This window comes from Akkermansia sp. NBRC 115031, from assembly GCF_030268505.1.
GTDB classification, from domain to species: Bacteria; Verrucomicrobiota; Verrucomicrobiia; order Verrucomicrobiales; family Akkermansiaceae; genus Akkermansia; species Akkermansia massiliensis.
Genome location: NZ_BSQU01000007.1, coordinates 57,672 through 173,014, shown reverse-complemented (window position 1 = coordinate 173,014; position 115,343 = coordinate 57,672). Strand labels below are relative to the sequence as shown.

Genomic DNA, 115,343 nt, shown 5'->3' with positions numbered 1-115,343 from the left:
GGAACCCGCACCGGCGCCATCCCGTCCTGCCCCGGTCAAGAAAGAAGCTCTCGACTTGCTTTCCGGCCCCAAGAAAAAAGCGTCCGTCTCCGCTCCCTCCGAGCCGGCTACCGCCCCTGCCCAGGCCGCACCCGCCGCAGAATCTGCCGCGCCTGCCCCCCAGGAAACGGACTCCGCAGACGATAAAATCATCAACCTCAAGCCGCCCGTCTCCGTCTCCGAGCTGGCAGGCATGCTGCAAGCCAAGCCCTTCCAGATCATCAAGGACCTGATGGGCATGGGCATCTTCGCCAACCCGAATACGCCGCTGGACGCGGACGCCGTCAGCGCCATCTGTGACCTGCACGGCTACACCTTCGCCCGTGAAAAACGGGAAAAGGGCGGCGGCGTCAAGGCCCAGCAGGAACCGGTCAAGGAACCGGAACCCGTGCCGGTGGTGGAAGAACCCAAGGCCACCCTCATCCTGCGCACGCCCATCATCACCGTCATGGGCCATGTGGACCACGGCAAAACCTCCCTGCTGGACTACATCCGCAAGGCGCGCGTAGCCAAGGGGGAAGCCGGGGGCATCACCCAGCACATCGGCGCCTATACGGTGGAATACAACGGCAGCACCCTCACCTTCCTGGATACCCCGGGACACGCCATCTTCACGGAAATGCGCGCCCGCGGCGCGGACGTGACGGACATCGTGGTACTGGTAGTGGCCGCCAATGACGGCATCATGCCCCAGACGAGGGAAGCCATCGCCCACTCCAAGGCGGCCGGTAAAACCATCATCGTGGCCATCAACAAATGCGACCTTCCGGCCGCAGACCCCGTCAAGACCAAGAGCGGCCTGATGGAGGAAGGGCTGGTTCCCACGGACTTCGGCGGCAACGTGGAATGCGTGGAAGTTTCCGCCCTGACCGGCGACGGCATCGACGACCTTCTCGGCCTTCTCGTCCTTCAGTCGGAAGTGCTCGAACTCCAGGCCAATCCCAAGGCCAACTGCCGCGCCTCCATCATTGAGGCCCGCGTGGAACCCGGCACGGGCAGCTCCGCCACGGCCATCGTGGAAAGCGGCACCATCCGCGTAGGCATGCCCTTCATCTGCGGCCCGTACGCCGGCAAGGTGCGCGCCCTGGTCAACGACCACGGCGAACGCGTCAAAAAGGTGGGGCCCGGCATGCCCGTGGAAATTACCGGCTTTTCCGAAACCCCGAACGTGGGCGACGAACTGGTGGAAATGGAAAACGAACGCGCCGCCAAGAAGCTGGGCGAAGAACGCCAGGAGGAACTGCGCAAGCAGCGCCTGGCCCAGCCCCGCAAGGCCCGCATGGAAGAACTGCTCGCCATGATGGGCGACGGCACCCAGAAAGCCCAGCTCAAGATCCTTCTCAAGGGGGACGTGCAGGGCTCCGTGGAAGCCATCAAGAAGGCCATTATGGACATCCAGTCGGACAAGGTGGAATGCGTCTTCCTGAACGCCTCCGCCGGCCCCATCTCGGAATCGGACGTGCTGCTGGCCTCCTCCTCGGACGCCGTCATCCTGGGCTTCAACGTCAAGGTGGAAGCCAACGCCGTGAAACTGCTCAAGCGGGAAGGCGTGCAGGTGAAGCTTTACTCCATCGTTTACGAACTCATCGACCAGGTGAGGGATGCCATGCTGGGTCTTCTGGAACCGGAAACGCGTGAAACCATCATCGGCCACGCCAAAGTGCTCCAGGTCTTCAAACTCAACAAGGGCCGCGCGGCGGGCTGCATGGTGGAGGACGGAAAAATCCTCCGCAGCTGTGAAGCGCGCGTCATCCGCGACAAGACTCCCGTCTTTGACGGTAAAATGTCCACCCTGCGCCGCTTCCAGGATGAAGTGGAAGAAGTCAAGGCCGGCCTGGAATGCGGCATCCGTCTGGGCGACTTCAACGAATACGAGGCAGGCGACATCATCGAATGCTACACGCTGGAAAAAATCCAGCAAACGCTGTAACCCCAAGCAGGAATCATATAACAGGGATGGACGCCCCTTTCACGCCCCTCCGGGCGTTCAAAGAAGCTCCATCCCTGTCCTTTCTCCCCCATTCTTCCTTCTCCGATTGAACCAATCGGTCCATCCATCACTCTATCCCTTCATATGAGCAGACGCACTGACAAGGTAAATGAACTCCTCCGCCGTGAAATAGGCACCACCATCCAGCGGGACTTTGAATTCCCCGGAACGATTGTCACCGTTATTGAAGTGGAAGTGACGGACGACTTGAAAGAAGGAAAAGTATGGGTAGGCGTCGTAGGAAAAATGTCCCCCGCCCAGGTGCTGGAAAAACTGAACTCCAGGCATGGCCTCATCCAGTCCGCCGTAGCCAAGCGCGTGGTGCTGCGCAACACGCCGCGCCTGTCGTTCCGGCTGGACGACTCCGCCCAGCGCGGCGTTGACCTGGTCAACCTCCTGGAAGACATTGATAAAAACCTTCCCAAAGCCCCTCCGGCCGATCCGGAAAACGGCGAGGAATAAAACCCTGCTGAACAGTAAAAAATCCTCCTTGTCTTTTTGCAAGACAAGGATTTCTTTTTCCAGCCAAAAGCACGGAGGCAATCGCCGTGCCGTGTTTACGGACCGGCAAAACGGCGAAGTGGAATTGGCAGGATGATTTCTTCAGGAGAAATTCTGTAACAGATACAAGGGCCGGGAGGCCCTTGTTCCCAGAGGAACCGTTACCGGGAAACGGGGTGGAATTTATTTCTTCCTTACCTCGTCACCTTCAACCTCAGAAACCGGCGTGCCGGGGCGCTTTCTTCCAGAGCCGCCGTATCACGGAATTCCCCGCGGACACCGGCCGGAGTGACGATTCCTTCATCGGCCCATTCCTTCAAGTCGGACGAGCTTTCCACACTGAACGCCACATCCGCCGCTTCCGGATTTACCGGCCAGGAAAGCACGAGGTATTTTTTGCCCCCTTCCTCCCGGATCGCCAGCCCCGTCACGCTTCCGCACGGTTTGTTGGGGTCCAGGCCCGTTGCATACTTCATCAGGTTGGTGACTCCGTCTCCGGCGGGACAGGCATCCGGAGCCATCTGGTCCTCCGGCGTTCCGTCCCCGAAGTTGTCTTTTTTCCACTTATCGTACCCTGCCGGGGCCGGAGCCGCGGACTGGGTCAGCGTGAACGTTCTTTCCTCGCCGCCGCACTGGACGGTGACCACGGCCACCCGTTCCGTTTGCTGGGCGTTGGCTTCCATTTGAATGTCCAGCGTGGCAGTTCCGGAGCCTGAAGCCGGCCGGACCGTGACGCAGGCCTGGTCACAGGAGGCCGTCCATGGAAGCTGCGTCTGCACGGTCAGCGTGGTGGAGGCAGCGGCAAACCCTACGGTTTCCTCCGTTTTGTCGATATTGACGGGGTTTACGTATTCATAGCTGAAGGCGCTGGCGGGAATCTCCTGCTTGCTTATTCCCGGCCCCTCCCATTGCATGGTGAGGGCAGAGCCGGAGGCGTGGCCCACATAACCGATGCGGATGGGATGCACCCCCGCCGCAAGCCGGACGGCCTGTACCGCATTGGGCGTGACTTCCGAACCCTGCCGGGCATTGGAGTTGGCTTCCGTGCCCGGCGTATAGGCGTAGTCCGCATCAATGAGCTGCATGCCGTGCAGGTGTACGAAGGCTTTGGATCCCGCGTTGGAATCCGTCTGAAGGTAGAATTTGTACTCCCCTGTAACGGGAACGGTAAGGTAGCCCGTGAGTTCCACCCCCTTTTGAGCGGCGGAACCGGCATTCACGCTGAGAGAAGACACAGCGCCTGTGACAGAGGGCGCCTCTTCCATCTGGCGGAAGTCGGGCACCCAGTCAAAACCACGGTTCCAGCAGCGCATTTTCAGACCTTGCCGGAGATTGGCCGGAGCCGTCGCAGCGGGCACGTCACCGGCATTCAGAGTTCCATTCGTGGAAGGCAGGGAGCGCCGCACAGACAAGGCCCGGGCCTTCATCTTCGCCTGCAAGTCCGGACGGGAGGAGGCGAGATTGGAAGCTTCCTGCGGGTCTTTTTCAGTATCATAAATCTGGAAGTCCTGATCCGTCCCGGAAATGTTGAAACGCACGCCTTTAAGGCCATCCACAAACACGACCTGCTGCAAACCGCGGGGAGAGCTTTTGTGGTGCGACAGGAAGTCCTGATAGGAGGCGCCATTGCCGCCATAGTTATATTCGGAATAAATCAGGCTCTCCTTCTGGCGTTCCGGCACGCCGGCCAGCGTCGGCAGCAGGGAAACGCCGTCGCAGCGCGCAGGAACCGCCACGCCCGCCGCATCCGCAAAGGTAGCCATCCAGTCATGGAACTGGCAGGCATTCAAGCTGATGCCATTGGCAGGAATCACGCCGGGCCAGCGCACCAGGGTGGGCACGCGCATGCCGCCCTCCCAGCAGTCGCGCTTGATGCCGTCCATCATGCCGTAGCTTTGGAAGAAGGCGGGATTCTGCGCGCCCCGCTGGTGCTGCCCGTCCGAACCGCTTTCATTATGGGGTCCGTTGTCGGAGGTAAAGACGATCATCGTGTTGTCATCAATTCCCAAATCCTTGAGCGTTTGAATCAAATCCCCCATCACATCATCCACGCGCCTGATCATGGTGGCGTGGCGTTTCTCCGTCTGGTTGGGGGAGGCGTCATTGATTCCCTCATTATCCGGATGGATGTAGGTATCCTTGGAGAAGGTTCCTTCCACCCCGGCCGCTGCCGCCCGCTGCGCCGTAGCCGTGTTGGAGGCTTCATACCCGTCCTCATTCCCGGCCACCCACTGCAAGCCTCCCTTGAGGCCCGGTTTGGGGGGATAGGCGCACGCGGGCACCGCCAGGGAACCGTGCGGAGCGGGGAAGGCCAGGTACAGGAAGAAGGGCTGGGTGGCCGATTTGGCATGGTGGTCCACGATCCACTGCTTGGCGCGCGCGCCGAACAGGTCCGTGTCATAGGCCGTATCCGGAACCTTGTTCGTCACATTGGCGAAGGCGGGGGAAGAGGCGCCGTCATTGTATTCGTAAATGTTCTTGGATTCCGTGATGTAGTGGTAGTGCCCCGTCAGGTGCTCCATAATCCCGTAAAAGTAGTCGAATCCGCGTTCGTTGGGGCGGGCATACAAGCCGGACGGCCCCTGCCCGTAGCCGCCGATGCCCCATTTGCCGACAGCCGCCGTATGGTACCCGGCGCCTTTCAGCACCGTGGCCAGCGTGTGGGAGTTTTCTATGGGATAATCAAAGCTGTTGTTGCGGATAACGCGGGAATGGCCCTGGTGCACCCCCAGCAGCAGGGAAGCGCGGGCCGGGGCGCAAACGGGCGCCGCGCTGTAATGGCGCCGCAATTGCATCCCTTCCGTCGCCATGGAATTCAGCTGCGGCGTCTTGAAGCTGTTGCGCCTCGTTACCGTTCTTCCGTTCTTGTCCTGATGGTTCCAGTTTTCTTCCAGGTCGCCCCAGCCCATGTCATCCACCAGCACGAAGATGATATTGGGCCTGGCCCCGGAAACATGCCCCGGCATGGCCGGCTTTTCCGCCACATCCGTCTGAAGCGTCAGCAATTTGGCCGCCTCATCATAATTCCATGAAACCGCCCCTTTCGGCAGTTCCTTCACAGTGATGGAGGCGGTCGTTTCCGGCTTGAACTGCACGCCCAGCGTATGCCTGCCCGGCCACGCGGCAATGAGATCTTCAAAAGAGGAATCAAACAGGACAACGTATTCCCGCGCCTGCAGGGAGGGGCTCTCCGGCTGTACGGCTGACTTTTGCGGCACGCCGTCCAGCACGGATACATGGACGCGCCCCAGCGTCAGGGAAGAGCTGGGCAGGGAAATGTCCCCCTCCACGGAAAGAGCGCCTCCGGGCGCATAAGTGATCGTCCCCGGAAACGTACCGCTGCCGCCCAGCGTGCAGCTCCCCTGCACCACCAGGTCCACCGCCGGAATCTCCCCGTCAAAATGGATGGAGGAGTTGTTCAGCGTAATCGTTACATTCCTGCCCACGTTCCGGATTTCCCCCGCCTTGACGTGCCGGTCCGTATAAGTCACCCGGGCGTCATCCAGAATCGTCTGTTTCAGCGTCCCCTTGTCACCGGTAATGCCGGATGAGCCGGAAAGCGTCACATTCCCGTCCACTCCAGTTTCCGCCAGGTCCAGCGTGGAATTTTCCAGCGCAAATTCCGTGTTCGCGCCGATGTTCCATTGACCGGACGCCTTGGCAGAGGTTCCGGAAAAAGTCACGGAGGCCTTCTCCTGCGTCACCAGGGAGCCCTGGTACAGGGACATGCCCTCCAGCCGCCCGGCGTCTTCCACCGTAATCGTATTGCTCATGCCCCGGTCCGCCAGGTCCAGCGTGGGCATTCCCTTCCCGGCACTCATTACAAAGCCGATGAGGCCGGAAATATTATTCAGCAGCATTCCTTCTCCAATGCGCACGGCTCCCCCTCCCGTCACCGTCACGCGCCGCGGAGCATCGTTTTCAGAAGTCAGGGAATACAATCCTCCGGAGGGAGCTCCATCGTCCTGCCCCACATAAAAACAGCGGCCTTCCGCCACATTCCACTCCTGGTCGGCGGCTACGCGCAGCTGTGCAATCCCGAAATCCGCATTATAACCGCCCGCGGTTGCGTTTTCCACGGTAATGCCGCCCGTCTCCACGCGCAGATATACGCCGGAAGAAGTATTCAACACGAAGAGCTGGACCTTTCCTCCCGGCTGATTGTTAACTCCCGCCACCCGGATTCCTTTCAAATACCGTCCTCCGGACCCCAACCCGCCTATATTGGTCATGCCAGCCGAATCCGTCCCGTTCGTGACCATCCAATGCGTGTAGGCGGAGGCCGGCGCGCCGGGAGCAGCCGACGGCGTTCCTCCGTTCACGCTCCAGTTGGATACGTTCGACCATGGAGACGAGGAACCCTTCCAGGTATAGTCCGCCTCCGCGGATTTTACCGGAGCCAAAAACACCAGGGACGGAACCAGAACGGAGAGCAGGCGTAGCAGTGACATAATAATGATAGTTGAAAGTGATTCAGTTCAAGAGTGCCCCGATGAAAAATCCAGAGACGCATTCCTTCTATTTATAAGGAGAAAAAAGGATATTTTGGAATAAAAGAAAACCGCCCTTTGGGCTGAATCCACAGGGCGGCTTGGTATTGGACAAGAGAGGAAGCATGGAGAATCAAGCTCTGCGGCGGTACATCATCAAGGCAGCCAGCCCCAGCAGTCCCAGAGAAGCCGTGGCCGGTTCAGGCACCAGCAGCTCCCCCTGGAACTCCATGGATTTAATGCCGAAGAAAGAGCCATCCGTCTGGTTCGTCTTACTGGCAAGAACGGAAAAATCCAGGGACTGTCCGGCTTTCAGCTCAATCGGGGTGTCAAAAGTCAGCGTAGCCGCCGTGCCGTTCTTGCCGCTATCGGCCGCAAGGGTGACAGTGGCCGTCACTTCCTGGCCGTTGATCGTGACCGTCAGAGAAAACGATCTTTGGTTAGACTGTGCAGCCCCTGTGGAATTGAAGGAAACCACAGTCATCTTAACGGCGCTGATGGAACATCCCTGGTCGCTGCCATTGGTAAAGGTCATCCCTGCCGTCCACGATCCGCTTGATTGCACATTGACGCCGGGAGTAAACAAGGAGGCATCGGAACATACTCCGCCGCCTGTCATCAGCGTCAGGTCTTCCGTCTGCCCGTTGCTGTAGGTCGTCTTTTGCAGGGAATGGACATTCCCCGTGATACCGCCCATTTCCCCTCCGGAATTGGTAAGGGTTACCTTGGTAGGATCCGACTGGGCCGCATTCCCGAAGGTGGTCGTCCACAAGGTAGCCGCCTGTGCGGAAAAAGCGCCCAACGACAGGGAGGCAAGAATATAAAAGGCCGTTTTCATCTTCAAAGTAGGTTATTCGTTCGTTTTCAAATAGATGCTGTGAAAACTCCCCTTCGGGAGACAGTCTTTTATGAGTAGCGAATTAGAAATCCGGAGAAACCGTTTCTTAAGTTATGAATAAATAAATTATGTTTATAATTAAAGAATTGCGTCAATTTCAACAGAAATGGTCAGCCTGATTGGAATTTCTTCCGGCCATGGGCGTATGCTTCCAAAATTCCTGATCTTCAACTTTTTTCATTGACTCCGGATTTCTAATTCGCCTTTTCTCTGGGCTGACCATTTTTTGATTTGAAAATCAAAAGATTGCGTTCTTTCCTCCGCAACCGTTTTCCATCAATAAGTCTTCAAGCTCTGCGGCGGCGCATCATCAGGACGGCCAGCCCCAGAAGGCCCAGGGAGGCCGTGGCAGGTTCGGGAACCACCAAATCACCGTTAATCTGAATTCCCGAAAGCCCGGCAAAGCAGCCCTTGTTATAAGCGCTGTTATTGGAAGCCGTGATGGTGATGGTCAGGGATTCCCCGGCTTTCAGCAGAAAATCATCGTACGTGTGGCTTCCCGTATGAATGCCGGTCCATGCGCCGGTGGTACCATTGGCGGCGGTGGAACCGTTGTAGGTCAGCGTCTGGTCCGGCTGCCCGTCAATGGAGAGAGTCATATCGACAGGCTTGTTGAAATTGCCTTCATATCCGCCCACATAACCATTATTGGCTATACCGCCACCGCCATTCTGGGCGGCCCCCGCACCCGTGAACCCGACCATGGACAGGTCAATGGAAGAAATCAGCATGTCGTGGGAACCGGTATTGGTGAATGTGAAGGAAACGCTCCATGTATTGTTTCCGGCGCCTCCCACATTGGCATTGGGGGAAAACACGGAGGCCGGAATGGAACCTGAGGCCAGGAGGTCATTGCCCGAGGTGCTCTTGCTGAAATCTTCGGAACCGATGGAGGTGGAGGAAGTAAGTCCCACATCGGATGTCGTGTTCACCGTAACGGTATCCAGGGAAGTGCCGGTCCGGTTAAAAGTAGTGGAACACAACACCGCAGCCTGGGAAACTGCTGTTCCAAAAGTCAGGGAGGCAATGAGTATCAATGATTTCTTCATAACTAGGAGAGGTTGGATGAAAACAACCTTTATCCCTTAGCGGATTGCCAATCCGAAGTCAACAATAAATGATAAAAACAAGATGTTTAGGAAGATAAACGCCCAGGGGCGTTTTCTGATGAGAGTTTCTTTTTTGGGAATTTTAAATCGTTGTAAAATTCCTAATGCCAGATTTTTATGCATAAAAATGGTACATCGGATTTCTTTTTCGGATTGGCAATCCGTTCCGTATTTTTTTCTCTTTCACTAACGGCTTGCCAGAAGAGAGGAGAACAGTTAAGTTCCCCGAACGGACAGCCTGTCCATGAGATGGCTGGACCTTTTTCCAACATGAACGGTTACTGCTACTTCATTCTGGGGATATTGATCCTGGCGGCCGGTTATTTCACCTACGGGCGGGTGCTGGAAAAGATTTTCCGGCCGGACGCCTCCCGGCAGACTCCCGCCGTGGCCTGCACGGACGGCGTGGATTACGTGGTGATGCCGCGCTGGCGCGTGTTCCTGATTCAGTTGCTGAACATTGCGGGGCTGGGCCCTATCTTCGGCGCCGTCATGGGCGTGCTGTACGGGCCGGCCGCGCTCCTGTGGATCGTCATCGGCTGCATCTTTGGCGGAATGGTGCACGATTACTTTTCCGGCATGATTTCCCTGCGCCACAAGGGGGAAAACCTGCCGGAAATCCTGGGCCGCTACCTGGGCAGCCAGGCCCAGTGGATCAGCCGCGCCGTCTGCATCGTGTTCAGCGTGCTGGTGGGCGTCGTCTTCGCCGTGGGCCCCGCCGCCATCCTGGCCCCCATGACGGGCTGGAGCGTTTCTGCATGGGTGTGGATCATCTTCGGCTACTACTTTCTGGCGACCATCCTTCCCATCCAGGCCATCATGGGAAAGGTGTATCCCCTTTTTTCCGTCGCCCTGATCATCATGGTGGTGGGCATTCTGGGCGTGATGCTCCTGGCTCCCTTTGCGGAATTCATGCCGTACTGGATGCACATTCCTTCTATGGAAGTGCTCCCGGACCTGGACTTCTTCCATAACCGCCACCCGGCGGATTTCCCGCTCTTCCCCGTGATGTTCATCACCATCGCCTGCGGAGCGGTGAGCGGCTTCCACGCCACGCAGTCCCCGCTGATGGCGCGCTGCCTGAAAACGGAGCAGGAAGGACTGCCCGTCTTCGGCGGAGCCATGATTACGGAAGGAATCATCGCCTTCATATGGGCGGCCGCCGCGCTGACCTTCTACGGCACCCCGGAAGCCCTGGGAGCGGCTACCGCCAACGGAAAGGCCCCGGCGCTGGCCATCCAGATGATTTCCGAATCCTGGATGGGCCACGTCGGCTCCATCCTGGTCATGGTCGGCGTGGTCATCCTCCCCATCAGCACGGGGGACGGCGCCCTGCGGGTCACGCGCCTGATGATTGCGGATTGCTTCAAGCTGAACCAGGAGCAACTGAGCCGCCGCCTGATGATCGCCATCCCCCTCTTTGCCGCAGCCATTGCCGTAAGCAGCATGGACTACGCCATCATCTGGCAGTACTTCGGCTGGGCCAACCAGCTCCTGGCCGCCGCCACCCTCTGGGCCGTCTCCATTTACCTGCGCAGCAAAAACCGCTGCTGCTGGACGGCCGCCGTTCCCGCCGCCTTCCTGAGCCTGGTGGTGCTCCAGTACCTGTTCTCCAGCCCGGAAATGTGCGGTTTCAGTTATGAAGCTTCCCTGGTCTGCAGCGTCCTGCTCGTGGCCGTCATCGGCGTGCTGTGCCTGTTCCGCGGCTCCGGACTGGAAAAAGCGGAGGAGCCCAACCTGTAATTTCATGAACTCCAGCCCCCATACGCCCGGACACGCCCGCAAGGTTCCATGGGGAGCCTTCTGGAGGCTCGTGCTGATCCAGGCGCAGAATTCCTTTAATGAAAAGGGGGCGCAATTCCTGCTCATTCCCCTGGGCGTCTGGCTGTACGGCACGCAGGGAGACCTGGAATACCCGCTTGGGGCCATCATCGTGCTGCCCTTCATCCTGTTTTCCCCGTTCGTCGGCTGGCTCTCGGACCGTTTCTGCAAGGCGCGCATCATCCAGTCCATGGCGCTGCTCCAGATCTGCGTGCTGGCGGGCATGTACTGGAGCCTGCGTACCCATAACCTGGACGGGGCCATCCTGTGGTTCTGCGTCTTTGCCGTGCAGGCCACTATCTTCAGCCCGTCCAAGAAGGGCATCGTCAAGGACATCGTGGGCACCTCCCGCATGGGGTTCGCCAGCGGCATTGTGGAAATGGCTTCCATCCTCAGCCTGCTCATCGGCCAGATCGGCGTTTTCGTCTGGTTCCGCTACCTGCTGGAGCCTTCCACGGATACCGTCTGGCACCACTGGCTGGGGGAAGGCTTCTTCCAGTGGTTTGACGCCTGGCTGAAACCCTCCGGCCTCAACGACGGCTGGTATGCCGCCTCCTTCCCCTGCCTGGTGTTCCTGCTGATGGCCGTTCCCGTGGCGATTTCCAGCTTCTACCTGCCCCGGTACGCTCCGGAGGGTTTCCGGCCCTTCTCCTGGTCCCTGTTTTACGAACACTTCCACCAACTGGGCAAGCTGTGGAAAAACCGCAACCTGCGCGTCAGCGAGATGGGCATCGGTTACTTCTGGTTCTTCGGCGGCACGATCATGCTGATGACTATCCAGATGGCCAAGGAAATCTCCGGCGGCAGCGACGATTTCAGCTCCGTGGGAGCCGTGCTGATGGCCTGGATGAGCGGAGGAACCGTGCTGGGGGGCATCCTGGCCTCCCTGATCTGCCGCCGCCACATCCGGATGAACGTCTCCGTGGCGGGAGGCGCGCTGATGGCGCTGAGCTGCGTGGCCCTCTCTACGGTCTCCATGACTTCCACGGTCTTTTATGCCCTGCTGATGGCGGCGGGCATCTCCGCCGCACTGTTCCTGGTGCCGCTGAACGCCTTCTTCCAGGACCGGGCGGACAACGACAAGCGCGGGGACATGATTGCCGCCGGCAACCTGGTGGACTGCGTGCTGGGACTGATGGCCGTCGGATTCCAATACGCCATGATGCTGGTGATTCCCCCCTCCTGGCAATTCGTCGTCATGGGAATCCTGAGCCTCGGCATGGCGTGGGTGATCTTCCGTTTTTCCCGCGTGGCTCCGGGCGCAAGATAAAATGTACTGGCAATCAGGCAGTAATCTTTAAAAATCCTCCTTTTAAAGAAAAACCTTTCCCTCCTTCCGCGCACCCTGCGCCATTCTCCCGTCAGGGCGCGCGATTTACTTGCAAACCCGCTTTTATTCGGGCAACATAGGGGGGAAAACAAGAAGCCATGAAAAAGTATCTTACCCTTCTGTTGTGCTCCCTGTGCGCCCTGGCGGGCTTCACCGCCTCTGCGGCATCCACCGCCAGCCTCAAGGACGTCAATATCGTCATCTCCACCACCAAGGGGGACATTGAACTGGCCCTTTACCCCTCCAAGGCGCCCGTCACCGTAGCCAATTTCCTGAACCTCATCAACAGGGGCTACTACAAGGGAATCTCCTTCCACCGCGTGATTCCGGACTTCATGATTCAGGGCGGCGACCCCACCGGCACGGGCATGGGAGGCCCCGGCTACAGCTTTGAAGACGAGTTTTCCCCGGACCTCAAGCATGACGGCCCCGGCGTGCTTTCCATGGCGAACGCGGGCCCCGGCACCAACGGCTCCCAATTCTTCATCACCCACGTTGCCACGCCTCATCTGGACGGCCGCCATACGGTCTTCGGGAAGGTGCTGAAAGGCCAGGCCATCGTCAACTCCATCGTCCGGGGAGACAAGATCAAGGACATCCGCATTCTGGACAAGAACGCCGCGGCCGCCGTGCTGAAGGCGGAAGCCGCCCGCGTGGCCCAGTGGAACAAGGCGCTGGACGCCGCCAAATAAACCGGGAGCAATCAACGGCATGAATATTCTCAGGCGGTTCATCAACCAGGTCTTCACTCCGCAGGAAGTGGAGGCCACGCCGGAGAACGTCGCCAAATGGGAAAAAAGAGCGCCCGGATGGACCATCCGCTGCAACCGCTGCGGCCTGGAGGAACCCTTCGGGAAATACGGCATCCTTTACAAATCGGCAGGCAGGAAAAGGAACTTTGGCCGCTGTCCCCGCTGCCGCAAATGGTCGTGGCTCGTCATTTCCGGAAAAACGGCGTGAAACAACCCCGTATTCATCATCAAGCGACTCTAAAAATCCATCCACCAACCATTCATTTTTATGAAAACACTCATTAAAAACGCACGCATCATCTCCCCCGGCATTGACCTGCCCGGGGCTGCCGTGGAAATCGAAGGCAAGACCATCACCGCCGTCTATCCCGCCGGGAGCGAACTCCCCGCCGCAGACAAGGTGGTGGATGCGGAAGGCCGCATGCTCCTTCCCGGTTTCATTGACATCCACAGCCACGGCGCCGGCGGCTGCGACACCTGCGACGCCAAGCTGGAAAGCCTCCGCACCATTGCGGAATGCAAGATGAAGGAAGGCGTCACCTCCTGGCTGCCGACCACCCTCACCTTGTCTCCCAAGGTGCTGGAAGACGTGTGCGCCTCCGTGGCGGAATACATGAAGAACCAGGAATTCGCCAAGACGCCCGGCATCCATCTGGAAGGGCCGTTCATCAATCCCAAGTGCTGCGGCGCGCAGAACCCCGCCTTTGTCCGCCAGCCGGACTATGATGAAGTAGCCAACCTGAACTCCATCGCCAAGGTTCTGCTGGTCTCCCTGGCGCCGGAAATGCCCGGAGCCGTGGAATTCATTGAAAAAGCCACGGCCAGCGGCATCCGTTGCTCCGCCGGGCACAGCGCGGCCACCCATGCGGACTTCAACAAGGCGAAATCCGCGGGCCTGGTGCACCTGACCCACTACTGCAACCAGATGTCCCCCCTGCACCACCGTGAAATCGGCCTGGTGGGCTCCGGCCTGCTGGACAGGGAAATCAAGATTGAAATCATCTGCGACACCATCCACCTCTGCGCGGACATGCTCAAGACCGTGTTCAAGAACAAGGAAACGGACCAGATGATGATGATTACGGATTCCCTGGCCTGCTCCTGGATGCCGGACGGCCCCGGAGACCTGGGCGGCCTGCCCATCATCGTGAAGGACGGCGTGGCGCGCCTGCAGGAATCCGGCGCGCTGGCCGGCAGCACCCTCAAATACGCCCACGGCCTGAAAAACGTGCACCGCCTGACCGGCAAGCCCCTCAGCGACCTGGTGAAGGCCACCTCCTGGAACCAGGCGCAGTCCCTGGGCCTGGAAGACCTGGGCAAAATCGCCCCCGGCTTCACGGCGGACATGGTTCTGCTGGACGATGACTTCAACACCTGCAAGGTGTTCATCGACGGCGTGGAAAAATACAGCGCGTAACCGCGCGCCCGCGCGCCGGACGGGACGGAAACCCTTCCGGCGCGCCATCCCCCTCTTACCGTATTCCAACGTTCAACATTCACCTCCATGGCTATTACCATTGAAATGCCCCGCCTGTCCGACTCCATGCACGAAGGAATCGTCCTGAGATGGGTCAAAAAGATAGGAGACTTCGTAGAAGTCGGCGACCATCTGGCCGACATCGAGACGGACAAGGCCCACGTGGAACTCCAGGCATGCGAGGACGGAACCCTGATGGAAATCCTGGTGCCGGAAGGCGGTTCCGCCGCGGTGGGCGCTCCCATTGCGCTGCTTCAGTCGGAATTCGGCGCCGCCTCCTGTGACTGCCCTCCTTGCCCGCCCGTCAAATGCAGCCCGCTGGCCGCCAGGCTGGCCGCGGAAGCCGGGCTGAACGCCGGAACCCTGCGCGGCACCGGACCACGCGGCAAGATCATGGCCGCGGACGTGCGCGCCTCCATACGCCCCGCAGACGGCCCCGCCCGCCGGGTGCAGACCCCGCTGGCGCCCCGGGACACGCGCCACGCCACGCGCGTGGATAATTTCTACCTGTACTCCCTGGAGGCGAACATGGCCTACCTGGCCGCCATCAGCACGCCCATCGCCGTCCAGTGCGAAAAACTCATCGGCGGCCGCTACAGCCTCTTTGACTACGTGGTGCGCGCCGCGGTGAAAGCGTGCATCAGCGAGCCGGAATGGCTGGCGGGAGACTCCGCCGCAGAACTGCTCATGGTGCTGGACAAGGGGGAAAAATACGTCTTTATTGAAAACGCCTCCGGCAAGACGATTTACAACATCGCCATGGAACGGCTAGCCGCCCCCGCGGCAGGGCCGCCCCCCGCGGGCAGCATCACGCCCAACATCCTGCTCTGCGACAGCGGCGTGAACGTGGAAGCCCAGCGCACCGTGCTCCCGGAAATGCCCCACAGCATCATCAGCATCGGCGGCACCACGCCGAAAACGGGCATAGAAGCGGGACGCCCCGTGTCCAAGCTCATCCTGCCCGTCACCCTGTACGTGAACGCCAACATCCTGCCGGAATGCAAGGCGTCCAGAATTGCCGCCGAATTCAAGACGCTGCTGGAAAATCCGGTCCTGCTTCTCCTGTAGGGCTGCCGGCATCCTGCCCCCTTTTCCTTGAACGTTCCATTCCCTCCCCTTGTCTCATTAACCATGAAAAAAGTCGCCATTCTTGCCGCCCCCGGATTTGAAGAAATAGAACTCATGGCCCCGCTGGACATCCTGCGCCGCCTGAACTTTGACGTGCAGCTGGCCGGCGTGCAGTCTGACAAGGTGGTCAGCACCCATGACGTGACCGTCACCACGGACACCATGCTGGACAAGCTCCATGCGGACAAGCTGGACGCCCTGATCCTGCCCGGCGGCGCAGGCGCCTGGGTGCTCCGTGATACGCCGGAAGTCATCCACCTGGTCAAGAAGATGCATGCCGCGGGCAAGCTGGTAGCCGCCATCTGCGCCGCCCCCATCGTCCTGGCGAAAGCCGGCCTGGTCAAGGACAAGAATGTCACGGCCTACCCGGCCCAGGACGTCTACCGGGAACTCAACGAAGCCGGAGCCCACATCGTCAAGGATGAAAACGTGGTTCTGGACGGCAACATGCTCACCGCCAACGGCCCCGGAGCCGCCATGCTCTTCGGCTACTGCATCGGGGAATACCTGGGAGAAGACCTCCAGGTGGCCCAGCTCAAGGAGCAGATGTGCTACACGGGCCTGTAGGATTCCGGAAAGCATTCCGGCTCCTTCACGGTCTCATACCATACCAAAAAACCGAGGGAAGAAGGGTTTTCCATCTCACCTCGCCAGGTGCCTTTTCAGGGTATAATAAGCCCCCCGGCGTCCTTTGCGGGATGACATCAGGCGGGCACGCAGGGAAGAAAAGAAATTGCCCTGGAGGGGGTAGTCCAGCAGAAGGCGGCAGAACGCCTGGTCCCACCGGTCCAGCCGGGAGAGGGCTTTCTCCGCGCCCACCAGTTCCAGCCATTTTTTCCACCCGGACAGGAGGGTTTCTCGGTCTTCCGGCGACGCCTTGAAGAAGGCCCCTTCTTTCATGATGAAGTGCCTGCGGATGAATTCCATGTAGTAGTCCACCAGCCCGAAGACGGCGGGGGAATCCAGCAGGCCGTGCCGCTGCCAGAAACGGGCCACCCGGTCCATGCCCAGCAGGTCCATGCGGAAGTCGCCCAGCAGCAAGTCCCGTCCATACGTGGCGGAGCCGGGACGTTCCCTGCGGTAATGGTAAAAACGGTCCGACAGGGTCCGGAGCCGGGGTGCGAAGGGCAGCAGCATCAGCAGGAAGGCCAGATCCTCCCCTTCCTTCAAGCCCACCACAAAACGGAGGGAATGTTCTTCCACCAGGCTTCTGCGGACCAGTTTGTTGTACACGGGACCCACGCACCGGCACCAGGCGGAACCGCGGCGGAATTGCTCCACCCGTTCCTCCGGATAAAATTCATCATCCGGGGACCAGCCGCCCTCATGGACGGCCACACCGTCTTTTTCCACGAATTCCCGGCAACCGCACACCACGACGTCCGCATCATTCTTTTCAGCGGCGCCAAGCAGGCGCGAGAACATCCTCCGGTCCACCCGGTCATCCGGGTCCACAAAGCCCACGTATTTTCCCTCCGCGGCATCCAGCCCGGCATTCCTGGCCGCGGACACTCCGGCGTTGGACTGGCTGATAACCCGGAGGCGATTGTCTTTTTCCCGCCACCTGTACAGAAGCTCCAGCGTCCCGTCCGTGGAGCCGTCATCCACGCAGATGATTTCCATGGGACCCAGCGTCTGCTCCGCCAGGCCGGACATGCATTCGTCCACGTAGGGCGCTACGTTGTAACAGGGGACAATGACGGAAACGGCGGTTTTCATGATAATCCGGATAACAGGAGCTTAAGACGGTGGTACCGCCCTTTTCTTCCGCTGCATGCCGACATCAGGGTACTGTGAAGACGCGCGCCGGGACCGAGCTTTACCGGTTCCGCACCCAGCAGGCGGCAGAACGCGCGGTCCCACTTGTTCAGGCCTGCAAAGCCGGGCCCGATTTCCACGCCTTTCAACCATTTGCGGTAACGCGCCGCCAGTCCCCTGCGTTCCTCTTCATCCAGCCGCCGGAAGATTTCCTCTGCGGAGGTGACGTGAGCCAGCAGATAACGCTTCATGATATGGGCCAGCCAGCCCTTCCTGACGGCAGATTCCAGCCAGCCGATTTTTTCCCAGTAGGCAGTCACATATTCCAGACGGTCCATGTTCATGGAGTAAAACCATCCGTCCCGGTCCCAAACATCGGAAAGGGAACCGGCTCTTTTCCTGCGGTAAAAGTACAGTTGATCCGGAATGACCGCGAGCCGTGACGCGTGGGGAAGCGCCGTCAGCCAGAAAATGTCATCTTCCCCGCCGCGGAACCCCGGTTTCATGCGCAGGCCGTTTTCTTCAAAAAAGGAACGCCTGTACACCTTGTTCCATACCACCACGTCCATCCGGAGCCACACGGACTCACCGCTGAAACAGGATTTTTTGGCATCAGGTTCAAATCCGGGTTCCGGCGCGTGCCCGGCGTCTTCCATCACCGTGCCGTCTTCTTCGGAAAAGGAGGTATATCCGCAAGCCGCCACCTCCGCACCATGCCGCTGCGCGGTTTCCACCAGCCGGGCATACATGGAGGTATCCACGTAATCATCCGGATCCACAAAGCCGATGTATTCACCCGCCGCCGCATCCAGCCCCGCATTGCGCGCGGAAAAGGCGCCCCCGTTTTCCTGGTGAATCACCCGGATGCGGGCGTCCTTTTCAGCCCATCCGCGCAGCACGTCCGGCGTATCGTCCGTGGAGCCGTCGTTGACGCAGATGATTTCCAAGTCTTCCCAGGTCTGCCGGACCAGGCTTTCCAGGCATTCATCCAGATAAGGAGCAACGTTGTAGCAGGGCAAAATAATGGAAACAGTACCATCCATAGAGAAATCGGGAGTATCATTCAGTTTTTCATGGGAAAAACCAGCGGAAACCATGATTCATGATGCCCGCGCCTTTTCCCGCAACGGCTACCTTACTTCAACACGGGCGTTCCCGCAAGCCCCAACGATGCGCAGAATGTTAAGAACCAGTCCGCCGGGAAGCTATTTCCCACCGCCGCAAGAGGAAAGCTTCCCTTTAAGCCTGTAGTAACGTCCCCGCCGTCCGCGGCAGCGGGAGAGAAGCTTCCACCACGCACGGGACAGGAAGCCGGGATGTTCCGGCGGAGAAGCCAGCATCCGGCACAGCGCAAAGTCCCATTTGCCGAGAGTCCGGAACGCCTCCGCTTCCCCCGCCAGGGCAAACCATTCCCGGCATTTGCCGCGCAGGCGCCTCCATTCCTCTTCACTCAACTGCGGCAGGGGCTGCCCCGGATTCAGCAGCCGGACCAGAAGATAATGCCTCAGAGCCCGGAGTACCCAGCCGCGCTCCAGGCCGGATTCCAGCCAGCCGCATTTTTTCCAATACTCCGTAGCATGCAGCAGCCGTTCCGCCACCAGCAGGAGGGGACGTTCCTGCGCTTCCAGCATCTGGGAGACGGAACCGCGCCTCCGGCGGCGGTACCAGTACAGACGGTCCGGAATGACGGCCAGGCAGGAGGCATGAGCCAGCGCCATCAGCCATAACACGTCGTCCTCCATGGACCGGAACGAGGTTTCAAAACGCAGGCCGTGCCGGTTCAGAAAATCCCTCCGGTACAGTTTGTTGCACGTCACCACGTCCATCCGCTCCCAAACGGAACCCGCGCGGGCCATACTTGACTGCACTTCCTTTTCCACGCCCGCAGCGGGGGACCAGCTCAATTCCTCCAGCACGGAACCGTCACCGTCGGAAAAACTGGTGTAACCGCAAGCCGTGACGTCCGCGCCATGCCTGCGGGATTCCTCCACCAGACGGGCAAACATGGCATGCTCCACATAGTCGTCCGGGTCCACAAAGCCCACATATTCACCCGCAGCCGTATCCATCCCGACGTTGCGCGCGGAGGCCTGCCCTCCATTTTCACGGTGAATGACGCGGATGCGGCCATCCCTCCGCGCCCACGCATCCAGAAGCGCCGGGGTAGCGTCCGTGGAACCGTCGTTCACACAGATGATTTCAAGGTCCTGCAAGCTCTGGTTCACCAGGCTTTCCAGGCACTCCTCCACATACGGAGCTACGTTATAACAGGGAACGACGATGGAAACGGACATGGGGCGTCAGGAATGGTTTTTTTCTCCGGCGGAAGCCAGGAGCAAGCGAAGAGCGGAATAGCGCCCTCGGCGCCCCCTGCGGAGGGAAAGACGCTTCCACCAGCGGCGGCGCAGCCAGCCGGGACGTTCCGCAGGCTGTTCCAGCAGGCGGCAGAAGGACTTTTCCCATTTGTCCAGGCCCCGCAACCGGTCCGCCCCTCCCACCAGGGAGAACCATTCCCGGAATTTTCCGTGCAGCCGGGCCCATTCCTCCGCATTCAGGCGCGGAAGCGGCTTGTGCGCCGGCACCAGATGCACCAGCAGGTAGTACCACAGGGCGTGCAGAACCCAGCCGCGTTCCAGGCCGGATTCCAGCCAGCCGCATTTTTTCCAGTACGCCGTGGCATATAGAAGGCGGTCCGCCACAAGAGGCAGCGGACAACCTTCTTCCTCCCATGGCAGGGAAATAGCCCCTTCTCTCTGGCGGCGGTACCAATAGAGCCGGTCCGGAATGACCGCCAGACGGGAGGCGTGGGCCAGCACCATCAGCCAGAAGGCATCGTCCTCTCCCTGCCTGAAGCGGGGCTCAAAGCGGAGGCCGTTCCTTTCCAGGAATTCCCTCTTGAAAAGCTTGTTCCATGCCACGGCGGCCATCCTTCTCCATACGGCATTTTCCTGAAAAACGCATGCCTGTACATTCTCTTCCACTCCTTCTTCCGGTGACAGGCTCCATTTTTCCAGTATGGAACCGTCACGGTCGGAAAAACCGGTATAGCCGCAGGCCGTCACATCCGCATCACTCCTGCGGGCTTTTTCCAGCAGGCGGCCATACATGGAGTGTTCCACGTAATCATCCGGGTCCACAAAGCCGATATATTCCCCGCCAGCCAGGGCCATGCCGGTATTGCGCGCCGCAGAAAGGCCGCCGTTTTCCCGGTCCACCACCCGGATGCGGCCATCCCTTTCAGCCCATGCGCGCAGGATGGCTGGGGTATCGTCCCCGGAACCGTCATTCACGCAAATGATCTCAAGGTCCCCCAGCGTCTGGAGAGTTAGGCTTTCCATGCATTTATCCAGATAAGGAGCTACATTATAACAGGGGACGATGATGGAAACAGCCGCGCTCATACCAAGAAAACCCTATGTAAACGGATTTCAAATCCGGGGTCAAGGGCCGATTTTCATACCAAGGAGCTTACGTTGCATGGTCCTTCCTCGATGGGAAACCGTTTTCCCCCGGAAAAAGCCTTTCGGAATTACGCAACGGAAACCTGGATCGCGGCAAGCCTCTCAGCCGTTGAAATGCATGCATTCCGTCAGGACGCACTGGCTTTCAGGAAAGAGAGTTCGCTGCCTCCCGGTTTGGCTTCCGGAAGCCGCAAGCGTTTACGGCACTCCAAACGGTACGGAAATCATTCCATATTAATCCATGACGGATTTGAAATTCGTATGATGCCCAAACAAAATATGAGCGTTTTCACCGCCGGGAATGTCCCATGCAGAGAATAACGGAACGCCGGAACAGGGATGCCCGTTTCCCCTGTTTCAACAGCTCTTCCGGAATTCATCTCCGCCATGAAAAACAAGACCTTTCTCCCAACTATCTTTATACCGGAATTCCCGGCAGGCACCGGAAACGCTTTCAGCTTTTCCCATTCTTCTTCATGACCTGTTGAATTCCTTTTATGCCGACTATCTCTCCCTTATCCGGCATGGCGGAACCTCCCGTTTCCGTCATGTTCGCCGTCACTTCCTCCTGGCTCATCCCGCTGGCCGTGGCGATACGCTCCCTTTGCGTGCATTCCGATCCGCGGCGGAATTATGAACTCCATATCGTTCATCATGGATTGGAGGAAGAGCAGATGAAGGAACTGGGAAAAGCCGTTTCCGGCTGTCCCCGCGTCTCGCTGGGGTTTTGCAGGCTTCCGGAGAGGCTGCTTCGCATTCTGCAGCACAGGGATTGCGGACGGTTCTCCCCTCTCACGTATGGACGCCTGCTGGCCGCCGCCCTGTTCCCCCGGCACGACAGGGTGGTTTACCTGGACGTGGACGTGCTGCTGAATGGAGACGTGGCCGAACTTTACGATGCGGACCTGCACGGCGCGCCGATAGGCGCCGTCCGGGACTGCGCCGTCCTGCAAAGCATCAGTACGGGCCGCCTTCCCGACCATCTGGAATACATCAGCGGCATGGGGGTAACGAATCCGCGCCTGTACTGCAATACCGGGGTCATGGTCATGGACCTGGTCCAGATGAGGGAGCAGGAAACGGAAGACAGGCTGCTGAGGCTGCTTGAGGCCCATCCGGATTCCTTTCCGTACGTGGACCAGGACATTATCAACATTGTCTTTCACGGCCGCATTGCTCCGCTGCCCCTCCGCTGGAATTACCACTTCCAGTTTGAGCTGCACCATGCGGGAATGGCGGACCTCATCTCCGGCACCGAGTTTGAAGAAGCCCCGGCCCTGTTTGAAAGCCGTTCCTGGAAGCTTTTCCACCTGGTGGGTGATTACAAGCCGTGGCTGCCGCCGGATATGGAAAAAATCTACCACCGCCTGTATCTCGCCCTCTGGTGGCCCCTTGCCCGGCAAACTCCGGCTTTCCGCAGGGAGCTGCGCGCCCTGTACCGGCAATTCACGCGCGCCTTCCGTTCCCGGCTGCGCCACCACCAATGGAGCCTCCCCGTCTCTCCGGGCCGGAATTTCCGGAAACGCCGGGAGAAAATCAAAACCCTTCAACGCCAACTGGCCGTGTTTGACGGCTCATGGCCCTGATTCCATCCCATCCTTTAACATCATGCCCTCCTCCCTTTCCACCGCACCGCCCGCAGCCTTCCATGCTGCCGCTGCGCCTCCTGCCATAGACGTCATGTTTGCCGTCACCTCCGCCTGGACCGTGTGCCTGGCCGTCACCCTGCATTCCCTGGCACGCCATTCCAACCCGGAACGGAACTACAGGCTGTGGGTGGTCCATGACGGGCTGGAAGAAGAAAACATGCAGGAACTGGACAAGGCCGTTTCCGGTTATCCGAACGCAACCCTTCAGTTCATGACCATTCCCGGCAAGCTGGAACAGATGCTGCGCCGGAGGGACGTGAAACGCTTTTCCGCCCTGGCCTACGCGCGCCTGCTGGCACCCAGCCTGTTCCCCCGGCATTCCCGGATTGTCTATCTAGATGCGGATACGGTCCTGTATGCGGACGTAGCGGAGCTTTACGATACGGACCTCTGCGGGGCGGCCGTGGGCGCCGTACGGGATACGGCGGTGCTGAGCAGCCTGGTAGCGGGGTATCCGCGGCGCCAGCTCCGGAAACTTCAACCTTTGGGCCTGCACGATCCCTTCCACTATTTCAACTCCGGCGTGCTGGTCCTGGACCTGGACCGAATGAGGGAGGAGGATGCGGAAGTCCGCCTGCTCCACGTCATTGAAGAACACAATGAGCTCCTGGAACATCCGGACCAGGACGCGCTGAATATCGTCTTCCACCGGCAGATTTTTCCGCTGCCTGTTGAATGGAACTACCATTTCCAATTTGAACTGGGGAAAAACGGACTGGAAGAGGCCTGCGCAGGCACGGAATTCGCCGGGGTTTCCAACATCCACGCCACCTGCTCCTGGAAGCTTTTCCACATGATCGGCTCCAAAAAGCCCTGGCTGTTCCCGGAAAAATCAGAGGAATACATCGTGTCTGCGTCCGTCTGGTGGAAGCCGGCCATGGAAACGGCCTCCCTTCGGCCCCATCTGTCCCAATTGCTGGAGGAATTCACGCAATGGACGCGACGGCAATTGCGCCACAATCAATGGCACCTGCCGTTCTCCTTCGGGAACGGCTTCCGGAAACGCAAGACCAGAATCAACCTGCTGAAACGCCTGCTGCGCGTCTTTGAAGGCGTATAGCCCCGCCGGCGGCAACAGGCGTTCGAGAAGAGCCGCAGTCTCCAATCACTCCGGCAGTATGATGATTTCCCCCGTTTTAGGTTCCCGGTCTTTCAGAGCCGGATTCAGGCGGATAATTTCCCCGGCGCGCTTTCCGTCCTTCAACCGGCTTTCAGCGATGGACGCCCGGGTTTCCCCGGCCTTCACCTGGTAATCCCGAGCTCCTTCTGCCGGGCACGCCTGTACGTACGCCATTTTCCCCACATTCACCACCTGGTCCCGGCCATTCAGGCGGAATACCAGCGTTTTCCGCTTTTCCTGCGGACGGCCGTAATCCGTGTACACTTCCGCGTACAGGGTAACGGGAGCCAGCATTTTCTGCGACCGGGTGCCGTAATAATGCGTCTGGACCAGATAGGGACCGGGAAGAGCCTTGCGCACCAGGTATTCTTCCGGCCCGTAGCCCTGCGTCACGTCACGGGACAAATGGCCGCCATGAGTGGTCAGCCGATGGGAGTAATAGCATTTTTCTCCGGTGATGTCCGTGACCCAAAGGTCCATGTCAGACGCATCCGTGTCCCAGTTGATGACCACGCGCAAATCAGCCTCCACCGGCTGGAGAAAGGCAGGGTCCAGCCCCCCGGTATCCAGCTTCATTCCCACCGCCCTGCTCCGGGAAACAAGCCGGTTCAGTTCCACCAGCACAATCTGCTCCACGCCGGTGAAGCGGCGCGGCATCGGGCGTTCCAGCACCTCCCGGTACATGTCGAACGCCTTTTGGGCTTCCCCCAGTTCATCCAGCACCAGCGCCAGATCCCGGTAGGACTGGGGTTCTTCCGGAAACAGCGTTTTTACGGTTTCAAAAATGAACCTGGCTTGCCGGAGTTCTCCCATGTAACGCAGCTTGTAGCCCAGCATGCGCAGCAGGGAACGGTTTTCCAGTTCCAGCTCCGCCAGGTTGGACAGAATCTGGACAGCCAGCGCCTTGTCCCCCTTCCCGGCAAACCAGTCAGAGCAGTCCATGTAAAAACCGGGGCTGTCCCCATACTTTTCCTTGAGTTTCATATAGACCGCAAAAGGCCGGTCAGCCGCATCCAGAGCCGCCAGATACGGAGCCTTGGAGTCCCACGCCTTCACGTTTATGACGGGGGAAGAACCGGCATCCTGTTCCCGCGCCTTTAGTCCATTTAATGTTTCTCCCCCTCCCAGGAACAGGGACCCTACCACCTTTTGATTTTCCGGAGCGGAATTCTCGTTCCCCAGCAGATCCGGGGAGGCGGAGTCCGGAGAACTCCCGGCTTCTGCATTAAAACTTCCGGACGCCCTGATGACAGCACCGGAATCTCCGGATATATTGTTACCTTGAACTATAACAGGCGCCGGAGCGGATTCCCCCGAATTTTCTTCCTCCGGAGAGGATCCGGCCGGACGCTCCCAGAGAGAATCCACTTCCGCCAGCATGGCGCTTCTTCTTTCATCATAAGCGGCGGAGTAATAGGCAGTTTTTCTGCGGGCCACAGTCTCCGCACCCCTTCTTGCCGAAACATTTTCCGGAGCCTTTTCCAATATCCTGTTAAACAGGGAAAGGGCCTTATCGTAATCCCCAAGGTCATAAAAGCCGTAGGCCAGGCGGAGGCTTCCCGCTATGTCCGCAGGCTCCCTGTCCAGTTCCCTGTTCAAGTTTGCTCTTGCCTCAGCCAGCTCCCTGTCACGGGCAGCGTTTTCCCCAGAGGTTTTTTCAGCCTGTGCTTCTTTTTCCCGGAGGCGCCTTTCCATGACCGTGACGCCCTTCAAGGCCGTCCGGTTATTACGCTCATCCTTCAATACTTTCCGGTAGATTTCCAGCGCCTCCCGGTCATTGCCCCGGCACGTATGAATCAAGGCCTGTTTCAACCGGTCATCTTTCAAGACACTTTCCATCTCTTCCGGATTGAAAAATTCCTTTGCGTACCATTTCTGCATTTCTTTCCAGGAAGCAAGGCACGCTTTCAAGCGGTTTAATCTTGCGGTCTCTTCAGCCATGTCCTCCTTCCGTTCGCGTTTCAGCATCCTCTTGTCATATTCCGCCCGCAATTCTGAAGCGGAAGCGGGAGGACGCACACCATATTTCAGGTATTGCTCCAGGGAGTCCAGCACCAGCAGAGAGGTACCGAGCGTCACGATTCCATATTCCATTCCCAGGTTCCCCACAGCTTCATCCCTAACGGCAGAGGGTGGACGGCAGAGAAGTTCCTGGAGCCTTGCCTGGGCATACAAGGCCCTCAGCATGGTTCCGGGCGTCCCCCCGGAGGCATCCGCCGCCACGGGAATTTCCACTCCGGCAACCTCCACCGTCCCGCGGTAGGAACCCGGCTCCAGTTCCGCCAGCAAAAGGACGGAATCCGATGGCATTCCAGGAATTTCATACCTTGAAAACGTCCTCCAGGGCATATTCCCCCTGTCAATAATGTATCGGATGGAAATTTCTCCCCTGACGAGGCGCTCCATCGCCTGCTCCGCCGTTTGACTGGCCAGGTCGATCACAGGAATGCCCATCCGGATGAACGTATTCGCATCCTTGCGCGGTGTCACCATCAGGGCGAAGGTTTTAGCGGAGCTAGTCCCCCGCTTTTCCGGCACGGAGCTGAAATTGATAAATCCATCACTGACAACCAGGCAGTCCGACGCCCCGGAACAAGCGCTCAGCTTTTCCCGAACAGCGCTCCAGTCACACGTGGCCCCGTCATAGTCCAGAGCCAGCAGTTCGCGGGCCAGCTCGTCCAGATTGTCCGGAGCGACCTCGAACGTTTTTGAAGGCATGATCCGGTCCCGGAAAACAGTCAGGTTGATGCGGGTTTGCCGCCCCTGCGTTCTGCCGCAAGCAAGATATCGTTTCAGAAAATCCAGGAATTTCCGGACATCCGCTCCTTTCATGGAACCGGAAGCGTCCCAAAGCAGCTCTATCGTGGGCGCGGCTTCCACGCCGCTCTTTCCGTCCGTCCGCTCAGGCCGGGGAATAATCACGGCGGCATAGTCCCTGCCGTCAAAGGACTCCACAAATACCTTCGCTCTCCCCGCATCTTTTCCCTGCGCACGCGGCAGGGAGATGAACAGGTCTTCCGTCAGGGACAGACCCTTCCATTCCTTTTCCGCCAGGAAGGCGCTGCGCCAATCCTTGAATTCCACGTTGTCTAGCGGGGAGGAAACGACAACGGGCTTCCGGCCGGCGAACACTTCCACCCTCAGCTTGAGGGAATCCAGTTTCTCCTTGAAATTCATCGGAAGCTGCAGGGACGGCGCTCCTGCGGCATCCACGGGAAGAACCGTGGAATAGCGCAGCCGCACAGTGCGGGTTCCTCCCGCAGGAATGGGATATACGCGCGTCTTGAACATGTTGCCGCCGGACCATTCCACCAGTCCGGGATCAACCTGTTTGCGCACCTCTTCTTCAAACGCCACGCGCGCCTTTTGCCTGGGTACCGGCACGCCATCCACCATGCGGCCGTTGATGTCCAGCGCATACCCCTGTACGATGGCTCCAGCCGGGAGAGGGTACACCAATTCCCCTTCCATCACACGCGTGTTGGGGTTGTGAAAAACCAGCGTCACTTCCGTTTCCGCCAGGAAATCCATCACGCGAGACTTGATTTCCGCCCGGGAAATGGAAACGGGGCTCTCATCCGCGCGGCATTCCACTTTCATGGAAGGAGGAGGGAGAACAACGGAACGCAAGGAAGCCGTCTGGGCCAGAGAAACGCAGCAGGCAAGAATGCACAGGCAGAGAGAATATGTAAATTTCATCATTCTAGGGGGGGTGGGGAGAGATGGAAAAAGGCGGGCTTTCCCATCTCCCTCCCTTCCTACCACAAGGCACAGTCCAGGGCAAACTATTTGTTGTAAACGGCTCCCGCATGATTGCCCGCAAAAGGGCCAATCCCCCGGGAGGAAAGGAATCTGCCCTTCCCCGTTCAAAAGTGGAACCTGACGGCGGCAAACCAGGTCCATCCGCTGAAGCACCTGGCGCCTTCCGGCGCTCCGCTGGTCGTCGTATATTCCCCCCCTGCCATCAATTTCAGCATGTCCGGGTCTTCCGGGAAAAAATAATAATTCAGGCCGAAGTAAAAGGAGTTCATCGTGCTGACCCATTTGGGATAGGTGGTCACCGCGGGAACATAGCGGGCGTACATTTTCACGGCGTCCCGCCCATGGGAGAGCTGGTAGCGGAACACGCCTTCCAGATGCGGGGAAAACCTGTAGGAAGGCAATACCGCCAGGCCGTAAACATTCTCTCCCAGAGAGGTCCCCACCACGCGGAAGCCGGACATGAGTTCCGTCACCATGGAAAATTTCCCCCGGGACATGACCCAGTCCACCGCCGCCACATCCCGGGCGCCAAGCCCGGAGTAATAGGAATCCTCCGGCAGGGAGCGCCCCGCGTAATGGGTGAAGTTGTGGGCATACGTCAGCCAGACGCGGCTTTTCTCCCCCGGCAGAAAGCCGCGGGCGTCCAGATGGACGGAGGCCTTGGCAAAGGCATTGTCCGCCGTATTAAACCTGATTTCATGCGCCAGGCTGTCGCTGGTGTCGTTCAGGAAGACGGAAGCCTCCCACCCCACGGGCACGTCCTGCCGCGGGTTTTCCAGCACAACGCCCCAACTGGAGATGGTCCCGAGCTGGTTGACCAGGTCGGACCGTTCTAGGGTCTTGAGTTCACTGGCCGTCTCCCGGAATTCCGCCGTCATCTTGGAGGTGATTTTCCCGACGCGCGCAAAGAAGGAGGGATTGACCTTGTATTTCAGGTAGAGTTCAAAGATGCTCCAGTCCGTCTTCGTTCTTCTCCAGCGGCCATCCTCCACCTTGTACATGCCGTCCAGCTCCCCCATGTTGGTCAAACTGTGCAGCGTCAGGCGGTTTTTGAAGAAAACGGCTTCAAACCCTATCTGGAGCCTCCGCCATTCGTTTTCCCTGCCATGAGAGCCCTTGCGGAACCGGTTGGCTCCGGAAGGGGAGACCTGAGCCCCCTGGTACTGCCCCGTCAGCAGCAGCTTGAACTGGTTCAGGAACTCCGCGTCCTTGTTGTCATAGAGATAGGGCATCTTCTTCAGACGGGAGTACAAGCCATCCTCCGCCGGATGGGAAGGAGCCCTTACGGAGGCTCCGGGGCCCGCAGGCCCGGACGCCTGCCATGCCGAACCTTCCGCCCATACAGAGCCGTACCCCCCAGCCAGCGCGATCAGGAAAAAACAGCATACGCGGGCAAACATGTCTCATGAAAAGACATGTTCCGGACCGCTACGTGTTGAAGGTATGCCGGAGGATGCCACGCATGCGGCCCAATGCTCCGGACCGGGTTAATGCGGCGTGTGGGGCTCCAGCATCTGCTGGCGTTCCCGTTCCTTGTCCTTGGCCAGGCGGCGGGCCTCCTTGGTCAGGTACTGCTGCAAACGGAAGGCTTTCTGGCCCTTTTTCCGAACGACGTGCTCGGAAGTGCCGTCAGGCAAAATATTGCAGGCCTGCACGTTGTCCCTGAAACAGGCGTCCAGGATGGATTTGAGGCGGCGCGCCAGCTTCCCGTTGGTGACGGGCACCATGAGCTCCACCCTCTTGTCCAGATTGCGGGTCATCCAGTCCGCGCTGGCGATGAAGAGCTGGTGATTGCCGCCGTGGTGGAAGAAGAAGATGCGCGCGTGCTCCAGATAGCGGTCCACAATGCTGACCACGCGGATCACCTTGCCGTTGGGCCGGGGGCCCGTTTTCAGGCAGCAGATGCCGCGCACGTTCAGTTCAATGTCCACCCCGGCGTCCGCGGCCCTGTACAGGGCGTCAATGATTTCCACATCCTGAAGGCTGTTCATCTTGGCGGAGATGCGAGCCGGTTCCCCCTGCCGCGCGCGCTCCGCCTCCCCTTCAATGAGTTCAATGAGGCGCGCCTTCATCAACACCGGGGAGGGGTACAGCTTGCGGAAGCGCATGAGCTTGGTGCGTCCCGTTACGGAGTTGAAGAACTGGGAGGCGTCTGCCCCCAGCTGGTCGTCGCAGGTGAGGTAGGAAATGTCCGTGTAAATCTTGGCGGTTGTTTCATTGTAGTTTCCCGTGCCGAAGTGGCAGTAACGCCGCAGCATGCCCTGCTCCCGGCGCACCACCAGGCATATCTTGGCATGGGTTTTCAGGCCCTTGACGCCGTAGACCACCTGCACGCCGGAACGCTGCAGTTCCTCCGCCTTTTCCAGGTTGCGGGCTTCGTCAAACCGGGCTTTCAGTTCCACCAGCGCCGTCACCTGCTTGCCGCTTTCCGCCGCCTTTTTCAAGGCGGCTACGATGCGGGAGTTTTTGGCGGTCCGGTACAGGACCTGCTTGATGGCGATGACGTCCGGGTCTTCCGCGGCTTCCTCCACCAGGCGCAGGACGGGTTCAAAGCTTTCATAGGGATGGTTGAGCAGGATGTCCCCGTTGGCGATGTTTTCAAAGATGCTGACGGCAGGGTCCACGGAGGGTGACGGCTGCGGGGACCATTGCTCCACTTTCAATTGGTCATTGCCGGGGGCAAAGGCCATTTCCATGAAGTCGGAAAGCATTAGGGGGCCCTTGAGGTCATACGTTTCCTCCTTCCCCGCGCCGACGATCTGCATGATCCTGTCATGCAGGGGGACGGGAGCGGAGGATTCTATTTCCAGCCTCACGCATTCGGAGAATTTGCGGGCCACAAGCACTTCCTCCATTTCATCCGCCAGGTCCAGGGCGTCCTCCTCCTGCACGGCAATGTCCCCATTGCGCGTGACGCGGAATACCGCGGCGGAGAGAACGGTTTCACCGGGAAAAACGGTGCCGATGCATTCCCGGACCAAGTCCTCCAGCATCACGTAGCGTTCCGTTTCCGCGGAAGGGACGGGCACGCGCCGCGGCAGGCCGTCCGGCAGGGCCACCACGCTGGCGCGGACCTCCCCGGTTTCATTGTCCCGCAGTTCCACGCCCATGAGCAGCTTGAGGGACGGCAGCGCGGGAGCCTCCGGCGCATCCATGTCCAGCGGCGTCAGCAACGGGAATATCTGGTTGTTGAAGTATTGCTCCAGCGTCAGCTTCTGGGAAGTGCTGAGGTCCTCCATGGCCAGCGGATTGATGCCGTTGATTTCCATCCACGGCAGGATTTCTTCATGAAACAGGCGGTACTGGTCCTCAATCATGCGGCCCACGCGGGTGCGGATGTCCTTGAGCTGGCGGGTTGGGGTCAGCCCGGAAATGTCCTTCACGCGGGAGCCGGAATGCCGCAGCATCTGGAGGCCGCCCACGCGCACCATGAAGAACTCGTCCAGGTTGGAGGCGGTAATAGCCAGGAACTTCAGGCGTTCCAGCAGGGGAAGGTCCGTTCTCACGGCCTGGTCCAGCACGCGCTGATTGAATTCCAGCCAGGAGAGCTCTCTGTTGATGTATTCGTTAGACATGGAGAAAATAAGGGATGGAAGTTTCTTGAATCGGCCTACCGCTGGGGCACCAGCACGACGTCATAACCGAAGATGTCCGCAAACAGGTCGCCCTTCAGCCGCAGCGCCAGGTCTTCCACGGCGGTTTCACGCACGCCCTGGAGCTCCAGCTCCAGCATCCGGCCCCGGATGCGCGCCCGGACGCCGTTCACGCGCTGGGCATGGCCGCGTTCCAGGGCGTCCGCCACGCGCAGGATGGCAGCCATCTTGGCTACGCGCATGCGGTCCGTCAGCTCCAGCTCCCCGTACATGGGGTCGGAATTGGCGGGCACCTCATGCCGGTGGTAGCGGGCCAGCAGGGCGATCGTTTCCACGTCGTCCCGGGAAAGGCCGAAGATTTCACTGTTCAGGATGATGTACTGGGAATGGAGCTGGTGGTCCTGCTGGCTGATGAAAGACCCCACCTCATGCAGGATGGAGGCCACCTCCAGCAGCAGCCGGTCGTGCTCGGAAAGGCGGTGCAGGTCCTGGAGCTGGTCAAACATTTCCATGCACAGGCGCGCCACATGCTCGCGGTGCCCCTTGTCCGCCTTGTACCTGTCCGCCAGAATCCCGGCGAAGTGGAGCACCTCCGCCTCCAGGTCCCCCGGATGCTGTTCCGCCCGGATCAGGCTGCTTGAGAATTCCTCGTCATAGCCGCTTCCGGGGATGATCACGTCATTCAGGTTCAGGCTGCGGGCAATCATCTCCGTCATCAGCACGGCGGGCAGAAGGGAATCCACCCCGGCAAAGTCCGCCCCGTAAACGTTCATGCGCTGCTCCAGGGTGGTGCGGGACATCCGTTCCGCTTCCGCCACCAGGGCGGAACACGCCACCTTGCCTTCCGGCGTGGGGTCCAGGCGGTCACGGAGCTGTTGCATCTCCTGGCCGATGACGATGAGCCCAGCGAGGCCCTTGACGCCGCCGTAATCCAGGCAAATCTGGTCCACCTGCCCGCGCATGTGCTCCCGCAGCAGGGAAAGTTCCGCCACATCGTCCCCGTATTCTATTTCTCCGACGGCCTCGCCCGTGCGGTGCGTCCCCAGCCGGTAGCAGGAATAGCGCACGATGCGCCCCTTCTGGAACAGGAGCACGCGGGTATTGCCCGGCCCCGTATGGACCACGAGCACCTTTTTCTTGCTGAATCCCGGGTATTGCGCCAGCGTTTCCTGCACCTTCACGTAAATGAGGCGCGTCATTTTGCCGTCGTCAATCCGGCGTCCCCGCAGGCCGTGGGCCACGTGCATGCGGTTGACGAACACGTCCACATTGTCCGCCTCGGAAATGATGTTGGAGATCATGAGCCGGACGGAAAGCCTGCTGCCGGTTCCGTATTCCTTGAGAATTTCCAGATAGTCTCCGATGATTTGCACGCAGCGGTCCATGGTATGCCGGGAAATGCGGTGGAAACGGAAGATGTCCCGCGCCATGGGCACGGGCTGCTGGAGAAAGTCCAGCAGGCGAATCCTGTCCTGAACCACCTCAGCCACCATCAGGCTCATGGAGCCCGGCCCCAGGTAGATCACCGCCTGCGTTGATAATTCCGAATCCTGAACCTGCTCGCCTTGAATCATTGCCATACCATGTATTGTTTCCCAGCCGTGGAGCAAGAATGGCGGCGTGACAAAAGCGCCATCCCCGCCCGTTCCAGCAAGGGGCAGAATAAGGAATTTGCCTTTTGACGGCAAGAGATAAGCGCGGCTCCTTTTCCGGTCCGGAGGAACGGCCCTGCAGGGCGGCTATTTCCCGTAGGCTCCCAGCAGGGGAACCAGGCGCGGGGCAAACCTTTTCATGCAGAAGAAGAGCCCCGCCAGCACGGCGAAGATGACCGGAACCAGGCAGAGCCACAGGACGTCCCAGGCCTCCCCCTTCCACGTAATCCAGCCGCTTTCACGCAGCAGGATGATGACGATGTAGTGCGTGCCGAAGATGAAGAAGCACGCCGGGGCCAGCCCCGCCACCCATCTGGCCGCGCGCGGAAACCACTCCGTGAACAGGATGGCCAGGGACATCAGCCCCAGCATTCCCAGCGCAATAAGCATGGAGTTGTGCTGGTCCCGGTGGCCCACCAGCCACCAGGTAAGCGCGAGCGTGGCAAGCAGGAACGGCACCGCATACCGGCGCACGGATTCCGTCAGGAACGGAAGGGAGTAACGGGATACGTACATCCCCACCAGGAAAAAGCCCAGGCTGTTGGCGATAGGATAGTCATGATCCGCCAGGTCCAGCGCAAAGTAGTTCAGGGAGAGCATGATGATTCCCACCCAGAGCATGTAGTTCCCCATGCGGTGCAGGAAGGGCGCTACAGCGGTATAAATGATGATGTCGCGCAGAAACCACATGGGGGCGTCCACCGGGTGCCCGGCAATGCCCAGGCAGCGGCCGAACGCCGCGAGGGCGGACCAGAAGCCGCTGCCCGCCTCCCCCTTCAGCCATGCATACATGGGCTGGTAGGAGGCGTAGTATTCATGAAGGGGGGACCAGCCGATCAGAACGGCCGCCGCCAGCCCCCACACCAGGTACGGGCGGAGAAGAAACCAGCTCCGCTTCCACAGGAAAAAGCTCCCCCCGTCCAGCGGACCAAACGAACCGCGCCCCACAAAGTAACCCGCCGCCAGCAGGAAAAAGGGAGTGCGCGCCGCCAGGAATTCCGCCCATATCCACCGGTAAAGCTCCGCCGAATAGAAGGCCATGTGGTTTGCAATAATCAGGATGCAGGCAATCACACGGGCCACATCCACCCACACCATCCGGTGCGTGGCCGTCCTCTCCAGAATTACGGGAGCGGGAATCTGGGCGTCCGGCGGCGTCATTCCCTTGCGGGGCTGGAGTTACAAAGGGGCGATGCCGAGCTGCTCCGGCAACGCGATGCGGGGACGCTCCGTCACAATCAGGGGAGCCCCGTCCGTCACGATGACCGTGTGCTCAAAATGGGCGGATGGCTTGCCGTCCGCCGTGACGACCGTCCAGCCGTCATCCAGAATCTTGACGGAAGGCCTGCCGGCGTTCACCATCGGTTCGATAGCCAGCGCCATGCCCTTTTTCAGGCGCGGAAGCTTGTAATGGGGGCGGTAGTTGGGAACCTGGGGCTCTTCATGCAGATGGCGGCCTATGCCATGGCCTACAAAGTCCCTGACCACGGTGTACCCGCGGGGACGCACAAAGCCCTCCACAGCCGCGCAGACGTCCGCCAGCAGCGCGCCGGGCCTCACCAGTTCAATGGCACGGAACAGGGATTCCTCCGTCACGGCCAGCAGGCGCAGCTTTTCCGGGTCCACCATGCCCACGGGCACGGTCATGGCGTTGTCTCCATGCCAGCCGTCCACAATGGCGCCCACGTCCAGGCTCACGATGTCCCCGTTCTGGATGCGGCGCGGACCGCCGCTGCCGTGCACCACTTCCTCATTGATGGAAATGCAGAGCTGGCCGGGGAACCCGCGGTACTGGTAGAAGGAGTTGCCTACCTTGTGCTTCTTGAAGATTTCACGCGCGATGTCGTCTATTTCCCGCGTGGTGCGGCCCGCCTGGACCTCGGCTCCGATCTCCATCAAGATTTCCGCCGTTACAGCTCCGGCCTTTTGCATCTTGGCAACCTCGCCGGGAGACTTGATGTGGATTCGTTCTGCCATGGAATTCGTCTTTCTATTGCCGGTATTCTTCCAGCTTGCGGGCCAGGTCGCAGGAAACCTCGGCAGGTTCCCGTTCCTCGGTTACCGTCATTTTAACCACCAGGCCGCGGGCTTCGTAGTACCTGGCTACGGGCAGCGTCATGGCTTCAAAGTCTTTCCAGCGGCGGGCGAAGGCCTCCATGTTGTCATCCTTGCGGGAGACCATTTTGCCTCCGCATTTGGAGCATTCCTCTTCCGATGTCTGCACCACATGGCCGCACGTGGAGCATTCCCGGCGGTGCATGATGCGCTGTTCAATGAGTTCCCGGGCTACGTCCATCCAGACGACCACGTCCACGGAGGTTCCGCGCTGGGTCAGGAAATGGTCCAGGGCTTCCGCCTGCGCAACCGTGCGGGGATAGCCGTCCAGCAGCCATGCGTCATTGTCCATTTCCGAAAGCCAGCCGCGCACCATGTCGTTGACGATCTCGTCCGGAACCAGCATGGCCTTGTCCATATAGCCCAGGGCTTTCCGTCCCAGCTCCGTGCAGGATTCCACTTCCCGCCGCAGCAGGGAGCCGGTGCTCAGGGAGTTCAGGTTGAAAGTATCAGCCAGAAACCGGCCCTGGGTTCCTTTGCCGGATGCGGGAGGCCCAACCAGGATGAAATGCTTGAGATCCTTCATGTCTTTACTTTCGGAAGAGGGAATGGCGTTCCTTACTGCATGGCATTGTAGGCGATGGCACCAGCCAGCACCAGCAGGGCGATGACGACCCACATGACGGTGACCGTGCGGCTGCCTGCGGCGGCTCCGGTACCCTGGATGTGACCGTATTTGCCCTTGAGCTTGCCTTTTTTCAGGAAGCCGTCGTAGTTGCGGGAGAGAAGAGTGGTTTCCACCTGGCGCATCATGTCAAGCAGCACGCCGACCAGAATCAGAAGGCTGGTGCCCCCGAAGAATTGGGTGACCAGGTAGGGGATGCTGCCCCCGATGTTCAGCAGGGAAGGCAGGAAGTAGATGAGGGTCAGGAATGCGGAACCGGCAAAGGTCAGCCTCTGCATGGTCTGGTCCAGGAAAAGGGCGGTGGGAGGTCCGGGGCGGATGCCGGGGATGTAGCCGCCATTGCGCTTCAGGTCTTCCGCGATCTGGGAGGGCTGGAACATGGTAGCCACCCAGAAGTAGGAGAAGAAGAAGATCATGAGGCCGGAAATGATGTAGTAGCCGGAGGAAGCGGGGTTCATCCAGTCATTCATCTTGGTGGCGATCCACTGCAGCGTGGTATTGTAGTGGGCGATCTGGGAGAAGAGCACCTGCGGAAGGGACAGGATGGCCGTGGCGAAGATGACGGGCATCACGCCGGAGTAGTTGAGCTTGAGCGGCAGGTACTGAGTGGCGCCGTTGAACATTTTATTGCCCATGACCCGTTTGGCGTATTGCACGGGTATGCGCCGCTGGGCCTGCGTTACCGTGACGACGAGCGCCACCACGATAATCAGGAAGGCGATCAGGGCCACGAGCAGCATGGCGCCCATCGGGACGACCGCGCCGTCCTTGTACACCAGCGTTTTCCAGGCCAGGGTCACCGCGCCCGGAAGGGCATGGATAATGTTGACGGAAATAATGAGGGAGACGCCGTTGCCGACGCCGCGCTCCGTAATCTGGTCGCCTATCCACATCAGGAACATGGTGCCCGCCACCATGATGAGCACCGTCATCAGGGCAAACTGCATGCCTGGGTCAATGACGAGCTGGCAGTCCGGAGGGATGTTGAGGCCCACGGCTTTCAAACGGTCCGGATGTTCCAATGTACCGACCAGGAACCAGCCCTGCACAATGGCGATGACGATGGCAATGGCGCGCGTCCATTTGGTCATCTTCTGGCGGCCTCCCTCTTCCCGCACCATCTTGGCCCACTGGGGAACCACCGCGGAAAGGAGCTGGGTCATGATGGAAGCGGAGATGTAGGGCATGATGCCCAGCGCAAAAATGCCGCACTGCTGCAGGCCGCCGCCGGAAAAGATGGTCAGCACGGTAGCCAGGCCCGCACCGGGACCGCTGGCATTCGCGGAGGCTTCAATCACTTTCTGCAGCTCCATGACGTCAATGCCCGGCAGGGGTATCTGTACCCCCAGGCGGACGACGACGATCATCGCCAGTGTGAACAAAATCCGGTGCCTGAGCTCCGGTACTTTCATGGAGTTTGCAAATGCGGATATCATGGTCCTGTAATATAGAAGTTGTCGCGCAGCTTGGCTTGCATGTCACGGCGGCTTGTACCCGGGGCATCCATGGGGACCGCAACAGTAAACACAATGATGCGAACCGGGTCAAGCTGCATGACCCGGTTCGCCAAATGTGATTAGGCTTCGCTGAGCACGGTGACGGTGCCACCGGCCTGAGTCACCTTTTCGCGGGCGCTGGCGCTCACGAAGTCCACGACTACGTTCAGGCTTTTGGTCAGGGTGCCGTTGCCGAGAAGTTTCACGGCGTCACAGGGACCTTGAACGAGCTTGGCTGCACGCAGGGTGTTTTCATCAACCGTAGCGCCGGCTTCAAACACGCGTTCGAGCTGGGAGAGGTTGACGATGAGGATTTTGTCCTGGAAGCGGGTGTTGTTGAACCCCTTCTTGGGCAGACGGCGGTGAAGGGGCATCTGGCCGCCTTCAAATCCCGGGCGGATGGAGCCGCCGGAACGGGCCTTCTGGCCCTTGTTGCCTTTGCCGCAGGTCTTGCCGAGACCGGAGCTTTCCCCGTTGCCGAGGCGCTTCCTGCGGTGCTTGGCTCCCGGATTGGGCTTAATCGTATGAAGCTGTAACATGTTATTTACAATGGTTGGATTTCGTGGAGGCGGCGGCACGGGGCGGCCGCCTCCTGGTCAGATTAGATGGCCTTTTCCTTCTTCTTGCCGCGGTCGGCAAGGACCTGGTCGCTCGTGCGCAGGGAAGCGAGAGCCTGCAGGGTAGCCTTCACCACGTTGGCATGGTTGGAGGAACCGAGGGATTTGGCAACGATGTCACGCACGCCGGCTGCTTCCAGCACGGCACGGATGGTATTGCCGGCAATGAGGCCGGTACCGGGGGAGGCGGGCTTCAGGAGCACCTTGCCGCCGCCGAATTCGGAGTAGACTTCATGCGGAATCGTGCCGTTGGCGATGGAGACCGGGCGAAGCTGGCGCTTGGCGGCTTCCGTAGCCTTGCGGATGGCGTCTGCCACTTCATTGGCCTTGCCGAAGCCGAAGCCTACGCGGCCTTCCATGTCGCCGCTCACGACGAGGGCGGAGAAGGAGAAGCGGCGGCCGCCCTTGACGACCTTGGCGCAACGGTTGATGAACACAACCTTTTCAGCGAGCTGGGGGCCTTCTTCCACGGGAGCTTCAGCCTGGGGGCCACGGCGTCCGTCACGGCGGGGACCACGGGGTCCGCGGCCATTCTGGCCGTCACGGCGGGGTCCGCGGGGACCGCGGAAGTCGCGGCCGCCCTGTGCGGGTTGCTGCGCTTGAGCGGGAGCGGCGGCTTCCGTAGCAGGAGCAGTGTTTTCCGTTTCGTTATTCATTTAGGGAATCTTTCAATTAGAATTTCAAACCAGTTTCGCGGGCGGCATCGGCCAGAGCCTTCACCTTGCCGCAGAACTTGAAGCCACCGCGGTCGAAGACGACTTCAGTGACATTGGCGGCCTTCGCACGTTCACCAATCAGGTTGCCTACCTTGGTGGCAGAGGCGCGGTTGGCGAGCTTGGAAGGATCGGCGATGGAGGCATCGGCCGTGGAAGCGGAGCAGATGGTCTTGCCCACCGTGTCGTCGATGATCTGGGCATAGACGTGACGGTTGGAGAAATAGACAGCCAGGCGGGGGCGGGAAGCCGTTCCGGAGAGCTTTCTGCGGATGCGGCGGCGAACCTTGGAGCGGATGGCTTTGCGATTGATAGTACTCATCGTGTATAAATATGTTGTAATAGTTATTACCTGAATTACTTACCGACGCTCTTGCCTTCCTTGCGGCGGATAACTTCACCGGCGAAGCGCACGCCCTTGCCCTTGTAGGGTTCCGGGGGATAGTACGCACGGACTTCAGCGGCAAACTGGCCTACGACCTGTTTGTCGATGCCTTCGACCGTCACTTTCGTGTTTTCGGTCACGGTCACCTTGAGGCCTTCGGGAATCACCTGGTTGATCGGATGGGACTTGCCCAGGTTCAGGTCCAGGATGTTGCCCTTCACGGCGGCGCGGAAACCGACGCCGACGATTTCAAGGTTTTTGACGAAGCCTTCGGAAACGCCGATGACCATGTTGTTCAACAGGGAACGGTTCGTGCCGTGCAGGGCGCGAAGCTGGCGGCTTTCGCCAGCGCGGTCAACGGAAAGCTGATTGCCTTCAACGGAGGCGGTGATGCCTTCCGGAAGCGTCCAGGAAAGCTTGCCTTTGGGGCCTTCCACCTGAACGGAAGAGCCGTTAACCTTTACCGTTACCTTGTCCGGCAATGTGATGGATTTTTTACCAACTCGGGACATATGTTTAGGAAATGTTAATGGTTACCATACAAGGGCGAGAAGTTCGCCGCCGATGCTCTGCTTGCGCGCCTGCGCACCGGTCATCACACCACGGGAGGTGGAGACGATGGCAATGCCAAGCCCACTGAGAACGCGGGGAATGTCCTCGGAAGAAACGTACTGGCGGCGCCCCGGCTTGGAGCTGCGCTTCACGTCGGTGACGACCGGCTTGCCCTGGGGGGTAAATTTGGTCTTCACCTTGATTTGCTTCTTGGTTCCTTCACCGGTCACTTCATAGTTCCAGATGTAGCCTTCTTCCTGCAGAATCCGGGCGATTTCCACCTTGATGTTGGAGCAGGGAGCGGTAAATTCCTCATTGCCGGCCAGGCTGGCGTTTTTCAGGCGGGTGAGGAAGTCGGAAATGGGGTCACTTAATACGGCCATGGTAAGAAATAGTTAGGCGTTAGCGGTTTGAGTTTCTTCGGCCTTCTTCGGTTCACGCATGGGAACGCCCAGACCGCGAAGCAGGTCGCGGCCTTCATCGTCCGTAGGAGCGGAAGTCACGAAAATGATGTCGAAGCCGATCTGACGCTTGATCTGGTCAAGTTCGATTTCGGGGAAGATGGACTGGTCGGAGATACCGATGGCATAGTTCCCGTTGCCGTCAAAGGACTTGTAGGGAAGGCCGCGGAAGTCGCGGATGTTCGGAGCCGTCACGTTGATGAAGCGGTCCAGGAATTCCCACATGCGGGCGCCGCGCAGCGTTACGCGGGCTCCCAGAGGTTCGCCTTCACGCACCTTGAAGTTGGCCACGCTCTTGCGGGCGAAGGTGACGGACGGCTTTTGTCCGGTAATTTTAGCGATTTCATTGACGGCATCTTCCACGGCCTGTTTGCGGTCCGGGTGCTTGCCCATGCAGGAGGTGACAACGATCTTCTCCAGGCGGGGAATCTGATGCACGTTCTTGTATGCATGCTTCGCTTGAAGGCCGGGAACGACCTTTTCACGGTAGTATGTTTGCAGTGTTGGTGTACTCATTGTTTTAGCGGGTCAGCTCTTTATTAATGATTTATGTGGCTTAAGCGCAGGGTCAGGCCGGAGGCCTAGCCTACTTTTTTCACGTTGGAGATGTGAATCGGGCCGTTAATCTCCTGAATGCCGCCTTCCGGGTTCTGTTCCGTCGGGCGCACAGCCTTTTTCAGGGTGCGGACGCCTTCTACGATGACAGTACCTTTGGAAGCATTCACGGCGAGAACGGTGCCGCGCTTGCCCTTGTGGTTACGTCCGGCGATGATTTCTACTTCATCACCTTTTTTCACGTGGGTCTTCATATATGACTATTTCTTACGCGTTTATGCGATTAAGATCTACCACCCCCTTGGTGGTAGGGCAGGAAGAGTATTATAGGATAGGCCTTTTCGTCAAGCCCGCATCCTAAAAAAATCGTTTTACCGCCCCTGCGCCAATGCGGAACGATCAATGGAGAAGCGCCCCGGCCTGCAAAAGACGCCGGGCCCGGTTTCCGAACCGCCGGAACGGTTTTATTCATCATCCGTAGGAATCTCCGCTCCCTGCCAGCGCAGCTTGGCCCTCAAGAGAGCGCCGAAGTTCTGTTTGCGGAGATGAACCAGGGAGAGGGTTTCCGGAGCTTTCCGGATCACGAGGCTTTCTCCCACTTCAATGGGATAGGCGGAACGGCCGTCCAGGGAATAAACCATGGAATCAAAGCGGCCGCGGCGCTCGCGGGGCCGCAGGCGTATGGTCATGGTGTCCGGAAGCACCACGGAACGGTTGGTCAGGCTGTGCGGGCAGATGGGGGTGACGCACACTACGCGGGACATGGGCCATACCAGCGGCCCTCCGGCGGAAAGGGAGTACGCCGTGGAGCCGGTGGGGGTGGAGACCAGAACGCCGTCCGCATGGTAGCGGTTCAGCAGTTCTCCGTCTATCTCGGCATCCAGGTCCACCATCTTGCCGGACTGGGCGCGGATGAGGGAGACTTCATTCAGCGCCAGCTTGCGGGGAGGGACTGCGATACCGTCCACGCCCATCCGGACCACCTCCAGCATGGAGCGCTCGTCCGTCAGGAAAGAACCCTCCTGGAGCGCGTACGCCAGCAGCGGCAGCTCCTGTACGGAACAGGTGGTCATGAATCCCAGGCGCCCCAGGTTCACGCCCGCCAGGGGCACGTGGTGCGCAGCCGCCAGAGAGGAGACGGTCAGCATGGTGCCGTCCCCGCCGAAGGTTACCAGCATGCTGCACCGGACGATGGCCTGTTCCAGGGCATCCGGCGTCTCAATGACGCAGGACCCCAGCCCGTGGCGGGAAAGCTCGCGGCGCATGATGCGCAGCGCTTCCCCCAGTCCCGGTTTTTCCGCCAACGCGACCAGGCCGATTACCTTGGAAGGATTCATGCGGGCAAGCATACTGCATTTTCCCGCGCCGCTCAACTGGTAAACCACGGCAGGGGGAAAGATTCCTTCCGGGCATCCCTATCCATTAAATTTCAATTCCTGTTTCTTTTTTGTTATACAAGATTATAAACATGTGTTAAAGATAAAAAGCGTGAATTGGTCCCTCCCCGTCCTGCTGCTTTTTCTGATGCCGGGCTGCTCCACTACGGAGAAGTGCGGCCAGAAAACGGCCCCGGCCGTACAGGCGACAGAGGCGCATGTAAAAAATGCGCCCTACCGGGTGAGGGGGAAAAGATATACTCCCATGAGCGTCGCAGACGCCCTGCAATACAGTGAAACCGGCTATGCCTCCTGGTATGGCGGGAAAGGACGCAGCATGAAGACATCCTCCGGAGAGTACATCAATCCCCAGCGTCCATGACGGCGGCCCACAAAACCCTGCCGATGCCGTGCAAGGTGAAAGTCACCTGCCTGGCAACGGGCAAATCAGCCGTCGTCAGGATCAACAACCGAGGCCCCTTTCACAGCAACCGCCTGATAGACCTGACCGCGTCCGCCGCAAGCCGCATCGGCCTGCACAGCCGCGGCGTATCCAAGGTCCGTCTGGAAGTCATTTCAGTGGGTGACGGCCCGTACGAGGTTTTCGCCCGTTAATCCCTTTTATCATTTCCCGTATCTCTACTTTCTCCATCCATGATTCCGCCCCGCATTCTCCTTGCCGGCCTGGCATGCCTGTGCCCGTTCACCCTGGCTCAGAAGCTCAAATCGGATCCCCACAAAACGCTGATCATCATTTCCACCAGCGATATGCACGGCAATCTGGAAAAATTCCCCAAACTGGCCACGCTGGTAAAACAGTACCGCGCCAAGTACCCGCACGTGCTGCTGGTGGATTCCGGAGATTATTTCATGGGCAACCCCTATGTGGACGACTGGGAAAAACGGGGCGAACCCCTGACTGTCCTGATGAACAAGCTTAAGTACGACATCGTGACCATCGGGAACCATGACCTGGATTACGGGCAGGAAGCCCTGCGGGACCACATTAAGGGGATGCCCGGCACCAAGTTTGTCGTTACCAACGTCAATCCCTCCCCCACGCTGGAAAATTGTTTTTCCCCGTATGCCAGCATCCCCATCAAGGGCACGCCGATTTCCATAGGGTTCATCGGCCTGGTGGACCTGCAGACCACGGACGTCCGCAGGATGAGCGGCATTTCATGGAAACTGCCGGATGAAGAGGATTACAAGGGCATCACGGACAGGTTCCGCCTGCACCATAACACCATCAATGTCATCCTCAGCCACCTGGGATACGACCACGATCTGAAAATGATGAAGTATTCTCCGAATATCGACGTCATTCTGGGTGGCCATACTCATGTGATGCTTCCGCACGGCCATCTCAGAACCGGAACGCTGCTCAGCCACACAGGCCACAGACTGAGCCATGCAGGCGTTACGGAAATCACCTTCTCCACGGAAAAACCCGCCTCCATCCTTTCCAAGTCCACGAAGGCCGTTTCCCTGGACGAAAGGATTCCCAGCGACCCGGAAGTAGAGAAGATTGTCCAGCAGTTCACCGGAAACCCGTTCTTCAACCAGCAGGTGGGCGTCGCCGGGGAGGATATCACGCACGTCACCGTAGGCACCTTTTTCTGCAAAGCCATCCAGCAGGCCTCCCATTCGGACATTGCCATTTACAACCGCGGCGGCGTACGGGCCAGAAGCCATCTCTGCAAGGGCCCCATCAAGATCAAGGATATTTATGAAATGGAGCCCTTCCGGGAAAAGGTCGTCACCTGCTCCATGAGCAAGGCGGACATTGAACAACTGATTCTGTCCAAATTCATGTCCCCGTCCGATGACGAAGGAGGCATTCTGGAAGTTTACTGCTCCGGTTTCTCCTACCAGATTATGGACGGCGTTACGCCAAGCATCACCAGCACCTTGAAAAACGGCGTCATTTACACTGTCGCGATGGGCGACTACCTGTGCAACAATTTCAAATTCCCTCAAAAGGGAAACGGCAAACCGACGGGAATAAGCGTCCGTTCAGCCCTGATCGAATATCTGAAACAAATCAAGGAGCTTTTCAATCCGCCGCCGCCCAAACTGCCCATCATCAAAGATACGACGTTCGCCCTGTAAGCGGCACGGGAACCGCATGCCGCAGGGCGGCGGGATGGATTGAACAAGCTGGGCGGCCATGCTACATTCCTTCCAGCCATGCAGCCGGAATCCCATCACGCAGCGCCGGAAGAGGAACGGAACTTCAGCGGTTTCCGCATCCTTCCATCCGGAGCGCCGGTGACGGACACGCCCCCCTTCGACCGCCTGTTTGAAGAGGGGGCCGGAAACGGATTATATGCCCTCGCGGTCTCCAACTGGGAAACCGCGCCTGACCCGGGCGCCTTTTTTATCAAGAACATGGCGCGCCAGGCGCTCACCCGCATGGCGCACGCCGCCGCGGAAAGGCCGGATGAGGTGGACACCGTCCTGGACCACCTGCTGGCCTCCACGGCGGAAAGAGCGGCCCTGGCGGAACAGTTCCCTCCCGTGCCGGGGGCGGAATACGTCACTCCGGGCGTCATCGCCGGATGGCTTGAGGATTTCCGGAGGCTGGTGAAAAAGGAAGTCGGCGCCCGCGGCATCACTCCCGCCGCGTGGCTGAACGGGCTGGGCGCCCCCTGGAACCAGATTGGGAAGGTATTCTTCCACCTTGCGGAAAACCGGGATGACGCCACGGGCTCCCGGCCCTTTGCCTTCATGGCTACCTTTGCGCATCAAAGCGCGGCGGACAACCAGGTGCGCCACCTTCCCCTTTCCACCGCCCTGAAACTCCATGAAGGGAACTACACTGCCCTGCTGGCCGTGCTCCAGCCCTTGAAGGAAGCGGCACGGGAAAGCTCCCTGCTGCAGCGCCTGCTGGACAATGGAAAGATTTACGCCCCGCTGGCCTGGAGCGCTGCGGAAGCCCGGGACTTTTTACAGGACACGCCAGCCTATGAACATGCAGGCATCATCGTGCGCATGGTGAACCTGTGGAGAAAATCCCCTCCCAAATTACAGGTAAAAGTCACGGCGGACGCTCCCGGCAGTGAAAAAACGGCTCATTCCTCCGGGCTTTCCGTCCACAGCCTGCTGCGGTTTTCCGTAGCCGCCACGCTGGGAGGCAGGGACCTGGCCCCGGAGGAACTGGAGGAACTGCTCAGCAACGGAGACGGCCTGATACGCTTCAAGGGGGAATGGGTGCGCGTGGACGCTCAAAAAGTCCGGGACCTGATGGACCGGTGGACCAAGGCGGCGCGCATGATGAGTTCCCTGGGCATTCCCCTGGTTCAGGGGCTGAGGCTGCTGGTCAACGGCCCTTCCGACCAGCTTGCGCAGCTCCCGGAACCGGATGAAGACTGCGTGATGGAACCGGGCCGAGATCTCCGGCAGGCCCTGGATATCCTGGCGGGTGAGGTTCCCGTCTCCGTGCCGGAGCTTGCGCCCCGGTTGAACGCACTGATGCGCCCTTACCAGAAAGAGGGCTTTTCCTTCCTGTACCGGGTTACGGAACGGGGCTTCGGCGCCTGCCTGGCGGACGACATGGGGCTGGGGAAAACCCTTCAGGCCATCGCATGGCTGGATGCGCTGCGGAGGGAAGGCCGGCTGGAAGGCCTCCCGGCCCTGATCGTGGCCCCGGCGTCCCTCCTGTCCAACTGGAAGGAGGAAGCGGAACGCTTCGCGCCGGAGCTCGCCCTGCGCATCATGCACCCCTCCGCCCCGGATTCATGGCAGCCGGAGGAAATCCCGCGCCGGGAAGGCTGCCACGCCGTCATTACTACCTACGGCATGGCCGCGCGCACGCCTGCGCTGGCCGGGCTGCATTTCCCGGCCATCATTCTGGATGAAGCCCAGGCCATTAAAAACGCAGGTTCCGCACGTTCCCGCGCCATCCGCTCCCTGCACGGGGAGAGGCGCGCCGCCCTGTCCGGCACGCCGGTGGAAAACAACCTGAATGAATTATGGAGCCTGATGGAATTCCTGAATCCGGGCCTGCTTGGCGGCAGAAAAAGCTTTGAAGCCTTCACCCGCTCCCTGGAACGAGGCTATGCCCCGCTGCGCCGCCTGGTGCGCCCTTTCATCCTGCGCAGGATGAAGACGGATCCGGCCCTGGTCCCCGACCTGCCGGACAAGACGGAAATACCCGCCTACTGCCCCCTCACGCCGGAACAGGCCGCCCTGTACCAGACGCAGATAGATACGCTGCACGCCATGCTGGACGAACCGGACCCGGCCGCCCGCCTCATGCTGATCCTGCCCGTCCTGGCGCGCCTCAAGCAAATCTGCAACCATCCGGCGCAGTTCCAGGGCACGGACGACTACGCCCCGGAACGCTCCGGAAAGTTCCTGCGTCTTCAGGAATTGTGCGCCTCCATCGCCGCCCGGCAGGAAAAAGCCATCCTCTTCACGCAGTTCCGTTCCATCATTCCCCATCTGCACGACTTGCTTTCCGGGGTCTTCGGCCGTTCCGGGCTTACCCTGCACGGAGGCACGCCCATTCCGGAACGCCAGGGCATCGTCACCGCCTTCCAGAAGGAATCCGGGCCTCCCTTCTGCATCCTGTCCCTGAAGGCCGCCGGGACCGGACTGACTCTGACCCAGGCCTCCCACGTCATCCATGTGGACCGCTGGTGGAACCCCGCCGTGGAAAACCAGGCGACGGACCGGGCCTACCGCATCGGCCAGCACCGGAACGTGCTGGTGCACCGCCTGATCTGCCGCGGCACCATTGAGGACCGCATTGACGCCATGCTGACGGAAAAGCGCCGCATGGCGGACGACCTGTTCTCCGGCGGCCCGGAACAGTGGCTCATGAACATGAGCGCAGAAGAACTTAAGGACGTTCTTTGCAAGAGCTGAACCAATTTCATCTCCTGAAGGAGCGGTTGATGAAAATCAATTCAACGGGGAGATGAGAAAGGGAACAGAAAAATGCATTAACACGCATTTTTTCCTCTCTGACGAGGGAAAGTCAGAAAATCCGGTTTTCTTGATGAGCCCTGTTTTTGGCATCCGGCCGCCCATGCCGGAGAATTTGCCGGAAATCATAAAAACAGGGGCGTACACCATCACGGCATTCCACCTGTTTGCGGCAGCCTTGGAACAATCCCATGACGAAATCTTTCACCGTGCATTCCGCGTCCATTGTGTCTCACCCATATTAGCCATGCAAAGTTGCACCGGGGAAACTGATTCGCGAGCTTCCAGGAATGCCTTATCTAGCAGTAAAGCTTATAATTTATTTATTATGAATTAGAAAAATATTTTTACCACCCAATTCCTTTACGATGGAATAACGGCAAAACATCTACCGGGATTATCAATTTTCATTGACAATTTATCATTTCAATTTCATAGGTGATAATATGATGATGATTCCAAAAATATTGTGCTGTTTTTCGCTTGTTTTGGGCATCCTCGTTGGAGCGGCACATGCCAAACAAGCAAAATGCGGCTATGAGCTCATAAATATTTCAGAGCCGACAGCAGAGCTGGTTGAACCGGTTAAGGGAAAATCAATGAAATTCAAGGTTCATGCGACTGCCATGGCAACTTACACTCACAAGGACGGCTCCACTGTTTCAGAGATCGTGAATCTGGATCAGGGTGCCACTGTTGTCGTGGATGTCTCGGAAGACCTGCCCTGGAATGAGAGAGCAAAAGAAAAGGCGATTCTTCTTTTACACCAAAAAGCCCTTTCCAGAAGAATGGAATTATGCAGAGACAACGGATGCAGCAAATAATGGCGGTAACACAATAACCATACACATTAACAATAACATAGGGAAATGAAGATGAAAATATTATTAAAAATAACCATTTTGACCATAGGATGCAGCGCCATGCTGGCCATCAATCCATCATTTGGAGCGGACGAAGCACAAAAACAGGCCGCCGGGGCCGTCCAGTTTCCTGCCGGTTCCTATAAAAATCCCGCCGTGCTTGATCTTAAAGGGGTCAAGGATTACAGCATGCTGGAATCGGCGCGAGATGAATACCTCAGAAAACATTACGACGGTTACCGTGTTCTGGGTGAAGGATTCACCATGATTGGAGGCCGCTACATCCTTACCGTCAGCTTGACGAATGATGAGGACGAAAACAAGGTAAACAATCTTAAGCTGGTCTATTTCGACATGACTGATGCGTATAAGAAATTAGGCAAATCAAAAGACAGGCAGACGCGCGAGAAAATAAAGGAATTGAAGAATAATCACCACCCCATGAGTGAAAAGGAACTCATGGAAAAACTGGAACGGGGGACGACGGAAAAAACCGGAAAATAAGATAAATGCCGTCTGGCCCCGGTTTTCATTTTAATCCCTTTCTATTTCCATCGTGAGGGATTTTTTACTGGAATGACTCCGCGCGCTGGCTTGTTAAATATAGAGCCTGTATTTTCTGATAAGCCGTAGTTTTGTTTTTTCAGGAATGCGACTCGCAGGCATCATTTCCATGATGCCTGCGAGTCAAACCCTGTACATCTGCTTTTCCAGCGTCTTCTGCTATTTTCCTTCTCAGGAAACCACGGCCAGCGGCGCGGTGGTTTTCCAGTCTCCGCGGGTAAAGTCCGGGAACTCCACGGGCATGCCGCCCTGCGCGATGGAATGAGCCGTCAACGGCAGCAGGGAAGACCAGGCGGCTCCTTCGTAAATATTCTGGTCCATCGGCTCTCCGTTCCGGAGGCATTCCACGATGCGGGAAAGCATCACGAAGTCCATGCCGCCGTGGCCGCCCATTTTCGTAGCCAGATTCCCGATGCGTTTCCAGAGCGGATGGTCGTATTTCTCGTAAATGGCGGCCAGCTTCTCCCGGCCTTCAATCCATTCGTGATAGTTGCCGTTGCCCAGCTTTTCACCCGCCACGCGGGTCGGGAAGCCGGCCAGGGTGCCTTCGGTTCCCTGGATCAGGTTGGCGCGGGAATAGGGCCGGGGGGACGTTTCATCCAGTTGGACGACAATAGTGCGCCCCAGTTGCGTCTTGACGATGGCCGTGTTCATGTCCCCGCAGATGAAGGGGGTATTGTTCCAGCGGTGGTCCGCGGGAAGGTGTTTTTTGGCGTAGGCATTGCGCCCGAGCGCAGGGGAGGCGAACGCAGCCACCCGGCTGAAATGGTCTTCTCCGCGCGCCAGGTTCATGTACTGCGCCACGGGGCCCAGTCCATGGGTGGGGTACAGGTTGCCGTTGATCCGGGTATGGTATTCAGGCCGCCAGGCCCCTTCCCCGCGCGTGTCCCCCAACTGCGTCACCAGGCAGTGGATATATGCGGCCTCCCCGTGGAGCAGATCGCCGATGACCCCCTGCCGGACCATGTTCAGGAACATAAGCTCGTCCCGGCCGTAGTTGACGTTTTCCATCATCATGCAGTGCTTCCGGGTGGCCTCGCTGGTGTCCACCAGATTCCAGAGTTCTTCCAGGGAGACGGCCAGCGGAACTTCCACAAAGGCGTGCGCGCCGTGCTTCATGCTGTCGCAGGCGATTCCGGCATGGGTACTCCAGTCCGTGCTGATGATGACAGCGTCCGGTTTCAGCTCCTTCAGCATGGTCAGGTATTCCGTGTCCCCGCCGGAATAACTCAGCGGGCTTTTCCCCATCTTGGAAAGCACGCGGTCCACGCCGCGCTTGGCCAGGTCTTCCTTCAAATCACATACGCCCACGATTTCCACCCCGTCCATCACGCACATTTGAGCCAGATGGGAAAAGCCGCGGCCGCCCACGCCGATGAAGGCAAGCCTGATGCGGGCCAGCCCGGGAGCCTTGAAGCCCCCCATGTACATGGAGCCGGAAGGCCGCGGAGACGCCTGGGCGCCGGATTTCCAGAGGCTGTCCCCGGCAGGGATTTCCAGGGCCTGCCCGGGGAGAACGTTTCCGGCGGCAGCCGCTCCGGCCGCGAGCCCCAGGGATTTGAGAAATTGTCTGCGTGATGAAAAAATAGACATGATTTGAAAGTATGGCTTCAAGGAAGATTACGCCTCCCGTGCCGCGGATTTATCATCATTCCCGTCCCGGAGGAAAAAAGCTCCGGATGGCTGATTTTAAGGTTTGCAAAATCCGGCGGAACTTCCACTATGAGATAAACTTCTGCCTCTAACCACCTTCAATTTATGCGTTACCTTCTTCTTATCCTGTTGCTCGCCGGCGGCTATTACGGCTGGGATTATTACCAAACCGGCCTCGTGCCCAGGCATGAAGCCATCAAAGCCATGGAGCAGGAGCCTTATCCGGAGCTGGATGCGGCCCAGGCCCGTTTTGACGAGGCGGCGGAACTTCACGAACAGCAGGCGGCACGCCTCCAGGCGGCCATCCAGAGGAAGGAAGAGGCCATCCGCAAGTATTGGGATGCCCAGATGGAGAAGATCGACCAGGCAAACGCCGGGAAAAAGTCCGTGCCCGCCGTGAAGGGAAGGCCCAATGCCCGGAGCGCGGAAGCCCGGATAGCCAATCTCCTGGAACAATATGACCGCCGCGTCGCGGACGTGGAGGAGCTCAAAGGCAAGCGGGACACCACCAGGCAGCAGTTGGACAACGCCCGGAACCGGCTCCAGGAACAAATACGCCAGGTGGAAACCCGGCTGGACATCAACCGCATCCAGCGCGCGGAGGCGTCCAATACGAAGAGCAAGGATTTCAAGGTGACGGAGAGTCGGGCGGACCTGCTCAAGCTCCAGGCCAGCCTGCCGCAGGAGCTGGACCGCATCACCCGCAAGGGGGAAGCCATGCTGAGTGACCAGACGGCGGCCTACGAGAAGGCCAAAAGGGAGCTGGCCCTGTTCCAGAACAAGGTGGACAGACAGATCGCCAGTCTCCGGGATGCCATGAACTCCCCCCTGGCGGAAGAGTATGATGAGACGGAAATCCTTTCGGAAGACCCCGAGTTCCGCACCATGATCGCCCCTTACGACCAGGCCGTCAGCCATGAGGAAACGCTTGTCATGCGGACGGAGGCGGACGTGGAGGAGCAGGCCAAGGTCCTGCACGGGCTGCAGCGCATCAGGGACGGGAAAATTGAAGGGGAGCGCAGCCAGCTCAGGCAGGAGGAAGAGATTTTCTTCACGGCCGCCGCCGTCATCGGCGTGGTTCTGCTAATCTCCATTTTGCTCTCCTTTACCAGAAGGAGATGATGCCTTTGAAGGTTGACACTGCACCGCAAACCTAGTTTACTGTCTGGGCCGCCGGGAACCCCGTGGAGGCACGACTGGCAAACCCCGCCAGGACCGAGAGGTAGCAACGGTAGCTTGTTCGTGTTTGCCGCGTCCGTTCCCGGCGGTATTTTATTGACGCCCCCTTCCATACCGGGATTGAACGGGAGCCTTCCCGTGGTAGAATACCGCCCATGAACGTGTCCGCCGCCCTTGACTGGCTTTTTTCCACCCAATTCTTCGGGATCAAGCTGGGGCTTGACAATACCGGGAAGCTGCTGGCGGCAGCCGATGCGGACCGGACGGATGCCACAGTGGTCCACGTGGCTGGCACCAACGGGAAAGGCTCCACCTGCGCCATGATTGAGGCCCTGGCCAGGGCACAGGGGTATGTGACCGGCCTGTTCACCTCCCCCCATCTGGTGGAGTTTTCCGAACGCATCCGCGTGAACGGGAATATGATTCCCCCGGAGGCGCTGGCGGAAGAAATTTTCTTCCTGAAACAACTGGCGGAAGGCTGGGAACAGCCGCCCACCTTTTTTGAGCTGGCGCTTGCCGTCGCCCTGCGCCACTTCCGCAAAAGCGGCGTGAACTTCATCATTCTGGAAACGGGCCTGGGCGGCAGGCTGGACGCCACCAACGCCGTGCCCAAGGACATCGCCGTGCTGGCCCCCATCGGCCTGGACCACCAGCAGTACCTGGGAGACACCCTGGAAGAGATCGCCGCGGAAAAGGCGGCCATCATCTCCCCCGGCAAACCGGCCGTGACCGCCGTGCAGAGCCCGGAAGCCATGGCCGTCATTGAACAGACGGCACGGAACCGCCGTTCCCCCCTTACGGTCGCCCGGGCGGACGGGGAAACGCCCCGGCCATCCCTGCCCGGAGCCCATCAGCGGGAAAATGCCGCCCTGGCGCTGGAAACCATGAGGCAGCTCCACGCCCTCCCCTCCCCTTCCGCAGCCGCCGCTGCCCTGGCAAAGGTGCAGTGGCCCGGAAGGTTTGAACGCCTTGAAACGCCACCGCTGGTGCTGGACGGCGCCCATAACGAACATGCGGCGCGCGTGCTCGCGGCCACATGGAAGGAGGAATTCCCCGGGCGGAAGGCGGCTCTGGTTTTTGCCGCATCCGCAGACAAGCACATCCGGGAGATGATCCCCGTTTTGCGGGAAATCACCGGAGAATGGCACCTGGTTCCCTGCACTTCCCCCCGCATCATGCCGGCGGAAGAATTGGCCGTCCTGCTGGCCGGACTGGAAACCGGCCCCGTCTTTATCCATTCCACCCTTCCGGACGGGCTGCATGCGGCCCTGGCCTCCCCGCTTCCGGCCCTGGCGGCAGGCTCCCTGTTCCTTCTGGGGGATTTGAAAGCGCTGCTCCGCCATGCGGAAAAACGCTGCACCGCCCAGTAACCCCTCCATCCTTTTTGTTTTTCCCCGTGATTTCCGACGACATGACCCTTTCCTCCCTCCGGCCCGGAGACCTGCGCCCCGAATTGCTGGCTCCCGCCGGGGACATGGACTGCGCCCGCGCCGCCGTAGCCAATGGCGCAGACGCCATTTATTTTGGCCTGGACCGTTTCAACGCCCGCTTGCGCGCGAATAATTTTACGCTGGATTCCCTGCCGGAACTGATGCGCTTCCTCCACGCGCACGGCGTGAGGGGATACGTGACGATGAACACGCTCCTTTTCACCTCCGAGCTGGCGGACGCCCTCACCTACCTGGGCCATTTGAATGCCGCCGGCGTGGACGGCGTGATCGTGCAGGATATCGGGCTTGCCCGCTGCCTGACAGAGTGGGGAAGGCAGGATCCCGCCATGAAGCTGGAGCTGCACGCCTCCACCCAGATGACGCTTTCCTCCCCGGACGGCCTGGAATTCGCCGCCGGTTTCCTGGACTTGAAGCAGGCCGTGCTGGCGCGGGAATTGAGCCTGGAGGAAATCGGGCAATGCATACGCCATACGGATATTCCCCTGGAGGTGTTTGTGCACGGGGCGCTCTGCGTGGCTTACTCCGGCCAGTGCCTCACGTCGGAAAGCCTGGGCCAGCGCAGCGCCAACCGCGGAGAATGCGCGCAGGCCTGCCGCCTGCCCTATACCCTGGTCGTGGACGGCAAGGCCGTTCCGCTGGGAGAAAGGCGCTATCTGCTCAGCCCGCAGGATCTGTGCGCCCTTGACCGCATTCCGGACCTGGTCCGCATGGGCGTGAAGAGCTACAAGATAGAGGGGCGGCTGAAAAGCCCGGAATACGTTGCGGCGGTAACGGCGGCCTACAGAAAGGCCCTGGACGCCGCCTGCGCCGGAATACCCGTGGATGAATTGGTGACCGCACGCGACCGTTATGCACTGCAAATGGTATTTTCACGCGGCTTTTCCACCGGCTGGCTGGACGGCACGGACCACCCGCGCCTGACCCACGGCCGCCACGGCAAGAAGCGCGGCGCCTATGCAGGCGCCATTGTGGACAGCGGCCAGGGCTGGCTGGACATCAGGCCGGAAGGGAACGTTCCGCTCGCTCCCGGCGACGGCTTCGTCATTGACGCCGGGGAGGACCGCAATGAAGAACAGGGCGGCCGCATCTGGAAAGTGCAGAGAAACCGCCTTTTCTTCCACGGAAAAGCCTCCGGCATTGACTGGAGCAAGGTCAGGCCGGGGCAGAAGCTCTGGAAAACGGATGATCCGGCCCTGAACGCCGAGCTGAAAAAAATGCGGGAGCACCTGCCGGAGGCCGTCCTTCCCCTCCATTTGGCATGCACCGGATCCGCCGGGGAGCCTCTGACGGTTTCCTGCCCGGAATACGGGTGTTCCGTGCAGTCCGCACAGCCCCTGCAAACGGCGGAAAAACGCCCGCTGACTCCTGAAGTTCTGGAACAGCAGCTCGGCAGGCTGGGAGGAACGGGGTTCCGCCTGGCTTCCTGCGAATGCTGCCTGCCGGAGGGCCTGATGCTCCCGCTCAGCATCCTCAACCAGACAAGGCGCGCCCTCGTGGAACAAATTCAAACGGCCCGTCAGGAAAAAGAAATCTCCGTTCCCTCCCGTCTTCCGGAACCTTTCGTCCTTCCCGCGCTTCCGGCGGGTGTGGCAACGCCGGACGCGCCGCCTCACCTGTCCGTGCTGTGCCGCAGGCCGGAACAGATACTTTCCGTTCTGGATGCCGGAGCGGACGCCGTCTATCTGGACTTTGAAGACCTCCGGGACTATGCGGCGGGAGTGGAAGCGGTCCGGCGGCACACGAAAAGCATCCCCGTCTTTCTGGCGACGCCCCGCATCCAGAAGCCGTCGGAAACCGGTTACTTCAAGCTCATGGAACGGGCGGAGCCGGACGGCGTCCTCATCCGCAACCTGGGCGCGGCGCAGTACTTCCGCCATTCCCCCCTGCACCGCATCGGGGATTTTTCCCTGAATGTCGCCAATCCGTACAGCGCGGCCATCCTGAAGGAACGGGGGAACCTGGATTATCTCACCATTTCCTATGACCTGAACGCCGGACAGGTGGAGGACCTGCTCCGCGCCGCGCCGCCGGAATGGTTTGAACTGACTCTGCACCAGCACATGCCCATGTTCCACATGGAGCACTGCGTGTTCTGCACCTTCCTGTCGGACGGCTCCAGCTATAAGAACTGCGGCCGCCCCTGTGAACGGTACCACGTGCAGCTGCGGGACCGCGTGGGGCAGCTCCATCCCCTGCTGGCGGACGCCGGGTGCCGGAACACCCTGTTCAACGGCCGCGCGCAGACGGGAGCCGGCTTTTTCCGGGGCTTCCGCCATCAGGGCCTTTCCCGCTTCCGCGTAGAACTGCTGGACGATTCTCCGGAAAAAGCACGCCTTCTGGTATCCCGCTACCGGGAATTGCTGGACGGCTCCTGCACTGCGGCCCGGCTCATCCGGGAACTGGACGTCGCGGAACAGCTCGGCACCACGGAAGGCACGCTCCGGCCCAGATAACGCAAGCCCGGGCCTGGCAAGGAGAAAGGCGGACAAAGAATGCACCGCCCGCGCCTTGAAGCGGCGCAAAAACCGCCTTATGATGGCATCAATGGGAATGGAAGACTCCTTTCCCGGAACTTCCGCAAGATGAATAATTCCCTTAAAGACCGCCTGGTCCGTCACATGGAAGACGGACATTACGAACCCCAGAGCAAATCAGAACTGGCCCGCGCCCTGAACGTGGATTCCCGGCAGAAGCAGGACTTCCGCGCCATTGTGGACCAGCTGGAGGAGGAAGGCAGGCTCGTGCGGCTGCAAAAGGGGAGATACGCCCTGAAACGGGAACGCCGGAACCTGGTGCACGGCATGATCCGCATTCTGCGCTCCGGCAAGATTCTTTTTCTCCCCAAAAAGGGGGATCCCGCCGCGGCGGACCTGGGGTGGGATCTGGAGGCCATTCCGGAGCTGGAGCTCAAGCCCAACCACCTGGGAACCGCCCTGGACGGGGACCGCGTGGCCGTGCGCGTGGAACGCAAGGCGGCCAAGGGCCGGAGAAACGTCCGCAGGGACCGCTTTTCTTCTCCGGATACCGGCATGAAAGCCCGCGTGGAGGAAGTGACGGAACGCGCGCGCTCCCGCTGGCTGGGCGTTTTCCGCGCCGGAAAGAACAAGCTGGGCCGCGTGCTCGGGGACGGCGTAGGCTCTCCGGAATACATTGAACTGGTGGAAAAACCCGCCATGGAGGTGCTTCCCGGCCAACTGGTTTCCGTGGAACCCGTGTCCCGCGGGGAAGAAAAGAAGGCCCCGCGCGGGAAAATCGTGGAGGTGCTCGGCTACCCGGACGATCCCCACGTGGACATGGAAGCCGTCATCAGAAAGTATGACCTGCCCGTGGAATTCCCCGCCTCCGTGCTTCAGGAGGTGGAATCTTTCCGGAAAAACCCTTCTTCCGCGGAACTGGGCCGCCGGGAGGACTGGACGGACCGCACCGTCATCACCATTGACCCGGCAAGCGCCAGGGATTTTGACGACGCCATCTCCATCACGGCCACTCCATCCGGCTGGACGCTGGCCGTCCACATCGCGGATGTCTCCCATTTTGTGAAGCCCGGCGGCGCGCTGGATGAGGAAGCCCTGCGCCGCGGCAACTCCACCTACCTGCCGGACCGCGTCCTTCCGATGCTGCCTCCCCGCCTTTCCGATGATTTGTGCAGCCTGCGGCCGGACGTCGTGCGCCTGACGAAGGTATGCGAAATGAAGTTTGATAAAAAGGGGAAGATGCTCCACGCCCGCTTCGCGGACGCCTTCATCCGCAGCAAGGCGCGCCTGACCTACCAGGAGGCCTTCACCATGCTGAAAGGGCATGACAAGGGGGAAGTTCCCTCCATGGTCCGTGAAGCCTGGAAGCTGGCCTCCATCCTGCGCCGCAACCGCTACGCCAAGGGAGCCCTGGACCTGGACTTCCCGGAAGTGCGCGCCGTCATGGACAAGGACGGACGCGTGACGGAAATCATCACGGAAGAGTACGATGAGAGCCACCAGCTCATTGAGGAGTGCATGCTGGCCGCCAACGAGGCCGTGGCCCTGACGCTGAAAAACAGGAACCGCCCCACCATCTACCGTGTCCATGAAGAACCGGATTCCGCCAAGCTCTTTGAATTCGGCCAGTTGTGCAAACTGTACGGGCACCCCGTCCACGACATCGGCCAGCGCCAGTACCTTAATGAGCTGATGAAGTCCATCAAGGGTTCCCCGGACGAGCAATTGCTCAAGCTGGCGCTCCTGAAAAGCCTGATGCGGGCCAGGTACGACACGGAGCCCCTGGGCCATTACGGCCTGGCCACCGCCAATTACTGCCACTTCACCAGCCCCATCCGCCGTTACGCGGACCTGGTGGTTCACCGCTCCCTGAATCCCCTGCTGGCCAATCCCCCCAAGGGGGCCAAAGGCGCCGGCAGCGTAGGCAGGCTGGAGGAGGACGCGGAACACATTTCAGAGACGGAGCGCACTTCCGCCAGTGCGGAAAAGGACGCCAACCGGATGAAGCTTTTCGAATGGCTGGAAGGCCAGTGCTATGCGGACCATCCGGAAGTGCACGAGGCCCTGATTACGGAAACGCGCCACTTCGGCGTGCTGCTGGAAATCCCGCGCCTCCAGATCAAGGGGCTGATCAAGCCGGACAAGCTTCCCGGCGGCCGCTGGGTGTACGAGGCATTCGCCAACCGCTGGAAGAGCGACCACGGCTCCGTGCTGTGCGCAGGGCTGCGCATTCCCGTTATTCCCGTGAAAGTGGACCGGGAACAGCAGTGGGCGGATTTTACCATCGCCTCACGGGAGGAACGGCGGCAGCCGGAAAAGACAGCCTCCCCAGGCAGAAAGGAGAAGCGCACGCCCGGCCGCAGGCGGCGGAACCGCTGACGGCACACGCCCGCAGGCGGGAACGGCCACATGCGGGCGTTAAATCCGGTTCTCCTTGCAGCAGAATCAAATCTGTATTTTTTCACCAAAATTTTCTTGAAGCAAATTGTACTTTTCATGTATAAAATGGTTGCTGTTTACTTGTGAACCCGACCCCACGCCTATGAACTCAGGACGTTGAACCCGTAAGTAAGCACCATATGAATGCTGAATGCCAAGGTCCGCTCCCGGGTCTGGAGCGGACCTTTTTCCCGGAAGCCTGTCATGGCGGAAACGGGAAGGGGAAATGAGTGTGTCCAACCTGCATGACAGCAATTCAGCATATCCCCGAACGGGCGCCTTTCAATTACGCTGACCTGATTGAATACCGCGAAGGGCAAATCACCAGCCTGGCCCTTGTGCGTTCCAAAGGCGTCAACATGACCATCCTGGCTTTTGACGACGAGCAGCTCCTCCCCACCCACCAGACGCCCGGCCCCGCCCTGGTGCAGATTCTGGACGGGACGGCGTATTTTACCGTGGGCAATGAAGAGGTCAACCTTCCGCAGGGCAAGACTCTCCTGATTCCCGCCGGAGTGCCTCATTCCGTCATTGCGCAGGAACGGTTCAAGATGCTGGTCACCTCCATCCTGCCGCTGGACTGAGCGGAACGCTTTTTCCACGTGCGCACGGGAGGAAAACTCCCGGCTTCTTGTTACAGTTCCCTGACGGTAATTGACGAACGCTGCTCCAGGTTCAGCTCCGGATGGCGCACGGTAATGACGTGCGCTCCCGGTTCCAGCAGCACGGAGGCCTCTTCTCCATACTGCACGACGGTCAGGGTGGGGGATGACCACACCGCCCCCGCCGGCAGGTTGGAGCGCAGTTTGAGCCTGCGTCCCCCGCCGGGCAGTTCCGGATCCAGCGCCAGGCGCGAGCCGTCTGCCGGAACCAGGATGCGGGGAGCCTCCCCGGACCACGCCCGCGGAAGCAGGCAGAAGGTATTCCCCACCGTGCAGGAAGGACTGGTAAACCACTCCGTATAACGGCTGTCCAGATATGCCCGTCCCGCGGCATCGTAATCCGCCGGGGAGGCCGGCTGCGGCATCGTTTCCGGGGAAGCCCATTCCTCCCGGACATGGGCTTGCGGCAGATCCAGCCCCTCCGCCCTCTTTCCGGTGCGGGAATCAATGCGAATGCGCACCATGCCGGGAGGGGGACCGGGGAAGGAAGGGGCAAGATTGCGGTGAGCCAGCCTCATGACCCCGGCAAAAATGGGGGCCGCTCCATCCATGCCCCCCACCTGCTTCATGGGGGAGGCGTCAAAATTGCCCACCCAGACGCCAACCGTGATTTCACGGGTGAAGCCCACGCACCAGTTGTCGCGGAAATCGGAGGAAGTGCCCGTCTTGCACGCATACCGGAAGGGAAGGTTCATCAGCTCCCGGTCATGGAACGCCGCCATCCGGGCTTCCCGGTCCGCCAGAATGTCCGCCGCCATGAAGCAGGCTTCCGCAGGCAGTACGGGCCGTTCCGGAACGGAAGCGCCCTGCTCCAGCTTCAGGGGGAGGAAGGAGCCTCCGCGCGCCAGGCACGCATAAGCCCCGGTCAAATCCCGCAAGGTCACCTCCGCATTGCCGATGGCGAGACCCAGGCCGTAATGCGCGGCGTCTCCCTGGATGCCCCGGATACCCAGGTTTTCCAGCAGTTTCAGTAGCCGTGACGGGCCGCCGAAGGTATCCAGAACCCTCATGGCCGGGATATTCTGGGAACAGGCCAGGGCCTGCCTGACGGAAACGGGACCCATGTAGGCCCTGTTGTAATTCTGCGGCGCTTCCAGCCCGTGCGCGCTCCGGTACGTGGTGGGAACGTCCGGAAGAACGGTTCCCGGATAGGCCCCCAGGACAAATGCCTGGGCGTACACGAAAGGCTTCAGGGCGGAACCGGGGGAGCGCGGCAGGGAAGTCCCGTCCATCAGCCCCCCCGCCGGATGCTTCCGGTCCGCGGAACCGACCAGGCAAAGAATGTTCCCCGTGGCGTTTTCCACCACAATTACGGAGGCCTGTGTCACATGATGGCCTTTCAAGCGTTCCAGCTCCCTCCTCACGATTTCCAGCGCGCCGCGCTGCAGGGAAGCGTCCAGCGTCGTGCGCACCTCCCCCGTCCGTCCTGCGTGCATCAGGGCGGCTGTTACATGGGGAGCCGCCGGCTGCCGCCCTTCTTCCGTTCCGGCGCTGAACAGGGGTTCCTGCAAGGCCCTGTTCACCATGTCCGCCGGGAACATGCCTTCCTCCTCCAGACGCCGCAGAACGCGGTTCCGCCGTTCCAGCGCACGTTCCGGATGCCGGAGGGGGTTCAGGAAGGACGGCCCCTGCGGCAACCCCGCCAGCAGGGCGCATTCCGCCAGGGACAGGCGGGACATCTCCCGGCCAAAGTAGAAACGCGCCGCCGCGGCGGGCCCCCGGCGCAGATTGCCGTAATCCAGGAGGTTGAAATAGGACTCCAGAATTTCCTCCTTGCTCATGCTCATCTCCATGCGCCGGGCCTGAAAAAACTCCCGGGCCTTGGTCCACAGGTTCCTGCGTGCGGGAGGATTGGCATTCTTGGCGAGCTGCTGGGTGATGGTGGACGCTCCGGACACAACCTCCCCGCCTGCGGCATTCGCCGCCGCGGCGCGGGCCAGCGCCAGGAAATCCGCCCCTCCGTGGCTGAAAAAGCGTTTGTCTTCCGCCGCCAGCGTAGCCTTAAGAAGCATGTCCGGAACCTCCCGGAGCCGGACAGGCTCCGTGTGGTAATAATCCGGTCCCGGCAATGTGGCGATTCTGCCGCCGTCCCTGTCCAGGACCACGGCGCCCCGCTCTTCCGGATGGAGCAGCCCTTCCGGCAGGGGAACCAGCCAGGGCACGGCATACCATGCAAGCAACCACGCGGCGGCCAGCCCTCCGGCAGTCCAAAGAAGGGTTTTCCGTTGAAGGAGCTTTTTGAAAACCGCCCTGTTCATAGATCTGCGCCGCATCATGAAAACACTGCACTTACTTCCCCGCGGAGACGGTCAGTTTCTGGGGAATGCTCAATCCGTAGGTTTCCGGCTTGTACATCAGCTCCGCCTTGGCGGACGGGGCGATAACGGAGCCGGACTTGGTCACCCTCGCCAGGTAGCGCGCCGTAAAGCGGCCTCCCGACCAGGAATCGGCGAAAAAGCGCACCCGGTCCTTCAGGAATTCACGGTGGGAAACCCACCAGCTCCAGTAGAACCAGCGGTTTCCTGCATCCGCCGTCTCGCTCTCCCGGCCTCCCGGTATCTGGGAAAGCAGCGCCGGATTGACGGCTTCAAAAGCGGAGGGCAGGTAATCCTCCATCACCACATACGTCAGCGGGTCAGCGGACTTGTCCACGTGCAGCGTAATCCTCACCAGGTCCCCCACGGCAAACTCCGCCGCAGGCGTCCAGGTTCCTTTCGGAGAAAGCCTTTCATAAACGCGGGAAACGGCAAAGCCCCTGTTGACGGCGGCTCCGTCCTGCTGCGTTTTGCTGCGTCCGCGGGCCTCCGCCATGCCGTATACCCGGGTTCCCGCTTCCGGAAGGCTGAGCACGGCCTTCTCCCCAACCGCGGTCAGGAACCGGGACGGGGAAGACACGGAGCATATCCCGTCAAACGTCCGGCCGCCGCGGTCCACGCGGAAGGCGGCGGAAAGGGGCGCCTCCTGCAATCCTTCCAGGTATTCCCCCAGCAGAATCACATCCCAGCCGGAAGTCCAGGTGGAATAGGGGGCCCTTCCTCCGAAAGATCCGGACGTCCTGTCCACGATCAGGCGTTCCAGCCTTTCCCGGACAGCCTGGTCACCGGGGGCCTGCGCCATCTCCGCCAGCGCCAGCAGAAGACGGCAGCGGGGCTGTTTCATTTCCTCCCCGGAAACATTCATCAGGCTCCGGGCCTGCGCCTTTGCCTCCGCACGGGAAGAGAGGGCCGCCGCCAGGGCCAGGTACAGGCGGTCTTCCGCCCTCAATTCAGCGGCATGGTCCAGCAGGCGGTTGAGCAGGGACGCGGGCATGAGCCCCGCTCTGGCCAGCACCCATGCCCCCAGGAGCCCCTCCCGCGGGCGGGCGGACAGGGAATGCCCCAGATAGGCGTACAGCTTGTTGAGGCCCTGTTCCGGAATGTAAACCCCCTGCTCCCGCGCCAGGGTCAGCGCCAGAGCGGCATACGCGCAGTACTCGCTCACCTCCATGCCACCCTGCCAGTAGGACAGGCCGCCGGAAGAAAGCTGGTTTTTCATGATTTTGTAAACGCCGCTCTGGAGGGCCCTGGAACGGTCCTCCGGCGATTTTCCCTTGAAACCGGGGAGATATTTGGCCAGGAGCGGTTCATAAATCCAGGGCAGCGTGGAGGAGGAAAGCTGTTCCAAGCAGCCGTACGGATAACGCAGCAGGTAATTCACGCTGCCGTCCGCATACAGCAGGGGGGACGTGCCCAGCGTCACCCGGATGGGGGTGCCTTTCAGGAAGGGAGTCGCCAGCAACCCCGGCAGATCCAGCGTCCGACCGGAGGAAAGCGAGAAGCAGCGCAGCTCCCTCAGCTCCGGGAAGGGAGGCACCACCTCAAACGTGTGCTCCACGGAATCCTTCAGCAAGGAATAAACGCCGGAGGAATAAGGCGTGCCGCTGCCGTCTGCGGCGCGGATTTCCCAGGTCAGCCGGGCTTCCCCCGGCTGCGTGAATTTTACGTTGAACACCAGCGTTTTCGGCTGGTTCCCGTTCAAAGTCAGCGTCTGGACGGGCTGGGGCACGGAAGCCGCAGCGGTCCCGGATTTCAGCGTGACCACCCACGGGCCCTTCCTGTCACCCGTCTGGCTGACCGTCACCGGAATGTCCAGGGAATCACCCTCCGTTGCGGTAAAGGGGGGAGCGGGTTCCAGCATCACGGGCTTGTTTACCACATAGGCGCTTTCCCCGGTTCCGAAATCGGCAGCTCCCGCCAGGGCGACCGCCATCACCCGGTAGCGGGTCAGCGTATCCGGATTCCTGTACTCGGCCTTGAAACGGCCCTCCCCGTCCGTACGGAGGGAGGCCAGCCACACGGCGCACGGGTTGAAATTCTTCCTTAAATCCAGGTTCTCCGGCGCTTTGCGGGAGCCGTCGGAGGAATCTCCGCCGCCGATGAAAACTCCTTTGTTGTCCGTGGAGCGGCCACCCCAGTCTTCATCCAGAATTTGTTCCAGCGTCGTCCACGTGCCCACGGACAGGGGGCGGTCCGCATAGAAGTACCGGATGGGACGGGGAGTCTGGTACCCGATGACCTGTAAGGTGCCTTCATCCTCCGCAAACAGGCATACCTCCGCATTCCGAACCGGCCTGCCGGAATAATCCGTCACCACGCCGCTGACCACGGCGGGGGAACCGGGCCGGGACATCCCGGCGGGGGGAAACACCTTTACATTCAGGGTATGCTGGACAGGCTGAACCTTCAGCGCGGCATATCCCAGCTTCAACTGGGGATTGCGGACCTTGCGGCTGCTCAGGTCCGCCCCCTTCACCAGGAAAACGGAAACATAGACATTCGGCGCGTCCGCCTCTTCCAGAGGCACCTCAATCACGGGATTGTCCAGCGTCAGCTTTCTGGCAAAACTCCGGAGCACCTTTTCCCGCTCCACTGTCACCATCACCTCCCCCTCAATGGGCGTCTGGATCAAGAGACGGGCCGTCTCTCCCGGCTTGTACAACTGCTTGTCAGGGATGATCTTCACCTTCAGGCCGTCATGGTACTCCCACGGGGAAACGTCGCTGCCGTAAACCCAGTACTTTACGGCAGTGCGGAATTCCCGTCCTTCCGCGTCCCTGCCGGAAAAAGCCACCTCGTAAATACCGTCCTGCGGGGTGGGAACGGAGACGGCTTTTCCTCCCGTACGGACATCCGCGGAATCCGCCGGGGCAAGCGTTAGGGCCTTTTCCAGCACCGTGCTCCTTACCTCGTCATTGCGCACGGTGGTGGCATCTCCGCTCTCGTAGCGCGCGGGACGGAAAGCGGTGCGCGTCACGGTCATGTTGAGATCAAGGCCGCTGCCCGCATAGGGCTTGCCGTCCAACCCCAGGGCAATCAGGCGCAAATCCAGGGGCGTTCCCTGGCGGCAGATGGAAGAACTGTTCTTCACGCCCACAAACACGGAAGCCGGATTCCAGACGGCGCCTCGGGAAACCTTGACCAACTGCTCATTCCCGTTTACCACGGAAGCCTGGAGGGACAGCCTCCTGACCCGCGGGAAGGACTGCCCATCCAGGGAGAACTCCACGGTATTCCTGCCTTCCCCGTCCAGCACGGAGGACTGCTGCTTCATGTGGGAGGAGGAACGGCCGCTGGAATAACCGTAATAGGCCTCCCAGTAGCCCCCATCGTCATCACGGTAATCCCCGAAACGGTAATCCTTGTATCCGGCAGGATAAAAGTTGGAGGGAGTACTGCGCAGGGACCAGTTCACCTTGCCGCCTGAAACAGGCGTGCCGGTAAAATTCGTAGCCTTCACATCCGCCTTCAGGAGATGAGCGCCGGGCTTCAATTCATGAATCTTCTCCTCCACTTCAAACTCGTTCCGCTTGAACTCGGCTACTTCCACCTCATACCGGAACTCCCGGTTATTCTTGTCAAACTCCTTCCGGTAATACTTCTTGTAATCGTATTCGTCGGAGGAATCATCCTCTGCCCCTTCTTTTTCCTCTTCCGCGGAATCCCCTTTCAGCCGCAGGCTGGCAAGAACGCTGTAAGTTCCCGTCTCTTCCCCGGGAAACGTGAAATCCAGGTCAAAGGTTCCCGCATCGGACAACTTCACCTGCTTGACGGCTACTTCCCGGTCCCGTCCGTCCCTGACCGTCAGCTTGACCTCCTCCACGGGAGCGAGGCCCAGCCTGTTGTCCAGCAGGGAGCGCACGATTCCCTTCAAATGCATGGTCTCCGCCGGGCGGTACAGGTTCCTGTCCGAAAACATGAACACCCTCGTTTCCGCGGTAGTGGCGGGATTCAGCCCCAGGGCTTCCCATTCGTAGGGCAGCGTCTTCACGCCAAAGGACCACATCCTCACCTGCCCCGGCCAATCCTCCAGGGGGCTCAGGTAACTGTCCACCCCGGACAGGACGCGAACATAGGCGGCCTTTCCGTTCATCCCGGCCATGGGCAAAATCACGGAACCGTGCTCCACGGGAACGGAAGCCAGAACGGAGCCGTTCGCATCCAGCAATTGGACCTGCGCTTTTTCCACCGCTTTTCCGGTGGAAAGGGAATACACGTAAGCAAACATGGTATCCGCCGTCTTTTTATGCAGAACGCCCAAATCCGTCACCTGCACGACGGCCTGCGCGGCGTAGGATGCCTCCTTTCCGTCGAACTTCCTTCTGCCTCCGTTTTCCGACGGCACGCCAAACAGCCTGTACGCCTCCAGCACCGGATCACTGACACGGCCTTCCACCTCAATGAAATACATGCCTGGCTCCACGGCTCCGCCAAACAGGCCGTCCAGGCTGATGGCCGCTTCCGTTTTGCCGCGCACGTCCAGTATCAGCGCGCCCGTCTTATCCGCCGCAAGAAGCTCCGCAGGCAGAAAATGTCTTTGGTCGCGGTCCGTCACGGTACGGGAAAGGGGCGCGGACTGGTCCCGTTCATAAATCTTCCGGTAGGCCGCCAGCGTCTGGTGCCGGTGGCCGTCCCTGATCCGGTAGCCGCGCACCGTCAAATCCTTCAAATTGCTCACGGAGGCTTTCAACTTGCGGGCTCCGGCGTACATGACGCCGTTGTTGCCCGCATCCAGATACAGGCACGGATCCTCCGGCTCCACTTCCACGGAACCTTCCGCATTCTTTCGCGCCAATTCCTGATCATCCACGGACCGGACGCCCTTCAGCCTCCATTGCAGTTTAAAAACGGCCTCGTCTGCGCTCACCAGAAAAGGCAGGGACGTATACCACTGGGGCCGGGCATGCTTCATCTCCGCCAGCCGTTCCCTGTCCAGGCGGATTGCTATTTTCCCGGCCGTCTCCGCATCCTCTCCGTCAAGGGATGTGGTAAAGCCTTCCTCCTGATCACCGTAAGCCATCGGCTTCCCGCCGCCCTCCACGAAAAACTCCACATGGTCCCGGCAGAACCGTTCCAAATCCTCAATCAGGACAGGGAGAGTCCATTCCAGAGTAAACCGGCCTCCGTTCCCAGAAAACGCATGGTAATAACCGGAGGCGGAAAAACGGGGCACGGCCCCCAGTTTGATTTCTTCCCATCCGGTTTTCTGCCCTCCTCCCCGGGAGGACAGGAAGGAAGCGTCCAAACTGACCAGGCAATAATTCCTGCCATACCGGAACATTCCTTCCGGCTGAATGACATACACGCCGGGAACAACCATGCCGCCCGGACGGCCTCTGAACCTTCCCTCCCCTGCAATATTTCTCACACGGTAGGATTTGGCGTCTCTCACCTCCTTCAACGTCGCAGGCCTTAGCCGGAACCCCGCATCGTACCCCGCGGCTCCCGCCTTGAGCTGCTTCATAAAATCTGCGGACCTCAACTGCTCTTCATCCGAAACGCCGGCAAAACGGAGATTCTTTTCCAATGCCTCCTTCCATGAGCAATAACCGGGAAGCATCAGGAACCCCTTGCCGTCGCGATACAAGCCATTCGCAGGATTGCCCCTGTCCGGAACTGCGTCGGGAACCACCAGGAAAAAACTCTCCCACGGGTAAACTTCACTGCCCTGCCAGCCCCTGTCCATGGAAGACAGGAAGAAATTCCAGGTCATGCGTCCCGTCAGGCGCAGCGGAACGGACGGCACCGGAGAACCGTCCAGAAAACGGACATTCTCCGCCGGTTTCCATAGATAGGTGGACCGGAAGGGAACCTCCTCCAGCGGAACACACTCCAGCACGTTGGGAGTAATCCATTTGGAAGAAAACTTCAAGGAAGGGGGAACGAACATCAGCTTCGCGCCTTCCAGCATGGCCGTCCCTGCGCCGTTGCCCAGCGCCAGTTCCACCGGTTTCTCCTCCGGGGAAAAGGACATCAGTTCCGGGTCCGCCGGTTTTCCCACCTCGGAAGCGGGCACCACGGCCTTGTCAAACACCAGTTGAAACGGCTTCCCTTTTTCCAGATGGGACGGAGAGGAAGACGGATAGCGCACCGTAGTGTCGGCAATGGATGGAAAAATACCGCAAATTCCTAAGAAGCAGCCAATAGCAAAAGAACAGGTTTTCATGGGAGGAGGGTAATTCTATGTACCCATCTTCTCCTCTTTTTGAGTCTTCAACACAAGCAGAAAATCCGCAAGCGGCAAAAAATAGAGATAAAAGTCGTTACCACTTGATGAAGTTTTTTTGTACCTTGAATAATGTTCTATAAAAACTCCTTTCTTATGCTCACTAGGATGGTAGTGCGGTCATGAATCCAACCGGTAATTTTTAAATGCAATAACTCCAGTGGAACGCGGGAAACTTGGTTCATCAGAGAAAAATCTCCTTTACCTTTTGCTAGTATTTCTCTTCCTGCACGCTGTCTTTTACCCTGGCAATGGGTAAATTTTGAAAATATGGCAAAGAAATACGTGCCACCGGAGAAGAATCCCCTCCCTTTTCACACGTTGCCATCCGCCTCAAAAACTCACAAATATCATAACGTTCCCGGCGTGTTTACGTTGTTAGTTTTTGATTCATGGTAGTCGCAACCATTGAACAAACATCATTTCATTACCATGAACAACACTTTCAACATCGGCGCCATGGATACCGCCTACCCCTTCATTTCCATGTACCCCAACGGACAGCCCCAGGGCAACTTCCTGGTCAACGGCCTCTCCGCTCCCGTCCTTATCCCCAAACGCGCTGCTTCCTCCCCTACCCGGCACGAATGGTTCGGATACCTCAAGGTCATGGCTCCCGCCACCTGTTTTCTCCACCTCCACGCCCACTCCTCCATCTCCCTTTCCATTCCCGCCAAGGATCTGGAACTCTCCACGGAGCCGGGCTCTTCCACCCCTCTGCGCCGCCAGATCCAGTTCGACCAGGGATACTACTGGTGCCACATTGTTCACCAGCACCAGCCAGCCCCGAACTCCCAGCAGGAGTTCTGCATTGCCCTGGTAAGCGACAAGGAAGGCGAGCCCGACTTGGATTATTACCTGCTGGCGGAAAACACTCCCGCCGGCAAGGAGGGAGAAACCGTACTGACGCTGGTCAACCTGTACCAGGAGGTGGAAGAAGGGGACTCGTCGAGCAGTTCGGCAGGGGGAGGAGATTCGTTTGAGTTTGATCCCAAGCCAAGCAGCAGCTCGAGTTCTTCTTCCTCCAGCAGTTCGTCTTCCAGCTCCCGGCAGAGTTCTTCGGCTCCCGAGCCTCCGGATTCCTCCAGCAGCGCACCGCCTTCTTCTTCCAGTTCGTCGTCTTCCAGCAGTTCGAGTTCTTCCTCGTCCAGTTCCTCGAGCAGCTGGTCGTCTTCCAGTTTCCACAGTAGTTCCTTGCCGCCCCAGGAGCCGGATTCCTCCAGCAGCTCTCCGTCTTCCAGCTCTTCCTCGAGCAGTTCGAGCTCTTCCTCCTCGTCCAGTTCCTCGAGCAGCTCCAGCTCTTCTTCGTCTAACTCATCAAGTTCTTCGAGTTCCAGCAGCAGCTCTTCGTCATCAAGTTCTTCGAGCTCAAGCTCATCTTCCAGCAGCAGTTCAAGTTCCCTTTCCTCCTCGTCCAGCGAGCCGGACCAGGAAGAGGAACCCTGCCCCTGTGAATGTGAGTGCAATGAGGAAGGGGACGAACATTGTGTCCAGACACACCCCACTCCGGGGGATCCCGAGGGAGAGCAGGATTGCCAGGGCAACGCCTGCATCAACCCTTCCTCCCCGGCAGGACCCACGCCTCCGGCTCCCGCCAGGTTCATCACGACGGCACGCTCTTCCACCACTAATTCCGCGGCTTCCAGCGGCTTTTCCATACGCTACAACCACCCCATGGCCTGGAGCGCTTCCTTCTCGGCTGACGAGCGCCGCGTCACCGTCAGGCGTCCCTCCGGAAGCCATCTCTATTTCAAGGCCCAAGAGGGAAGCAGCGACGCTTCTCCCATCGGCTCTTCCAGGAAGAGCGACTACCGTGTGAGGCTTCTCAACGAAGATCTTACTCTCAACACGCAGGGCGCTCCCGCTTTCATGGACATGGTTCTTCCCGGCGGCATGGTCCTGCGCTTCTCTTCCTTCACCGGAGAGGTCGTGTCGGTCACCAGCTTTTCGGGCCATGTGATCTCTGCCGAGGAGTACTTCAGCAAGGTCCAGGTCACTTACCATCAAAACGGCTCCCTTGCCAGCGTTTATTCCCATGCCCAGGGGCTGATGAGAAGCATTCCCGAAGGCGACAGGCTTACCCTGGAGTGGTTTGCTCCCAATAACGCCGCCCCAGACGGGGAAGGCGGGTTCACCGTTGCCGGAGAGCCCTACAAAACGGCCGTCTATGAAACCTCGCTTGAAAACGGAGTCAAGGTCACCCATATCACCAACCGGCGCGCCGGTCAGGAGCCGCATTTCATCGAACGCCGCGAAGAAGGCAACAAGGTGACCATCGTCAAGGGGGAGGGAGAGGAGCGCATCGTTCGCACCATTGAACGCAACGCCCTGCCCGATTCCAAGTGGGAGCGCCTTGAAACTATTCAGGGCATCAACGAGGAAACACCCTCCTCCTGTACCCGGACAGTGAAGAAGTATACCGACGGCGGCTGGCTGACCATCAGCCGGACGGAGGGATACAACACGCCTCTGGCCCAGACCACCCTCTATACCTACAACGACCAGTTCCGGGTGTCCCTGGAACTCAAACCCAATGGCGGCTATACGCGCTACGAGTACGACGAGAGAGGACGGGTGGTGCTGCAGGCCTCTCCCTGGGCCGGAGGCGGTGAAAAGGGAACACGCACGACTTACGCCGACTTGCGCTTTAACGACTTCAGACCCGCCACGGAAACCAAAGTAATTATTGTTGAGGATGGGACGGAAACGGCGCTTCTCAAACGCACTTACACGTATGAAGACAGCCCGCAGGTGAACCGCACCACGGTCACGGAAACCGCGCTGGGAAGCGACCAGGTTCATACGAGTGTAGAAGAGACTTATGGGGAAGGAGCCGAATATCCCTACGCCCGGGGCAGGCAAAAGATGAGCCAGAGTATTGACGGGGTACAAACCGTTTATACTTACGAAGCCGCCGCGGAATACGGAGCCCTCCACAAGGTGACGTCTACCGTGCAGGCCAACGGAAGCATCGTTCCGGGACAAAGCACCCGAAACGTGGAATACATCGCTGAAAACGGCGCCACCACCAGGAGAGAACAATACGTTCACACCGGAGAGGACTGGTCGCTGATTGCCTCGGAGGACTACGAATACGACGACGAGCAAAGGCTCATCAAGACAACCAAGGGCAACGGCAGGACCAGCACGACGGAGTGGATGTGCTGCGGCCCGTTGAGGGAAACCGACGAAGACGGCATCACCACCGGCTACGGCTACAACTCGGCCAAGCAGCTGGTGGAGACTATTCGGGCTGCGACGGAAACCACGCCCGAAACGATTATCTCCTACACGAAGGATGCCGCGGGAAGGACGATCGCCACGCGGCGTGACGTGGGTCCCATGACGGCGACGGAAAGCACGGAGTACGACGATCTGGGGCGGGTGATTTCTTCCACGGACATGCTGGGACGCACCACCCGAACCGGGTACGGCGAAGACGGACTCACCACTACTGCCACCACCCCGGCAGGCGCTACGCTGATTACCAAAAAGTACTATGATGGAACCATACTCTGGCAGGGAGGAACGGGGCAAAGAGAAGTGGAGACCAGGCTGGAGTTGACCGAAGAAGGCATCCTGACCACGACCTTGTCCAAGGGAGTTGTGCTGTCGCGGATTCTGAAAAATGGCTTTGGTCAAACCGTCCGGCAGGAACAGCCCAATACGAAGGGAGGGTTCATCGTCACCAGTAATACATACAATGCCAAGGGGCAACCGGTTCGTTCCCAGACGGAAGACATGGCCTCTACAGTCACCGTCTACAATGAACTGGGACACGCCGTGAGGCGGACCGTCCAGCTGGACGACCTCCATCCGGATGATCCCTCTAGAAACAGAGTCTCGGAAAACTCCTCCTGTTACCGGCTCCGGGAAGACGGCGTCTACCAGGTGCAGACTTCCACCACCTGCAACGCCGACGGATTCCCCCTCACCCAGACCACGGAGAATATGGTTTCCAGACTCAGCGCTGTACTGGAAAACAAATCCATCACCACGGACGTCTACGGCCAGCAGAGCATCCAGTGGACGGAGTACACCTCTCCAACCAGGCGCACCTGGTTCAGCCGCATTCCCACTTCGGAGATCACAGCTGAATCACTGGTCGTGGACGGTTTTGAGACCAGCCAGACCGATCACGCTGGAATCCGTTCTTCACAAACCCGTTCCTACGCCTCCACGGGCATGGTTCTCAAGCACACGGACGCCAGAGGCAATGTCACCACCACGGAAACCGACCTTGCGGGACGTACTGTCAAAGTCACCGATTCTGCAGGCAACGTGACTACCACCAGCTACCTGCCCTGCTGTGACAATCCCGCCTGCATCACCGATGCCCTGGTGGGAACGACCTGCTATTCCTATGACATCCGCGGCAGAAAGACAGCCGAGTACGGCACCGCTATTCAGCCGGCCTGCTTCGCCTACGACGAAGCCGACCGTATGGTCTCGCTGACCACTTTCCGGGTGGATGAAGAAGACATTACTTCTGATCCTTCCGACCGTACCGACGGAGACACCACCGCATGGTTCTATGACGAGGCCACGGGACTGGAATTGAAAAAGACCTATGCAGACGGATCCTCCACAATCAAGACTTACGACATATTTAACCGTCTGGAGATATTGACCAAGGCCAGAGGTATCGTCACCACCTACGCCTATGCTCCTCTTACCGGGGAACTCGTCTCCGTCTCCCACAACGACAACACGCCGGGTTGGGAGTTTACCTACAATCACCTTGGCCAAATGACCTCCGTCCGGGACGCTTCCGGCATCAGGGAATTTTCTTATGATGCCTATGGAAGAACGCAACAGGATACTTCCTTTGGAACCGTGGAAAGCTCCATTCAGGAACAATACGATGCCTTGGGTCGTTCTGAAGGTTACCGCCTGATGCTTGGAACCCGTACCGTGCAGCACTCCCATCTTGACTACGATTCCAAAGGTGCCATCATCGGGATGAATCTGGAAGGCATCGCTTCTCCCTTTAGCTGGCAGTACGATCCAACCAGCGGCTTCCTCCACCATCTCACCTACCCCAACGGCATGGTCCGCAGCAATACCTACCATCCCACACTGAACCTAGTAACCGCCATCGGTTACAGGAAGGGAGCGAATGGCGAATTAGCAGCTGGCCACGAATACGGCTACGACGCTCTGATGCGTCCCGTCCAACGGCGGGACTCCTGGGATGTCGCCACTTCTGTCACGCTAAGAGATTTTACTTACAATGGCCGCAGCGAGGTGATTGAAGACCGGATCAGCCCGGGAGGAAGCTTCAGCTACCAATACGACAACATCGGCAACCGCAAAACAGCCCGGGAACTGGAAGAAGAAGTATCCTACGATGCTAACTGTCTTAACCAGTACGCAGATATTGCCGGGGGAGAAGAAAATTTTAAGCCCGTCTTCGATGCCGACGGCAACCAGACCTTCATCAAGACCCCAACAGGTACTTGGGAGGTGAGCTACGACGCCAATGACCGCCCCGTCGTCTTCACCAGCCAGGATGGACGGACTGCCATCACCTGCGGCTACGACTACCGGGGACGGCGCTTTGAGAAGAAGGTCACCGTCAATGGAGCAGTATCCGGCCATTGCTGGTACCTGTACCGGCGCTATTTGCAGGTAGCCGAGCTGGATTTGACGCATCCTGAGCCTGTGCTGGTAAAGAGCTACCTGTGGGATCCAACGGAACCGAGAGCGACGCGTGTCCTGACAATGACATGCTGGAAAGGCAACGTTCCCCAGCACAACGAGCATCTTTACTTCATGCACGATGCCATGAAGAACGTTACTTCCATTTTTGACGGACAACAGACGAGAAGAGCTCGTTACGAGTATGCTCCTTTTGGTAGCCTTCTCATCGCTGAGGAAGACATGGCTCAAGAGAACAAGTTCAGATTTTCCTGCGAGTATGCAGATGACGAACTGGGGCTTGTGTATTACAATTACCGTCACCTCAATTCCGCAGACGGCAGATGGATTAACCGCGATCCTATTCAGGAACAAGGTGGATGGAATTTGTACGGGTTTGTTAATAATTCCATTGTTTATTTTGATTTATTAGGGAATGATAGGTATATATCTAATATTTTACCACATAACCCAGAAAATGTTTTTAAAGGCGACATTACTCTTCACATAGGCGTTGCCGTAGATATATGGGAAAAAAATGATCAAGGGATTTGGTGTAAAGTAGGGATTAGAACTTTTGATTATTCTTTGAATCCAACAGATAGAGATACAGCTAGACTAGCAAGGGAATGGGCTAGAACGCATGATTCATCCACATTGATACAATTTGGAGGTTTGATAATTGGGAATATTATATATGGAGCCCTTGTTTTAGGGAAGGGTTATATAAAATCTTCACAAGGCCTTAATTTAAAAAATCCCGAAACAATACCGTCCTCTCCCATAGAAGATATCAATATGCTTAGAGCAATACAACAGGATATTAAATCCCCTCCTCCTTACAACATATTAAGGAATAATTGTGCTGATTGGGCTTATAAAGCTATATGGTATGGAAGAGATGTGACTGTTCATTAATTCATACTATGAGATGGATAAAAAAAATCATTATATTTGATATATTTTTTCAAGAAAATAAATTCAAAAAGAGTAGTTCTATATTTAGTTATATTCTTTTTATTTATCTATTCTTCATGGTATATCTCCTAACTTTTCCAAATAACATAGGAATAAATATACAAACATTGTTATTTGTTTTATCAATTGAAATTTCATATGTTTTGTCATTTTTCAATTGGTATTATTGTTTGAATAAATCAATTTTCCTGTTTATAATAATTTATTTATTACCCATATGTGGTATAGGTATTTTATATTTATTGCTTCCTTCCCTACCAAGACATATGTAGATAAAACAACGACAAGATAAATTTGTTAGATAAGGGTAACGATAATCTGTTGAGTCAATTTCAAAATAGGTGGGAAGAGCGTCATCTCTCAGGTCCAAACCACTACTACTCACAATTTCTAAGGTCTTTCTTCATTCAGCCCCCGCAGAATATGATTTCTCTGTTTGATTCTATACTGAAGCAAGATACTTCCATAGACTTTTACGGAGATCAAAGTATGTTGAGCCAGATTTCAACTCAACATACTTTGATCTATATATGGTTCTTGTTCTTCCCATAGGAATTATACGTATTAACGTTAACAAAATAAATTTATCTATTTTATTAATATTAAAAATTAAGGAAATATGAGAGATTATAATTTTTTATAGGTTGTTTAACATGAAAACTAATATTATATTCCCTTCGGTTATTTTAGCATTAAACTTATTAGGATCTTGTACATTCATAACTCACAAAAAAGAAAAAACAAGAAATCCCTATATTCCACATTATTATCTACATTATAATACTCCTGTCTACATTGTAGGAAAAGATATGATCAAAAATTCATTAAAATCATACTTGGATTTATCGTCAAACATGACTCCCCAACCAAATCTTAATCCATATGATAAAAAATGGAATGGAAGTGAAACAGCTCTTATGCTGGCGGCAGCTATCGGGGATATTGATACCATGAAGAAATTACTCGAATTAGAGGCTGATATTAATGTTGCTTCAAATGAAATGAAGCTACCCTCTATGACTTTTCCCTACAAAGAAACTGCTTTACATTATGCTGCTCGTACAGGACAAATAAGCGCCTACAATTTTCTGATTAAACAAGGAGCTAACCAGAAATTGAAAAATACTGACGGAAAAACAGCCAAGCAATTACTGAAGGCTACAGGGGAAAATAACTACTAATGCTTGTGTAGAAGAAAACGATACATGGGCCTCACTAACCAGGCGTATCGTTAGAAGCTATAGAAATATCAAAATGGGTTAGAGGTTATACACCTCAACCCAAGACTGATTTTGCATGCCCATGGTAACGAAGATGGCGGCTTCCTCAAGTACCTCAACTACCCTAACGGCATGGTCCGCTGCAATACCTACCATCCCAGGCTCAACCTCGTAACCGCCATCGGTTACAGGAAGGGAGCGGATGGTGAATCAGCGGGCCGCCATGAGTACGACTATGACGCGCTGATGCGTCCCACTCAACGCCGGGACTCCTGGGATGCTGCCACACCTGCAACCACCAGAAACTTCACCCACAGCAGCCGCAGCGAGCTGGTCGAAGACCGGCTCAGCCGGGGAGGAAGCTTTATCTATTCCTACGACAACATCGGCAACCGCAAAACCATCCGTGAACTGGAGGAAGCCCTCTCCTACGAATCCAACCCGCTCAACCAGTACGCGGATATTGCCGGGGGAGAAGAAGATTTTACCCCCGTTTACGACGCCGACGGCAACCAGACCCGCATCAGGACCTCAACAGGCATCTGGGAAGTCTCCTACGACGCCAACGACCGACCCGTCGTCTTCACCAGCCAGGATGGCCGGACTGCCATCACCTGCGGCTACGACTACCGGGGAAGGCGCTTTGAAAAGAAAGTGGTCATCAATGGAACAGTATCCAGCCACTCCTGATTCCTGTACCGCGACTACCTGCAGGTAGCCGAGCTGGATTTAAGGCATCCTGAACCTGTGCTGGTAAAGAGCTACCTGTGGGATCCGACGGAGCCTACAGCCACGCGCGTCCTGATGATGACATGCTGGCAGGAAAACGGAATGAAAGTAAAAGAGCATCTCTACTTCATGCACGATGCCTTGAAGAATGTCACTTCCATCTTCGACGGTCAGCAGAAACAACAAGCCCGCTACGAGTATGCTCCCTTCGGAAGTCCTATTGCGGAAGAAGGGGACATGGCCCGGGAGAACAAGTTCAGGTTTTCCTGCGAGTTCTCGGACGACGAACTGGGACTTGTCTACTATAATTATCGGCACCTCAATCCCGCAGACGGCAGGTGGATTAACAGAGATCTCATTCAGGAACAGGGGGATGGGATTTGTGTGGGTTTATAAAAAATCATATTCGGACAAATATTAATTTTTTAGGAATGGTGAGTTCCTCTCCTTTAGATCCAGCTTTTATTTCTCCTCCCATACCAGATAGAGTTGGCCAGAGCAGAGGCATCAAACTTTCGTATTTTGCTTGTAAAAGAAAGTTAGATAAATTAGGAGATAAAGCTATTAAGGCACTTTTAGCAGGAAAAGTTACACATGTTCCTTCAGATTTTAAACCGAATTCAGAATGTGAAGAATCCTGCCAATGCCTCCGTAGTTTAATTATTATTATGCATGGAGAAGAACCCTGGATTAGAAAAATGATATAAATGTAAGAGCGCATTGGGGGGGGGGGAGGTTCTTAACTGAAAATACAAATAAGACAAAAATATTCTACATGTTTAAAAAAATTAATTTTTGTTCATCTTGCAAACTTGAAATACGAGCATGTTATTTGGACTCATCACCGTATTTAAAAAACCGGCTTGAACAGAATACAGAATGTGAAGGACTTTATACGAAGGTAAAGTTAAAGCATTTTTCCCATTACTTTAATTTAAATTCAAAAAAAATGAAAAAATTAATAAGATTTTTTATTTTCATCATCGCTGGGTTAATTATTCTTACTTGTACTAATTATGGATACACGGCATGGAGTATCCATCATTGGAAAAATGTACTGGAACAATCAAACTTTGAGCAATTAAAAAATGAATATGCAAAATACTATTACCAAGTTGAAGGACCACCTGCAGAACAGTTGATCATCTACCAACAAAAACAATTGCTCCCCAATATTTTTCATCATGATCTAGTTATCATGAAAAGCAGCCTCTCCGGCATAAAAATATATACCGGCGCTAGACTTAAATCTACTTCACGTGATACCATAAAGGAAAAATTAAAAATCTACCAGGAAGACGGATTTAAAGAAGGAGAAAATGTTTCCTCCGTTGGTGAAGTATTCTCATCCAGCCTTAAACTGGCAGGATTTAAAGAAGACGGACATTAAAACCATTTGATAAACTTTTTACTTTTGTGTTTATAAAAAACAGAAACTATATAATTTATCAGCATTTCGCCTGCCATCTGACCTGCTTCGTCTTGTAGAGCTTTTAGGTGACAGTGTCCGAGGATTCAATGAACACGTGGCATTGTGACAATATATGCATATGCTTCCCTTATCAGAGAACTCGTCTCTGTCTCCCACAATGACGATACGACGGCATGGGAGTTTACCTACAACCATCTGGGGCAGATGACCTCCGTTAGGGACACTTTGGTATCAGGGAATTCTCCAATGATGCTTACGGTAACATGGCCCAGGAAGCTTCCTTTGGGCTGAGCCGTAGCAATACTTCCCATCCCAGGCTCAACCTCGTAACCGCCATCGGTTACAGAAAGGGGGCGGACGGCGAACTGGCGGCCTGCCATGAATACCAATACGACGCCCTGATACGTCCCATCCAGTAGCGGGATTCCTGGGATACGGGGGCACCTGTCACAGTAAGGGATTTTACCTACAACAGCCGCAGCGAGCTGGTTGAAGACAGGATCAGCCTGGGAGGAAGCTTCAGCTACCGATACGACAACATCGGCAACCGCAAAACCGCCCGGGAACTGGAGGAAGCCTTCTCCTACGAATCCAACCAACTCAACCAGTATGCAGATATTGCCGGAGGAGGAGATTTTACCCCCGTCTACGATGCCGACGGCAACCAGACCCGCATCAGGGCCTCAACAGGCATCTGGGAAGTAAGCTACGACGCTAATGACCGCCCCGTCGTTTTCACCAGCCAGGATGGCCGGACTGCTATCACTTGTGGCTACGACTACTAGGGATGGCGCTTCGAGAAGAAGGTCACCGTCAATGGGGCAGTATCCGGCCATTGCTGGTACCTGTACCGGGACTATTTACAGGTAGCTGAGCTGGATTTGATACATCCTGAACCTGTGCTGATAAAGAGCTATTTGTGGGATCCGACGGAATCGGGAGCAACACGTATCCTGACGATGACATGCTGCAGGAAAACGGAATGAAAGTAAAAGAGCATCTCTGCTTCATGCACGATGCCTTGAAGAATGTCACTTCCATCTTCGACGAGCAGCAGAAGCAAAAAATACGCTACGGGTATGCTCCCTTCGGAAGTCTCATCACGGAAGATGGGGCTTTATCACGTCTTCACCGTCAGAAAATTTCAAAAGAATTTGATATTAAAGGAAGTATGGAAATAGAATATTGTTGAAAAAAGGTGATTCATCAGATAATATAATTTATAAAATTAAACTAATATCCAAGAAAAAGAAGGACTTCCCTATGATCATTATTACATCACCGCCCTCATTCTGAAGAACGGCCATACATTGTTTATTTTTGATCGGCGTCCTGTACTGACTGAAGATGAAATTCGTTATTGGTAATCTTGAAAAATCCCATAGAGACAATCTAAATAGATAAATTATTTTTTTGAAATTATTACGCCAAATGCTACAAATATTTTCAAAGATCTAAGTACTTCACCTTCAAGGAAGCATATTCAAGGCATACATAATCGCACAATTTGATTTTTTTTCCTCCAAGCCCTTAATCCTATTACAATACCTTGATTTTATTCTACATCTTCTTAATGGAATTATAGCAATTAATATGCTTGGAGAAAATAATATGTTAAAAAAATTACACAACAGGGAAAAATCGAATCTCGAAAAATCAAAAAATCTCCCATTCAACATCGGGTGCAATAAAAACAATTCCAAATGAATATATTAAGAGTTAGTTCATATTTTTCAAACGGAATTATTTCCTTTAGTCTTATGGAAATCGCTCTCTTTGTTTTACTTTTTCCGAATTTTTGATGAACAGCGGTAGCCTTTCATTGTTGCCATCCAAATTCTCTCGATGACTGATAAAAACGGCCTTACAAGATTACCCTATATAGTTCCGTTTCAGAATAAAAGGGGGGTTCCAGCATAAGGCTGTTCAAAAATGGAATAAGCCTCCATAGTCTCTCAAAGCAGAAATCATGATGAGGCATTATTTTTGATCTTCTTTCTTTTCTTTCGCATCCAGCGCTTCAAAGCGGGCCAGAACCCAGCAAAGATCGGAAAGGCGGTTCAGAAAGAGGGCCGTGTTCACGTTGCTCAAGGCATTGTCCAGCCTCAGTGCCACTACCCGGCGTTCCGCGCGGCGGCAGACGGACCGGGCCAGGTCCAGATAGGCGGAACCCAGTGACCCCTCCTTGCCGGGGCGTGCCCACCCCTTGAAGCGGATGTCGCATTCCTTCTCCAGCAGATGGGCCTGTTCCTCCAACCATGCTACGTCCTCCGCCGTAATGCGGGCATAACCCTTGGCGTCATACTTGGGCAAATCCTCCTCCAGCGTAGCCAGTTCTCCCATGGCCCCCACCAGGCGCGCCTGAACGCCGTCCAGCATTTCCACCGTCCGGGGGCTTACTCCGGAATGGCGCACTACTCCAATCAGGGAATTCAATTCATCCACCGTTCCATAAGCTTCAATGCGCGGGGCCGTCTTGGGGCTCCGTTTGCCGAACATCAGGTCCGTTTCTCCGCTGTCTCCACGCTTGGTGATCACGCTCATACCCTGTACCCTACCATGCCTGCGCGGCCCTGCACGCAAAAAAGAAGGCATCCCACCTCGCCAACGGCGCAAATTCGATGTTCCGGACAGCCGTCCATCCGCTGGCCCTGTTCCCAGTACCCAATCACCCGGGGATTTTGTCCATTGTGGTTAAAATATCTTGTGCCATTCCTTTCCAGGGCAGGAACTGCGCCATGACACGTCAACCGTTTGAAACTTTTTCCGATGGCTGTACAACCCCTGCATGACCCGGACCAGAGATGAATTGGCAGCGGAAACCGCACCGCCCGTCAAAGTGCCTCTCTGGACGCGGGGCTACGTCCTGGCCTGCTGCGCCAACCTGATGATGGGGCTGGCCTTCTTCGAACTGGTGCCCGTTCTCCCGCTGTACCTGACGGGGCAGTTGCAGGTTTCCTCCGGCTGGCTGGGCTGGATCATGTCCATTTACGTGCTGGCCGCCATCATTTCCCGCCCCTGGTTCGCGCACCGGGTGGATACCGGGGACCGCAAGAAGATTTACATCACGGTTTATATCCTGCTGGCCCTGTCCTTTTCAGGGTATGCCGTGGCCGCCACCGCCCTGGCGTTTTTCCTGACGCGCTTCGTGCAGGGCTTGATCTGGGGCGGCATGACCACCTCCGGTCCGACGATGGCCGTGGATATCATCCCCCCTTCCCGCCGCGGGGAGGGCCTGGGCTTTTTCGGCATGACGATGACGCTGGGCATGTGCCTGGGACCCGTCATCGGCCTCCAGGTATACCAGCAGTACGGTTTTTACGTGATTACGTGGAGCTCCCTGGTCCTGTGCCTGGCTGGGGCGGGCATCGCCTCCCTCATCCGCGCCCCCAGGCGCCCCGTTCAGGAGTCCGTGCATGAAACGCCCAAAAAGGTGCTGGACCGCCTGGTGCTGCGCGTGGGCATTCCACTGGCGGTGAATGTGATGATCGCCTCTTTCTCCTACGGCGTTGTGGCCGTGTATTCCGCCCTGTACGGGAAAATGTACGGTTTCAAGTATGCCGGGCTGTTTTATGCGCTGATGGGGCTGGGCATGCTGGTCTCCCGGTTCATGGTGGGCCGGCAGATCGACCGCGGGCGCGTGGCGGAACTTTCCGTCATCTCGCTGGGCATCCTGACTGTCAGCTTCGGCGCGCTGGCGTTTGCGCCGCTGGAATGGGTCTATTATACCTCCGCCATCCTCATCGGCTTCGGCTTCGGCATCTTCATCCCCACCTTCCAGACCATGAAGCTGAACATGGCGGACCGCGGCCACCGGGGCGCCGTCAATTCCACGTTTTTCACGGCTTTTGACATCGGGGTGGGCACGGGCATGTTTTTCGGGGGCAAGATTTACGCTTACCTGAACCTGAACTGGGCCTTCGGCGCAGGCGCGCTACTGAATCTGCTGGCGATCGTGTACTTCTACCGCATTTCCCTGGACCACTACCGGAAGAACAAGCTTGGCGTGGATTCGGATTGATTTCTCTTCTGCTATTCCCGTTCCGGAGCGGAAAAAACGTCAATCACGCGCCGGGCGGAAGGCCTCACGCGCAGCAGGCGGGGATTCCAGGCCAGGGAAATACTGCGGGACAGCCTGTCCAGCGCAGGATGGGTGACCTTGACGAATCCCCCGCCCAGCTCCGCCTCCGCCATGCAGGGGAGAACCGCCATGAACGCCCCGCTTTTCAGCATGCGCGCCGCAAAGGGAAAGGACTGCGTTTCACACTGCACCCGCAGCCTGATGCCGAATTCCGCGCAATTCCGTTTCAGCGAGGCATGGAAGCCGGAACCGCTCCCCAGCGTAGCCAGGGGGAACATGCCCAGCAGGCGTGAAAAATCCTCCTCCCTTCCCCGCACCTTTTTTCCGGCCAGGGCCGCGGGCACGTACAGCGCATAATCCATGGAGCAGATGGCCCGGCTTTCCAGCCCTTCCGCCGCCAGCGCGCTGGTGCGCACGATGCCGAAGTCCACATCCATGTTCTGAAGCTTGAGGGGAATTTCACTGTTGCGGATGTTCTCCAGTGCAAAGAGCCACGGCAGGCCGCGCTGCTGGATGTCCGCAAGCACGGGAGCAACCACCCACGCGTGGAGGCTGTCTCCGGCGCCGATGGTGAACCGGTAGGGCAGGTTCCGGCTCCGGCTTTTGAAATCGTCCAGCAGGCACAGGCTTTCGCTGGCCAGGCGCACCAGTTCCCATCCGGACCTGGTAAGCGCCAGCACTTTCCCGCGGCGGGCCGCCAGCTCCACGCCGAAGAATTCCTCCAGTTCCTTGATCTGGCGGGAATACAGGCTTTGCCGTGCGCTGTCCCCGCGCGCGGCGGCGGCAATGCTCCCCGCCTTGGCCACTTCTATCAGGGTTTTCAGGCGGTCCAGGGACAGCCCCCGTTCTGCGAAAAGGTGCTCAAACATAACTTTAAAGTCATATTATATGAATACTTGCATAATGCAAGAGTCAGTAAATGCGCTATGGTAACGGAGTCACAGGGCGCAGCGCCGCTTTCCGCGGCCCCCGCCCTTCAACCAAAAGAAAATAAAACCATGATCACCATCGACGGAAAATACACGGAAGCCCGCGTGTTCACGGATGAACTGGAAGACCTGGCCCGCACCCAGATCAGGGACGTCTGCAACCACCCCGCCTTTGAAGGAAGCCGGGTGCGCATCATGCCGGACGTGCATGCCGGAGCCGGCTGCGTCATCGGCTTCACCGCTGAACTGAAAACGGACAAGGTGATTCCCAACCTGATCGGCGTGGACATCGGCTGCGGAGTGCTTACGGCCAGGCTGGCCGGTCTGCCGGATTTCTCCCGGTTTGACGAACGCCTGCGCGAACGCGTCCCGTTCGGCTGGAACACCCGTTCCGCCGTCCACCAGGCCCTGCTGGATGATCCGGAACTGGATGATGAAATCTCCCGCATCTGCGTGGATGTGCTGAGAACGGAGAAAGACAGGCACCGCCGTTCCGTGGGGTCCCTGGGCGGCGGCAACCACTTCATTGAAATAGCACAGGGAACGGAAGACGCCTTTCTGTGCATCCACTCCGGTTCCCGCAACTTCGGCTTGAAGATTGCGGAGCGCTACCAGAAGATCGCCGTGGCCACTTGCCCGGACGCCTACCTCAAGGAACGCAAGAAAGGCCTCTGCTACCTGCAGGGAGAAGATACGCTGAACTACATGCGGGACATGAAGGTGGCCCAGCGCTTCGCCGCCCTGAACCGCCGCGTGATGCTGCATGAGCTGCTGGACGATGCCGCGGACCTGGAAATCTTCGACACCGTGCACAACTACATTGCGGAAGACAACGTCATCCGCAAGGGGGCCGTCCGGGCCGGACTTGGAGAAAAGCTCATCGTTCCCCTGAACATGCGGGACGGCTCCGTCATCTGCATTGGCAGGGGAAACGAGGAATTCAATTCCTCCTCCCCGCACGGCGCAGGCCGCAGCATGTCCCGCAAAAAGGCCAAAGCCAACCTTTCCCTGGAGGAATTCGAAGCTTCCATGCAGGGCATTTTCTCCACCTGCGTCTCCCGCGCTACGCTGGATGAAGCGCCGATGGCCTACAAGGATGGAGAAAGCGTGCTGGGCAACATCCATGAAACGGCGGAAATCGTGGAACGCATCAGGCCCGTGTACAACTTCAAGGCGCCCGAATAACAGGACGCCCCAACGCCCGGCCCCTTCCGGAAAAGATTTTCCGGAAGGGGCTTTCGCTAATCTCCGGAACCAGGTCAGGAGCGCGTGGCGGAATAAATCAGCTTATAGGGTTCCGCAGTCTGAATCGGAATGGCGTACACCTTGGAGGTATCATTCCATTCCACGCCGGAAACGTCAAACTTCTGGCGGTCATAATAACCCACCACCTTTCCGTTGGTCACTACGCAGAAAGCGGCCGCATTCTCCCCATTCCGCACGATAATCATGCTGTCCTTTTTGGAGGCGCTCACGGACGGGCTGAGCTTCGCGTTCTGCTTGTATTTGGTCCAATACCCGTTGAGCTGGGAACCATGCAGGTTCTGTCCCCACAAATCGACCGTTTTCCCATGCTGGTGCAGGAAGGCGATGCGGAATTTCGGCTTGGGATACCGCCTGGCGGCGATCCGGGCCTTGGAGGCGCGGGCCATTTCCTCCGTCATCTTGAAGCTGTATTCCCCATACTGGTTCCCTTTGTGGTCAATCGGGACGAACCAATTGAAAATTTCAAAGTCATCAGTAAAGTCCGTCCTGCTGACATTGCAGATGCGTTCATACAGGGCCAGATGGGCCTCGGAAACCTCATACGCCTGCCTGGAAAGCGGCTTGCGGCGCAATGATTCAAACAGCGCAGGGTAAAATTCCGGGTTGATGCCCAGCTTATGGAAATACAGGTAGAAGGAATATTGGGCAAAACCCCACTTGGCCCAGCCGTTCAGATCATGGAACGGCAGGCCCTTTACCGCCTCTGACAGCAGGTACTTGCACGGGTTTTCCATGTCGGAGGCCAGTTCATTGCCGTTAATGGGGTTGGTCACCTGGTCCAGGATCAACTGGGCGAAGAAGTTATTGGAGCTTTCAGACATGCTGCGCCAGTTGAACGGATGCTGGTAGCAGTGGCCGACTTCATGCCCGAATCCCCAGAGGCGGTTCCCCTGAAGAACGCCGGGGGCGAGCACTTCATTTTTCAGCGTATTTCCCTGATCCCCGACGCTGTAGCCGCAGTAATACCAGGTGGCGAACATATGGGCTCCGCCTTCTACGGAAACTCCAAGCTGCCGATTGTTATGCGGCTGGGGATATTTGTCAAAGCCCATGATTTTCCACATGGCCCTGACGCTCTCATCCCATACCCTGACGGATTTCGTGATGGAATCCGGGCTGTAAGCCTTCAGATATTCCGTGTGAAGGATCATCATGGAATACCGCCCCACGATGTCGAACATGCTGTGGGGGGCCTTGCCGATCATCCGCTTCCAGTCCTTGTCCGTGTGCCTCGTCACGTCAAAATATCCGTTCACCGTCCCGCTGCCCACGGGGATGTGCACCTTCACAGGCTTCTTGGGCGTGCTGATATCGGTGTGGTACATCACATAAAGCAATCCCGAACGGTTGATTTTGATTTTGTTTACTCCTTCATTCAGGGGATAGGTGGAAGATTCGATTCCCGCCGGGGAAACGGAAGCCAGACCAATATCCTCTCCATGAGTGGGACCCACGAATACAAGGATTTCATCTCCTTTCTCCGCAGCAATTCCGGTGGGATTGTCAAATTTGTTCAGGGCGTTGATATTTCTCACCTTGGCGGCAAACTCCGGATGGCTGTAAGCCTTATAGGACGCAATGCGGAATTCCTTGTCTTCATAGGCGCCGGATTTCACTTTCCGCGCAATGAGCTGCAAAAACTCCGGCAGCGCCTTGAGGTCTGCCAGGGTGCACCTGGGATTGATGGAGGAACAGCTCGTGTCTCTGAACACTTTCAGCAATTGCCGGTTGAGCGTGGATTCCGCCTTTTTGTAAAAACTGATCTCCCGTACGGTAAACGCCGGGGAAGCTCCTTCAGGGTAATCAACCTCCACCTTGATTTTTTGAACTTTCTGAAGAGGGTTTTTAAACCTGATCATCTTGGAGCCGCCTATATCAAACTTTCCAAGGTTCTTCCACGACGAGCCGGACATGGCGGACACGGAAACTTCATTGAAATTGGCTCCGGAAAAGGTGATGTAATGAATGGTGTCCGGCACTTCAAATACAAATTCCCCCTCCACATGCCGCGCTCCAGGAACATGCCAGTTGGCGGATTCCAGAGAACCGTCCACAGCCTGCTTTACGGAATGGCCTCCTGAGTAGGGGGACTGAGGGGAAGAAGCCTCCCTTACTTGAAGCGGGATGTCCTCCGGAACGTCCAGTGAAGGATATTTTTCCGCAAGGGACAAATTCGCGGCAAACATTAAAAAAATGAAAAATAAAAAAAACGGAGATAAAATCGGCTTTCTTTTCATAAATGGTACTGGGCCCTGATGATACTATACATGATTTCCAGCGTGCGTTTTTCATGTTATCCCTGTGATGGCGCAAAATCCCCTGATGTAAGGACGGGATTTTTCCTCTGCTCCACGGTCCAATTCTTTCATGGACCCCCACGGAACATTATGCCATGTTATCCTTCATGAACGGAAGACGGTCCCGTCATCAATCAGGAAGCAAGCCGGGCAAATGGATTGCCGTCCTGGCCGTTCCCCTCTTTCTCCTGGGCACGGGACTGTTCTCCTTTTTGTGGAACGTTCCGTTGAATACGCTGAGAGCCGCTTATTCCGCCACAGCGCCTCCCGCAATTCTTATCAGGAAAGCTTCTTCCCCGGAAAATCATCCCATGGCCCTGGACTCCTCCTTCCTGGCCGGCATCCAGCCCTTCCTGGAACATTATGCGGGGTCCGTCAGCAATGCCGGGCGCCTTGACTTCACCACCCATGACCCGCAGGAAGTGGAAATACGGATGGACGGGCTCTCCATCGGCCTGAGCCCTTCCCTGGCGGTTTTCAATTTCCACACCAGGTACGGGTTCAGCATGCAGACGAGCAGAAAACCGGACGCTGCCGACCGGGCGGTTTACCAGTGGCTGAAAAACATGATGCAACCGGAAGAGCCGGAGGAATCGGGGGGACGTTGACACAGGCATCGAACGGAACAGGCTCGGCGTTGTCTAATCCTTCATCTTTCCGGAAAAGCTGTGGAACGGCAGGTTCTTCAGCCAAGGGAGCAACTGCACCCGCACCGGAAGACGACCCCATACAGCGTTTATGAAACGTATTTACCACGGACCATGGACCCTGGCCGGACTGGCATGCGCCATTCTGGCCGCAGTAGCCATGCTTTCCCTGTTCTCCTGCGGAGAAAACGGACAGGCAGGCAACAAAAACAGACATCATATGGACAACAAGGATTTAAAAACGATTTATCTGGCAGGAGGCTGTTTCTGGGGAGTGGAAAAGTACTTCTCCCTGATTCACGGAGTCAAGGAAACGGAAGTGGGGTATGCCAACGGTTCCACTGCCTCCCCCACGTATGAGGAAGTCTGCAGCGGACGCACGGGCCACGCGGAAACGGTAAAAGTGGTATTTGATCCGGAAGAACTCAGCCTCCCGTTCCTGCTGGAACAATACTATTCCATCATTGATCCCGTTTCCGTCAACAAGCAGGGAAACGACAGGGGAGTTCAATACCGCACGGGCATTTATTATACGGATGAGAAGGACAAGCCGATTATAGAAGCCTCCCTGAAACGGCTCCAGCAGCACTTCAAGCAGCCCGTGGCGATTGAAGTTCAACCCCTGCGTCAATTTTCACGGGCGGAAAAATACCACCAGCGCTATCTGGACAACAACCCCGGCGGCTACTGCCATATTCCGCCCGGCAAGTTCCAGGAGGCGGCCCAGGCCAGGGAAGCCGCACCCGTCTACCGGAAAAAACCGGATGACGAGCTGCGCCGCAGCCTGACGCCCGAGCAATTTGCAGTTACGCGGAACAATGCGACGGAACCTCCCTTCCGCAACGAATATTTCAATAACGACAAGCCCGGCATTTATGTGGACGTTACGACGGGGGAACCCCTGTTTCTTTCCACGGACAAGTTTGATTCCGGCTGCGGCTGGCCCAGCTTCTCCCGGCCCATCAAGGAAGAACTGATTCAGGAAAAACAGGATCTTTCCCACGGCATGCGCCGTACGGAAGTCCGCAGCAAAACGGGGGACGCCCATCTGGGGCACGTCTTCACGGACGGCCCGAAGGACCGCGGCGGCCTGCGCTACTGCATCAACAGCGCTTCCCTGAAATTCATTCCTGAACAGGATATGGAAGCGCAGGGGTATGGAAAATACCTGCCCCAGCTTCGCCGGGAGGCAGCGGACAGAAAATCCGCGGAAAAGTAGCTTATGGAAAAAACGGAAGGTGAACCTCACCTATCCATCAATCCGTTAAAAATCAGGAGGACGAAGTGTGGCCGGATAAAGAACCGGCTCTCGGCTCCATGCAAGATTCCATGCGCACTTATGCCGTAAGACGGGAGACAGGAAACAAAGATGCTGAATGCGGCGTCCCATGCATAAGAGATTCCGGAAAGGGATAAAAGTAGTACTCCGGAAGAAGATTCATGAGGGCTCCTTCCCGGGCCGCAGGCAGTCAATCAATTCCGGTACGCCTGCGTTTGAAAAAAGACACCCTCCATCCATGCCGCTGCCGATGAATGGAGAGTGGGCAATCGGCAGCAGGCCATGGAGGATTTGGGTTGTTGGGGCAATACGACTTGCAGCAAATGCCGTTTATCTTCATGCCGTTCATTGAAATAGCGACGGCCAGGCGCGTTTTGTGTTAAAAAAATGAGTTTTTTATTTTCAACGCTTTCATCCATCTATTGAAATCGTCCCGATTCTTTGACCATGAACATATCATAAAAATAAAAACCATTTTCTGCCAGCGCCGGATTCCCCTCACCTGCCACAGGAGGGAGGCAAGGAGCTCTTCTCCGCCAACGGTATCCGGCTTCTCCTCCGCGTCACTGCACGATCGTGACGGGAGTACCTACTTTAACGGTCTTGAAAAGCGGCACACAGGAGGAGCGGGTCATGCGGATGCATCCATGTGACTGGGGCGTCTGGAAAACGGGTCCCACGTGCATGCCGATGCCGCTGTCCGTCAGCCGCATGAAATAGGGCATGGAGGCATCATATAAGTTGGAGACGTGGTGCACCGCCTTTTCCGTAATGCGGAAATGGCCCACGGGCGTGCGGTGGGAAGCGGTCCCCAGACAGACGGGAAAATCCATGGCTACTTCATCCCCCACCATCAGCTGGCCCCTCTGGCTTCCGCGGCTGATCACCACCCGCGTATTGCCGGGAGTGGCTTTTTTCATAATGTCCTGGTTCATCCACTCGTCATGCACCTCCGTATAATCCACCCCGGCCACCACCACTCTCGTATTCGGCCCGTAAGAAGTCATGGGCATGGTCGTAGGCACGGTCAGGGGCACCATGCGCAAATTCTCTTCCTGCGGCCCTGAACAGGCTGCCAGCGCCAGCGCTCCCGCTGCCGCTCCTGCAATAATTGATAAGGTTTTTTTCGCGTTCATCATCTTTAACCCTTTCAGAGGGTTGGACAATGCCGCGAACTTATTTTCAATGTTTCATGACGCACTCTATCAAAATTCCGGCATGCACGCAAAAGGCGGAAACCGGAAAAAAGCGGCCGTCACGACAGCGGAATATTGCGCGCCACGGTAAACAGGGCAAGTACGGCCACGCCGGCGGTCAGCACCCTCAGGAATACGGTCTTGTCCCTGATGAAAAACAGCGTTCCCAGCCAGATGAGCGTGGGAACCAGCAGCACGTTGTACCGCAGGGAATCAAGCCAATGGCCATGAAGCAGGGCATGCAGGGCCCTGGTGGAACCGCAGCCGTAGCAAAGATAACCCGTGGTTTTATAGAAAAGGCACTCCGGCAGCCAGCCGGACCGGGAAGGGTCATCCACCAGCAGGAGCACCGCGCATGCCGCAGCCAGCAGCGCCAGATACAGGAAAAACAGTTTCATTCCATGAAAAAGGCCTGCGGATCTTCGGTTCTCCGCAAGCCTTGGATTCACGAGCCTGGTGAAGCCTTTTATCAGTTGCGCCAGGCAGTCCAGCCGCCGACCAGCATCAGGACGATGCTGAGAATCACGGCAATAAGGCTCATCGTCTTGCCGTTGCTCTTGTCGGGATATTTGTTGAGGCCTATGATGCCCAGAATGAGGCCTACGAGGCTGCATAAAACGGCAAAGACGAGGGCACAAATGGCAAGCGTATTGTTTGGTCTTTCTAACTCAGACATATTCTTTAATCCAGTTTGATTTTTATTGGGGTGCGCATAGCAGGATGCCAGACGCAAATCCTTGCCATCTAAACAAAATGCCGTGCTTCTACAAGTTTTTCCTGGTTCTGTTGTCAGTTCCTGCGCGTCTTACAGGCAAAAACGCTGGAAAAAACCGGCAGTACGCGTGCAAAAAGGAATTTCCACGCTTGCGGGAGAGGGGGAAAAATCCTCCCCCCGTCACACAGAGTCCTTGCCTTATCATATTTGGCCTGTATAGTACCCGCGACTGCCAGGAGGGCAGCCGCCTGTTTACAGTTAACCCTCTATTCCGCATCATGACCAAGATTGCCAAGAGCACGTTCACCACGGGAACCGGAACCCCGGGACAGTTTTATTCACTGCCAGCCCTGTCGGAAAACGGCTATCCCCGCCTGAACCGTCTTCCCGTTTCCATCCGGATCGTTCTGGAATCCCTGCTCCGCAATTGCGACGGCCTGAAGGTAACGGAAAAGGATGTGGACAACCTGGCTTCCTGGAACGCCAAAAATCCCGGTTCCTATGAAATCCCGTTTACGGTGGCCCGCATCGTCCTCCAGGACCTGACAGGCGTTCCGCTGCTGGTGGACCTGGCCGCCATGCGCTCCGCCGTGGCCGGACTGGGAAAAGACGCTTCCGTCATTGAACCGCTGGTTCCCGTGGACCTGGTGGTGGACCACTCCGTCCAGGTGGACTGGGCAGGCCGCACGGACGCCCTGGAAAAGAACCTGGACATCGAGTTCCAGCGCAATGCGGAACGCTACGAATTCCTCAAATGGGGCCAGCAGGCTTTCCAGACCTTTTCCGTAGTGCCCCCTTCCGTGGGCATTGTCCACCAGGTGAATCTGGAATACCTGGCGCAGGGCGTCATGGAAAAGGACGGCGTTTATTTCCCGGATACCCTGGTAGGGACGGACTCCCACACCACGATGATCAACGGCATCGGCGTCGTGGGCTGGGGCGTGGGCGGCATTGAAGCGGAAGCCGGCATGCTCGGCCAGCCGGTCACCTTCCTGGTGCCGGAAGTAGTGGGCGTCCACATGACGGGGGAACTCCGTGAAGGAGTGACCGCCACGGACCTGGCGCTCCATGTCACCCAGATGCTGCGCAGCCACGGCGTGGTAGGCAAATTTGTGGAATTCTTCGGGGAAGGAGCGGCGGCCCTCCCGCTGGCGGACCGCGCCACCGTAGCGAACATGGCCCCGGAATACGGCGCCACCATGGGCTTCTTCCCCATGGACGAACGCTGCTCCGACTACCTGCGCCAGACAGGCAGGAGCGAGGAAGCCATCGCCACGTACGAAAACTATTTCAAGGCCCAGGACCTGTGGGGAATGCCCCGCAATGGAGAACTGGACTACACGGTTCAGCTGGAACTGGACCTGTCCACCGTGGAACCCGCCGTTTCCGGACCCAGGCGCCCGCAGGACCACATCCGCCTGGCCTCCATCAAGGACAGCTTCCGCAAGCTCGCCGGCATGCCCGCGGCGGAAGGCGGTTACGGCAAAAAGGAATCCCCGGCGGTCAAGGTCACCATGCACTCTCCGGCTGGCGTTCCCGTTCCGGTGGAAGGCTTCAGCCAGGAGGCGGAATTGAAAGACGGCAGCATCCTCATCGCCGCCATCACCTCCTGCACCAACACCTCCAATCCGGGCCTGATGCTCGCCGCCGGGCTGCTCGCCAAAAAAGCGGTCGCGCTGGGCCTGCAAGTGCCGCCGCACGTAAAAACGTCCATTGCGCCGGGCTCCCGCATCGCTTCAGACTACTTTGCGGCCAACCAGCTCCAGGAATCCCTGGACGCCCTGGGCTTTGAAACCGTCGGCTACGGCTGCACCACCTGCATCGGCAACTCCGGACCGCTGAATCCGGAACTGGAACAGGCGGTCAGGAACAATGACATCGTGGCCGCCTCCGTCCTCTCCGGCAACCGCAACTTTGAAGCGCGCATTCATCCTTCCATCAAAACCAACTTCCTGATGTCCCCTCCGCTGGTCGTCGCCTTCGCGCTGGCCGGACGCGTGGACATCGACTTCCAGACGGAACCGCTGGGCATGGACCGCAGCGGGAAGCCCGTCTTCCTGAAAGACCTCTGGCCCAGCTCCGGGGAAATCGCGGAAGCCGTCGCCAAATCCCGCAATCCGGAAGCGTACCGGGAACTATACACCATCACGCCGGACAAAAATCCTCGCTGGGCCGCCGTGTATGCGCCGGAGGGCTCCGTCTTCCAGTGGAATGAAAACTCCACCTACATCCAGGACCCGCCCTTCTTCTGCGGCTTCAACGGCCAGCCCCGCACGCTGGCGGACATCCGGGACGCCCGCCCCCTGGGCATCTTTGGCGACTCCGTGACTACGGACCATATCTCCCCCGCCGGAGCCATCCGGGAAACGGGCCCCGCCGGGCTGTACCTGCAAGGCATGGGGGTGGACAGAAAAGACTTCAACTCCTTCGGCTCCCGCCGCGGCAACGACCGCGTGATGACCCGCGGCACCTTCGCCAACGTCCGCATCAAAAACCTGATGGTGGACGGCACGGAAGGCGGCTATACGCTGTACTTCGGCAACCGCTCCATTCCCGCCCCGGACAAGAAAATAACCCCTGCCGCCGGAACCCCCGCCTTCATCTATGATGCAGCCATGGCCTACGCGCAGGACGGTGTTCCGCTCATCGTCATCGGCGGAGAAGACTACGGCATGGGCTCCTCCCGCGACTGGGCGGCCAAGGGCACGAACCTGCTGGGCGTCAAGGCCGTCATCACCAAGAGCTTTGAACGCATCCACCGTTCCAACCTCATCGGCATGGGCGTGCTGCCCCTCAACTTCGCCGACAAGGCGGACTATGACCGCATCGCCCCGTTGAAGGACGCCACCTTCTCCATCCTGGGGCTGGACAACGGCATCGCCCCGCGCCAGCAGGTCACGCTGCGCGTGCAGCCCGCAGACGCGGAGGCGTTTGACGTGCCCGTCATCGTCCGCATTGATACGCCCATTGAAAAGGAATACTACCTGGCGGGCGGCATCCTGCAATACGTCCTCACTCAAATCCTCAAATAACGCGGCTTGGCCGGGCTTTTCCGGCGCCGCATCCTTTCCAGACGGGCCGCCCTTCCCCCGCAGGCGCGGCCCGTCTGGCGCCTTCCTCTCCGGGCGCACCCGCAGCTCCATGACACGGCTTGATTAGTTCACTTGAACTAATTCCAAATTCTGCTTGCAATCCTTCCGGGCTGTTTCTAGAACAAACACATGGAATATAGATCTGTCTGGACGGGCTTTCTTGCCGTATTCGCCGCCCTGGCGTTCTGCAGCTGCTCGCAGAACGATAAAATGAGACCGCCGGCCGTCTCCTTCAAAATTCAAAAAGCCCCGGTAGTCCCCCGCACGTCCAACCAGATGGGCCGTGAGGTGGGCATCCGCGTCTCCTACATGCCCAAAAGCACGTATGCCCGCAGGCATGCGGCCTCCATGCGCCCCCGCTTCATCACCATCCATAGCACCGCCAACCCCAAGGGAGACGCCAACGCCCATTCCCGCTACCTGAACAGCGGCAAATCCCGCAGCCTGAACTGGCACTTCACGGTGGACCAGTTCGGCGCGTACCAGCACATTCCCACGACGGAAACGGGCCACCACGCGGACCACTCCGGCCCGGGCGACCAATACTCCGTAGCCATTGAAATGTGCGAATGCACCACGCACAATCCCGTCGTCATCTACAACAAGACAGCCAAGCTGGCGGCCCTGCTGATGATGCGCTACAACGTCCCCCTGCGCAACGTGGTGCCCCACAACTACTGGTCCGGCAAGAACTGCCCCGCCCCGCTGATGACCAACGGCCGCCCCGGCTATAAATGGAGCTGGTTCATCTCCCGCGTGGACTATTACTACCGCTGCCTCCAGGCCGGGAAATAATCCCTCCCCCTTTCTGCCGCGCATGCCGCACTCATGACAAGGCGTTCTCTTTACCGTTTCCGGCGGAGGGTGCTTCATGAAGAGTATGAAAATCATCACTTCCCCCGGAGATACGCAGCGGCTGAGCAACGGCCTCCCCATTCCCGGCATCGGTTACGGAACCTACCTGGCCCCGGACGACACGTCGGGAACCCGGAGCATTCTTGACGCGCTGGAAGCAGGCTACCGCCTCATTGACACAGCCAGCGTATACGGCAATGAAAAAACGGTGGGGCGCGCCGTCAGGGAAAGCTCCATTCCGCGGGAGGAAATCTTCATCACCAGCAAAGTCTGGAACACGGACCAGGGTTATGAAAGCACCCTGAGCGCTTTTGACGCCTCCCTGAACCGCCTCGGAACGGATTATCTGGACCTGTACCTGATCCACTGGCCCATCCCCGCCGGATATGAGAAGGACTACAGAGAGCTGAACAGGGAAACCTGGAAAGCCATGGAGCGCCTTTACAAGGAGGGCCAGGCAAGGGCCATCGGCGTCAGCAACTTCCTTCCCCGCCATTTGGAAGCCCTGATGGAACAAGCCGATACCATCCCCATGGTGAACCAGCTGGAAATCAATCCCAGGTACCACCAGACGGAAGCGGTCGCCTTCTGCCGGGAACACGGCATTCTGGTGGAATCATGGGGCCCCCTGGCCCGCGGAGGCGTCCTGGAGGAACCCGTCCTGCGCCGCATCGCGGACAAGCATAAAAAATCCGTAGCCCAGATATGCATCCGCTGGGAACTCCAGCGCGGCATCGTGCCCCTCCCCAAATCCGTGCATGCGGACAGAATCAAAGCCAACCTGGACATTTTCGGCTTCTCCCTGGACGGAGAAGACATGGCCCTTATTGACACGCTGGACGCCCCCGGGCACTACTCCATTCACCCGGACCATCTTTCCGAGGAGTAATCTTTCCAGAAAAGATTCAAGGACGGACTATTCCCTCCGCTTCCTGGCGGATTCCACCAGGCGTTGACGGGCTTCCTGCCTGGCACGGAATGCCTGTTCGCGTTTTCTTTCCTCCGCCAGCGCCGCTTTCTTTTCGGAATCACGGAGTTTCCCGTAAAGCAGCGGGTTCATGGCGGCCTCGTCCTCCGGGCCTTCATGGTGGTACACGGGCAGCCCGTCCGCGGCCAGCGCCACATGGTAGTAACGGCCGTCCTCCCTGGAGTCCCGGCCTTTTTTGTCCAGGCGGGAAAGAATCACGGCATACCCCAGCCCCGGAGCGTTCATCAGCTTCCGCTGGTCGTCAAACAGGGCGGCAACGCGCATGTTGTCGTAGTCCAGCTTCATGATGCCGCAGACCATTTTGCCCTCCGTATTCCAGTACATCACCAGCTTCTTTTTTCCCAGGGAATTGGGCTTGCACGTTTCATAGGCTCCCTTGACGGGGCGGCTTTCCATGGACAGGGAGTAGTCCGCATTGCTGTAGGATTTTGTCTCCCTTGCGGCGAGTCGTTCGCCCGGAGGAAGCAGGGAGGAAACGGGAGCGCGCATTTCCGTCCGTTCCTCAGGCATGTATTTGGAGGGAATGAGGAGACCTTTTCCGGTATCGTAATAGGCGTAAAGGCTTCCCTGGTCCAGAACCATGTCAAAGTTTTTCTGCCCCCTCCCGCTTTCCGGGCGCGCCTGCGGGCGGCAATATTCCTGGATTCGGAACGGAGGGCCCTTGATGGCGGAAAGGGAGGTGGTACAGACCAGCCCGTCCACCTTCCTGGTTCCCGCCAAGGTTCTGGTGGGGTTTTTCCGGGCCGCTTCATTATACCGGGGAGTGATGTCTTTTTCCACCGGCGTCCACGTTGTTTTTTCCAGCTCCTTCATCAGGAACGGCCAGAGCATCGCGGCCAGCTTCAGGTCCCGGCGCGCCGCCGTGCCCGTCAGGGAAGCCGCCAGCGCCGCGTCTTCCTCATCCAGGCGGTTCAGCGGAATTTCCACACGTTTCCGCCCCGTTTTAAGCGCCAATCTGGAACCCGTGCAGGATTGAAAACTGCCTTTTATCACGTCTCCGAGCTTGGATATCCATTCCCGTTCGCCCGGAAAGGCATATTCATCAGCCGGCGCACAAACCGCGCCGCACCATACCAGCACAGCAAGCAGAAGGAGTTTCATCGTCAGGGACACAGGGTTGCGACTGCAACCCTAACAACAGGGCCGGCCGGATAAAAGCTTTTAATTGACCGCCGCTGCATCGGGAACCCGGAACAAGAAAGGGGAAAACGGCCTCATCACATGTCATCCGGAGGCCATGCAGGGCCGATAAGGACCGGAAGGCCCTTTTTCCCGGGCGGGAGACCGTGACAAACCGGGGGGAATTGGAAGAAGCAGGGGAAACTGAATTTGGCTTGCCCGGGAGTGAGGGGCTCCCGCCCCTCATCATTCCCTCCAATCAGCGGCCTCATGCCACCCTGACCGCGCATCCGGAGAAAATCCTTGGACCGCAGTTATTGCTTCTTCCCTTTTTTAGGAGCCGCCTCTGCCGTTTTAGCGCTTCTTCCCGCGCCTTTCCCGGCAGTTTTGGGCGTCCTGGCCGTTTTGGAAGCCGGAGCTTTTTCCTTGTCTTCCGACTTGGCCGCAGCTTTTTTAGCCGGATATTTCTTTTCCCGGGGCGGGAATTCAAAGCCGATCTTGCCCGTCTTCGCATTGAAGACCAGATAAGCGTCAAACGGACGCTTGGTGCGCTGGGAGATGAAGCCCTTCATCAGGTCGGACTTTCCTTCCGCCAGAATCTTCAACACCTGGTCCAGCGGGATTTCACGGCCCAGGATGGTACGGGAAACGGAGACGGCGGCATTTTCCTTTCCAATGGCCAGGGAAGGGACTTTCCAGGCCTTGGCCGTTTCCATCACATCGTGTTCCCCCATGTCCGGGATGGTGACGGAGGCCACTTTCACGGCTTCCTCCGTCCCGGCGGCTTCATCCTCCTCCCGTGCCGGGAAGTAGAGCGTGGCGCGGAACTTGTCGTTGAGCTCCAGCCCCGCTTCAAAGGGTTTGCCGAACCGGGAGGTGAATCCGTGGAGGATTCCCGTCTTGCCGTCCACAATGAGGGTTTTCAGCTCTTCATCCGTCATGTCGCGGCCGGAGATGACCTTGCGGATGCTGAACTTGCAGGAACGGCAGGAAACGGCGTCCAGCGTGTTTTTCAGGCCGTGGGCATGGCAGGACGGGCAGTCCAGTTCCATTTCCGGCAGTTCCACCTGCTGCTGGGCTTCCCGGAAGTCTTTCACCCTCTTCACGATTTCCCCGGTCAGAGTCTTGATGCCTTCCATGAAGGAGTCCCTCGGCAGGGCGGCCTGCTCCATCTGCTTGAGCTTGTATTCCCATTCCCCGGTGAGGCTGGGGGAGGTAAGCGTTTTCAGCCCGATGCGTTCCAGCAGGGCGATCAGTTCAATCCCGCGGCGCGTCGCCAGAAGCTCGCGGCCGTCACGGACAATGTATTCCTGGGAAATCAGGCCTTCAATGATGGAGGCGCGGGTGGCGGGGGTGCCCAGGCCGCGTTCGCTCATGGCGGCGGCCAGTTCTTCGTCATGCACCAGCTTTCCGGCGCCTTCCATGGCGGCCAGCAGCGTGGCTTCATTATACCGTGCGGGCGGCTTGGTCATGGCGTTGCGGATTTCAATTTCACGCACGGCAGCCTGTTCCCCGTCATGGACGGGCACCAGTTCTTCCTTGGAGGAACTGCCCGCCTTGCGTCCGTAGACGGCCTGCCAGCCCGGTTCCACCAGCACGCGGCCCGTGGTGAGGAAGGCGTCCGTCACGCCGCCCTGGTGGGCAATGAGCGTGGTTCTGCGCGTGTCCTCAAACACGGCGGGGGGGAAAAAGACGGCCAGGAAGCGGGCCATGACCATTTCAAAGAGTTTCTGCGCGTCTCCGGTGAGCTTTTCCATCTTGCCGGTCGGGATGATGGCGAAGTGGTCGCTTACCTTTTTCGTGTCAAACACGCGCCGGTTGGGCTTGATGCGCTTGTTGTCCAGGATGTCCTTCGCAAAAGTGGCGAATTCCGGGTCCTGCTCCGCCACCGTGCCCACGATGCCGTAGACCTTGCCCAGATAGTCCTCCGGCAGGTAGCGGGAGTCCGTACGGGGATAGGTGAGCACCTTGTGCTTTTCATAGCACTCCTGGGCCAGCTGCAGCGTGCGCTTGGCGGAAAAGCCGTAGCGGTTGGCGGCTTCCCTCTGGAGGGAGGTCAGGTCATACAACAGCGGGGCGATGGTTGTGACGGGTTTCTTTTCCTCCGTCACCGTGCCGGATTTGCCGCGGCAGCGGTCGCGGATGACGGTCGCCTGTTCCGGGTCCCAGATGCGTTCCGCGCGGGACTGCGGGTTGTCGTCCTTTTTCCAGTCCCGGTCAATCCAGCGGCCGGAGTAGGAGCCGGACTGCACGCCGAATTCCGCCCACACTTCCGAATAGGGCACCGGTTCAAACGCCTGGATTTCCAGTTCCCTCTGCGTCAGAATGGCCAGCGTGGGAGTCTGCACGCGTCCGGCGGGGGTGACGTTGAAGCCTCCGCGGGATTGCAGGATGGTAAGGGCGCGGGTGCTGTTCAGGCCCACCAGCCAGTCTGATTCGGAACGGCACACGGCGGCGTTCGTCAGGGGCTGCATGTCGGTCTCGCTCCGCATGCTGTGCCACGCATTCAGGATGGCTTCATCCGTCATGGACTGCATCCACAGGCGGCGCGCAGGCTTGGTCCATTTTCCGTAACGCACCAGGTTGTGGAAAATGAGCTCCCCTTCGCGCCCGGCATCGCATGCGTTGACGATTTCCGTCACATCCTTGCTTTTGGCGAGCTGGAGAACCTTTTTCAGGCGGTCTTCCGACTGTTTGATGGGTTCCAGTTCAAACGTCCTGGGGATGACGGGCAGATAGTCGAACTTCCATGGCAGGGACTTGCCGCCCTCCGTCATGGGCTTCTTCTGTTCCAGCAGGTGGCCCACGGCGGACGTGATGATGGCCCGGTCATTCTGGTAAAACGCGCCGGATTTGTCCCGGGTGAATTTCCCAAGCTCCTTGCCGAGGACTCTCGCCAGATCAGTGGCGACGCTCGGCTTTTCTGCTATAATTAACGTTTTGGACATATCGGCGGCTCGGAAAAATAGAAGTGGTAAACAGTGGCGGCAACCTTTCCCGCATCTGCGGCGCGTTGCATTTGGAGGTGAATTCCTACTCCCCTACCCCCTATGCTTGTCAATAACCAATTATGTATTTACGGGAAAAGCGAGCTTTTATGTCAGAATAACGGATTTTCCCGCCTCCATTTTCCGGAAAAGCCGCGCTGGCACCTTGCCAGCCATCTTACGCCATGCTATTTGTGGGACGATGAAAACGAGCCTTCCTTTCGTCCTGCTTCCCGCCTGCCTCGCGCTGCTGGGGGCCTGTTCCCCCACGCCGTCCGACCGCATCGCGAAGAATATGCAGGCCTATGAACAGCTTCCGAAGGAGCAGCAGGCCAAAGTGGCGCGCGGAGAGCTGGAAAAGGGCATGTCCCCCATGGCGGTCCTGCTGGCATGGGGGGAACCTGAACAGAAGATGGCAGGCCGGATGAACGGGAAGAATACGGAACGGTGGATTTACACGCGGAGCGGCACGGGCTGGTCCGTGGGCCTGGGCGGAGGCGGATTCCGCAGCAGGGATTCCGGGGTAGGCACCGGGATAGGCGTCACGATGCCCCTGGGCAGCCGTCCGCCCGTTTCCTATAATGTCCTGTTTGAAAATGGAAAGGTCATCGGCTGGGAAGCCGTCAATGGCTTTTAAACGGCATCTCTCCGGATAACGCTTTTCCATCCGTTCCGCCCCGGCATCTCCCGCGGGGCGCACCGTTTTTCCTATTTGCCGGCGGCCTTGACGATGGCCTCCACCAAGCCGTTGATGTCGTGCGTTTTCGCGGTAATCGAGGGTGCGCGCCCCAGCTCCTTGAGGGTTGCCGTGGTCACGGGCCCGATGCTGGCGGCCTTGCAGCCGTCCGGCCACGGAAGCCCCAGCTTGAAAAAGTTTTCCGCCGTGGAGGAGCTGGTGAACGTCACGATATCCGCCCCCCGCTCCCGGAAAGCCGCCTGGGCTCCCGCCACGTCCTCCGTTTCCGCTTCCGTCTTGTAGGCGATGCATTCGTCCACAATAGCCCCCAGAGCGGTCAGGCCGTCGTAAATCACGCGCCGCGCTTCCTCCCCGCGCACCCACAAGAACGTGCTGTGCTCAATGGTTCCGATTTCCTCGCGGGCGTCCTTGAAGGCCTTGACGAGTCCTTCCGCCACGAATTTTTTAGGCATGATATCCACGGCCAGCCCGTATTCCCGGAGCTTCGCCTCCGTTCCGGGCCCGATGGCCGCAATCCTGGCGCCTCCGATGCTCCGGATGTCCTGGTACACGGCAAAAAACGCCTGGAAGAAGCGTTCCACCCCGTTGGGGCTGGAGAACACCAGCCAGTCATAGGTATGGGCGTGCACCACGCCTTCCGCAAATTCCCGCTTGTTGGAGGGGGGGGCCATGCGGATAGTGGGCATTTCCAGCACTTCCGCACCCAGACGGCGCAGGCGCACGCTCAATTCCCCGGCCTGGGCGCGGGTGCGCGTCACCACGATGCGCTTGCCGAACAGGGGCAGTTTTTCAAACCAGGCCAGGCTGTCGCGTTCCTTCACCACATCCCCGATCACGACTACCGCAGGGGCGCCCAGCCCGGCCTTTTGAACCTTGGCGGGCAGCGTCCGGACAGTGCCCGTGACCGTGCGCTGAATGCCCGTGGTGGCCCACTGGATGGCGGCGGCCGGCGTGGACGGCTCCTGCCCGTATCCGGTCAGGGCTTCGCAGACGTCCGCGAGCTTCTGCATGCCCATCAGCATGATTTTCGTGCCCTGCGCTCCGGCGATTCCTTTCAGGTCCAGGGAAGATTCCTTCTTGTTCACGTCTTCATGGCCCGTGAAGACGGTAAATTGCGTGCAGTACTTGCGGTGCGTCACCGGAATGCCCGCATAGGCCGGCCCCGCAATGGCGGAGGTAATGCCCGGAATGACTTCAAACGGCACGCCCGCTTCATGCAGGGCGTCCGCTTCCTCCCCCCCGCGCCCGAAGACGTAGGGATCGCCGCCTTTCAGGCGCACCACTTTTTTCCCGGCGCGTCCCAGTTTGACCAGCAGGGCATTGATTTCCTCCTGCGGCAGGGCGTGGCGGGAAGCCCGCTTGCCCACAAAAATCCTTTCACATGCGGCAGGAGCCCAGTTCAGCAGTTCCGCCGAGCTCAGCGCATCATATACCAGCACTTCCGCCGCTTCCACCAGTTCCCGCCCGCGGACGGTCATCAGGCCGGGATCCCCCGGACCCGCTCCAAGCAAATAAACAATACCCTGTTGCATGCTGTCATTCAACTCCATCACCCGCTTTTTGGCGACAATAAACCCCGCCATGCCCGGATTCATTCCATTGATGGCAGAATTGTCACAAGACATCCACAAAAGATTCTTGTTTTTTGAATAAATACAATTATCACGTATTTATGAATATTTCACGTATACTTACGACCACTCTCGCTGCCGCATTCACCCTTCCGGCTTTGGCGGATATTCCGGCCTCCCGAGTTCCCGCCCCCGTGAAGGAACAGGTGCAGAAGCAGTATCCGAACGCCGGCGCCATCGAATGGGATTTCGACAACGACGAAGACGTTTACGAGGCGGAATTCCACCTCAACGGCCTGGAATACGACGTCAAGCTTTATCCGGACGGCACCGTCTGCCTGATTAAGGCGGACATGCGCCTTCAGGATCTGCCCGCCCCCGTTACGGCGGCCATCGCCCGCGATTTCCCGGGGTACGCTCCCCGCCGCGCCAAGCAGATCACCGCCAGGGGAGCCCTGAAGTACCGGGTGGACTGCCGGTCAGAAACCGCCGCCGTCCGCAAACTGGAGCTTTACTATGCCCCGGACGGCAAACTTCTTTCCCAGAAGGCGGACGATTGAATGCGCCGTTCTTCCGCATGTTTCCGTATGACAGAAGCCGGGGGAACCTCCCCCGGCGGCTGACACGGCGCCCTCTGGATTCAACAAAGCCTTATGATATAAGGTCAAACTTGCAATGATTGAATTATTCAATATCGACTTCCTTTCCTACACGGCCCAGGCGGCGGAAACCGCCCCGCAGCATTCCTATACCATTTACTGGATGATTCTGCTGGGCTCCATGCTTCTGAGCTGGCTGGTCAGCGCGCGCATGAAGAGCCGTTTCAGCGAATATTCCCAGATTCCCATTCCGGTGACCGGGCGGGAAGTGGCGGAACAGATGCTGAAGGACAACCACATCACGGACGTGAAGGTGATTTCCACCCCCGGCCACCTGACGGACCATTACAATCCGGCGGACAAGACCGTCAACCTGAGCGAGTCCGTTTACAATTCCAACAGCATTGCCGCCGCGGCGGTGGCGGCCCATGAAGTGGGGCATGCCGTACAGCACGCCCAGGCCTATCACTGGCTGGGCCTGCGGTCCGCACTGGTTCCCATCGTCCAGTTCTCCTCCAATCTGGTGAGCATCGTGCTGATCATCGGCATTATCCTGCTGGCCATGGGCGGTTCCCCGTGGGTGCTGGGGCTGGGCATCGGCCTGTTTGCCATGACCACCATCTTCGCCTTCATCACGCTTCCGGTGGAGTTTGACGCTTCCGCCAGAGCTCTGAAATGGCTGGACCGTTCCCACCTGATGAATTACTTCGACCACGGAAAGGCCAAGAGCGCCCTGTTCTGGGCGGCCATGACCTATGTGGTGGGCGCGCTTTCCTCCCTGGCCATGCTGCTGTATTACGTGTTCATCTTCCTGAACGCGCGCGGCAGGGAATAACCCGGGGCACGGGCGCAGCGGCATACGGGGTTCCAGCCCATGCGGAGAACGAGGCTTTTCAGGCCCTCCCTCCGCAGGAAAACCTCTTTCAGCCTTTTTCCCGAAAGACGGGGAGCACGGAAACGTGCTCCTCTTTTTTAACGCATCAGGCGCGGGCAGCGGTCCCATGCAGGGGTCCGTCTTCCCGCGCCTTCCGCGGCAGGGGTATTCCAGGCGTTTCCGTTCCAGCCTCGTGCCCTATGCTTCTTCCGGGTGTTCCTGTTTCCTCTTTCCGGCTGTCAGGCGGAAGAAGAGGGGAACCAGGAAGATCGCCAGCAGGGTGGCCGTAATGATGCCGCCCAGCACCCCCGTGCCTACGGCGCGCTGCGCGCCCGCCGCCGCCCCGTGGGCGAAGGCCAGCGGAACCACCCCGGCGCCGAACGCCAGGGAGGTCATCAGGATGGGCCTCAGGCGCAGTTTGGCGGCGGCAACGGCAGCTTCCATCACATCCATGCCTTCCCGGTAGAATTCCTTGGCCACTTCCACAATCAGGATGGCATTCTTGGCGGAAAGACCGATGGTCGTAATCAGGCCCACCTTGAAGTAGATGTCGTTGGGCATGTCGCGCAGGAAGACGGCCAGCAGGGCTCCGAGCAGGCCCAGGGGCACCACCAGGATGACCGCCAGCGGAATGGACCAGCTTTCATACAGGGCCGCCAGCACCAGGAAGACGATCAGGATGGACAGGCCGAAGAGCAGCGTGGCCTGGGACCCGGCAAGCTTTTCTTCATAGGACTGTCCCGTCCATTCAAATCCCACGCCCTGCGGCAGGGTGGCGGTAATCTGCTCCAGGGCGTTCATGGCGTCCCCGCTGCTCTTGCCGGGCGCGGAGGAGCCGTTGATGGTGAAGGAGGGGTAGTTGTTGTAGCGCGTGAGCTGCGGGGGGCCGGCCGTCCAGTCCAGCCGGACGAAGGAGGAGAGGGGCAGAAGCTTCCCCTGGTCATTGCGGACATGCAGGTCTTCAATGTCATTGCCGTTCAGGCGGCTTTTTCCGTCCGCCTGCACAATGATGCGGCGCACCTGGCTGTCATGCATGAAGTCCCCCACATAGCTGGACCCGAACATGACCGCCAGCGAATTGCTGATTTCCGTAATGGGCACTCCCATGGAGAAGGCTTTTTCCCGGTCAATGGAGACGTGCAGCCGCGGCGTGTCCGCCTGTCCGGAGAAGTAGACGCCCGTCAGGTTGGGGTCCGCATTGGCGCGGGCCAGGAGTTCGTCCCGGGCTTCCACCATGCGGGCATACCCCAGGCCGCCCTTGTCCTGGAGCCGGAAGTCGAATCCGGACGTGCTGCCCAGTTCCGGCAGGGACGGCATGTTCAGGGCCATGACCATCATCTGGCGGTCCCCGCCAAAACGGGCGTTGACCCGGTCAATGATCGCCTGGGCGGAGTTGTCCTCTCCGGAACGCTCGTCCCAGTTTTTCAGGCCGACAAACAGCATCGCCATGTTGGTGCCGGTGCCCATGAAGCTGAAGCCGCCCACGGAATAGGCGTATTCCACCGGTTCATGCTGCATCAGGTAGTCCTCCACCTCCCGCAGCCGGGTACTGGTTTCCTCCTGCAAGGTCCCGGCAGGCAGGGCAACCATCGCCATGAAGTTGCCCTGGTCTTCTTCCGGAAGGAAGGAGGTGGGAAGCGTGAGGTACAGGTAGCCGGCCCCCGCAATGATGAGCACATACAGGAACAGGGAGCGTACGGGGCGGCGGATGATTCCGGATACGGCATTGCCGTACCGGTCCGTGGACCGGTGGATGGTCCTGTTGAACCATCCGAAGAATCCTTTCTTTTCCTGATGCTCCACGGAGGAGGCTTTAAGCATGGCGGCGCACAGAGCCGGAGTCAGGGAAAGGGCCAGAAACGCGGAGAAGGAGATGGATACAATGAGGGTCACGGCAAATTGCCGGTAGATGTTCCCCACCGCTCCGCTGAAAAAGGCCATGGGCACGAACACGGCCACGAGCACGGCGGTGATGCCCACGATGGCGCCTCCGATCTGCTTCATGGCTTTTACCGTAGCGCGCCGGGCGTCCAGCCCCTCCTCCATCATGATGCGTTCCACATTTTCCACCACCACAATGGCGTCGTCCACCAGAATGCCGATGCTGAGCACCATGGCGAACATGGTGAGCATGTTGATGGAGAACCCGGAGAGCCACATCACCGCAAAGGTGCCCAGCAGGGCCACGGGGACGACGAGCGTGGGAATCAGGGTGGCCCGGAAGTTCTGCAGGAACAGGAACATGACCAGGAATACCAGCAGAATGGCTTCCAGCAGGGTTGAAATGACTTTCTGGATGGAGATTTCCACGAAATGGGTGGTTTCATACGGAATCTGGTAGGTGACGCCGGGCGGGAAGTCCCTGGCCAGCTCATCCATCTTGGCCTTGAGCAGGCCCATGGTTTCCACGGCGTTGGAGCCGGGAGCCATCTTGATAGCCATGCCGGTGGCGGTCTGCCCGTTGCAGCGGGAGAAGAACGCGTAGCTGTTGGAGCCCAGCTCCACCCGCGCCACGTCCCCCAGCTTGACGGAGGAACCGTCTGAAAGCGTTCTCAGCGCAATGGAGGCGAATTCCTCCGGCGTGCGGAAGGCTTCCTCCGCCACCACGCTGGCGTTGATGGGGGCGGATTTGGAAACGGCCGCCCCCCCGATGTCACCGATGATGATGCGCTCGCTCTGGGCGGCCACGGCATTCACGATGTCCGTGGGCGTCAGTCCCAGCGCTTCCAGCTTTTCCGGATCGGGCCAGATGCGCATGGACGTTTCCGCGCCGAAGAGCTCCACGCGCCCGACGCCTTTCACGCGCTTCAATTCAGGGATGATGCGCGCGGAAGCCCATTCCCCCAGTTCCGTATCATTCAGGTTCCCCGTGGAGGAAAGGGAGATCATCGCCTGAATGTTGTTGGAGGATTTTTCCACGAACACTCCTTCCTTCCGGACAGATTCCGGCAGGCGGGATTCCACGATTTTCAGCCTGTTCTGCACTTCCACGGCGGCAATGTCCGGGTCCGTGCCCTGCGTGAACGTGGCGGCGATTTCCACCGCGCCGTCGGAACTGCTGGTGGCGGACATGTACATCAGGCCGGGAGCTCCGTTGATTTCCTTTTCAATCACGGCGGTGACGGCTTCCTCCGTATCCTGGGCGGAGGCGCCCGGATACGTAGTGCGCAGGGTAATGACCGGCGGAGCGATGTCCGGGTACTGGGCAATAGGCAGGCTGGGAATGGCCAGCAGCCCGATCAGGGAAATCAGCAGGGCGACTACCCAGGCAAAAATGGGGCGGCGTATAAAGAAATCAGGCATAACGGGTTATTGCTGGGCGTTGGATTGCGGCTGGGGCGCGGCGCTGCGGACCTTCATGCCGGGCCGGAGGGACATGATGTGGCTGACGGCCACCTTGTCCCCGTCCTTGAGGCCTTCCGAAACCAGCCATTCCCGGCCGTTCAGCGTATCCGCCTTCACGGGGCGCATTTCCAGCACGCCTTCCGGGCCCACGACAAAGACGGAAGCCCCCTGCGCGGTGCGGATGACGGCGTCCCGGGGAATGGCGAACACGTTGTCCCGCACCGCCTTCTCAAATACCACGCGCACATAGGCGCCGGGCAGAAGCTCATAATCCGGATTGGGGAACTGGGCCCGCATTTCAATGGTGTCCGTATTCGGATCCACCGCCATGTCGGAAAAGATGATCTTGCCGGAATGGGGGTATTCCTCCCCATTGGAGAGCAGCAGGCGCACCTTGATTTCACCCAGCGGCACTCCCTTCCACAGGCCGGACACCACGGCGCGGCGCAGGCTGCTGTACTGGGAGGCCGGCTGGCAGAAGCGGACATAGATGGGGTCTATCTGCTCAATGGTGGTCAGGTGCGTGAATTCGTTCTGGTTGGCAAATGCCCCTTCCGTCACCAGCGCGCGGCGCACGCGGCCGGAGATGGGCGCTTCCACCCTGGTGTATTCCAGATTCAGGCGGGCCTGCTCCAGAGACGCGGCGGCGGCGGCATATTCCGCCCTGGCCCGGTCTTCCTCCGCCATGGCCTGCTTGTGCTCCCGCACGCTGACGGCGCCCTTGGCCACCAGGGAGGAATAGCGGGCGGCCTTGTCCTCCGCATCCGCCAGCACGGCCTTGGCGCGCGCTACCGTGGCCTTGCATTCGTCCAGCACGGCCTGGAGCGGAGCCGGATCTATCTTGAAGAGAAGGTCGCCCGGGCGGACCGTCTGCCCTTCCTGGTAGCAGCGTTCCTGAATGATTCCCGTCACGCGGGCGCGCACTTCCGCCTGGAGGTACGCCTCCATGCGGCCGGGAAGGTTGGCGGTTACGGGAACCTGGGTGCCGTGCACCGTGAGAACGGCCACTTCCGGCACGATTTCTCCGGGAGAACCGGCGGCCGGATTTTCATCCCCCTGCCGGCAGGAGGAGAGAGCTGCCAAAAGGGTGGTGCAGAGAAGAAGGAGACTAGTTGTTTTCATCAGTAATCATGCTTTATAAGACCTCAAGAAACCCCGGAACCACGCTTCCGACAAGACCGGGGATTTTTCAATTGCCATAAGATGTAAAGTATCCCATAATGGGAGAGTCAAGAGGCAATGAAAAGATTAAGTGGAGCGGCTTTTTATCATTTGTTGTAAGCTGCTGGCAACAAGAATCAAATGAATGACGCGACGATTTCGTCTTCAGGAAGATTTCTCTTGCATGCAGCAGCCGTTTCCGCCGGGCGCGCCTCCGGCGGGAAAAAATCAGTTTCCACGCCAACCGCAATACAGGATGGACAAGCAGAATTTACTAACCATAGGCAATCTGTCCAAACAGACCGGCGTACATATTAAATCACTCCGGTATTACGAGCAGCTGGGGATTCTGCGCCCGGCCCATACGGACCCGGATACAGGCTACCGTTATTACACCCTCTCCCAGATTCCCGTGGTGGACGCCATCCGCGCCTGCACCTTCCTGGACATTCCCCTGAAGGAGTTCACCTCCTTTCTGACCGAGGACCAGCAGAGAATCCATTACAAGAAGCTGATTTCCCACGGCACCATGCTGGCGCACCAGAAAATCAGGGACATTCAGGAGAAACTGCACCTGCTGGAAAAATTCCAGAAGCAGATGGACCGGATGGAAGGCCTCCGGCGCCATGAGGGGCAGACCGTCCACGCCCTGCCGGAAAAATATTGCTGGACGGCCCCTTATGCCGGAAAACAGCACAGCACGGATTACAATGTACTCATCACCAACATGTTTGATGACATTAACCGCAATGAGCTGAGGCTGGGCGCGGAAGCCGGACTCCTTTCCTTCCACCGGAGCTCCGGAACGGAAAGGTTCCTGTATGTGGAGGTGGAAGCGACCAAAAGGGACGCCCGGCAGTTAAAGGAAGTCGTGCGCCTGCCTGCCGCCTCCTTCCTATGCTCCATCAGGAAGGAAAGCGATATCGGGAAGGCCCCCCTGGTCTTTCCCGAACTTTTTGCGCAGGAGTATGATAAAATCATCATGGAAACGGAATTGTTTTCCGGAGACTACGATGTGGTGCATCCCAAATTCGAACTGAGATGCTCCCTTCCGCCGGAAGGAAAGTGAACCGGGGGATTTTTTCCGGAACAGGCAATGGGTGAAGAGGATGTAAAAAACGCCTTTCGGGAACCGGAGTTCCCCGTCCGCGCCCCTGCCGCCCTGCGGTGCAGCCGGAACGTCCGTTCAGGCCCGCAGGCATGAAGTCTCCGGAAGTTTCATGAAATGGCATTGCATTTCCCCATGCAGCATATAAAATAATGGGGTGGCACATTGCGACACTACACAACCGGACTTGAAGGAAAGCGCCGTCAAGGCTTACAAGGCCATGTTGCTGGCGCGGGCCTTTGACACCAAAATTTCCAGCCTGTATAAAGCGGGCAAAATCACGGGCGGCGTTTACCTGGGCCGCGGGCATGAAGCGATTGCCGCCTGCGGCGGCGTTTTCCTGACCGCCGGGTATGACGTGATCGCCCCGTTCATCCGGGAACAGGCGGCGCGCATCACCTGGGGGGAACCGATCATTGAAGCGGCCCGCTCCTACCTGGGCTCTGCCCTGGGCTATATGAAGGGACGGGACGGGAACGTCCACCGCGGACTGCCGGCGGAAGGCTACATGGCGCCCATCAGCCATCTGGGCAGCACGGTGGCCTTCGTCATCGGCTGCCTTTTTGCCAAGCGGCTGGACGGCAAGCTTCCCGGCCCCGTAGGCGTGGCCTTCTGCGGAGACGGCACCACGTCCACAGGCGCCTTTCACGAAGCCGCCAACATGGCGAACGTGGAACAACTGCCGCTGGTGCTCGTGGTGACCAACAATCAATTCGCCTATTCCACTCCCAATGTCCGTGAATTCGGGGAAGCCTCCCTGGCGGACAGGGGCCGCGGCTACGGCTTCACCGTGCATGAAACGGACGGCACGGACTTCATGGCTACGCTGGAAACCTTCCGCACCGCCGTCAACAAGGCAAGGGAAGGCAGGGGCCCCCAGTGGGTGCTGGCCAAGACCCTGCGCATGTGCGGCCACGGGGAACATGACGACGCCTCCTACATCCCCAGGGAATTGAAGGATGAGTACGACAAAAAAGACCCCGTCACCGTCGCGGAACGGCAGCTGCTGGAAGCCGGCTGGCTGACGCCGGAAGAAGTGGCGGACCTGAAAAAGCAGTATGCCGATGAAGTCCAGCTGGCCGTGGCTACCGCGCAGCGGGAACCGGAGCCGGACCCCTTCCGGGAGGACTGGAACGCCACGGTATGGAGACCTTATTAAGCCTGCAAACGGAATATTCCCATGAGCGTAACATACATTGATGCCATTCACGACGCCCAGAAAGACCTGCTTGCGGAAGACAAGGACGTCTTCCTGTACGGACAGGACATAGGCGTTTTCGGCGGCGCTTTCAAAGCGACCAAGGGCCTCAAGGAGCTGTTCCCGGACCGCGTGATTGACGCCCCCATCAGTGAGGACGCCATGGCCGGCATGGTCACCGGAGCCGCCGTCATGGGCAAGAAGCCCATCATGGAAGTCCAGTTTGCCGACTTCAGCACCATCGCTTTCAACCAGATCGTCAACATGGCGGCCACCCATTACTACCGCACGGGCATTCCCGCCAACATCACGGTGCGGCTGCCCTGCGGGGGAACGCCCGGCACGGGTCCCTTCCACAGCCAGAGCCTGGAAGCCCTGTTCGCCCACTATCCGGGCCTGCACGTCATGACCCCGGCCACCGTGGCGGACGCCTACTGGATGCTGCGCCAGGCCGTGGAAGTGCCCGATCCCGTCATCTTCCTGGAGCACAAGTTCCTGTACCGCTGGCTGAAGGCGGAGGACAACTACCGGGAAGCCCCGGTGATTCCCTTCGGCATGGCCCGGATCGCCCGCACCGGAAAGCACGCCACCGTAGTGGCGTACAGCGCCATGGTGCCGGAAGCCGTGCGCGCGGCGGACCTGCTGGCGAAGGAGAGCGGTTATGAAGTGGAAGTAGTGGACCTCCGCACGGTGCGCCCGCTGGACATGGACACCGTCATCGCCTCCGTAGCGCGCACCGGCCGCGTCCTGGTCGTCGGGGAAGACTTCCCGTGGGGGGGCGTCACGTCGGAAGTCGTTTCCCGCATCGTGGCGGAAGGCTTCCATCTGCTGGACGCTCCGCCCCAGCGGCTCAACGCCAGGGACACCCCCATCCCCCAGCATCCCAACCTGTGGAAGGCGCACCGCCCCACGCTGGAATCCATCGCCGCCTCCATCCGCCATCTTTTATCCATCTGATTCAACCCAGTTTCCACCATGCCTAAAGTACCCATTCTGATGCCCCAGCTCGGGGATTCCATTGCGGAAGCCACCGTGCTGCGCCTGCTGGCGGCCCCGGGCGACACCGTAGAAGCCGACCAGGAAATCTTTGAGGTAGAGACCAACAAGGCCACCATGGGCGTCACCACCATGTGCGGCGGCGTCCTGAGCGACGTGTTTATCAAGGAAGGGGAATCCATCGTGGTCGGCGCCTGCATGGCCATGATTGACGCCACGGAAGAGGAAATTGAGCGTTCCGGGGCCACCCCGGCCGGTGGCTCCACCCAGCCTTCCCTTCCGGCCAGCCCGGAATCCGTGCCCCAGCGCGTCCCGGACGCTTCCGCCCGGGAGGAAAAGCCCGCCGGGGTCCACTTTGGCCTGACGGGGGAATCCTACCAGGAAAACGGCACGGACCTGAAAGTCCAGCCCAGCGTGCGCGGCCTGCCGGTGCCCGCCGGCATGAAAGACGCGCACTACATGTCCCCCCGGATGAAGGCGCGCATGGATGAACTGGGCATGAGCGCCTCGGACATCGCTTTCATCTCCGGCTCCGGAGCCGGAGGACGGGTCACCATTGACGACCTGGAGGAATTCCTGGAATACGTGAGCCAGTGGCCGCACCGCAAGGCCTCCTCCATGCGGCTGGCCGTGGCGGACGCCATGCGCCGGAGCTGGACGCGCCCCCTGGCCTCCGCCGGGCGCCCCGTGTTCATGGACCCCCTCATCAAGCACAGGCAGCATTCCCCGCTGCGGCCCGGCATCACCCTGTACTTTGCCCGCGCCCTGGCCCTGGCCCTGGCGGAAAGCCCGGAATGCGCCGGCTACCTGGTGGGGGAAAACATCCTTTCCCCCAAAACCATTGACATCGGCATCGCCGCCCAGGTGGCGGACGGAGTGATGGTTCCCGTGCTGCGCCGCGTGAACGAACGGACGATGGAAGAACTGCTGGAAGACTACAACAGGCTGATCGCCCAGGCGCGCCGCCGCAGGCTGGCCCCGGAAGACAGCACGGGCGGCATCGCCACAGTCACCAACTTCGGCGGCTTCGGGCTCACCTTTGCCGCCCCCATGCCCATGCCCAGCGAATCCATCATCCTGGGGGTGGGAGCCGTCACCAAGACCCCGGTCTGGAGCGACGAGGTGGAGGCCTTCATTCCCATCTCCAAGGCCAACATCGTGGCTACGGGGGACCACCGCGTGGTGGACGGCGCGGACATCGGCCGCCTGCTCAAGCGCGTGGCGGAACTGCTCCAGCGCCCGGAATACCTGTAACCCGCTCCGTTCCCGCACGCTTTACGCCGCATGACGACAGACCCACCCGTACTAGGCCTGGTAGCCGGAGACGGCGTCTACCCGGAATACATCGTCCGGGGGGCGCGCCGCCGGACGCCGGAGCTGCGCATCGTGGCCGTGGGCTTCAAGGGGGAGACCAATCCCGCCGTCATTCCCCTGTGCGACGCTTACCAGGAATTCAGCGTGGGCCAGATCAGCAAGCCGTTCTCCTTCCTGAAAAAGCACGGCGTGCGGAACGTCATCATGGCGGGAGGCATCAACCCGAAGAACATTCTCTCCCTCCGCCCGGACCTCCGCGCCCTTTCCGTGCTGATGCGCATGCCGGAGAAAAACGCGGACTCCCTGCTGGGGGCCGTCATCACGGAGGCGGAAAAAGAAGGCTTCACCATCCTCCCCGCCTTCACCTACATGGAAGAGCACATGCCGCAGCCGGGCCACATCGCCGGACCGCGTCCCACGACCGGACAATGGGAGGACGCCGTTTTCGGCATGCAGATGGCCAAGGAAATCAGTCGCCTTCACATCGGGCAGTCCGTCATCGTGCACGGAGGCACCGTAGTTGCCGTGGAAGCCATTGAAGGCACCAACAACTGCATACGCCGCAGCGGCGAGCTGGGCAACGGCAAACCCGCCACACTGGCAAAAGTGGCGCGCCTGGGGCATGACATGCGCTTCGACATTCCTACGATCGGCCCCGTCACCATTGAGACGTGCGCGGAATGCGGCGTCAGGCAAATCGCCCTGGAAGCGGGCAAAACCATTCTGCTGGAGCGTGACCGGGTGGCGGAACTGTGCAAAAGGCACAAAATCAGCCTGCATGCCATGGACGCTTCCGGGGAGGGCTGCCCTCAACCGGAAAATCCCGCCCAATAAAAATCCCCTCGTCCGGAAACCCGGACAAGGGGAAATCATGCCGCATACGGGATGCAGAATAGAAAACGGCTTATTCAACCGCCGGAATTAAGCGTTTTTGTCCTTGTCCATCATGGACTTGGCCTTGTCACTTACCCCGGAAGCCATATCCTTGACGCCTTCCTTGCTCTTTTCGTAGGCGTCTTTCATTGCCTTCTTGCCTTCTTCCATCTTGCCGGAAGCGGCATCTTTCGAGCATCCACAGCCTTCATGCATATGGTTCATATGATCTTTGGAGTCACACATAATAAATAAATGGTTTGTATTTTAATCGTTTGAGTTAACCGTTTTTCGCAGCGTCGCCAATGGCTTCGGCCTTATCGGCAGCCCTGTCCGCCGCATGGTCCACGGCTTCCTTGCTGTCCTGGTAAGTATCCTTGACGGCTTCCTTGCTCTTTTCGTAGGCGTCCTTCGCCGCTTGCTTGCCTTCCTTCATTTTTTCGGAAGCGGCGTCCTTGGCGGCTTTGGCGCCCTTTTTCATGTGTTCCTTGGCTTCAGCCATGTCCTTGTCACCCTTGGTGCAGGAACCGCTGTTGCAGGCGCTCTGCGCCAGGGCCACTACCGGAACTGCAACGGCTACCGCTGCTATAGCATATATCAATTTTTTCATGACGTTGTTCTATTTGGATTCATTCCAATAGACTCTTTCTTCATGAAAATCTATGAATACAGTCGTGTCATTCTGCGTTCACTCCTGCAAATCAAAAGCCATAAACGCCGCGGAGGCAACGCAGTCCCGGCACGGAACGCAGCCTTCTTTTTTCAGCTCCCTGCAATGGGAATAACCCAGCTTCTCCACAAACCGCCGCTTCAGCTCCTCCCTTGACTGCACGGGCGTGCACAGGAGCGCTCCATACAAGGCGCCGCATACCCCGTCAGGCGCTCTTCCCGTGCCGCACGCGGAGACGGCTTCCAGCAAATCCTCCCTTCCCAGGGCTGCGCAAACGGCCTGGGCGCAGTTGTGGCGCCAGGGTTCCGTGCGGAAGGTGGACAGCGCCTTTTCTTCAACGTTCATGCCCCCACTGTAGGCCCGGCCCCCTTCCGGGTCAAGAGCCCCGTCCCGCCTTACCACCTGCAAACTCCGCCGCCGCATTCCGGGTGAGGAAAACATAAGCCCTCCGGAAAACCGCCGGCAGCGGCGTTTACTTCCCGGCAAGCCGGCGGCTGGTCTCCAGGCGCGCGGCCAGCTCCTCAAAGGGGACGGTCCCGTCCAGGCAAAGGCTCACCCAGCTTTTCTTATTCATGTGGTAGGCCGGAAAACGGCTGTGATGGTCCACAAGGCCCTCGAGCTCCCCAGGGCGGACCCGCAGATTCAGCACCTCCACCCTTTCCCTGGAACTGCCGCCCAGTTTCAACCGCGGCACAGCCAGAAAAACGGCATACCATTTTTCCGTGTCCTTCCGCCGCACGACAGCGCTTCCCGGCGACTTCCTCCACAGGAATTCCAATTCATCCCCGTAAGCCTCCCGGACGTGCGCGACGAGGCTCCGGGCAGGATCGCCCTTGAAGAAATCAGGTTCAAAGCAGCACTCCGCCACATGCCACAGCTCTTCCTCATATTCCCTGCGGAGCGCCCTCTCCCGCAACCTGTCCGCCTCTCCCTGAGCAAGATGAGGGATACTCTTCCCGTCCGCATCACGCACCGTTACGCTGACGGAGCCCTCCGCGTGTATTTCAAATTCCATACAGAGCTGCCCGTTCAGCAGCTTTGTCCGGTACAGAAAACCATTTTCCCCGCGAACGCAGCCGAAGGGAGGCAATTTTTCCTCACACAACCTCCTGTCCCTGAAAACGCGTTCCACGGCTTTTTCATACCAGCTTTTCCGGGGAATGCGGCGAAAGAACATGAGGAAAAGAAGTTAGAGGAGATGGAAGGATGGAAAACGCCAGCTGCACCCCTGCGGGCGTGCAGAACCCGGCCAAGCCATGATAAATCCGCACGGGAACGGTACAAGGCCAAAATAACCTGCGCCCCATGTCCGAGGCGCCCGCATCGGGAAAAGAGTTTTTACCTCCCCGTCAGCACATACCACACGAACAGGCTGTTATGCTTCACGTACCGCTTGAGCAGCCGTCCCGGCTCCCGGTAAATGCGGTACAGCCATTCCAGGCCGTTTTTCTGCATCCACCGGGGCGCGCGCTTCACCGTTCCGGCATGGAAGGCGAAGGCCGCTCCCACGCCCACATAAACCGCGGGAGGCAGCAGCTCCTTCTGCTCCGCCATCCACCGCTCCTGCTTCAGGCTGCCCAGGCCCACCCATACCACATTGGCCCCGCTTGAGGCGATGGCCTCCCGCATCTCCCTCCGGTCTTCCTCCGTCCAGGAACGGAATGGCGGGGAATGCACGCCGGCCAGATGAAAAGCCGGGTACTTCTCCTTCAATGCGGACGCCAGGGTCTCCAGCGTCCCTTCATCTCCGCCCAGCAAAAAATGGCGCAGACCCGGATACTCCGCATTCGCCCGCACCAGGGCTTCCATCAGGTCCGGCCCGCTCACGCGTTCGGCGCTCCTTTCCCCTGCGGGAAGGCCCCTGTTCAGCTTCCACACCACAGGCATTCCGTCCGGGCAAACCACGTCCATCCGTTCCAGCACGGCCCCATAACCCCGGTCATGAACGCCGAGGGTTATCACGTGCGCGTCCGCGGCGGCCACCAGGCACGGGGCCTGCGCTTCCAGGGCACGTTCCGCCAGGGCGGAGCTCATTTCCTCCACGGAGCTGACGGCCACGGAAAAGCCGAACACCTTTCTGGTCTCGCACGGCATCCGCGCGCCGGGCTGGTCAGGATTGTTTGCAGCAGTCATGGCCTGATGGAAATGAAGGGTGAAAATCACGGCAGGGACAGCCTCAGCCCGTCGTAGGCAGGCATGACGTTCTCCGGCAGCTTGCCGGAAAGAATCCCGTAATCCATGTCGTGGGACATGTGGGTCAGCACGGCGCGCCTGGGCCGGATGGCGGCAATGGCGGCCAGGGATTCCTCCAGGCACAGGTGCGTGGGGTGCAGATGATAGCGCAAGCCGTCAATAATCAGCAGGTCAACCCCTTTCATGGCCTCCAGGGAGGCCTCCGGAATGCTTTTCACATCCGGCATGTATGCCAGCCGCTGCCCTTCCGCCTCCAGCACATAGGCATAAGTCTCCACCCCGGCATGCATTACGGGAAGAGGCGTCACCAGCACATTCCCTACACGGAACGGTTCCCTCACTTCGTGAGGTTCCGGCCTGACGTAGCCGCTCCGGCCCGGTTTCGGTTCAAACGCCCAGCCGTACATGGTCCGCAGGGCTTCCATCGTCTGCGGCGAGGCGTACAGGGGCAGGCCGCCGGACCTGCGCCAGCAGAAGGCGCGCAGATCGTCAAAGCCGCCCACGTGGTCCACATGGGCGTGCGTGTACAGCACGGCGTCCACGTCCGTGATGTTTTCCCGCAGGGCCTGCTGACGCAGATCCGGGGAGGAATCCAGCAGAATGCGGGTGCCCGCGGCCTCCACGTAAACTGAAGAACGCAACCGCTTGTTTCTGGGGTCCGGGGACGTGCAGACCGCACAGGAGCAACCTATCTGCGGAACTCCGGTGGACGTTCCGGTGCCCAGAAAGAGAATGTTCATCACAGAGGTCATGATTGCGTTTAGAGCAAATGATGCCATAATGCATTCAAAATCCAAAGCCCGAATGCTTACATTGCTGAAAATTAGAAACCTGGCCCTCGTGGACCAGCTGCTCTGGGAACCCAGCTCCGGTTTCATCTGCATCACGGGGGAAACGGGGGCGGGCAAATCCGTCATCATCGGCGCCATACGGCTGGCGCTGGGGGAACGCGCGGACAAAACGCTCATCCGGTCCGGAGAACAGCAATGCAGCGTGGAAGCCGTGTTCCATCTGCCGGAATCCTCCCCCGTGCACGGCATTCTGAACGAACACGGCGTGCCGCCCTGTGAAGACGGCAACCTGATTATCAAGCGCATTATTTCCTCCACGG

Annotated in this window: 91 protein-coding genes and 1 other RNA gene (2 of these 92 cut by a window edge); 46 read left to right on the top strand and 46 right to left on the bottom strand. The window is 58.5% G+C overall.

Annotation, left to right across the window (positions count from 1 at the left end; genetic code table 11):
* Both infB and rbfA read left to right on the top strand, forming a co-directional pair.
* Positions 1-1,969, top strand: partial view of a translation initiation factor IF-2 gene (gene infB, locus QSJ36_RS10560; RefSeq protein WP_022396917.1) — the 3' portion only. 89 nt of this gene lie to the left of the window's left edge; 1,969 of the gene's 2,058 nt are visible here — the last part of the coding sequence; its start codon lies beyond the left edge, outside the window; it ends in the stop codon at positions 1,967-1,969.
* Between the two features lie 144 nt (positions 1,970-2,113).
* Entirely contained in the window at positions 2,114-2,491 is a 378-nt protein-coding gene (gene rbfA / locus QSJ36_RS10555; RefSeq protein ID WP_102721122.1) for a 30S ribosome-binding factor RbfA, read from the top strand.
* A 233-nt stretch (positions 2,492-2,724) separates the two neighbouring features.
* Here rbfA and QSJ36_RS10550 read toward each other — a convergent pair whose 3' ends face one another.
* The 3 genes from QSJ36_RS10550 to QSJ36_RS10540 all read right to left on the bottom strand — a co-directional run bounded on the left by QSJ36_RS10550 (position 2,725) and on the right by QSJ36_RS10540 (position 8,967).
* Complete coding sequence (locus QSJ36_RS10550) at positions 2,725-6,981, bottom strand: sulfatase-like hydrolase/transferase (RefSeq protein ID WP_285468642.1); 4,257 nt, start codon at positions 6,979-6,981, stop codon at positions 2,725-2,727.
* 172 nt (positions 6,982-7,153) lie between these two features.
* Positions 7,154-7,858 carry a PEP-CTERM sorting domain-containing protein gene (locus QSJ36_RS10545; RefSeq protein ID WP_250716108.1) on the bottom strand — a complete coding sequence of 235 codons (705 nt, stop codon included), beginning with the start codon at positions 7,856-7,858 and terminating at the stop codon, positions 7,154-7,156.
* A 347-nt stretch (positions 7,859-8,205) separates the two neighbouring features.
* Positions 8,206-8,967 (bottom strand): PEP-CTERM sorting domain-containing protein, encoded by a 762-nt coding sequence (locus QSJ36_RS10540; RefSeq protein ID WP_250716238.1) that lies wholly within the window; start codon positions 8,965-8,967, stop codon positions 8,206-8,208.
* Positions 8,968-9,297: 330 nt separating this feature from the next.
* Between QSJ36_RS10540 and QSJ36_RS10535 the strand changes: the two genes are divergently transcribed.
* The 7 genes from QSJ36_RS10535 (at position 9,298) to QSJ36_RS10505 (ending at position 16,102) form a co-directional block, all read left to right on the top strand.
* Complete coding sequence (locus QSJ36_RS10535) at positions 9,298-10,770, top strand: carbon starvation CstA family protein (protein WP_022396920.1); 1,473 nt, start codon at positions 9,298-9,300, stop codon at positions 10,768-10,770.
* Between the two features lie 4 nt (positions 10,771-10,774).
* Entirely contained in the window at positions 10,775-12,118 is a 1,344-nt protein-coding gene (locus QSJ36_RS10530) for an MFS transporter (protein ID WP_285468641.1), read from the top strand.
* Between the two features lie 158 nt (positions 12,119-12,276).
* Positions 12,277-12,870 (top strand): peptidylprolyl isomerase, encoded by a 594-nt coding sequence (locus QSJ36_RS10525; RefSeq protein WP_022396922.1) that lies wholly within the window; start codon positions 12,277-12,279, stop codon positions 12,868-12,870.
* Positions 12,871-12,889: 19 nt separating this feature from the next.
* Positions 12,890-13,138, top strand: coding sequence for a hypothetical protein (locus tag QSJ36_RS10520; RefSeq protein WP_022396923.1), 249 nt, complete (start codon positions 12,890-12,892; stop codon positions 13,136-13,138).
* Between the two features lie 60 nt (positions 13,139-13,198).
* Entirely contained in the window at positions 13,199-14,347 is a 1,149-nt protein-coding gene (gene nagA / locus QSJ36_RS10515) for an N-acetylglucosamine-6-phosphate deacetylase (RefSeq protein WP_102721117.1), read from the top strand.
* Between the two features lie 87 nt (positions 14,348-14,434).
* On the top strand, positions 14,435-15,475 hold the full coding sequence (locus QSJ36_RS10510; protein WP_102721116.1) for a biotin/lipoyl-containing protein: 1,041 nt from the start codon (positions 14,435-14,437) through the stop codon (positions 15,473-15,475).
* 63 nt (positions 15,476-15,538) lie between these two features.
* A complete protein-coding gene (locus tag QSJ36_RS10505) occupies positions 15,539-16,102 on the top strand; it encodes a DJ-1 family glyoxalase III (protein WP_102721115.1) in 564 nt (187 codons plus the stop codon).
* 75 nt (positions 16,103-16,177) lie between these two features.
* On the opposite strand, the gene QSJ36_RS10500 is transcribed toward QSJ36_RS10505, so the two are convergent.
* From QSJ36_RS10500 to QSJ36_RS10485, 4 genes are all read right to left on the bottom strand, one after another.
* Positions 16,178-17,254 (bottom strand): glycosyltransferase, encoded by a 1,077-nt coding sequence (locus QSJ36_RS10500; protein WP_102721114.1) that lies wholly within the window; start codon positions 17,252-17,254, stop codon positions 16,178-16,180.
* On the bottom strand, positions 17,251-18,336 hold the full coding sequence (locus tag QSJ36_RS10495; RefSeq protein WP_285468640.1) for a glycosyltransferase: 1,086 nt from the start codon (positions 18,334-18,336) through the stop codon (positions 17,251-17,253). The genes QSJ36_RS10500 and QSJ36_RS10495 overlap by 4 nt, the downstream gene beginning before the upstream one ends.
* Positions 18,337-18,498: 162 nt before the next feature.
* Entirely contained in the window at positions 18,499-19,587 is a 1,089-nt protein-coding gene (locus QSJ36_RS10490; RefSeq protein WP_285468639.1) for a glycosyltransferase family 2 protein, read from the bottom strand.
* Positions 19,588-19,593: 6 nt separating this feature from the next.
* Positions 19,594-20,694: a glycosyltransferase gene (locus tag QSJ36_RS10485; protein WP_285468638.1), complete on the bottom strand. Its 1,101-nt coding sequence runs from the start codon at positions 20,692-20,694 to the stop codon at positions 19,594-19,596.
* Between the two features lie 557 nt (positions 20,695-21,251).
* On the opposite strand from QSJ36_RS10485, the gene QSJ36_RS10480 reads away from it, so the two are divergent.
* Positions 21,252-22,340, top strand: a complete 1,089-nt coding sequence (locus tag QSJ36_RS10480) for a glycosyltransferase family 8 protein (protein ID WP_250715917.1) — start codon at positions 21,252-21,254, stop codon at positions 22,338-22,340.
* Positions 22,341-22,362: 22 nt separating this feature from the next.
* A complete protein-coding gene (locus QSJ36_RS10475) occupies positions 22,363-23,463 on the top strand; it encodes a glycosyltransferase family 8 protein (RefSeq protein WP_285468637.1) in 1,101 nt (366 codons plus the stop codon).
* Positions 23,464-23,508: 45 nt separating this feature from the next.
* Here the strand turns inward: QSJ36_RS10475 and QSJ36_RS10470 are convergent, their stop codons facing one another.
* The 16 genes from QSJ36_RS10470 to QSJ36_RS10395 form a co-directional block, all read right to left on the bottom strand.
* Positions 23,509-27,225 (bottom strand): VIT domain-containing protein, encoded by a 3,717-nt coding sequence (locus tag QSJ36_RS10470; protein ID WP_285468636.1) that lies wholly within the window; start codon positions 27,223-27,225, stop codon positions 23,509-23,511.
* A gap of 164 nt (positions 27,226-27,389) precedes the next feature.
* On the bottom strand, positions 27,390-28,685 hold the full coding sequence (locus QSJ36_RS10465) for a hypothetical protein (RefSeq protein WP_022396886.1): 1,296 nt from the start codon (positions 28,683-28,685) through the stop codon (positions 27,390-27,392).
* Between the two features lie 87 nt (positions 28,686-28,772).
* On the bottom strand, positions 28,773-30,860 hold the full coding sequence (gene ppk1, locus QSJ36_RS10460; protein WP_046434442.1) for a polyphosphate kinase 1: 2,088 nt from the start codon (positions 30,858-30,860) through the stop codon (positions 28,773-28,775).
* A gap of 35 nt (positions 30,861-30,895) precedes the next feature.
* Positions 30,896-32,458, bottom strand: a complete 1,563-nt coding sequence (locus tag QSJ36_RS10455) for an HD domain-containing protein (RefSeq protein WP_102730837.1) — start codon at positions 32,456-32,458, stop codon at positions 30,896-30,898.
* Positions 32,459-32,617: 159 nt separating this feature from the next.
* Positions 32,618-33,691: an acyltransferase gene (locus tag QSJ36_RS10450; protein WP_285468635.1), complete on the bottom strand. Its 1,074-nt coding sequence runs from the start codon at positions 33,689-33,691 to the stop codon at positions 32,618-32,620.
* A gap of 18 nt (positions 33,692-33,709) precedes the next feature.
* A complete protein-coding gene (map, locus tag QSJ36_RS10445; protein ID WP_022396882.1) occupies positions 33,710-34,507 on the bottom strand; it encodes a type I methionyl aminopeptidase in 798 nt (265 codons plus the stop codon).
* 13 nt (positions 34,508-34,520) lie between these two features.
* Positions 34,521-35,171 (bottom strand): nucleoside monophosphate kinase, encoded by a 651-nt coding sequence (locus tag QSJ36_RS10440; RefSeq protein ID WP_102727750.1) that lies wholly within the window; start codon positions 35,169-35,171, stop codon positions 34,521-34,523.
* A gap of 32 nt (positions 35,172-35,203) precedes the next feature.
* Positions 35,204-36,682 carry a preprotein translocase subunit SecY gene (gene secY / locus QSJ36_RS10435; protein WP_022396880.1) on the bottom strand — a complete coding sequence of 493 codons (1,479 nt, stop codon included), beginning with the start codon at positions 36,680-36,682 and terminating at the stop codon, positions 35,204-35,206.
* A 164-nt stretch (positions 36,683-36,846) separates the two neighbouring features.
* Positions 36,847-37,305 carry a 50S ribosomal protein L15 gene (gene rplO, locus QSJ36_RS10430; RefSeq protein ID WP_022396878.1) on the bottom strand — a complete coding sequence of 153 codons (459 nt, stop codon included), beginning with the start codon at positions 37,303-37,305 and terminating at the stop codon, positions 36,847-36,849.
* Between the two features lie 62 nt (positions 37,306-37,367).
* Complete coding sequence (gene rpsE / locus QSJ36_RS10425) at positions 37,368-38,039, bottom strand: 30S ribosomal protein S5 (RefSeq protein ID WP_102721104.1); 672 nt, start codon at positions 38,037-38,039, stop codon at positions 37,368-37,370.
* A 16-nt stretch (positions 38,040-38,055) separates the two neighbouring features.
* A complete protein-coding gene (gene rplR, locus QSJ36_RS10420) occupies positions 38,056-38,418 on the bottom strand; it encodes a 50S ribosomal protein L18 (RefSeq protein ID WP_022396876.1) in 363 nt (120 codons plus the stop codon).
* 35 nt (positions 38,419-38,453) lie between these two features.
* Positions 38,454-38,993, bottom strand: a complete 540-nt coding sequence (gene rplF / locus QSJ36_RS10415; protein WP_102721103.1) for a 50S ribosomal protein L6 — start codon at positions 38,991-38,993, stop codon at positions 38,454-38,456.
* A gap of 21 nt (positions 38,994-39,014) precedes the next feature.
* Positions 39,015-39,416 (bottom strand): 30S ribosomal protein S8, encoded by a 402-nt coding sequence (gene rpsH, locus QSJ36_RS10410; protein WP_022396874.1) that lies wholly within the window; start codon positions 39,414-39,416, stop codon positions 39,015-39,017.
* 12 nt (positions 39,417-39,428) lie between these two features.
* Complete coding sequence (gene rplE, locus QSJ36_RS10405; RefSeq protein WP_022396873.1) at positions 39,429-40,010, bottom strand: 50S ribosomal protein L5; 582 nt, start codon at positions 40,008-40,010, stop codon at positions 39,429-39,431.
* Positions 40,011-40,075: 65 nt separating this feature from the next.
* On the bottom strand, positions 40,076-40,303 hold the full coding sequence (gene rplX / locus QSJ36_RS10400) for a 50S ribosomal protein L24 (RefSeq protein ID WP_022396872.1): 228 nt from the start codon (positions 40,301-40,303) through the stop codon (positions 40,076-40,078).
* Positions 40,304-40,513: 210 nt separating this feature from the next.
* Positions 40,514-41,386 (bottom strand): NAD(+)/NADH kinase, encoded by an 873-nt coding sequence (locus QSJ36_RS10395; RefSeq protein WP_180971112.1) that lies wholly within the window; start codon positions 41,384-41,386, stop codon positions 40,514-40,516.
* A gap of 151 nt (positions 41,387-41,537) precedes the next feature.
* Between QSJ36_RS10395 and QSJ36_RS10390 the strand changes: the two genes are divergently transcribed.
* From QSJ36_RS10390 to QSJ36_RS10375, 4 genes are all read left to right on the top strand, one after another.
* Positions 41,538-41,807 carry a hypothetical protein gene (locus QSJ36_RS10390; RefSeq protein ID WP_285468634.1) on the top strand — a complete coding sequence of 90 codons (270 nt, stop codon included), beginning with the start codon at positions 41,538-41,540 and terminating at the stop codon, positions 41,805-41,807.
* Positions 41,804-42,040, top strand: coding sequence for a septal ring lytic transglycosylase RlpA family protein (locus tag QSJ36_RS10385; protein WP_285468633.1), 237 nt, complete (start codon positions 41,804-41,806; stop codon positions 42,038-42,040). Before QSJ36_RS10390 ends, QSJ36_RS10385 begins: the two co-directional genes overlap by 4 nt.
* A 39-nt stretch (positions 42,041-42,079) precedes the next feature.
* The gene (locus tag QSJ36_RS10380) at positions 42,080-43,537 is read left to right on the top strand and encodes a bifunctional UDP-sugar hydrolase/5'-nucleotidase (RefSeq protein ID WP_102727748.1); all 1,458 of its coding nucleotides are present in this window, start codon (positions 42,080-42,082) and stop codon (positions 43,535-43,537) included.
* 78 nt (positions 43,538-43,615) lie between these two features.
* Positions 43,616-46,297 carry a DEAD/DEAH box helicase gene (locus tag QSJ36_RS10375; RefSeq protein WP_285468632.1) on the top strand — a complete coding sequence of 894 codons (2,682 nt, stop codon included), beginning with the start codon at positions 43,616-43,618 and terminating at the stop codon, positions 46,295-46,297.
* A 36-nt stretch (positions 46,298-46,333) separates the two neighbouring features.
* Here the strand turns inward: QSJ36_RS10375 and QSJ36_RS10370 are convergent, their stop codons facing one another.
* The gene (locus QSJ36_RS10370) at positions 46,334-46,510 is read right to left on the bottom strand and encodes a hypothetical protein (RefSeq protein WP_180973025.1); all 177 of its coding nucleotides are present in this window, start codon (positions 46,508-46,510) and stop codon (positions 46,334-46,336) included.
* A 293-nt stretch (positions 46,511-46,803) separates the two neighbouring features.
* Here QSJ36_RS10370 and QSJ36_RS10365 point away from each other — a divergent pair, with 293 nt between their 5' ends.
* A complete protein-coding gene (locus QSJ36_RS10365) occupies positions 46,804-47,181 on the top strand; it encodes a hypothetical protein (RefSeq protein WP_022396867.1) in 378 nt (125 codons plus the stop codon).
* Positions 47,182-47,280: 99 nt separating this feature from the next.
* Positions 47,281-47,724, top strand: coding sequence for a hypothetical protein (locus QSJ36_RS10360; RefSeq protein ID WP_022396866.1), 444 nt, complete (start codon positions 47,281-47,283; stop codon positions 47,722-47,724).
* A gap of 231 nt (positions 47,725-47,955) precedes the next feature.
* Here the strand turns inward: QSJ36_RS10360 and QSJ36_RS10355 are convergent, their stop codons facing one another.
* Complete coding sequence (locus QSJ36_RS10355; RefSeq protein ID WP_022396864.1) at positions 47,956-49,377, bottom strand: Gfo/Idh/MocA family oxidoreductase; 1,422 nt, start codon at positions 49,375-49,377, stop codon at positions 47,956-47,958.
* A gap of 165 nt (positions 49,378-49,542) precedes the next feature.
* Between QSJ36_RS10355 and QSJ36_RS10350 the strand changes: the two genes are divergently transcribed.
* The 6 genes from QSJ36_RS10350 to QSJ36_RS10325 all read left to right on the top strand — a co-directional run bounded on the left by QSJ36_RS10350 (position 49,543) and on the right by QSJ36_RS10325 (position 57,564).
* The gene (locus QSJ36_RS10350) at positions 49,543-50,559 is read left to right on the top strand and encodes a hypothetical protein (RefSeq protein WP_022396863.1); all 1,017 of its coding nucleotides are present in this window, start codon (positions 49,543-49,545) and stop codon (positions 50,557-50,559) included.
* A gap of 51 nt (positions 50,560-50,610) precedes the next feature.
* An RNA gene (gene ffs / locus QSJ36_RS10345) (signal recognition particle sRNA small type) lies at positions 50,611-50,705 on the top strand.
* Positions 50,706-50,771: 66 nt separating this feature from the next.
* Positions 50,772-51,986, top strand: a complete 1,215-nt coding sequence (locus tag QSJ36_RS10340) for a folylpolyglutamate synthase/dihydrofolate synthase family protein (protein WP_022396862.1) — start codon at positions 50,772-50,774, stop codon at positions 51,984-51,986.
* A gap of 26 nt (positions 51,987-52,012) precedes the next feature.
* Positions 52,013-54,520, top strand: a complete 2,508-nt coding sequence (locus tag QSJ36_RS10335; RefSeq protein WP_285468631.1) for a U32 family peptidase — start codon at positions 52,013-52,015, stop codon at positions 54,518-54,520.
* Positions 54,521-54,649: 129 nt separating this feature from the next.
* The gene (locus QSJ36_RS10330; RefSeq protein ID WP_285468630.1) at positions 54,650-56,920 is read left to right on the top strand and encodes a VacB/RNase II family 3'-5' exoribonuclease; all 2,271 of its coding nucleotides are present in this window, start codon (positions 54,650-54,652) and stop codon (positions 56,918-56,920) included.
* Positions 56,921-57,225: 305 nt separating this feature from the next.
* Positions 57,226-57,564 carry a cupin domain-containing protein gene (locus tag QSJ36_RS10325; RefSeq protein WP_022396859.1) on the top strand — a complete coding sequence of 113 codons (339 nt, stop codon included), beginning with the start codon at positions 57,226-57,228 and terminating at the stop codon, positions 57,562-57,564.
* A 50-nt stretch (positions 57,565-57,614) separates the two neighbouring features.
* Here QSJ36_RS10325 and pbpC read toward each other — a convergent pair whose 3' ends face one another.
* Both pbpC and QSJ36_RS10315 read right to left on the bottom strand, forming a co-directional pair.
* Positions 57,615-59,900, bottom strand: coding sequence for a penicillin-binding protein 1C (gene pbpC, locus QSJ36_RS10320; protein ID WP_285468629.1), 2,286 nt, complete (start codon positions 59,898-59,900; stop codon positions 57,615-57,617).
* A 31-nt stretch (positions 59,901-59,931) separates the two neighbouring features.
* Positions 59,932-66,123, bottom strand: a complete 6,192-nt coding sequence (locus QSJ36_RS10315; protein ID WP_285468628.1) for an MG2 domain-containing protein — start codon at positions 66,121-66,123, stop codon at positions 59,932-59,934.
* A 492-nt stretch (positions 66,124-66,615) separates the two neighbouring features.
* Between QSJ36_RS10315 and QSJ36_RS10310 the strand changes: the two genes are divergently transcribed.
* From QSJ36_RS10310 to QSJ36_RS10295, 4 genes are all read left to right on the top strand, one after another.
* Entirely contained in the window at positions 66,616-72,741 is a 6,126-nt protein-coding gene (locus QSJ36_RS10310; RefSeq protein WP_285468627.1) for an RHS repeat-associated core domain-containing protein, read from the top strand.
* A gap of 713 nt (positions 72,742-73,454) precedes the next feature.
* Positions 73,455-73,982, top strand: coding sequence for an ankyrin repeat domain-containing protein (locus tag QSJ36_RS10305; protein ID WP_285468626.1), 528 nt, complete (start codon positions 73,455-73,457; stop codon positions 73,980-73,982).
* 111 nt (positions 73,983-74,093) lie between these two features.
* Positions 74,094-74,711 carry a hypothetical protein gene (locus tag QSJ36_RS10300; RefSeq protein WP_285468625.1) on the top strand — a complete coding sequence of 206 codons (618 nt, stop codon included), beginning with the start codon at positions 74,094-74,096 and terminating at the stop codon, positions 74,709-74,711.
* A gap of 114 nt (positions 74,712-74,825) precedes the next feature.
* The gene (locus tag QSJ36_RS10295; protein WP_215443414.1) at positions 74,826-75,146 is read left to right on the top strand and encodes an RHS repeat-associated core domain-containing protein; all 321 of its coding nucleotides are present in this window, start codon (positions 74,826-74,828) and stop codon (positions 75,144-75,146) included.
* Between the two features lie 4 nt (positions 75,147-75,150).
* On the opposite strand, the gene QSJ36_RS10290 is transcribed toward QSJ36_RS10295, so the two are convergent.
* The gene (locus QSJ36_RS10290; protein ID WP_146017803.1) at positions 75,151-75,471 is read right to left on the bottom strand and encodes a hypothetical protein; all 321 of its coding nucleotides are present in this window, start codon (positions 75,469-75,471) and stop codon (positions 75,151-75,153) included.
* A gap of 54 nt (positions 75,472-75,525) precedes the next feature.
* On the opposite strand from QSJ36_RS10290, the gene QSJ36_RS10285 reads away from it, so the two are divergent.
* From QSJ36_RS10285 to QSJ36_RS10275, 3 genes are all read left to right on the top strand, one after another.
* Complete coding sequence (locus QSJ36_RS10285; protein WP_285468624.1) at positions 75,526-76,140, top strand: hypothetical protein; 615 nt, start codon at positions 75,526-75,528, stop codon at positions 76,138-76,140.
* A 305-nt stretch (positions 76,141-76,445) separates the two neighbouring features.
* Positions 76,446-76,601, top strand: coding sequence for a hypothetical protein (locus tag QSJ36_RS10280; protein WP_285468623.1), 156 nt, complete (start codon positions 76,446-76,448; stop codon positions 76,599-76,601).
* A gap of 545 nt (positions 76,602-77,146) precedes the next feature.
* Positions 77,147-77,374 (top strand): hypothetical protein, encoded by a 228-nt coding sequence (locus tag QSJ36_RS10275; protein WP_285468622.1) that lies wholly within the window; start codon positions 77,147-77,149, stop codon positions 77,372-77,374.
* A gap of 788 nt (positions 77,375-78,162) precedes the next feature.
* On the opposite strand, the gene QSJ36_RS10270 is transcribed toward QSJ36_RS10275, so the two are convergent.
* Entirely contained in the window at positions 78,163-78,726 is a 564-nt protein-coding gene (locus QSJ36_RS10270) for a cob(I)yrinic acid a,c-diamide adenosyltransferase (RefSeq protein WP_180971631.1), read from the bottom strand.
* A gap of 244 nt (positions 78,727-78,970) precedes the next feature.
* Between QSJ36_RS10270 and QSJ36_RS10265 the strand changes: the two genes are divergently transcribed.
* Entirely contained in the window at positions 78,971-80,203 is a 1,233-nt protein-coding gene (locus QSJ36_RS10265; protein WP_102722237.1) for an MFS transporter, read from the top strand.
* Between the two features lie 11 nt (positions 80,204-80,214).
* Here the strand turns inward: QSJ36_RS10265 and QSJ36_RS10260 are convergent, their stop codons facing one another.
* The gene (locus QSJ36_RS10260) at positions 80,215-81,132 is read right to left on the bottom strand and encodes a LysR family transcriptional regulator (protein WP_102722236.1); all 918 of its coding nucleotides are present in this window, start codon (positions 81,130-81,132) and stop codon (positions 80,215-80,217) included.
* Between the two features lie 129 nt (positions 81,133-81,261).
* Here QSJ36_RS10260 and QSJ36_RS10255 point away from each other — a divergent pair, with 129 nt between their 5' ends.
* Positions 81,262-82,377 carry an RtcB family protein gene (locus QSJ36_RS10255; RefSeq protein WP_102722273.1) on the top strand — a complete coding sequence of 372 codons (1,116 nt, stop codon included), beginning with the start codon at positions 81,262-81,264 and terminating at the stop codon, positions 82,375-82,377.
* Positions 82,378-82,451: 74 nt separating this feature from the next.
* On the opposite strand, the gene QSJ36_RS10250 is transcribed toward QSJ36_RS10255, so the two are convergent.
* On the bottom strand, positions 82,452-84,629 hold the full coding sequence (locus tag QSJ36_RS10250) for a M60 family metallopeptidase (protein WP_285468621.1): 2,178 nt from the start codon (positions 84,627-84,629) through the stop codon (positions 82,452-82,454).
* A 233-nt stretch (positions 84,630-84,862) separates the two neighbouring features.
* On the opposite strand from QSJ36_RS10250, the gene QSJ36_RS10245 reads away from it, so the two are divergent.
* On the top strand, positions 84,863-85,363 hold the full coding sequence (locus QSJ36_RS10245; RefSeq protein WP_146019992.1) for a hypothetical protein: 501 nt from the start codon (positions 84,863-84,865) through the stop codon (positions 85,361-85,363).
* Positions 85,364-85,622: 259 nt separating this feature from the next.
* Positions 85,623-86,621: a peptide-methionine (R)-S-oxide reductase MsrB gene (gene msrB, locus QSJ36_RS10240; RefSeq protein WP_343123155.1), complete on the top strand. Its 999-nt coding sequence runs from the start codon at positions 85,623-85,625 to the stop codon at positions 86,619-86,621.
* A gap of 254 nt (positions 86,622-86,875) precedes the next feature.
* Here msrB and QSJ36_RS10235 read toward each other — a convergent pair whose 3' ends face one another.
* From QSJ36_RS10235 to QSJ36_RS10220, 4 genes are all read right to left on the bottom strand, one after another.
* Positions 86,876-87,100 (bottom strand): hypothetical protein, encoded by a 225-nt coding sequence (locus QSJ36_RS10235; protein ID WP_215443429.1) that lies wholly within the window; start codon positions 87,098-87,100, stop codon positions 86,876-86,878.
* 144 nt (positions 87,101-87,244) lie between these two features.
* Entirely contained in the window at positions 87,245-87,820 is a 576-nt protein-coding gene (locus QSJ36_RS10230) for a L,D-transpeptidase (RefSeq protein WP_022396798.1), read from the bottom strand.
* A gap of 116 nt (positions 87,821-87,936) precedes the next feature.
* Positions 87,937-88,275, bottom strand: coding sequence for a DUF2752 domain-containing protein (locus QSJ36_RS10225; protein WP_022396799.1), 339 nt, complete (start codon positions 88,273-88,275; stop codon positions 87,937-87,939).
* Between the two features lie 71 nt (positions 88,276-88,346).
* Entirely contained in the window at positions 88,347-88,553 is a 207-nt protein-coding gene (locus QSJ36_RS10220) for a hypothetical protein (protein ID WP_022396800.1), read from the bottom strand.
* Positions 88,554-88,870: 317 nt separating this feature from the next.
* Here QSJ36_RS10220 and acnA point away from each other — a divergent pair, with 317 nt between their 5' ends.
* From acnA to QSJ36_RS10205, 3 genes are all read left to right on the top strand, one after another.
* Positions 88,871-91,624, top strand: a complete 2,754-nt coding sequence (acnA, locus tag QSJ36_RS10215) for an aconitate hydratase AcnA (protein ID WP_215443431.1) — start codon at positions 88,871-88,873, stop codon at positions 91,622-91,624.
* Positions 91,625-91,813: 189 nt separating this feature from the next.
* Positions 91,814-92,479, top strand: coding sequence for an N-acetylmuramoyl-L-alanine amidase (locus QSJ36_RS10210; protein ID WP_022396802.1), 666 nt, complete (start codon positions 91,814-91,816; stop codon positions 92,477-92,479).
* Between the two features lie 76 nt (positions 92,480-92,555).
* Positions 92,556-93,428 (top strand): aldo/keto reductase, encoded by an 873-nt coding sequence (locus QSJ36_RS10205; protein ID WP_251828054.1) that lies wholly within the window; start codon positions 92,556-92,558, stop codon positions 93,426-93,428.
* Between the two features lie 27 nt (positions 93,429-93,455).
* Here QSJ36_RS10205 and QSJ36_RS10200 read toward each other — a convergent pair whose 3' ends face one another.
* Positions 93,456-94,628, bottom strand: a complete 1,173-nt coding sequence (locus QSJ36_RS10200) for a hypothetical protein (protein WP_215443433.1) — start codon at positions 94,626-94,628, stop codon at positions 93,456-93,458.
* Positions 94,629-94,960: 332 nt separating this feature from the next.
* Positions 94,961-97,594, bottom strand: coding sequence for a DNA topoisomerase III (gene topB, locus QSJ36_RS10195; protein ID WP_215443435.1), 2,634 nt, complete (start codon positions 97,592-97,594; stop codon positions 94,961-94,963).
* Positions 97,595-97,835: 241 nt separating this feature from the next.
* Here topB and QSJ36_RS10190 point away from each other — a divergent pair, with 241 nt between their 5' ends.
* Positions 97,836-98,270 (top strand): hypothetical protein, encoded by a 435-nt coding sequence (locus tag QSJ36_RS10190; RefSeq protein ID WP_022396806.1) that lies wholly within the window; start codon positions 97,836-97,838, stop codon positions 98,268-98,270.
* A 71-nt stretch (positions 98,271-98,341) separates the two neighbouring features.
* On the opposite strand, the gene cobA is transcribed toward QSJ36_RS10190, so the two are convergent.
* Positions 98,342-99,913, bottom strand: coding sequence for a uroporphyrinogen-III C-methyltransferase (cobA, locus tag QSJ36_RS10185; protein WP_251828053.1), 1,572 nt, complete (start codon positions 99,911-99,913; stop codon positions 98,342-98,344).
* Positions 99,914-100,002: 89 nt separating this feature from the next.
* Here cobA and QSJ36_RS10180 point away from each other — a divergent pair, with 89 nt between their 5' ends.
* A complete protein-coding gene (locus tag QSJ36_RS10180; RefSeq protein WP_102726427.1) occupies positions 100,003-100,461 on the top strand; it encodes a PepSY-like domain-containing protein in 459 nt (152 codons plus the stop codon).
* Positions 100,462-100,663: 202 nt separating this feature from the next.
* Complete coding sequence (locus QSJ36_RS10175) at positions 100,664-101,335, top strand: zinc metallopeptidase (RefSeq protein ID WP_102722270.1); 672 nt, start codon at positions 100,664-100,666, stop codon at positions 101,333-101,335.
* A gap of 237 nt (positions 101,336-101,572) precedes the next feature.
* Here QSJ36_RS10175 and QSJ36_RS10170 read toward each other — a convergent pair whose 3' ends face one another.
* Together QSJ36_RS10170 and QSJ36_RS10165 are read right to left on the bottom strand one after the other, a co-directional pair.
* Complete coding sequence (locus QSJ36_RS10170; protein ID WP_022396810.1) at positions 101,573-104,677, bottom strand: efflux RND transporter permease subunit; 3,105 nt, start codon at positions 104,675-104,677, stop codon at positions 101,573-101,575.
* A gap of 6 nt (positions 104,678-104,683) precedes the next feature.
* Complete coding sequence (locus QSJ36_RS10165) at positions 104,684-105,841, bottom strand: efflux RND transporter periplasmic adaptor subunit (protein ID WP_022396811.1); 1,158 nt, start codon at positions 105,839-105,841, stop codon at positions 104,684-104,686.
* Positions 105,842-106,136: 295 nt separating this feature from the next.
* Here QSJ36_RS10165 and QSJ36_RS10160 point away from each other — a divergent pair, with 295 nt between their 5' ends.
* From QSJ36_RS10160 to lpxI, 5 genes are all read left to right on the top strand, one after another.
* On the top strand, positions 106,137-106,949 hold the full coding sequence (locus QSJ36_RS10160) for a MerR family transcriptional regulator (protein ID WP_022396812.1): 813 nt from the start codon (positions 106,137-106,139) through the stop codon (positions 106,947-106,949).
* Between the two features lie 226 nt (positions 106,950-107,175).
* On the top strand, positions 107,176-108,147 hold the full coding sequence (locus tag QSJ36_RS10155; RefSeq protein ID WP_285468620.1) for a thiamine pyrophosphate-dependent dehydrogenase E1 component subunit alpha: 972 nt from the start codon (positions 107,176-107,178) through the stop codon (positions 108,145-108,147).
* Positions 108,148-108,168: 21 nt separating this feature from the next.
* Positions 108,169-109,143: a transketolase C-terminal domain-containing protein gene (locus tag QSJ36_RS10150; RefSeq protein WP_022396814.1), complete on the top strand. Its 975-nt coding sequence runs from the start codon at positions 108,169-108,171 to the stop codon at positions 109,141-109,143.
* An 18-nt stretch (positions 109,144-109,161) separates the two neighbouring features.
* On the top strand, positions 109,162-110,436 hold the full coding sequence (locus QSJ36_RS10145; RefSeq protein ID WP_285468619.1) for a 2-oxo acid dehydrogenase subunit E2: 1,275 nt from the start codon (positions 109,162-109,164) through the stop codon (positions 110,434-110,436).
* Between the two features lie 30 nt (positions 110,437-110,466).
* Positions 110,467-111,330 (top strand): UDP-2,3-diacylglucosamine diphosphatase LpxI, encoded by an 864-nt coding sequence (gene lpxI / locus QSJ36_RS10140; protein WP_102730859.1) that lies wholly within the window; start codon positions 110,467-110,469, stop codon positions 111,328-111,330.
* Between the two features lie 87 nt (positions 111,331-111,417).
* Here lpxI and QSJ36_RS10135 read toward each other — a convergent pair whose 3' ends face one another.
* The 6 genes from QSJ36_RS10135 to QSJ36_RS10110 all read right to left on the bottom strand — a co-directional run bounded on the left by QSJ36_RS10135 (position 111,418) and on the right by QSJ36_RS10110 (position 114,972).
* Positions 111,418-111,594, bottom strand: a complete 177-nt coding sequence (locus QSJ36_RS10135; RefSeq protein WP_156340827.1) for a hypothetical protein — start codon at positions 111,592-111,594, stop codon at positions 111,418-111,420.
* A 55-nt stretch (positions 111,595-111,649) separates the two neighbouring features.
* On the bottom strand, positions 111,650-111,979 hold the full coding sequence (locus tag QSJ36_RS10130; RefSeq protein ID WP_022396819.1) for a hypothetical protein: 330 nt from the start codon (positions 111,977-111,979) through the stop codon (positions 111,650-111,652).
* Positions 111,980-112,057: 78 nt separating this feature from the next.
* Positions 112,058-112,384 carry a hypothetical protein gene (locus QSJ36_RS10125; RefSeq protein WP_102722223.1) on the bottom strand — a complete coding sequence of 109 codons (327 nt, stop codon included), beginning with the start codon at positions 112,382-112,384 and terminating at the stop codon, positions 112,058-112,060.
* A 127-nt stretch (positions 112,385-112,511) separates the two neighbouring features.
* Positions 112,512-113,216 carry an MmcQ/YjbR family DNA-binding protein gene (locus QSJ36_RS10120; RefSeq protein ID WP_022396821.1) on the bottom strand — a complete coding sequence of 235 codons (705 nt, stop codon included), beginning with the start codon at positions 113,214-113,216 and terminating at the stop codon, positions 112,512-112,514.
* A gap of 161 nt (positions 113,217-113,377) precedes the next feature.
* Complete coding sequence (locus QSJ36_RS10115; protein ID WP_285468618.1) at positions 113,378-114,172, bottom strand: WecB/TagA/CpsF family glycosyltransferase; 795 nt, start codon at positions 114,170-114,172, stop codon at positions 113,378-113,380.
* A 26-nt stretch (positions 114,173-114,198) separates the two neighbouring features.
* Entirely contained in the window at positions 114,199-114,972 is a 774-nt protein-coding gene (locus QSJ36_RS10110; protein ID WP_285468617.1) for an MBL fold metallo-hydrolase, read from the bottom strand.
* A gap of 64 nt (positions 114,973-115,036) precedes the next feature.
* On the opposite strand from QSJ36_RS10110, the gene recN reads away from it, so the two are divergent.
* A protein-coding gene (gene recN, locus QSJ36_RS10105) for a DNA repair protein RecN (protein WP_285468616.1) crosses the window boundary here: on the top strand, positions 115,037-115,343 show its 5' end (the start). The gene runs 1,352 nt beyond the window's last position; the window shows 307 of its 1,659 coding nt (coding positions 1-307); the start codon lies at positions 115,037-115,039; the stop codon falls past the right edge of the window.

Bases quoted from the DNA above. Each gene is read 5' to 3' on its own strand.
- rbfA (WP_102721122.1), top strand. From the start codon at position 2,114: ATGAGCAGACGCACTGACAAGGTAAATGAACTCCTCCGCCGTGAAATA.
- QSJ36_RS10550 (WP_285468642.1), bottom strand. From the start codon at position 6,981: ATGTCACTGCTACGCCTGCTCTCCGTTCTGGTTCCGTCCCTGGTGTTT.
- QSJ36_RS10545 (WP_250716108.1), bottom strand. From the start codon at position 7,858: ATGAAAACGGCCTTTTATATTCTTGCCTCCCTGTCGTTGGGCGCTTTT.
- QSJ36_RS10540 (WP_250716238.1), bottom strand. From the start codon at position 8,967: ATGAAGAAATCATTGATACTCATTGCCTCCCTGACTTTTGGAACAGCA.
- QSJ36_RS10535 (WP_022396920.1), top strand. From the start codon at position 9,298: ATGAACGGTTACTGCTACTTCATTCTGGGGATATTGATCCTGGCGGCC.
- QSJ36_RS10530 (WP_285468641.1), top strand. From the start codon at position 10,775: ATGAACTCCAGCCCCCATACGCCCGGACACGCCCGCAAGGTTCCATGG.
- QSJ36_RS10525 (WP_022396922.1), top strand. From the start codon at position 12,277: ATGAAAAAGTATCTTACCCTTCTGTTGTGCTCCCTGTGCGCCCTGGCG.
- QSJ36_RS10520 (WP_022396923.1), top strand. From the start codon at position 12,890: ATGAATATTCTCAGGCGGTTCATCAACCAGGTCTTCACTCCGCAGGAA.
- nagA (WP_102721117.1), top strand. From the start codon at position 13,199: ATGAAAACACTCATTAAAAACGCACGCATCATCTCCCCCGGCATTGAC.
- QSJ36_RS10510 (WP_102721116.1), top strand. From the start codon at position 14,435: ATGGCTATTACCATTGAAATGCCCCGCCTGTCCGACTCCATGCACGAA.
- QSJ36_RS10505 (WP_102721115.1), top strand. From the start codon at position 15,539: ATGAAAAAAGTCGCCATTCTTGCCGCCCCCGGATTTGAAGAAATAGAA.
- QSJ36_RS10500 (WP_102721114.1), bottom strand. From the start codon at position 17,254: ATGAAAACCGCCGTTTCCGTCATTGTCCCCTGTTACAACGTAGCGCCC.
- QSJ36_RS10495 (WP_285468640.1), bottom strand. From the start codon at position 18,336: ATGGATGGTACTGTTTCCATTATTTTGCCCTGCTACAACGTTGCTCCT.
- QSJ36_RS10490 (WP_285468639.1), bottom strand. From the start codon at position 19,587: ATGTCCGTTTCCATCGTCGTTCCCTGTTATAACGTAGCTCCGTATGTG.
- QSJ36_RS10485 (WP_285468638.1), bottom strand. From the start codon at position 20,694: ATGAGCGCGGCTGTTTCCATCATCGTCCCCTGTTATAATGTAGCTCCT.
- QSJ36_RS10480 (WP_250715917.1), top strand. From the start codon at position 21,252: ATGCCGACTATCTCTCCCTTATCCGGCATGGCGGAACCTCCCGTTTCC.
- QSJ36_RS10475 (WP_285468637.1), top strand. From the start codon at position 22,363: ATGCCCTCCTCCCTTTCCACCGCACCGCCCGCAGCCTTCCATGCTGCC.
- QSJ36_RS10470 (WP_285468636.1), bottom strand. From the start codon at position 27,225: ATGATGAAATTTACATATTCTCTCTGCCTGTGCATTCTTGCCTGCTGC.
- QSJ36_RS10465 (WP_022396886.1), bottom strand. From the start codon at position 28,685: ATGTTTGCCCGCGTATGCTGTTTTTTCCTGATCGCGCTGGCTGGGGGG.
- ppk1 (WP_046434442.1), bottom strand. From the start codon at position 30,860: ATGTCTAACGAATACATCAACAGAGAGCTCTCCTGGCTGGAATTCAAT.
- QSJ36_RS10455 (WP_102730837.1), bottom strand. From the start codon at position 32,458: ATGGCAATGATTCAAGGCGAGCAGGTTCAGGATTCGGAATTATCAACG.
- QSJ36_RS10450 (WP_285468635.1), bottom strand. From the start codon at position 33,691: ATGACGCCGCCGGACGCCCAGATTCCCGCTCCCGTAATTCTGGAGAGG.
- map (WP_022396882.1), bottom strand. From the start codon at position 34,507: ATGGCAGAACGAATCCACATCAAGTCTCCCGGCGAGGTTGCCAAGATG.
- QSJ36_RS10440 (WP_102727750.1), bottom strand. From the start codon at position 35,171: ATGAAGGATCTCAAGCATTTCATCCTGGTTGGGCCTCCCGCATCCGGC.
- secY (WP_022396880.1), bottom strand. From the start codon at position 36,682: ATGAAAGTACCGGAGCTCAGGCACCGGATTTTGTTCACACTGGCGATG.
- rplO (WP_022396878.1), bottom strand. From the start codon at position 37,305: ATGTTACAGCTTCATACGATTAAGCCCAATCCGGGAGCCAAGCACCGC.
- rpsE (WP_102721104.1), bottom strand. From the start codon at position 38,039: ATGAATAACGAAACGGAAAACACTGCTCCTGCTACGGAAGCCGCCGCT.
- rplR (WP_022396876.1), bottom strand. From the start codon at position 38,418: ATGAGTACTATCAATCGCAAAGCCATCCGCTCCAAGGTTCGCCGCCGC.
- rplF (WP_102721103.1), bottom strand. From the start codon at position 38,993: ATGTCCCGAGTTGGTAAAAAATCCATCACATTGCCGGACAAGGTAACG.
- rpsH (WP_022396874.1), bottom strand. From the start codon at position 39,416: ATGGCCGTATTAAGTGACCCCATTTCCGACTTCCTCACCCGCCTGAAA.
- rplE (WP_022396873.1), bottom strand. From the start codon at position 40,010: ATGAGTACACCAACACTGCAAACATACTACCGTGAAAAGGTCGTTCCC.
- rplX (WP_022396872.1), bottom strand. From the start codon at position 40,303: ATGAAGACCCACGTGAAAAAAGGTGATGAAGTAGAAATCATCGCCGGA.
- QSJ36_RS10395 (WP_180971112.1), bottom strand. From the start codon at position 41,386: ATGAATCCTTCCAAGGTAATCGGCCTGGTCGCGTTGGCGGAAAAACCG.
- QSJ36_RS10385 (WP_285468633.1), top strand. From the start codon at position 41,804: ATGACGGCGGCCCACAAAACCCTGCCGATGCCGTGCAAGGTGAAAGTC.
- QSJ36_RS10380 (WP_102727748.1), top strand. From the start codon at position 42,080: ATGATTCCGCCCCGCATTCTCCTTGCCGGCCTGGCATGCCTGTGCCCG.
- QSJ36_RS10375 (WP_285468632.1), top strand. From the start codon at position 43,616: ATGCAGCCGGAATCCCATCACGCAGCGCCGGAAGAGGAACGGAACTTC.
- QSJ36_RS10365 (WP_022396867.1), top strand. From the start codon at position 46,804: ATGATGATGATTCCAAAAATATTGTGCTGTTTTTCGCTTGTTTTGGGC.
- QSJ36_RS10360 (WP_022396866.1), top strand. From the start codon at position 47,281: ATGCTGGCCATCAATCCATCATTTGGAGCGGACGAAGCACAAAAACAG.
- QSJ36_RS10355 (WP_022396864.1), bottom strand. From the start codon at position 49,377: ATGTCTATTTTTTCATCACGCAGACAATTTCTCAAATCCCTGGGGCTC.
- QSJ36_RS10350 (WP_022396863.1), top strand. From the start codon at position 49,543: ATGCGTTACCTTCTTCTTATCCTGTTGCTCGCCGGCGGCTATTACGGC.
- QSJ36_RS10340 (WP_022396862.1), top strand. From the start codon at position 50,772: ATGAACGTGTCCGCCGCCCTTGACTGGCTTTTTTCCACCCAATTCTTC.
- QSJ36_RS10330 (WP_285468630.1), top strand. From the start codon at position 54,650: ATGAATAATTCCCTTAAAGACCGCCTGGTCCGTCACATGGAAGACGGA.
- QSJ36_RS10325 (WP_022396859.1), top strand. From the start codon at position 57,226: ATGACAGCAATTCAGCATATCCCCGAACGGGCGCCTTTCAATTACGCT.
- pbpC (WP_285468629.1), bottom strand. From the start codon at position 59,900: ATGAACAGGGCGGTTTTCAAAAAGCTCCTTCAACGGAAAACCCTTCTT.
- QSJ36_RS10315 (WP_285468628.1), bottom strand. From the start codon at position 66,123: ATGAAAACCTGTTCTTTTGCTATTGGCTGCTTCTTAGGAATTTGCGGT.
- QSJ36_RS10310 (WP_285468627.1), top strand. From the start codon at position 66,616: ATGAACAACACTTTCAACATCGGCGCCATGGATACCGCCTACCCCTTC.
- QSJ36_RS10305 (WP_285468626.1), top strand. From the start codon at position 73,455: ATGAAAACTAATATTATATTCCCTTCGGTTATTTTAGCATTAAACTTA.
- QSJ36_RS10295 (WP_215443414.1), top strand. From the start codon at position 74,826: ATGATGACATGCTGGCAGGAAAACGGAATGAAAGTAAAAGAGCATCTC.
- QSJ36_RS10290 (WP_146017803.1), bottom strand. From the start codon at position 75,471: ATGCGCTCTTACATTTATATCATTTTTCTAATCCAGGGTTCTTCTCCA.
- QSJ36_RS10285 (WP_285468624.1), top strand. From the start codon at position 75,526: ATGTTTAAAAAAATTAATTTTTGTTCATCTTGCAAACTTGAAATACGA.
- QSJ36_RS10280 (WP_285468623.1), top strand. From the start codon at position 76,446: ATGGCCCAGGAAGCTTCCTTTGGGCTGAGCCGTAGCAATACTTCCCAT.
- QSJ36_RS10275 (WP_285468622.1), top strand. From the start codon at position 77,147: ATGCTGCAGGAAAACGGAATGAAAGTAAAAGAGCATCTCTGCTTCATG.
- QSJ36_RS10270 (WP_180971631.1), bottom strand. From the start codon at position 78,726: ATGAGCGTGATCACCAAGCGTGGAGACAGCGGAGAAACGGACCTGATG.
- QSJ36_RS10265 (WP_102722237.1), top strand. From the start codon at position 78,971: ATGACCCGGACCAGAGATGAATTGGCAGCGGAAACCGCACCGCCCGTC.
- QSJ36_RS10260 (WP_102722236.1), bottom strand. From the start codon at position 81,132: ATGTTTGAGCACCTTTTCGCAGAACGGGGGCTGTCCCTGGACCGCCTG.
- QSJ36_RS10255 (WP_102722273.1), top strand. From the start codon at position 81,262: ATGATCACCATCGACGGAAAATACACGGAAGCCCGCGTGTTCACGGAT.
- QSJ36_RS10245 (WP_146019992.1), top strand. From the start codon at position 84,863: ATGAACGGAAGACGGTCCCGTCATCAATCAGGAAGCAAGCCGGGCAAA.
- msrB (WP_343123155.1), top strand. From the start codon at position 85,623: ATGGACAACAAGGATTTAAAAACGATTTATCTGGCAGGAGGCTGTTTC.
- QSJ36_RS10235 (WP_215443429.1), bottom strand. From the start codon at position 87,100: ATGGATGAAAGCGTTGAAAATAAAAAACTCATTTTTTTAACACAAAAC.
- QSJ36_RS10230 (WP_022396798.1), bottom strand. From the start codon at position 87,820: ATGATGAACGCGAAAAAAACCTTATCAATTATTGCAGGAGCGGCAGCG.
- QSJ36_RS10225 (WP_022396799.1), bottom strand. From the start codon at position 88,275: ATGAAACTGTTTTTCCTGTATCTGGCGCTGCTGGCTGCGGCATGCGCG.
- QSJ36_RS10220 (WP_022396800.1), bottom strand. From the start codon at position 88,553: ATGTCTGAGTTAGAAAGACCAAACAATACGCTTGCCATTTGTGCCCTC.
- acnA (WP_215443431.1), top strand. From the start codon at position 88,871: ATGACCAAGATTGCCAAGAGCACGTTCACCACGGGAACCGGAACCCCG.
- QSJ36_RS10210 (WP_022396802.1), top strand. From the start codon at position 91,814: ATGGAATATAGATCTGTCTGGACGGGCTTTCTTGCCGTATTCGCCGCC.
- QSJ36_RS10205 (WP_251828054.1), top strand. From the start codon at position 92,556: ATGAAGAGTATGAAAATCATCACTTCCCCCGGAGATACGCAGCGGCTG.
- QSJ36_RS10200 (WP_215443433.1), bottom strand. From the start codon at position 94,628: ATGAAACTCCTTCTGCTTGCTGTGCTGGTATGGTGCGGCGCGGTTTGT.
- topB (WP_215443435.1), bottom strand. From the start codon at position 97,594: ATGTCCAAAACGTTAATTATAGCAGAAAAGCCGAGCGTCGCCACTGAT.
- QSJ36_RS10190 (WP_022396806.1), top strand. From the start codon at position 97,836: ATGAAAACGAGCCTTCCTTTCGTCCTGCTTCCCGCCTGCCTCGCGCTG.
- cobA (WP_251828053.1), bottom strand. From the start codon at position 99,913: ATGGCGGGGTTTATTGTCGCCAAAAAGCGGGTGATGGAGTTGAATGAC.
- QSJ36_RS10180 (WP_102726427.1), top strand. From the start codon at position 100,003: ATGAATATTTCACGTATACTTACGACCACTCTCGCTGCCGCATTCACC.
- QSJ36_RS10175 (WP_102722270.1), top strand. From the start codon at position 100,664: ATGATTCTGCTGGGCTCCATGCTTCTGAGCTGGCTGGTCAGCGCGCGC.
- QSJ36_RS10170 (WP_022396810.1), bottom strand. From the start codon at position 104,677: ATGCCTGATTTCTTTATACGCCGCCCCATTTTTGCCTGGGTAGTCGCC.
- QSJ36_RS10165 (WP_022396811.1), bottom strand. From the start codon at position 105,841: ATGAAAACAACTAGTCTCCTTCTTCTCTGCACCACCCTTTTGGCAGCT.
- QSJ36_RS10160 (WP_022396812.1), top strand. From the start codon at position 106,137: ATGGACAAGCAGAATTTACTAACCATAGGCAATCTGTCCAAACAGACC.
- QSJ36_RS10150 (WP_022396814.1), top strand. From the start codon at position 108,169: ATGAGCGTAACATACATTGATGCCATTCACGACGCCCAGAAAGACCTG.
- QSJ36_RS10145 (WP_285468619.1), top strand. From the start codon at position 109,162: ATGCCTAAAGTACCCATTCTGATGCCCCAGCTCGGGGATTCCATTGCG.
- lpxI (WP_102730859.1), top strand. From the start codon at position 110,467: ATGACGACAGACCCACCCGTACTAGGCCTGGTAGCCGGAGACGGCGTC.
- QSJ36_RS10135 (WP_156340827.1), bottom strand. From the start codon at position 111,594: ATGAACCATATGCATGAAGGCTGTGGATGCTCGAAAGATGCCGCTTCC.
- QSJ36_RS10130 (WP_022396819.1), bottom strand. From the start codon at position 111,979: ATGAAAAAATTGATATATGCTATAGCAGCGGTAGCCGTTGCAGTTCCG.
- QSJ36_RS10125 (WP_102722223.1), bottom strand. From the start codon at position 112,384: ATGAACGTTGAAGAAAAGGCGCTGTCCACCTTCCGCACGGAACCCTGG.
- QSJ36_RS10120 (WP_022396821.1), bottom strand. From the start codon at position 113,216: ATGTTCTTTCGCCGCATTCCCCGGAAAAGCTGGTATGAAAAAGCCGTG.
- QSJ36_RS10115 (WP_285468618.1), bottom strand. From the start codon at position 114,172: ATGACTGCTGCAAACAATCCTGACCAGCCCGGCGCGCGGATGCCGTGC.
- QSJ36_RS10110 (WP_285468617.1), bottom strand. From the start codon at position 114,972: ATGAACATTCTCTTTCTGGGCACCGGAACGTCCACCGGAGTTCCGCAG.